Here is a 115,343-nt window from a genome sequence, read left to right as displayed (position 1 = left end):
GGCATAAACATCTAAAGAAACTATTTTCTAAAGAAATCTAATAAGGTTCAATAAATGAAAAACGCCTCCTGTTTATGGTACAGGAGGCGTTTTTCTGATATTATACCTTCTTTATAATCATGATGATAGTTGTGATCTCATTATCATCTATAATAATCTTGAAGGTTTTTTCCAAAGGTTTTAGGATTTTAACAATAGATTGATAATCCTCTTTAAATACTGAAATTATCTTACTTCTGTCATTATTATTGGCCACTGACTTGCCATCTAATAGTCTTTCTACTAGGCAAGCTAGATGCATAAATAGTCCAACTCTTTGATCTTCAGTAAATTGATAGAGCATACTGAATTCATCGATAATATTTGGTAATACAGTCTTGAGTTTAGATATAGATGTATATTTAAACTGCTCACCTAAGTATTTATATACATCGTTGTAATCTACGGAACGAGAATTCACAGGTTCAAACATCAGGATACGATCTAAATCTTCTCTAGAACTTTCAAAAACTTTTTGTATAGAAATGAAGGGAATACCAAATAGTTTCGGATCGTATGCGCCAACAAAACTATGAATGTTATAGGTTTTTTGAAGCACTAAAACTTCTTTTAAAAGCTCATTACGGGAGGATATTGCAAGTGCTATGGTTTTCATTCCTAATTTTGAATACTGATCGATGTAGAGTTTTAACTGGGCTGCACCTCCTTCTCCTGTATGACAGAGAGTGACAATAATATTGTTATGCTTTTCTACATTTTTCTTCATATTGTTAATTTCGAGATTTGCCATATGATAGACATAATCTATGTCACTTTCCATAGAACATTTTCTTGCAACGTCAATGCCAATCAAAGTTATAGGCATATTTATATATCTAATCTTCACATCTATTTCTTCTGAGATAGTTTCAAGCATTGTTTTTATGGACCCCATATCATATATGACAACAACACCTTTACCACGGTCTATTTTTTCAATAAGTGTTTTAATTTCCTCCATAGCTTGTCTTGTTCTGATATCCAGGGCTAAATCATAGCTGTATGCATTATGGCAATGAGTTAAGCTATTTGTAACATCCTTTAATGAGTAAGCGGTCTGGCTACCATGCATGATATAAAGCAATACAGGGTGATCTTCTTCGTTATTTTCATCAGATTCAATTAAAAACATTGCAATCAAAACAACCTCATGGATTGGCAGATTCAAGTCAAGCCTTTCTTTTAAGACCGTTGCAAACTGTACACTTGCAGCATATTCCTCTGGATAATCTTGAACAATCTTAACAATCTGATTATTGTCCACCCGTTGCTCAGAAATATTTAAGGTTAAGAGTGAATTGATATGTAGGCAAAGTCCGTAAAATACATTAGATTTATAATTTATTCCAAGCTCTTTTTTTCTAGCATTCAAAAAATAACTAACTATATCGATGATCCTTGGGTCTACAATTTTAGAAAGCTGATCTAAATTTTTTGAATCGCCAAAACCATTATGATAACCATACTTTTTAAATAGATTACGAATATGAGTACTCATAACGTTTTCAATGCTACTATCAGTAATTCCAAGATTAGATAACTCATCATACTGTTTTTTTATTTCAGAATACATGTCAACTGTAGAGTGAGAATTGTAATATCCTTGATCAGCAATATTTTTATCATAAATAATAGATTCTCTTTTACCTATTAGTGTATCAATTTCATTATCATAGCCCTTTAGATTTAATAGACTCTTTTTAATTTGTCCTTTAAAATCATTAACACATACACAAATAGCTTGTTCAGACTCATTTACCACTCGAACATAAGCATTTGCACAGGCTGCCTTTATATCAAGTTCTAGCCCTTTAACATTATAATTAAAATCAGATAATAATAATGCTTTTATTGATTCTGCAGTGGCTTCAATTGAACGATCTGAGTTTGAGGCTTCAACTTGAAAAAAATGATTAATAAGCTCGAACCGTTCCTCCATAGAACGATCTTTTAATTCTGGCAGCTCTATGGTAACGGGGATGATACGATTAATTTGTAAACCGCTTTGTGGAGAGCAGGCCAGTACTAGAAATAAATCATTACAATCCAAGGCTTCCGATTTATCTTCTGAATATATCTTACCTGAATCCAAGAATCTAAAGAGAGAGCTTTGCTGCTTTGCATCTAATAAATCTACATTGTCAATAAAGAGCATACCGCCTTGTGATCTTGCAAAACAACTTCTGTTTAAATTACCTTGAGTTCCAAAGAGTTCATCATTTAATACAGAAACATTTTTAGAGTAATGACGACAATCAATTTTTATATAAGGAGCAGCTTTAGATAAAATCCCCATTTCTTTAGCAAATTCGAATATTAAAGAAGCAAAATAAGTTGTTCCACATCCGGTTTTAGAAGAAAGTAAGACATTTAAGCTAGAGCGGGGATAAAGAATAGCAGCTTGTGCTAATTGAACAGCATTTCTTAAACTACCATTATATCCAATCAATTGAGTAAAGCAGGATTTTTCTGTACTAGGATGAATTTGTTCAGGAAGTTTATAATAAACAGGTCTTGTTGTTGTTTTATTTAGCCTTCCTTCTTTCACCAACTCGTTCAATAAAGCACTTACATTAGAACGATGTAATCCTAAAGCATCTGCAATTGTTTTCGTTTCTAAGCCATTTTTATTTTCATTCTTACTATAGATCTCTTGCTGTATGAATTCGTATACAGTTTCTTTTATGTTTTTCAACTTTTTATCCCCCTTACTGTCATCGTTATTGTGTTTCTGTATATTTTTATAAGTATACAGAATACAAAAAATACCATACACTAATTATAAAATTAAATTTATAAATTTACAATAACTGGTTGGTTGCAGTTGTAGTAAAAAGTAATTAAATTATGTGTTACGCATATTTATATAAAAGAGTTGGTTATTTATGTGTGGTTAAAGATTATTTATTCTAGGGGGCTATTATGAAAATAATATCATTAGTCAGTAGCTATAGAACAAATGGCAATACAAGCAGAATTGCTGAATTGATAGAAAATTATCTTTTATCAATTGCTAAAACTAAGAGGATAGATCTAGAGATTGAAAGAGTACAAATAGGTCATTGTAACATAAATACATGCCGTGGTTGCAGAGTTTGCTTTGATAAAGGAGAAGAGCTGTGTCCACTGAAGGATGACTTACTGTCAATTAGGGACAAAATACGTGAAGCAGATGGAATATTAGCAGCAAGTCCAGTGTATGTAGAAGATGTGAATGGTATAATGAAAAACTGGCTAGACCGAATGGCCTTTAATTGCCATAGACCTGCTTATGCCGGTAAGGTAGCATATATTGTGACTACTTCAGGTGCAGGTGCATCAAATCATACGATAAATACAATAAAAAATGCATTTACAACCTGGGGTATTAGTATTGCAGGACAGAAAAAATTTCGAACTGGGGGACTTATGGACTTTATCGAAATGCAAGCTAAATACGGCAGTGATTGTAAAAATATAGCAAGTACTTTGTTTGATACTATGAAAAGAAATTTGGTTATTAAGCCTTCATTATATTCACTTATTGCATTCAAAATCCAACAATTAAGCTGGCAAAAGAGTAGCAGGTCTCATGATAACATTGACTATAAATATTGGCAAAAGAACAGATGGCTGGAAAAAGACTGTAATTATTACTTGCCAAATAATACAAATGTGCTGAAAATAAAATTTGCGCGTATGATTGGAAGTATTCTTGCAATGTTTTTGATATAGGCTCTGTAAGGTTGAAAAACAGCTCGAATAATTGTTCAAGCTGTTTTTAGATTATAGTTTTATAAACCACTTCAATTCTCCGTATCTTGCTTTGCAAAATAATTGTCTTTCGCATATTTAAAAGAATTAACAAGGAATTCATGGGCTTTTTTAGTTACCTCAGCTTTAGGACATATCTGATCAAAGCCATGATAACATCCATTGAAAATTTCAAAATGAACAGGTATTCCAGCATTTTTTAAGTTTTCTACATATTGAATGGTTTCATCTCTGAAAGGTTCTAGGTTTCCCACAAAGGTTGCTGTTGGTGGAAGATTGCTATAATCTTCTGACCTTGCAGCAGCGGCATAATATGGAACATTTTCTGTACCAAAAAGACTACCTAGATATAGCTTCCAACCAAGAAAGTTAGATTTAGAGTTCCAAACTGGTGCATCATTGTCCTTTGCAGATTCACTTGTCATCTTGTCATCAATCATTGGGTACAAGGGCATTTGAAAGGCAATATTTACCTCTTTCTTATCCCTAGCATATAAAGTAAGCGCTGCAGTTAGTCCTCCTCCAGCACTGTCTCCTCCGACCATTAGCTGATCTGAACGAATACCTAGTTTTTTTGCATGGTTCTTCATCCATAAAAGTGCTTCATAACTATCCTCCAAAGCAGCGGGATAAGGAGCTTCAATAGATAGCCTGTAATCAGGAGCTATAACAATACAATCACTGACCTCTATAAACTTTTTAGCATATAACTTAGATACCTCAGGAGCTCCAAGCGCATAACCTCCTCCATGTAACCATAGAACACCAGGAACATTTTCTTTAAAAGTTAGAGGTTTAAATATGCAAATACGCAGTCTTGAGCCATCTTTTCGGACAATATATTCTTCTGAGAATTGTATAGTCTTATCTTTTACTTTCATTTTGCTTTTACGGCTCAATTTATGCATGAAGCGTAATCCTGATTCAGTATAAGTATTATTAAGAAGCTTAAACAATCTTCCAGTATTCTTCAAGTCTTTATCGATTGAACTAAATTTTACTTTCATCTTTTCGTCCTCCATAACTATAAGCATAGTAAGAAATTAGATGTAAAATTAGACAAGGTGTTGTATATTATATTAGATTACATTAGAATTTAATTCAATAACCTTTTGTAATGAATAGAAAAGCTTGAATAAAATAACTGTGAAGTAAATTGTAGATAAAACATGATATAAAAAGTTGTGTAGAAAAAAAGTAGATAATATTTCTCTGGAAATATTTAGAAAAATATATTTGAAGCATTATCATTTCAACATAAGAATAAGGAGGAATATCATATGAATATCAAAGAGGTTGCCCAAAGAACAGGAGTATCTATAGATAATCTGCGCTATTATGAGCGTATTGGATTAATACCACCTATAAAAAGGACTAAGGGTGGTATACGAGAATATGATGAAAGAGCAATTCATTGGGTGGAATTAGTTTTGAATTTTAAAAAGGCGGGAGCGTCACTTGAACTTATTAAAGAATATCTCCAGCTTGCAAATGAAGGAGAAGCAACAAAGGAAGATAGAAGAGGTATTCTTTTTGAAATAAGGGATAATATTGAGGAGCAAATGCAAGAATTAGAAAAGTGTTCGGATATAATAAAGTATAAAATTGAAAATTATGATGATTTGTGTGACCCTGTGACAACAGAAATCATAGGAGAATGGAAATCCGCAGAAAATAGACATAAATAGTATAACCAAAAGTAAATGTAAATTTCAATAAAGCCGGTAGAACAAGAAGTTACTTGTTTTACTGGCTTTAACTAATTCTATTTAAATGAAGTTTAAACATGAATTTAATCTTGCATTCACGAATTTACCTTTTCATTTTACAGACAAGGGATCAAAAAAACTTGACTTGGAGTTAACTCCAAGTGATAAACTAAGTCTCAAGAAACTAGATCAGCGTGAGGTTAATTATGATAAATATAATTTTATTTTGTGTTGCTGAAAATACAGCAAGGGTACTAGCAGAAAAAATGGAACAAGAAGCAGAAGCAAGAGGCTTAGATATATATATTAAAATATTTTTAGAGAGGCAAATAGAAAAATAAGCTGATGAAGTAGATGTAGTTTTAATTGGACCAGAGGTAGCATATATTCTCCCAAATGTTAAGGAAATATATGAACCTGAAGGAGTACCGGTAGTTGTAGTATCAGCAGTAGACTTTAGTATTGTAAATGGAGAAAAGGTTTTAAATTTTGCCTTAGATCTACTTGAGGAAAAAGAAATACATTGTTAATTAGTAGATAAAAAATGCTTTAGAGTTTAATATAATTGTCTTGGAGCTAGCTCCGAGATCTATAATTATTTAGATATTAGGAGGTACAAAAATATGACCATTGCAGAAGTAAGTGCAAAGTTTGACCTATCACAGGATACGCTCCGTTACTATGAACGTATAGGATTGATTCCTCCTGTGAATCGCAGTAAAAGTAAGAGTAGAGATTATACAGAAGAAGACTGTAGATGGGTTGAATTTATTAAATGCATGAGAAGTTCAGGGCTTCCAATAGAAGCCTTAATTGAATATGTTACCCTATTCCAAGAAGGAGACGAGACTGCTGAAGCAAGAAAAGAACTTTTAATTGAACAGCGTGACAATCTTGTATCAAAGATGGAAGAAATGAAGAGTACAGTAGAACGTTTAAATGGCAAGATTGCCAGATATGAGGAAACAATAGGAAAGAAAGAAAAAGGATTAAAAAGATCTTAAGTTTGTAGTAGCAGGGACAGCTTAAACGGCGTGTAGTGGTTTAGGCTGTCTCTTGCTTTGTTGATAATATTATTCATAAAGAAAATTGTCATTATACATGAATTTAACCTTGCACTCACGAATTTACCTTTTCATTTTACAAGAGCGGCAATAAAAAACTATTGACTTGGAGTTAGCTCCAAGGAGTAGGGTAATAATAAGAGATCAAGAAAGAGGGGACTAAAAATGAGTGGAAAATCTTTAATAGCCTATTTTACAAGAGAAGGCAATAACTATGTGAGTGGCAATATTGTAAATTTACCTATAGGCAACACAGAAGTGGCAGCGAAAATGCTTCGAAAAATAACAGAAGCGGATTTGTTTCGTATAGAAGCGGTGAATCCTTATACTGAGGATTATACAGAATGTACAGAAGTAGCTAAGAGAGAGCTACAGCAAAATGCAAGACCAGATCTAACCGGTATGGTTGATGACATGGATTCTTATGATGTAATATTCCTAGGATATCCTAACTGGTGGGGGACTTTTCCTATGCCTGTATTTACCTTTCTAGAAACCTATGATCTATCTGGAAAGAAAATCATTCCCTTCTGTACTCATGAAGGAAGTGGCATGGGACGTAGTGAAAGCGATATTAAGAAGCTTTGTCCAGGTGCCAAAGTAGAAAAAGGTCTTTCTATTAAAGGAAGTAGTGTTAAGGGAGCAGAAAAAGAAATTTCTAAATGGGCTCAAAAGTACTGAACTTCAATGCGCTTATTTAACTTTTTTAAGTAAAAAAACAAGAGAAAATGGAGTAGATGAAATGGAAGCAGCTTTAGAAAAGAAACGTTTTTTTTCAAATCATGACTTAGTTACGTTGTTTTTACCGCTAATAATAGAGCAGGGACTTGAATATACCGTTGGAATGGCAGCTTCTATGATGGTGGCACAAGTTGGAGAGTCAGCTGTATCCGGGGTGTCATTAGTAGATTTTATTATGGCGCTAATCATTAGTATATTTGCAGCATTAGCAACAGGGGGAGCAGTAATTGCGGGACAGTATCTTGGGCGCAAAGATAATGTAAAAGCAACAAAAGCAGCAAATCAACTAGTCAAATGTTCATTATTGTTATCAGTTGTAATAACTGTATTACTATATATTTTTAAACCGCTGATTCTAAATCATTTATTTGGAGCTATTACAAAAGAGGTATCAGATGCAGCAGATCATTATTTTATGATAGTAGCCATATCAGTTCCGTTTTTAGCTTTATATAATTCTGGTGCAGCGATATTCCGTACTATAGGCAATTCTAAGTTACCAATGAAAATTATGATTGTTATGAATATTATAAATGTGGCAGGAAATGCATTATTAGTGTCAGGGTTTCATATGGGTGTGACAGGTGTTGCAATTCCAACATTAGTTTCAAGGATTGGTGCAGCGGTGATTATTCTTTTTATGGCACATAAAAATGATTGCGAGCTTAGAATTTCCAAGTTTTTAGCTGAAAAATTTGATAAGGCGATGATAAAAAGAATTTTAAATATCGGAGCACCTTTCGGTTTTGAGAATGGGATGTTTTATCTCGGAAGACTGATTGTATTAAGTATTGTTTCAATGTTTGGAACAGCATCAATAGCAGCTAACTCTGTTGCAGGAACTATTGTTATGTTCGAAGTGCTGCCGGGTATGGCAATGAACTTGGGGCTTTCTGTTATTATATCAAGATGTGTGGGAGCTGGAGATTTTGAACAGGCAAAGTACTATAAGAAAAAAGTGAGAACTATCATCCATTTAGGATTTATTATTAGTTCTGTGATAGTATTACTTTTAATGCCAATGATTATGCATGTTTATAATCTTTCGGCAGATGCTACATCCATGACATGGAAGATAGTTATTGCACATGCAGTTTTGATGATTTTAATATGGCCATCTGGTTATATGCTTCCTATTGTATTCAGAGGAGCTGGGGATGCAAAATTCCCAATGGTTGTGAGCATTTTATCTATGATTTTTTGCAGAATTGCCTTGTCTTATGTATTTGCAATAGGATTTCATATGGGAATGCTAGGTACTTGGGTCGCTATGTTTGTAGATTGGATTATAAAATCAATGATTTTTGAATTTCATTATAAAAATGATAAATGGACAAAGTTTAAATCTATTTAAAGATGAACCACTTTGATCCGAAATCTATTTTTAAAACTCTCACGGGTTCTGAGAGGAGAATTTGAAAATATAAATTTAATTATGAAGTGATTCATCTATATAATATACATTTTACGAAGTTTTTCAAAAATAGTATTGACCTTAACTTGACTTAAGGGTCTATAGTCAATATGTCAGGAAACCTGATGTATAAAAAATACTGTTTGAGAAGGAGATAAATAGCTATGAAAATAACAGTAATAACAGGAAGTCCAAATAGGAAAGGTACCACTGCTTTATTGGCAGAAAAATTCATTGAAGGAGCTATAGAAGCTGGACATGATGTATATCGTTTTGATGCAGCTTTTGAGAATGTTAAACCCTGTGTCTCATGTGGATATTGTGCAACCCATGATTCTCAATGTGTTCACAAGGATTCCATGAGCAAACTTATTGATAAGTTATTTGAATCAGATGTGGTGGTATTTGTAACTCCGATCTATTATTTCACTATGTCTGCACAAATAAAAGCAGTTATAGACCGTTTCCATGCTAGCAATGACAAGCTATCAGGAAATAAAAAAGCCATGCTTTTTGCAGCTGCCTATGGGATTGATGATGGCACCATGGAAGGACTCCAAAAAACCTATGAAGCCATTTTACGTTATCTGAATTGGAAAGATGCAGGCATGTTGTTAGCAAAAGGATGTCCAGCAAGAGAAGTAATCGAAACTACAGATTATCCAAAGTTAGCATATGAGATGGGAAAATCCATAGTATAGCAAGGTAAGGAGGTACTTTTTTGACTATTATTATTTTTACTATGTGTTTATAATATTGAAAACAACAGAAAATATTATATTGAGAAAAGGAGATGAGATTATGCCAGTAATCACATTAGAAGCTGGAAAACTAAATAAAGAACAGAAAAGTCAGTTGGTTAAGGAGTTTACAAATACTGCTTCAAAAATTATGAATGTACCAGAGCAGGCATTTATCGTATTAATTAAGGAAAATGAACCGGAAAATATTGGGGTAGGTGGGCAGCTATTAGCTAAAAGAAACCACTAATTTTGTACAATTATCATGAATAGTTTTTCTAATATGCATTTAGAAGGTCAGAGATGCAAAAAAGTAGTTGAATAAGGTCGCTTCAGCTACTTTTTTATTGTCTTATATATTTAGTATAAAGATATATTTCTGTAATGAATTAAAAAAGTATACTCCTATATGCTTCACATAGTTCTCTAAAAGTAAAAAGTGCAAGCAACATTTAAGTTCTTTGTAACATTCTTGTTATTTTATATAAAAAGATAGCCATAATAGAATTAAGACAAAAATATGGATTATAATTAAATTTGATAATAAAAAATTCAAGTTGGCAGAAAAAATAAATGTATGGAGAAACAGAGATGGAGATACGAGTACTAAGATATTTTTTAACAGTTGCGAGGGAAGAAAGCATTACTAAAGCCGCAGAAATACTACATATTACTCAGCCAACCTTATCTCGTCAATTGATGCAGCTGGAAGAAGAATTAAGAGTTCAGTTATTTATAAGAGGAAAGTCTAAGATAACTCTTACGGATGAAGGAATGCTACTAAGAAGAAGAGCTGAAGAAATTGTGGATTTAGCTGATAGGACTGAAAGGGAGTTCATTGAACAGGATGATCTCATTGGCGGTGAAATATTTATAGGTGCTGGTGAAACTCATGCCATGCATGTTCTTGTAGGTATAATTAAGAAGTTTAACAAAGAGTATCCGCAAGTAAAATATAATCTATATAGTGGTAATGCAGATGATATTAAGGAAAGAATTGATAAAGGACTTATAGATATCGGTTTATTGACGGAGCCAGTTAATATTGAAAAATATGATTTTATTAGGCTTCCCAATAAGGAAACATGGGGAGTTCTCGTGCCAAAAGACAGTACTTTGGCTGAAAAGGAGTATATAAAACCGGAAGACCTTACTAATATGTCAATTATTAATACTAAGCGTTCTATAGTTCAAAATGAAATTGAAAACTGGTTTGGTGCACAATATGAAAAACTCAACATCATTGCAACTTATAACCTTATTTATAATGCTGCAATTATGGTTGAAGAAGGACTAGGATATGCCATATGTTTCGACAAATTAGTTAATATAAATGATGAAACCAATCTGTGCTTTAAACCTTTCTATCCTAAATTGGAAACAGGAACGGTTATAGTATGGAAAAAGCACCAAGTATTTTCAGCAGCAACAACAAAATTTATTGAAAAGATTGTAAATGCTTTAAAAGCATAATTGAAGATGTAAAATAGGTATTAGTCATGCCTGATTGTATAAGGTAAGATGTAGGTAACCAAAAGGGAACCTACATTTTTTTTATTTTATATGGAAATATAAAAATTTAAATATAGTTAAGTTTTGAAAGTAAAGCGAGGGGAAATACATGAATAAATTAGAAAAGAAAAATCAAGCTCATGCACCGAAAACACAAACATTTGGAGCAGAAGCATTTTCTTCGTCAGATAAAACTATTATTCGCTGGCTAGGAAATGCAGGAACATTTATTAACAGTAAAGGAACTTGTATTATGATTGATCCTCTTTTAGAAGGGTTCGATTTGCCGCTGCTTATAGACATGCCAATTTTACCTGAAAATGTGCCTCATTTAGATGGGGTATTTGTGACTCATTGCGATAATGATCATTTTAGTAGAGTTACTTGTAAGAAGCTTGCTAATGTATGTAAAGAATATCATGCTCCACATTATGTATCTGAATTAATGAAAGAAGAAGAATTGCATGGATTTGGACATGATATTGGAGAAATTTTTGAAGTAGGAACTATAAAAATTACTTTAACACCTGCGGATCATGCATGGCAAAATGAAAAAAAGAAATATACTCGAGTGTTTAAATTTGAAGACTATTGCGGCTTTTGGTTAGAAACTTCAGACGGCACTATATGGATTCCTGGTGATTCCAGACTACTACCTGAACATTTAGAAATGCCAGTTCCAGATGCTATCATCTTTGATTTTTCTGATAATTCATGGCATATTGGACTTCAAGGAGCGGTTAAACTGGCAAATGCTTATCCTAACACACCATTATTACTTTCTCATTGGGGGAGTGTAGATGCTCCAAATATGGATGCATTCAATGCTGATCCAGATGATTTATATGGACTTGTTGAAAATCCAGAACGAATTCATGTGCTTGCACCTGGTGAGGCTTTTACTCTTCGTAGATTAAATAAAATTGAAAAATCATATTGAAATAGGGCTTTATATTTTTGAATGGAGGTAGAACATTGAAGATCAAAGATGTGAGCAACAACTTTAACATTTCTGTGTCTGCATTAAGATATTATGAAAAAATAGGATTATTTGATCATGTGAAAAGAATCAATGGAGTTAGAGAATATGAGGACAAAGATATTAGGCATCTTAGCATGATTATTACCTTGAAAAATGCAGGACTTAGTAATGAATCTATATTGAAGTATATGGAATTATCAAAGCAAGGAGAAAACTCAAATGAGGAAATAATCTTTATATTGAAGCAGCAGAGGAAGAAACTATTAGATGAAATACATCATAAACATAAGAATTTAGATTCTTTGGATTATCTAATATACAAGATAAAGACTAATTAATAATGAGGTAATAAAATGGCAAAAATATTATATTTAATGAGACATTGTGAAAGCTGAGGTGTTATATGTTTTCAAATAAAGCACTTAAAAAATTAATTATTCCTCTATTTTTGGACCAAATTCTCATTATCATCGTCAGTATAATTGGGACAATGATGGTCTCTTATGCAGGCGAAGCGGCGGTTTCTGGAGTATCCTTGGTAGACATGATAAATATGCTACTCATAAATGTGCTTGCCGCACTTGCTACTGGTGGAGCCGTGATAGTTTCCCAGTATATTGGACGTAAACAAAAAGAGAAAGCTTGTCTTGCTGCAAGTCAGTTAATTACTATTACTACAGTGATTTCTACTGGAATCATGCTGATTGCCCTTCTACTCAATAAACCACTTCTATCTATTCTTTTTGGCAGAGTGGACAAGGATGTTATGACAGCTGCCATCATTTATTTTGTTATTTCAGGATTATCCTATCCTTTTTTGGCTATATATAATTCCTGTGCTGCATTATTCCGATCAATGGGTAATTCACGTATTCCTATGACTATTTCCATTGTTATGAATGTAACTAATGTAGCTTTAAATGCAATTGGTATCTTCGTATTTCATGCTGGTGTTAGGGGAATTGCCATTTCTGCGCTTATAGCAAGAGGAATTGCTGCAGTTATTATGATGTACCTATCCTTAAATAAAAACAATGAGATATTTATTCGGTTCTCTGAGATTTTTTCCTGGCAGGGAAGCATGATAAAAAGAATTCTAAATATTGCTATTCCTAATGGATTAGAAAACGGAATTGTTCAACTAGGCCGTGTTCTCCTTGTTAGCATTATTTCGCTTTTTGGTACAGCTCAAATTGCTGCAAATGGAATAACCAACAGCTTGGTTGGCATTGCAATAAGTTTTGCCACAGCAATGAATCTTGCAATAGTAACTGTAGTTGGTCAATGTGTGGGAGCAGGGGACTATGAAAAAGCTGCTTACTACAATAAGAGACTCACAAAGATTAGTTATATAGGAACCTTGAGCATTAGCTTGGCTCAAATTGTACTGCTTCCTATGATTTTAAATTTATATACTCTGTCTTCAGAAGTTCATCATCTAACTTATATTCTTGTAATAATTCATAATTGCTTTGCAATCTTTTTATGGCCAGTTGCATTTACTCTTCCAAACGGACTCCGAGCTGCAGGAGATGTACGATTTACCATGATTGTTTCTATTGGTTCTATGTTTGTTTTGCGCCTAGCCCTTGGTTATGTCCTTGGTATTGTGTTTAATATGGGGGTTATAGGCATTTGGCTTGCCATGGGCTTTGATTGGCTGCTTCGTTCTATTATATATATTGTTAGATTTAAGAGTGGCAGGTGGAAAGAGTTTAAGGTTATTTAACTTATCTAAATTGATAATTAATTGCTGTTAATAGTTATAGGAGGAGTTTTATGTATTTATTTCAAAAGATTGAAGAGATTAAAATGCAAAATAATACAACTAATAAGATTATTGGTGAATTTGTATTAAGAGAAAAAAATAAACTAAATGATTACTCAATGCAAGAAATTGCAGATTTGACATACACATCAAAAGCCACATTGGTAAGATTCGCAAAGACACTAGGTTTTTCAGGGTGGAAAGAATTTATGAAGTCCTTTATAGAAGAATCTTTTTATGAGAAAACCCATTATTCTGATATTAGTCCTAATCTTCCATTTGTTAAGACTGATTCAATGAAAGAAATAATAAGAAAATTAAGTAGTTTGCAAGTTGAAAGTATTTTAGATACTGCTGATTTAATGGATATGAAAATATTAGAACGAGCAGTGGAGATTTTATTGTCTTCAAATCGTATCGTATTATTCGGATATAGTCCTAGTATTTATATTGAAGAGTTATTTAGAAGAAAAATGATGTCTATTGGAAGATTAGTAGAGGTTGCCCCAATTGGAGAAGGTGGAATGATGTCTGCTACACTTAAAGAAAATGATTGTGCAATAATCATTTCATATTCAGGAAATAACAAAGAGCGTGAGCCAATGAGTTTTATAAAGAATTTAAAAGAAAATAAAGTTTCACTAATTGGGATTACAAGTGGTGGAGATAACTATATGAGAGAGAAAATCCACTGCATATTAACGATATCTTCTCGTGAACGTCTTTATAGCAAAATCGCTGGTTATACCACGGAAGAATCCATCATGCACATCCTAAATATTTTATATTCTTGTTATTTTGCACGAAACTATCAAGAAAATCTTAATTATAAAATACAAAATTCAAGAGAACTAGAACAGGCTAGAATTGCTTGCCTTAATAATATGAAGGAAAATACACAGGAATAACAAAGATAAGATTTATTATAAATCTAATAAATAAACAAAACACTTGTTTTACCATCAATATATTATTGAAAACATCATTAGAAGAGATACAATAAATTTTTATTTGCAATATAAATTGTTTCAGAATATTTCATGTTTTTATCACTGCATATCTTTAAAATAAAACGTTGTTGCGAGTTTTAGCATAAACGTTGAATACGTTTTTTTCTGTGATAATATAAGCTTATCAAATGAAACGGTTACATTTTTTGAGAGATAAAATTTATAATTCAACAGGCATTTATTATAGAGTTTTGAAAAATAACATTTAAGTAAAATTATTTCTAGAACTTGTAATCGTTATAAAAATAAAAGAAAAGGAGCAGTTATTGATGAGTAAAAAATATGAGAAATTAGCAAATGAAATACTAGCCTATATTGGTGGAACTGCAAATATTGATGATGTGTATCATTGCCAAACAAGATTAAGATTTAAGTTAAAGGACGAGAGTAAAGCAAATAAAGAAGCACTAGAAAAATTAGATGGTGTTGCAAAAGTTATCATTAATGGAGGAGTGTTTCAGGTAGTAATTGGGCCACATGTAAAATCTGTTTTTGAAGAAATTGAAAAAAATGTGGAACCTAAAAGTGGAAAAACAGAAAAGATAGAAGCTAAAATAAATGAAAAAAAGAGTATATTAGGAAGTGTGGTTGACTTTGTTACAGGAGCCTTCCAGCCTATTATACCAGCTTTATCTGGAGCAGGTATGATAAAAGCATTACTTGCATTGTTGGTTGTTTTTAATTTGATATCTAAGACATCACAGACTTATACTATTTTGAACTTTTTTGCAGATGGAGTTTTCTATTTCTTACCGATTCTTTTAGCTTTTACAGAAGCACAAAAGTTAAAATGCAATCCAATACTAGCAGTATCAGTGGCATGTATTATGCTTCATCCAACCTGGGGAGCACTAGTAGCTAAGAAAGAAGCAGTTAATTTCTTTGGGGTGATACCATTTACATTAACTACATACACATCCAGTGTAATACCAATTATATTGGTTGTACTAGTGCAGTCATATGTAGAAAAATGGCTTGAAAAGTATATTCCTGAAGCTGTAAAGTTGGTATTTGTGCCAATGTTAACTTTTTTAATTATGGGAACATTAGCTTTATCAATCCTTGGACCAATAGGAAGTGTTTTAGGTAATTATTTAGCAGTATTCTTTACTTTTTTAAGTACAAACGCAAGTTGGGCACCAGCAGTTATAATCGGTACTTTCTTACCTATTATGGTTATGTTCGGTATACATAATGGGGTTGCACCATTGGGAGTTATGCAGATGTCGAATTTAGGATATGATAGTATTTTTGGACCTGGAGCACTTTGTTCTAATATTGCACAAGGTACAGCTGCTTTTGTAGTAAGTTTAAGAACTAAAGATTCGAAAACAAAGGAGCTTGCAACTACAGCTGGAATTACTGGCTTAATGGGTATTACAGAGCCAGCTTTATATGGAGTAAATCTTCCTAAAAAATATCCGTTAATTGCATCAATGATAGGTGGTGGCTTTGGAGGGTTATATGCAGGATTAACTCATACACATCGCTTTGCCACTGGATCTTCTGGATTACCAGCAGTATTACTTTATATTGGTGATAACACAATGCAATTTTTATATAATATTATAATCGCATTAGTGATTTCATGTGTTGTTACAGCAGTATTAACATATATTTTAAGCCTTAAATATGAAAAAATAAATGAAACAATCGAAGAAACAGCAGAAATAAAGACTGAAGTTAAAAATTCAACTATTACTAGCCCATTAAAAGGAAAGGTTGTTCCATTAAGTGAAGTTAAAGATGAAGCTTTTGCTTCAGAAGCTATGGGCAAAGGAATTGCAATTGAACCTAGTGAGGGAAAAGTAGTTTCTCCTTTCAATGGGAAAGTTGTTTCGCTATTTCCAACAAAACATGCAATAGGGTTATTATCAGATGATGGAGTGGAGATGCTTATACATGTAGGTTTAAATACAGTTGATCTAAAAGGAAAGTATTTTGAAGCTCATGTTAAACAAGACCAAAATATTATTAAAGGACAAACTTTATTAACCTTCAATTTAGAAAAAATAAGAGAAGAAGGGTATGTAACTCAAGTTCCAATTATAATTACTAATACACATGAGTACTCTGAGGTAGTTAGTAATTGCAGTGGAGATATTGATTATAGTGATGAATTGTTAGCTTTAAAAATATAAATATTTATTTAGGAGTGGATTTTAATGACATTAAGAAATGACTTTCTCTGGGGGGGAGCAACAGCTGCAAACCAATGTGAAGGTGGATATTTAGAAGGAAATAAGGGGTTATCTACAGTTGATGTTATCCCAGCAGGAAAAGATCGTGTGGCTGTAATGAGAGGAAAGATGAAAATGCTGGAGTGTGATGAAGAGCATTATTATCCAAGTCACGAAGCAATAGATTTTTATCATCATTATAAAGAAGATATAGCGCTATTTGCAGAAATGGGATTTAAGTGTTTTAGACTGTCTATCGCATGGACACGAATCTTTCCTAATGGAGATGATATAATACCAAATGAAGAAGGATTAAAATTTTATGACGCTGTCTTTGATGAATGTTTAAAATATGGGATAGAACCTTTAGTAACTATAACTCATTTTGATGTTCCAATGAATTTAGTCAATACAATTGGTTCTTGGAGAAGCCGAAAGATGATAGATCATTACGAAAGATTGTGTGAAACACTTTTCACTCGTTATAAAGATAAAGTAAAGTATTGGCTTACATTTAATGAAATAAATATGATATTACATCTTTCATTCGGAAGCTCAGGTCTAGTATTTGAAGAAGGTGAAAATGAAGAATCTATCAAGTATCAGGCAGCACATCATCAATTAGTTGCAAGTGCAAAAGCAACTGAAATAGCACATAAAATAGATCCCAAATTTAAGATAGGGTGTATGTTAGCAGGTGCTAATACTTATCCATATACTTGTGCTCCTGAAGATGTTTGGAAGGCAATGAATAGAGATAGGGAACATTACTTTTTTATTGATGTACAGGCTCGAGGGGAATATCCTAATTATGCAAAAAAGATGTTTGAAAAAATGAATATAAATTTAAAAATAGAAGATGGTGATGAAGAACTTTTAAAAAATAATACAGTTGATTTTATCTCATTTAGCTATTATGGTTCACGTCTAACAAGTGCTGATCCAGAAGTAAATACAAAGCAGACAGCGGCCAATTTGTTTCCAACCCTACGAAATCCATATTTAAAAGTAAGTGAATGGGGATGGCAGATTGATTCTCTTGGTCTTAGAATAACATTAAATTCACTATATGACCGTTATCAAAAACCATTATTTATTGTAGAAAATGGATTGGGTGCTGTAGATATCCCTAATGAAAATGTAAATATTGAAGATGATTACAGAATTGAATATTTAAGAGAACATATAAAGGCTATGAAGGATGCAGTAACTGAAGATGGAGTAGAACTAATGGGATATACGCCTTGGGGCTGTATAGACTTAGTAAGTTCATCTACTGGAGAGATGAAAAAACGTTATGGCTTTATATATGTGGACAAGGATGATGAAGGTAGAGGTATATTAAAACGTAGCAAGAAAAAGAGTTTTTATTGGTATAAAAAAGTTATCGAAACAAATGGAGAAGATTTAGAATAGTAAAATTTACATTCAAATAACTTTATATTATTATACCAATTTCAGTAATAAGGAAGTCATAATTATACTAAAAGCACATAAACAGATAAAGCAGTCTGATTATGTGCTCTTTTGACTTAATAATAAATGACTTAAAGGCATGAATTGAAATGTAAAATAGGTATTAGATATATTTAATTGATTAAGATAAGATGTAAGTAATCTAAAGGTAAATCCTTTAATCCTATGATTATTTCTATGAATTTTCTAATATGCCGCTTCGGAAATATAGATTCTATAGTGAATTTGTGCATCCATAATAATGAAATATTTCTTATTAAAATACTTTACACCTGCAAGCCAAATAAGGGATTGCTAAAGTGGCTAAAATTTCTTGACTTCGTGTTACACGAAGGTGATAAAGTAAATTTATCACAGTTTTCAAGAAAGGATTGATGCTAGCAATGACATTATCTATAAGTTATCTCAATCTAAATGTAGGAGGGCATAAAAAATAATGAATAATAGGATAAGCAATACATGGAAAATTTACTTACTGACTTTTATAAGTTTCTTAGCTGGAACCTTACAGTTTGTCATTGGCGGAATACTAGATAAAATTGCTGTATCAGTAGGTGTACCGATATCTACAGCAGGACAACTTGGCACTGCATTTTCTTTAGCTGGTGCTATAGGCACTCCAGTTATTATGATGATTACTGCAAAGATGGATGGACGTAAGAGATTAATTATGGGGCTTACTGCCATATTACTCAGCACATTTTCTACAGTAGTCCTTCCAGGCTTTGGCTTTTTGATGGTTTCTCGTATACTGCTTGGTATTGGGATGGGAGTTTACGGAATAAGCGCATATTCAATTGTTGCAAAGCTAACTCCACCGGAACGTTTGGCAAGAGCAATGTCAAACATATCAATTGGGTCCAGTGCATCACTGGTAATAGGTGTTCCTATAGGACGTGTTGTAGCAAATGCATATGGTTGGAAGAGCATATTTTGGGCAATCGGATTTTTTATTATTTTGGCAATGGTAGCTGCAATAATGTACATTCCTTCTTCTAAAGCTGAAGAAGCAATTCCACTTAGTAATCAATTGGCCTATTTAAAGAAGCCAAGGATAGCTATGTATCTCGGTGCAACGTTTTTCATGTTTATAAGCTACTCAGTAGTTAATAGCTATATAACTCCATTTTTAATCGGCTTGATGCCATTAATTGAAGGAAAAATGAGCATAATACTTATGGGATTAGGAATAGCTAGTGTGGTGGGGGCAAAGCTTGGGGGATTTTCTGCAGATCGGCTAGGGGCTAGAAGTACTCTGGTAGGAGGTATGGCTATACAAGCTGTTGCATTAATTTTAATATCGATTGTTCCTAAAACGGTAGTATTAATATGTCCATTGCTCATAATATGGGCTATAGCTGCATGGATCTGTGGACCGACTTTCAATTTTAATCTAATATCAGTAGTTCCAGAAGCTTCTGGTATTATGCTAAGTCTTAATAGCACCTTTGTGCAGTTTGGTTTTGCAGCAGGTGCTGGAATTGGAGGAATTGCTCTTAGAGGTTTCTCCATAATTGCAATTAGCTGGGTTGGTGCTATAGCCGTTGTACTAGCGGCCTGTGTGGCGTTAGCAGCTTTTGCACATACAAACTTATCCGCCATAACAACGTTAAGTAGTGAAGAGCTTGACCTAGAGTAACTGAAAAATTAGGATTTATATAGTTTGGATAAATAGATATCACATATGATGATAATTTTAAAAGCAACTATAGATGAAATTATAAAGGATTTAGTGGTTGCACTGTCTAAAGTGGCAAAGGTTTCTTAAAAAGAAAAGTCTTAATAAATAATTTAAAAAGAGAGGAATAAGAATATGGAATACGTTAAACTTGGAAACACTGGTATGGATGTATCAAAGCTTTGTCTTGGTTGTATGAGCTTTGGGGACACAGAGAAATGGATTCATAAATGGGTACTTGATGAAGATAATAGCCGTCCTATTATTAAAAAGGCTCTTGAACTTGGGATAAACTTCTTTGATACTGCAAATGTTTACTCAATAGGAAGAAGTGAAGAGATTATTGGAAAAGCATTAAAGGATTTTGCAAAACGAGATGAAGTTGTTTTAGCTACAAAGGTACATGGAAAAATGCATGAAGGACCAAATGGCTCTGGACTTTCAAGAAAAGCAATAATGAGCGAGATTGATAATAGTCTTAGACGTCTTGGTACAGATTATGTAGATTTATATATTATCCATCGTTGGGACTACAATACTCCGATCGAAGAGACTATGGAAGCCTTGCATGATGTTGTAAAATCAGGTAAAGCAAGATATATTGGTGCATCTGCTATGTATGCATGGCAGATGCAAAAGGCTCTGCATGTAGCAGAAAAACATGGATGGACTCGTTTTGTATCAATGCAGAACCACTACAACCTTATATACCGAGAAGAGGAAAGAGAGATGATGCCTCTTTGTAGAGAAGAAAAAATAGCAGTTACTCCATACAGTCCAATGGCATCAGGAAGGCTGATACGTGATTGGGCAGAAACTACAAAGCGCTTAGAAACAGATGCGGTTGCAAGATCCAAATATGATTCAACTGCAAGTGCAGATAAATTGGTAGTAGACAGAGTTGCTGAAATTGCAGAAAAACGAGGAATTCTTCGTATACATGTAGCCCTTGCTTGGCTACTTCATAAAGTGCCAGTAACAGCTCCTATTATAGGTGCTACAAAAATATCCCAGCTTGAAGATGCTGTGGGTGCTATTTCGGTTAAGCTTAATCCTGAAGAAATTGCTTACTTGGAAGAGCCATATGTACCACATGTAATAATTGGACATAATTAATTATATCGCACTTGCCTAAAAGGCAGGTGCGATATTTTTTTACTATAGATTAAGAAGATATGTAATTCTTTATAATAAAATAGTTGAAAACTCTTTATGTATTAATTTTATACCTGCTCAAGCTCAATGCCACTTCTTTTAAATATCTCTAGGGAAAATTCATCCATACGATATGCATTTCTATAATAAATTTTTTTAATACCAGAAGCTGCTAATGCAAAGGAACAATTTAAGCATGGAAAATGTGTTACATAGGCAACACAATCTTTTAAGGCAATACCTTCCTTAGCACAATAGGTTATTGCATTTATTTCAGCATGGACAGTTGCTATGCAGTGTCCATCTCGCATGGTATGTCCGATATCGTCGCAATGTGGATGACCTGAAAGGGAGGCATTATATCCTGTGGAGCAAATACGTTTGTCCTTATTTACTATAACACATCCTACATTAGCCCTGTCGCAGGTAGAACGAGTGGCTACCTTTTCTGCTATATCCATAAAATAATCATCCCATGATTGTCTTGATTCCAAACTACTACACCTCCATGATTTTATCTAAATGTACTGTATTCTATGATAAAATTAATGATAAATTATCAATAAGTTTTGGTCAATAGCATTACTTATATAATCTATTGAAAGCCTGATTTTATGCGTAAATAGTTAAAAAGTTATATTTTTTTATTTTTAAAAAGTTTTGAATATAAAAATTTACTGTGCAATTGTGGCTTTATTGTATGCATTATTTGATAAGTTTGGAGATAATCTTTCAAAAAACAGATTTAAGGAGGTTTTTAGTATGACTGAGATTAAAAATATAATTAGTAATAATGATATGGTCATCTTATATTTTAGCAATAAGGTTTGTGGAGCTTGTGACGTTATTAGGAGTAAAGTTCAAGATATATTAGAGTTTTATTCTAAGGTAAAGCTAATTGATATTGATGGAGAAGAACATATAGAATTAGCAGCACAGCATAATGTTTTTTCCTTTCCACTACTGATACTTTATGTTGATAGCAAAGAGGTGATGAGAGTTGGAAGGAATGTTAACTTACTAGAACTAGAAGATACTATTAAGAGATATTATGATATGTTGTTTTAGAAGACTAAGGTGAAAAGTTCTTTACTTTAGATTATGTCTATAAGTTATTTTTTAGAAAACTATTAAGGTGATTAATGTTACGGAATTTTATAAATAACACATGTATAATTATAGGTGAATTTGTAGTAAAGGAAGTGCAATAATGGAACGTTATGATAAAAACAGGGAGTTTTTAAAAGCAAATTTTGAGGTTCTTGATGAAATAAAAACAGATGCACAGAAAAAATTACCTAAGGCTTCTCTTCAGAAGGAATATGATGAGAATGCTAAGCTTATAGAGCTACCTAAGCCAACTATGGATATACTTGTAAAACCTAATGTATTAGAATGCATAGAAGATAGAAGAAGTGTAAGAAAGTATTCAGAAGAGAGCATTAGTTTAGAAGAGCTATCTTTCCTATTATGGTCTACGCAAGGGGTCCAGAAGCTAATTGGAAATGATACAGCAACCTTAAGAACTGTACCATCCGGAGGAGCATCCCATACTTTTGAAACCTATCTTATTGTGAATAATGTACAGGGGCTTTCTAAAGGTATATATAGATATATTCCTATAGGCCATAAAATGCTATTTATGTATGAAATAAATGAAATGAGTAGTAAAATTGATGAAGCAACTCCGAGGCAGCCCTTTGCTCCAAACTTTGCATCAAAAAGTGCTGTGTTATTTGTGTGGAGTACAATACCTTATAGAGCTGAATGGAAGTTTGACATTACAGCCCATAAAAAGATACTTATAGATGTTGGACATGTTTGTCAAAATCTTTATATTGCTAGTGAGGCAATAAAATGCGGAACCTGTGCAATAGGAATATATGATCAAAAGTTAGTTGATAATATGCTAGGGCTAGATGGAGAAGATGAATTTGTAATATATCTAGCAGCAGTTGGAAAAGTATAGTTTTGGTAATATATTGCAGGTGATAATATTAAAGGTATCATAAATTTAGAATAGGTTATCATTGATGAGAAACTAGAGGTATAAAAACTCTTTATAAATTAAGAGCCGTGCATAATAAGGAAAATAAATATCCTTATATGCATGGCTTTTTACTTAATAGGAAATATAAAATTTTCAAGTTATCTAAACCTAGATGTTTAAATGGTTTTGCAAGCTTTTTATGGCTATATCAAACCTTGTTTTAACTTCTATAAGTTCTGAAGAATGTTCTTATTTCTTCAGCTAAAAGTTCTGGTTCTTCCATGGCAGTAAAATGTCCACCTCTTGGTAGTGTAGTCCATCTAGTGATATTAAGATTTTTCTCAGCCCATTCTCTTGGTGGAAGTAGTATATCTGCGGGTAAAAGAGCTATACCTGTTGGCACCTTTATAGGTCCAAGTGGTGGCAAGGAATGAACATTTTCATAATACATATTGGCTGAGGAGCCTATGGTATTTGTAATCCAATAGATCATTATATTAGTAAGCAGTTCATCCTTACTAAAGCTCTTGTCTAAATCACCATTGCAATCGCTCCAGCCACGAAATTTTTCAATAATCCAAGCGGCTAAACCAACTGGTGAATCAGAAAGTCCGAATGCAAGAGTTTGAGGCTTTGTGGATTGAATGGACATATATGCGCCTTCATTAGAGATCCATGAAGTGGCATTTTTCTTATATTGTAACTCCTCTTCTGAAAGCATTTCATCCTGTGAAGCCAAAAGATCCTTAATTATACCGATATCTGTTAGATGGATTCCAATTAGAAGCTCCGGATGGTTTAAGGCAAGATATCTTGTAACTCCGGAACCAATATCTCCACCTGCAGCAGCAAATTTACTATAGCCCAGTTTTTCAGTCATTAATTTTGCCCAAAGCTCAGAAACCTGAGAATTGTTCATACCACCATGCTTAGGCTGACTAGAGAAACCAAAGTTAGGCACTGAAGGTACAATAACATCAAAGGATTCATCAGGATTACCTCCATAACTGGCTGGATCAGTAAGCATAGGTATAAGCTTTTTGTAACGTAAAAAGCTATCAGGCCATCCATGAGTAAGGATGATTGGGATTGGATTAGGTCCCTTTCCACGCTCATGAATGAAGTGTATATCAATCCCATCAACATCACAGTGAAACTGAGAAAAGCGGTTTAATTCTTCTTCTTGTGCGCGCCAATCAAAATCTTCCTTCCAATAGTCAACTAAGGACTTAAGATAGTTTAGATCAGTGCCTCTTTCAAAGCCTATACCTTCAAGCTGTTCTGGAAAGCGGGCATGGTTTAGCCTGTATTTTAAATCTTCAAGTACTTCATCAGATACTTTAATATTAAAACGTTCAATAGTCACAACAAATCTCCTTTCAAATAGGTTAGGCGTTTAATAATAGTGTAACATTTAGAAATTATGATACAATGAGATAAATGAAGCTTTGAACTATACTATTTGTAATGGAGGAAAATTTATGCCTCAAATGGATCGTTACAAGGATAGACCGGTTTATATTGAATTTATTGCAAAGGAAGAATTTAATAAACTTCCTTATGAGGATCGTTTCACTATAGTTTTTATAACCAGCGGAAGCATGAACGTAAAGCTAAATGATTACCCAATAAAAATTGCTGCTCCAAGCATTCTTTGTTTACATAAGGAGGATAAAATAGAAGTTTTAGAAAATCAAAATGTAGCTTCACAGTCCTTTTGTTTCCATCCTGATTTCTTTAATACTGCATATTTTTCAGAAGATAAGGGCTATATGTCAAACTCCTTAAAGATAGAAACAGGACTTTCTCTTTTTAAGAAGGATGATATAAGTACTGGGGTATTTGGTGTAACTGAGAAGGCATATCCAAAATTATATGAATGGTTCTTTATCATGGGAACAGAAGTATATGCTCAGAGCGATCCGCTTTGGGTGTGCAGAATAAAGAAATATCTAATACAAATATTAGGTCTGCTTGAAGAGCTAAACAGCCATAGTGAGAAGTCACCGGTGGATTTAGTTTTAGAATATATACACACAAATTACAGTGATAGAATAAGTTTAGAAGACTTAATAAACTGTGCTCATCTAAATCGAGTATCATTAAATAAAATATTTAAGGATTTAACTGGCTTTACTGCAATGGGATATTTGCTTAAATACCGATTAAAAGTTGCAGAAAGTCTTTTGACTCATACAGATATGAGTTTAAATGAAATTGCACGGGCTACTGGCTTTGAATATGATACTTATTTTATTAAACAATTTACATCTAAAGAAGGTATGACTCCAACAGAGTTTAGAAATAGTTCAAGAGAGTTCGCCTTTATTCAACATTAAAGCTTAATTATGAGGTGGTTGATCCACATCTATATAATAGGAGGAAAGATCATGGAAGTATTTCAAGAATATTTAGATCGTATTAATGACACTGAGAAAAGGGCGAGAGTTGAAGAGCTTTTGACTTGGATAACTAAGAGATTTCCGAGCTTAGTACCAAGAATTGCATGGAGTCAGCCTATGTTCACAGATCACGGTACCTTTATCATAGGATTTAGTGTGGCCAAAAATCATTTAGCTTTTTCGCCAGAGAAAGCATGTCTTAATCGTTTTTTAGATGAAGTTATGCAGGCTGGCTATAGTAATACTAAAGAGCTTATACGTATACCATGGGATAGTCAAGTTGATTTTTCATTATTTGAGAAAATGATTGAATTTAATATTATGGATAAGATGGAGTGTTCGACTTTTTGGAGAAAATAGTGAAAATTGAATAAAGGTAAAAAGGGGCACTTTGTTGACAATAAATAAGGTAAATGCTAATATTTTATTCATAATATGAACCGATTTATAGATTTTTTGAACAATTCGAAATACAAGAGGATGGATACTTAAATGATAGTTTCAGATAAATGGAATAAGGTAATGGATTATTTGAGGCAGAAAAAAACTGTAACAATTCAGGAGATAATGGATAAGTTTAATATGTCTAAATCCACAGTGAGGAGAGGTCTTATTGAACTAGAAGAATTAAAACTAGTTAAAAGGACTAGAGGTGGAGTAGAGATAATAGAGAAAGAAGTTGATTTTTCCATAACTCTCAAGGAAGCCTTTGAGAAAAATAAAGAGGGAAAAATTAAAATAGCAAAATTGGCAGCATCATTAATTAAGGATAATGATTTTGTGTTTATTGATTCGGGTTCAACCTGTTACTACATGATTGATTATATTACAGCAAAGGATGTTACCATAGTAACTAATGGAATACTACATATTCAGAAGCTTTTTGAAAAAGGAATAAATACATATGTACTTGGTGGATATGCAAAGCCTTCAGATAATATTATATTAGGTGAGGATACTGAAAAGAAGATCAGCATGATGAATTTTGATACATGTTTTCTTGGCACCATAGGAATTGATGCTGAAAAAGGTTTTACTACAGTAGTATCCTTTGATGGAGAAATAAAAAAAGCAGTAATCAAGGCTTCTCATAAGTGCTATGTACTTGCAGATTCATCAAAGTTTAATCTAAGAAAATTCTATTCCTATGGGGAGCTTACAGAAGCTACGGTTATAACTGATAGAAAAGTTGATTTCGACAGTGATAAAATAAATATAATTTATGCAGAGTGATTTAAATGGCTTAGGACATCTTTATAGTTTATACAATAAAAAGTTAGAATTTATTCGCCTGACCCATTTCCATAATGTACATTAGGAAACACATATATGCAAAAAATCCGCTAAAGAAGGTAGCTTTAGCGGATTTTTTATTATCTAATTAGTTCGAAAAATGATGGGAATTACTGTAATGGTGAATTTTCTTATTTAGAAAATTCAAAATGTGAACCAAATTATTGAATAAATGAACCGAAAGTGATAATATAGAACCATATTATAAACAATAAATGATTTTATATAGAAAGAAGGAATTGAAAATGGCATTTCCAAAAGGATTTTTATGGGGTGGAGCAACTGCTGCAAATCAATGTGAAGGTGCTTATATTACAGACGGAAAGGGTTTAAACACTTCCGATGTAATGACAGCAGGTAGTGCTAATAAAGAAAGAGTTAATACAAGAGAAGTTAAAGAAGAATTATATTATCCAAGCCATCAGGCAGTAGATCACTATGGACACTTTAAAGAGGATATTGCATTATTTGCAGAAATGGGCTTTAAGGCATATCGTATGTCAATTAACTGGGCACGTATTTTCCCAAATGCTGATGATGAAACTCCAAATGAAGCTGGATTAAAGCATTACGATGAAGTATTTGATGAGTGTAAAAAATATGGTATTGAACCAGTGGTTACAATATCACATTATGAAACTCCTTTAGCTTTAACAGAAAAGCATGGTTCGTGGACAAGCAGAAAGGCTGTAGATCTATTTGTAAAGTATTGTGAAACAATTTTCAACAGATATAAAGGTAAGGTAAAATATTGGTTAACCTTTAATGAAATCAACTGCATGTCTATGAGTCCATGGATGGCAGGAGGAGTTTTACAGGATGACGAACAATCTAAAATGCAAGCAGCTTACCATCAATTTGTAGCTAGCGCAAAGGCTGTGAAGCTTGGACATGAGATTGATCCAGAATTTAAGATAGGAATGATGTACGGCGGATTGTTCTCATATCCAAATTCTTGTGATCCAGAAGATATAGAAGCTAATACAGAATTTATGAACAAAATGCTATTTTACTGTGATGTTATGTGCAGAGGATATTATCCAGCATATAAATTAAAAGAGTTTGAAAGAACTAATATTGTATTAAGCAAAGAGGCTGGAGACGAAGAAATATTAAAAGAAGGTACCGTTGATTTCATATCCTTTAGTTACTATTTCACACTAGTTGCAGGAAAAGATACAAAATTGGCTATGGAATGCGGAAGCTTAGACACTGGCTATAAAAATCCTCACCTTCAAAAGAGTGATTGGGGATGGACAATCGATCCAAAGGGCTTACGTCATGCATTAAATCTTTTATTTGATAGATACCAAAAGCCGCTTATGATAGTTGAAAATGGACTAGGTGCTGCAGATACTGTAGAAGAAGATGGAAGTATTCATGATCCATATAGAATTGATTACTTAAGAGCACATATTGAAGAAATGAAAAAAGCAGTAGAAATAGACGGAATTCCACTTTTAGGTTACACTACTTGGGGCTGTATTGATATAGTAAGTGCAGGAACAGGGGAGATGAAAAAACGTTATGGCATGATTTATATTGATGTAGATGATGAAGGCAAAGGAACTTTTGCACGTAGCCGTAAGGATTCCTTCTATTGGTATAAAAAAGTTATTGAAAGCAATGGAGAAGATTTAGCGTAGTAGAGCTTAAATCACAGAAAAGACAGTTTTGAAAAACTTTTAAGGGATGCAATTTTTGGACTGAATCTAAAAAGTTAGACAAGATTTAATTAAGCTGTTTTAGAGGGCTGAATCCTATATTTAATAGGGTTCAGTCCTTATTTACTTTTTTATGAAAATTACCAACTAAAAAATATGCTTATAACAGCAAGTTAAGGCTTTTTAGCTAAATACAAAACTATAGTGTCATTAAGCGTTATTTTATTGCCTGCATCTAAAACAGCGGTTCTTATGCCTTCAAAGAAATTTGTTCGATAAGGCTCTTTTAATGCAATATGGTCGCAATGTGTACCGGTGAAAGATACAAATTCATCTGCATTAAGCTCTCTTGTTTTATGATAATTTCGACATTCAAAATCAATGAAACCATGCTTATCAACATTGCTGTAAGCTAAGCTACAAGTATATTTACGTTCAGGGTAAAAATACTTATTATATACTTCTTGTATTTTAGCATATAAGTCTTCGTTAGGAGTTTTATAATCTGTTCGAGTCATCATCATTGCAAAGGTTCCGCCATTATTTAATAGATTATAAACTTTTGGAAAACCGATTTCTTCCGGTATCCATTGGATAGTGGCAGCAGAATATATCAAATCAAATTTCTGCTCTCCAAAGTCATAGGTTTCAAAATCTGCATTTACTATATGAAAATTGTTATATGAACTAAACTTATTTTTTGTATATTCTGCAAGATGTTCTCCAAGTTCAATGGCCAAATAGGAACAACCAGTTTTTAAAATCGGTTCAGTGGCTTGACCTGTTCCAGGACCAATTTCAAGGACTGTTTTAGCACTATCAAGTTTTGCATACTGAGTAATATCAGAAAAAACTTCCTCACAATAACGTGGTCTCCATTTGTCAAATTGTTCTGGTATACTGTCAAAAATTTTTCTAAACTCCATAATATCCCCTCCTAAACAAAATATAAAAAATCTTTCTATTGTTTTACCTCTAGTATCATGATAAATCTTCATTATTTAATATAACAATTAATTGTAGCATTATATTGGAAGTGATACAAATAATAGTAAAAAAATATTACTAAAGCTCCTAATTTAATCCCTTGTAACCAAATTAATTAAAGGTAGTAGCAATCGTGACGAATAATATATAAAGAAGATAAAATTAAAAAATCTTTGAATTTAGTGTGGAAGACCTTGTTACAGAAAATGGAGGGAAACTAAAGAATTTAGTTAATAAGGGAGAGAAAACGTTGTAATTCTAAAAAGAAATAAGGGGAAATTTGTGTTATAGTGGAAATAAGATGAAAATAATATTTCCTTGAGGATTTAACGTCTATAAGGATGGTGATAATATGAAAAAAAAGATTTTTATGCCTGTATTGACGTTAGTTTATCTGCTGTATTCATATGCCATAATTACAAATAATAATATGCTTGGAGATTTGTTATCTCCTATCCTGATGTTTATTATTACATGTGTTATTTTTTATGGTTTTGTAAAGAAACAAGAAATAACAATTTTAAAATGGCTTGGAAGTATGGTTACCTTAGCAGCCTTTTCATGGTTTTTATGTGATACTTGGTGGGGAATCCAAACCTTGGTTCTCCATACCAATCCAGAGGAAAATTTCATTACTGTTTACGGATATTCGATGTCAAATCTTTTTCTGTTTTTGGCAACGTCATTTGCAGTACATGAAGATTTGAAAAAAATGAATAAAATACAAGCCATGTTGGATGCTATAATAGTTTCCGTAAGTATAACGGTGCTTCTTTGGTTATTTGTATTTGACCAACGTAGTGATAAAGTGGTATTGCTATTGACTGATCCAATATCTATGGCATCCTTAATTATGGATGTTATCATGTATGCATGGATTAATGTGTGGGCATTTTCAGCAAGGAAGATAAAGACTCCATTGTATCATGCAATTTTGGTAACTGGTGCACTTATTTTTGTTATTGCAGATTTCGTTTATTATTATATTGATTTTTATATAGACTATAAAGCTAACACATGGATTGACGGAGCATATGTGGTTGCATTTAGCTTGATGGCAGTTTCGGCAATTTTAAAGGCTAGAGCAAAGAAGGAAAAACCAGATTTAATTCTAAGTGGGTCTAAGAAAAGAGTAGTCTGTAAGCTGGGTGTGGAAATATTTATATTATCTGCACCATTAATTGTTCTTATTTTTAAACGAGATGAAATTGAGTATTTTATCTTGCTAGTGATGGCGCTTCTTATTTACTATATACTTATTAGCTTTACTCAAAAAAGTCTTTTTCAAGAAAAATTATTACAATTAGAAAAGAAGAATGTACTTGAATTAGAGAAAAAGGTAAAGGAAAGAACAGAGGAAATCACTAAGCTGCACAATACTGATTTTGTTACAGGGTTATATAGTAGAAGATATTTCGAGGCTAGGTTGTCAAAAAGCTTAAAACATCTTGACCAGAATGAATTAATTTCAGTATTGTATATTGAACTTAATAAGTCAAAATCAATTAAATATTTATATGGTAAAGACACTGCTGAAAAACTTTTGAAAAGTGTATCTGAAGCACTTTATCAGATAGCGATTAGGAACGATGGCTTTATTGCTACCTATGGCGATGATGCATTTGCAATAATGGTAAAAGGTTATGAGGCAGAGGCCTCTTCCGAAACAATTGCAATGGAGATTATAGATAGGTGTAATGAGTTATTTTTTATAGATAATCATGGAATAAAGGCTACTTTAAATATCGGAATTTCCTGTTATCCACTGGATACTTTAGATAAAAATAATTTGATAAAAAATGCTGATATTGCAATGATGCAGGCAAGGGACAAAGGTCTCAATAGAGTTCAAAGTTATAGTGACAAGATTGGAAAAATTACTGACAATAGACATAATATTGAGGTTAAGCTTAAAAAGGTAGTATTTGATAAAGAATTTCTTTTATACTACCAACCACAGGTATATTGCAAGGATGGAACCTTATCTGGCTTTGAGACATTAATACGTTGGTATGAAGGTGGCACTAAATTTATTCCTCCTTTAGACTTTATTCCTTTAGCTGAAGAAACAGGTATAATTGTTCCCTTAGGGTACTGGATTATTGAAAATGCAGCCAAGCAGTATGCTTTATGGAAAGAAAAAACTGGTCATGCTTATAGAATTGCTGTAAATGTGTCTTCAAAACAGTTAGTGGAAGTGGATTTTGTTGAAAAACTAGAAGCTATATTGAAAAAATATGATGTTAAGCCGGAATTATTTGAAGTGGAGATAACGGAGACTCAACAGATCGAAAATAGCATTAATATACAAGAAACCTTAAATGATCTAAAAAGACTTGGTGTTTCTATCGCTATTGATGATTTTGGTACAGGCTATTCGTCTTTATACTACCTTAAAAATCTTCCAGCTGATAGAATAAAGATAGCAAAGGAACTAATCGACAATGTAGAAAGTGATTTTTATTCCAAGGCTATTATCCAGATGGTTATTTCTGTTGCAAAAATGAAAGGTAACAAGGTAATTGCTGAAGGAGTTGAAACCAAGGAACAGTGGGAGTGCTTGCAAAAATTAGACTGTGATGAAATTCAGGGATACTATTTTGCAAAACCAATGCCTGCAGGTGATATTGAGGATAAATGGCTTGATAAAGAAAAAGTAATAGAAAAGATATAAATTAAAGACCTCTAATTAACAGGGAAGTGTATGTTAATTAGAGGTCTTAATTGATTTTGGTAGACTACTTTAAGGTTACGTTTATTTTTCGGATATGTTCAAAACAGTCTTGTTTAAAACGGTCAATGGAGGTAATATGACAATATAATCCATTGACCGTTTTGGTTAATTGATATGGAGGTTTTATATGAATGAGAAGTTTTTTAAGCTGCCTCAGGAGAGGCAAAGTCAGATTATAAATAGTGCTTTGAAGGTTTTTTCTAAGGCAAGCTATTACCAGACCTCTACTCTTGAAATTGCACGGGAAGCAGGAATATCAAAGGGTCTTTTGTTCTATTATTTTAAGAACAAGAAGGAACTGTATCTTTTCCTTTATGAGTACTGCGTGAAACTGGTGATTGAAGAACTTGATGAAAACAGAAGTGTGGAGGAAAGAGACTTTTTCGAAATACTACTAAATTCACAGAGGTTAAAATGCAAATTGATGAAGAAGTATAGATATATATATGAATTTATAGTTAAAGTGTACAAAGAAAATGATGAAGAGGTCATAGAGGATATAGTTAGATTTTCAGAACCCTTGATTAATTATAATTATAAGAATTTTTTTGAAAAGATAGATAGAAAAAAATTTAGGGAAGGAGTAGACATTCCTCTACTTTTTCAATCACTGCAATGGTGCGCAGAAGGATTTATGAGAAGTGCCTTAAGCACAAATAAAAGCATTGACGAAATAGACTTAGAGTTCGAAAAAATATTAGAGTTATATAAGCAAAATTTCTATAAGGAGGAGTTTATATGTACTACAATGAATACGGAAATAGGGAAAATCACACAATAGTATTTCTGCATGGAGCAGCAGCTACAGATACTTTTTGCAATCAATATTGTTTTAAGGACAAGTACCATTTGGTTGTGCCCCATCTTTACGGCAGTGGCAAAGAAGTGGAGGAAATCTATGAACCTGAAAAGACTATCAAGGCTTTGGCTGAGCTTATAAAACAACTAGGTAAGGATAAGGTTACACTAATTGGTCATTCTCTTGGTGGTGAGCTTGCAGTGGCAATGGTATCTAGATATGAATATTTATTTGACAAGGCAGTATTTTTAAGTGCCTGGGTATGTTCAAAACAAAAGACTATAGACAAGTATGTAAAGATATCAAAGTATTCAAGTTTTATATTGAAGTTTAGCTGGCTCATAAGGCTGCAAGCAAAATACTGGCACTATACAAAGCAGCAGGAAGATTTCATGGTTGAGTATTCAAAAAAGATAACTCCAGAGAAGTATACAGCCTGGTTCAAAAATCGTATTTTACTAGATGAGAATCCTAATTATCCTATTGTAAATATACCGATGCTGGCTGTATGCGGCAAAAAGGAAATTAAGGAAATGATAAGCTCCATAGAAGAACTTGGAAAAAGAAACCCAAAATGCAAAACAATATTCCTAGACAATGCAAATCATGACTTTCCTCTAAGAAAGGCTGAGGTTATAAACCCAATAATTCTGAATTTTATTTAAAGCGAACACTAAGGATGTTCTGTGAATTTAACGCAAGGGCTTAAGTGATTACACTTTATATCATAAATAGAATGAAACAATTAACACTTGTTATTTAGTTATAACAGGTGTTTTTATAATCCTAAGAATTACAGCTACACTGTGAATATAAGTGCTGACTTTTTAATAGTCTTGAGGTTAAAACTATGGGGAATATTATTATTGACATTGGAGTATACTCCAATATTATAATGAGCTCAAAGGAGTGGATTTTATGGAGACATATTCTATAAAGCAGGTATCAGAATTAATTAAAATGCCTAAGGATACCTTAAGATACTATGATAAAATCGGTTTGGTATGTCCTAAGCGCTCGGATAATAGATATCGCTATTATACAGCCCAGGATATACGAGATTTGCAATATGCTGAGGTAATGAAATTTGGTGGCTTTACTTTGGCAGAAATAAAGCAGGTTTTTCAGTATATGAGAGTCCATGATGCAAGGAATTATTCTGAGCTTTTGAGCATATTTAATAAGAAGAAACTAGAATTAATTAGAAAGCAGAATTTGTTTGGATCAATGATTGAATTTATGACCCAAATAAAAACTTTGATGGATGAAAAAAAGGATTGCGAGGACATCATTAAAATAGATAGGTTAGTTGAAAATATATTTGAAGAATTAGAGGGAAGAGACAATGAAAAATAGGATTTATTTTTTCACTGGAACAGGAAATAGTTTAAAGGTAGCTGAAGAGATAGCTAAAACCTTAAAAGAGTGCGAACTTGTAGCAATAAATAAGGATGTAGGAATGGAAATACCAGAGGAATATGAACGAATAGGCTTTGTTTTTCCAGTATATTTCTGGGGACTTCCGAGGATGGTTGCAGAATTTATAAAAAATGCAAGCTTTCCAAAGCAAGGCTCTACCTACTATTTTGCTGTAGCAACCTTTGGGGGTATACCTGGTAATTCTATATCTATGACAAGCTCATTGCTTAAGGAAAAGAGAGTGCAGCTTAACTATAACGCTGGAATTAAAATGTATAAAAATGCCTTAACTTTTTACAGCATGAGCAAAAATGTAGACAAGATCACTAGAGAGTCAAACGAAAAGATACCACTAATAGCTAAGAATATAGAAAACAAGGTAACAAATAAGTCACGCTCTATTAATAAACTTATTAAGAGTATTTATAATAAAAGCACTAGTAGAATCCACTCTACTGACAGTAATTTTAACGTTAATGATAAATGTATTTCCTGCGGAATATGCCAGAAGGTATGCCCTGCTAAAAATATAACCATAGAGAATAAAAAACCTGTATTTCATAATCAATGTGAAAGCTGCCTTGCATGCATTCAGCATTGCCCAAAGCAAGCAATCAATTACAAAGATAAGACACAAAGCAGAGGACGTTATACTCATCCTGAAATTGGGGCTAAAAAACTTATGGAGTATTATAAATAGAAGATAGAAGTTTTTAAAGCTAAAGGTGGGTTGCAGTAGAAAATTCATCATCAAGTAGTGGATATTAGCAACCAAGATTTGATGATGAATTAACATGTTAATTTGTATTGATATTTTTCATCAAGCTTTATATAATAATTATAAAAGGAGATGATTACTATGCCAAATATCAAACCTGTTTCAGATTTGAGAAATTATACAGAGGTATTAAAAGAAGTAGCAGTTAATAATCCAGTATACCTTACTAAAAATGGTAGAGGAGAATTTGCTATAGTAAAATTAGAAGAGTATGATAAACTTCGAGCAGCTGTGAGGCTTATGTCAAAACTTGAAGAAGGTGAAAACTCTGCAAGAGATAAAGGATGGATCTCTAGCAATGAGGTAGAGTCCATACTAGGAGTGTAGTATGTATAAATTGGCATATTCACCAAAGTCATTAGAAGATTTACAAAGCGTCAAAGATATTATATCAGAACGGCATGGTCAGGATACTGCAACCTTAACTATAAAAAAGATGATTAACACAATTAGAAGATTGGAACAATTTCCATACTCAGGTCGGGAACTTTCTCGTATTAGTGAGGTTCAGACAAGTTATTTATATCTGTTCACTGAAAAGAACTATGTTTTTTACAGAATTGATGGAGATACAGTAAGAATAGTTCGTATATTGAATGAGAGACAGGATTTTATGCAGATACTTTTTGGAATTTCCACTGTATCTAATACAGATGAATATAATTCAAACTAAAATAACAAAAGCATTCAATAGGAATATTGAGTGCTTTTTCAATGAATATAAAAATGAGTAATGAAAATTGAATTATTTATACCAATTCTGGTCTCCATTTTCATTAAATATATAATTGTGATAGTGCCTTAAAGCAGCATCAACTATAGTATTCATATACACATTAACATTTGGATGAGCAGCTTTTATCTCGTTAAGCATCCTCGCAGTAGATTTTCTTATCTTATAGTTTCTTTGTAGGTCCAGTGGTTCGTCATCCACTGCTGGTGTTTTATCATTCATTATTGTCTTTAGTTTTCTGTTATCTACTATTTCAGGTGAAACTTTAATATCATCTTCCTTAATAACATTTGTGGCTGTTGTATTGGTATCATTACTAAGTAAAGCATCAGAATCTACAGTAACAAAACTAAAAGCTCTAACTACATCTCCTTCAGTTGGTTCACCATCAACAATTCCGTTTTCCTCCACGACTTCATCGAAGCACAGTTCGGTTATATCATCAGCTTTTCTCTTTTTCTTAACCATAGGTAATCTCCTTTGAAAATTAATTTTGAAAGCATCAATATGAAAAATAATTGACTAACTTAAATATATGCCTTAGAAGAACAAAATCCATTTAAATCAGCATTTTATCGGTAAATATTTAAAAATTTAAGAATTTTAATAGGTAAATATAGAACTATTTAAATAGATATATATCCTTATAGGTTAATAGTTCTATAGTTAAATATGAATCTATGAAAAAAGTTTTGCAGAGAAAAATTTAAAAAGAATTATATGGAAAAATTTAAATAGTTACTGTGTTGAGGCTGGTTAAGGGGGTCTAGTCATTTAAAGCTTAAAAAATAATGGGGAATTAAGCTTATTTGTAGAGTATTTCGTAAGTCAATTCAGAATGCTTTTTTATCATTAGATGAATATAGAACAGTGATTTTTTATACCCAAAAAAGGACATTTTTATAACTATAGTATGGTGTGTATAATTTTGGTAGAATTAAATTGTTGATTAATAATTGAAACAATTTAATGTGCGATTTTGATGATATCAGTAAAATAGATACTAAACACTAAAGGAGACTGGATTATGGAATGGATATACTGAAGTTGCCTATAAATAGAAAAAATAAAGTTTATATTAGAATTAAGAGTGAAGGTAAGTTTATACCGGATATCAGTGTTTTTCCTTTGTACTGTACATGTTGTAATGCGCCTCAAACAAAACTATACGAACATTTGGGGTCAAGATACGGACAGGTTGGTACAGGTAAATGTGAAAGGTGTGGTAAAGAGATATATGTTACAGATCATGACAATATTGTGGAGTCAATATATATAAATAATTATCCAAGTAATGAAATTTTCTTTAATGAGTTGTACCTATTAGATTGGAAGTTTGTTGATGAGTTTGATAGATTGTCAATAAAGAATGTCGTTGGAAAAGTTACAGAAGAGCTTAAACAATATGATGGGAAATTTATAACAGTTGATGTGTTTAGAGAAATAATAGAGAATATCACAAATATAAAAACAGATGGAAAAATGAGATTTATTACCGACGAAAGATTTTCAATTCTGCCAGATGATATAAATAGATGGATTGAGCTTTTATATAGGGCAAAGATAAATATTCCGGTGAAGATTTTATGATTAGTATAATATAATTATGATTTATAAAGGGATTTTTATCATTACAAGTTATGGGGGGGATAACTATGAGCTTACTTATTAGATTTAAAAAGTTTAATAAAATGCTACAAGTGAAAGACGTTGATGATTTAGGGTTAAGTAAAAATAATAACTTAAAAAGAAATAAGGAAGAGAGCTTTACAACAATAGCAGAATTAGAGCGATGGCTTGAAGATGAGTTTTATAATTTCAATCTAATTTCTATAGGAAAATATCATGCACAAGAAGGGGATGTAATAGAGGTTGATAATGACAGATATTTATATTGTTATTCTGAAAGAGGTAACAAAAGTATAATAAAATCGTTTAAGTCTGAAAAAGAACTGGTAAGTTACGCATATTTAATGTTTAAAGATAACAAATGGAGCAAATCTCATTTGCTAGCTATTTCATTTAATATAGATAAAATTAATCATATCGAACAGGAATTGAATAATCTTAAAGTAGAATATGTGAGAAATGATTCACCAAACCATAGAAATGGAAACACAGCATACAGAATTTTTGTTTTTGGCAAAGATATTAAGAAGACTGAGCATCTTAAGCTTTTTGAATATTAGCATTTTAATCAATATTATATGGAGGGTTAATAAAATAATGGACACCATTTTAGATAAACTTCAAAAGGAAGCAAGTAAACAAGGATACCAATTTAATAAAGCAGAGTTTAATGAGTTTTCCTGGATAAAAGCTGATTATTGTTTTTATTTAAGCGGATACAAACCAAGCTATGATATTAGAGATGACTTTGGTAATAAGTATACTCACGATAAATACAAAATAGTAAGTGACATATGTACTAAAGCATTAGGGAAATCCATAGAGATTCATACTCCTAATATGGATCTCACAGGAGATTCGTATTGGGGCACAAGTTATGAAAGATGGCAGGTTGGTGATATAAAAATTCTGAACTATATGTATGGACATCCGAGAAGTGGTTTCTTTAATACTTGGTTGTATATTCATAAAGGAAAATTGGATTTTAGAATTGACTAAAATGTTTTTATATAAAACATAGGGAAATACTACTACACAGAGATAAGCTGGATTTTAAACAAGTTAAGAGGCGATAAGATGTATAATGAATTAGATGAATTTTTATCAGCAGAAACAACAGTTGATTATTGGTATGACGATGGATTTTCTATTGCGCGAGATATTTTGAATGAATTTTCGAGCAATGATTGGCAGAAATTATTCAATGAAGTATTAAATAAAGATTTAGATTGGCAAAGAAAGCTAATATATTGCATTGATAATCAAGTAATTGAAGAAGAGTTAACTATAATATGTAAGTTGCTTCTTATTGATGACGAAGAATTATTTGAAATGTGTATCGATTCTTTAAGAACCTTTGATAATGAACTAGGACGATTATTAATTAAAAAGAATCCGGAAATTATAATGGAAGTGGAAAAAAGAATAAATCTTGCAGGAAATGCAACAAAAAGAGTGTTAAAAGATTTTTTGAGAAAGTTTCAATAGTATAAAATATTATATCTTAATTAGAATATATTTAACTTATTTTTGAGATGAGGTGTACAATATGGCAGAAGTTTTTATAACAGCAGACACACATTTTGGTGATGCAAATATAATAGCATATGAAAAGAGACCATTTTCAAATATTGAAGACATGGATAAGCAAATGATTGCTTCATGGAATAGCGTAGTAAAGGAAGATGATATAGTATTTCATCTTGGCGATGTGAGCTCCTATTCATTATCAAAAATGAAGGAGATTATTAATAAGCTAAACGGAAGAAAGATACTTATTATGGGCAATCACGATAATCATCTAACGATAAGGGAGTGGATGGAATGTGGTTTTGATGAAGTGTACAAATATCCAATTGTCTATAGCGAGTTTATAGTAATGCAACATCAGCCTCCACAGTATATCAATTCTGCAACTCCGTTTTTTTATCTGTATGGACATGTCCATGGAACTGAGATGTATCCAACTGTGGCTAAACAATCAGCCTGTGTTAGTGTGGAAAGATGGGATTATGCTCCAGTCAAGTTTGAGTATATAAAAAAGTGTGTGGAAGAACTAACTAAGTAGAATTAGGAAGATCTCAAAAGGCTTTTGAATGAGATTGATTTTATAAAGCAGATTTATCAGATTCAGATTTCTCTAATACTATGATATAGGTTGAGCAAAAGTGATTGCTCAGAAACTATATTTACTAATGCAAATTTAACAGATTGCAAATTAATAAAAGAATATTAATAATATGAACAGTTAAGCTTGAAAGAATAGCATCAGCTATTTATGTGTGAGTGCTAATTTTTATTCTAGAAATTTACACTATAAAATACGAAGTTGCTTTCAAAGTAAGTTTATATTTATTTATAAATATAAAAAGAAGCTATATTAGGTAATATAGCTCCTAGAAGTTTATTTGTCAGTCAATTTACTTAATAATAATGATATCACAAGAATTATTATACCTTGAATAGCTAAAGTCATTATCTGATAAGAGTTGCTCATTAAAAAGGTTGAAATAGAATCAACCTTATTTACAAAGTAACTCATAAATGCTGAACAAATTATGCTTCTATCAAATTTTAAATATTTCATGAATAATCCACTCCTCCGAAAGTAAAGTTAAAATAGCTTTTATGAACATAAAATTTAAAAAATATTTAATACCATGCACATGAGGGTGAATCTAAAACTTTATTAAAGATTGGTAAACCCATCAAAGACATGTAGCCACTAATAAGCGCTATTTTTTCTATGCAAATTTTATAATATATGCATTACTTTTAATAAATTTCAGCTAAATACTAATCTTCGGAGATCTTTTATTCTTTAAAATTCAATAGATTTAACTTCTATTACATATAATACCACAATTCTACAAAATATGAAATATAGTGATTCATATAGGATCGAAATTTTGCACACAATAAAAAAATGTGTCCTAAAGATTGTAATAGAGCCAGTGATTTTGATTTTTTTGAATTTAATCTTAGACTATGATGGAGGAAATTATGAAAATAAATAACCTATTTTTTCATATTCATTACTGTAATAGCAGGCAACCAGGTGGGGTACCGAAATACTCAAGTAGAGTCAATAGAACCCTGCAGCATCATGAACTTTTTTTAGTTACCAGGGGAAAGGGGAATATTAGCGTAGCACATAAAAATTATGAGCTTAAGGAGGGGACTTTGTTATATCTTTGCCCAAATATTCCATACTCTATAGAAATAGATTCAGTGGAGCCTATTTGCTTTTTTTCAGTACATTTCAGTTATGCAACAGTAGGATTTGATAATGATAAATGGGATATTTCAGAGGAAGTTGACACTTTACCATTTGATTTTGTGCAAAACTTAAAGGATTATTATGTGGTAAATAATGTGTTTAAAAAGTTGGTAGATAATTGGATGTCAAAACTCCCGAATTATGAGTTCATAGCGAAAACTTTATTTCAGGAATTAGTATTTGAGATTTTTCAAAATATAAAAAATAATAACAATAACTATTCAGCTTCTTTAAAAGTGGATAAAGTTATAGAGTATATGAGCCAAAACATTGATAATAAGATTACTTTGACAGAATTATCTGAACTGGTGTGCTTGTCTCCTGCGTATTTATCTAGAGTTTTTAAGGAAACTACGGGATATTCAGTGATAGAGTTTTTTAATAAGATAAAAGTTGATAAGGCAAAAGGACTAATTATTGATGGTGATAAAAAAATAAAAGAAGTAGCTAAAACTTTAGGCTTTACTGATGAATTTTACTTTAGCAGGATTTTTAAAAAGATTGAGGGCATAAGTCCTTTAGAATTTTATCATAAAAATGTCCATGGGGAATAAAATTTTGCATGGAACAAAGCCATTTTCATGATTATAATTAGCACATGATTATATATTATGGAGGGTGAAGCTACAAATGAAGATGTGGAAAAGAAATCTAATTGTATGCTGGTTTGGAATGTTTGTATCCAGCATTGGCATGAGTCAAATTGCACCGGTATTGCCTCTTTATATAAGGCATCTTGGAATTAATAATTCAGCTTTAATTGCACAGTTATCAGGACTAGCTTTTGGAATTACATATATAATTTCAGCTGTTTTCTCACCAATTTGGGGTCATGTTGCTGATAAAATTGGTAGAAAACCAATGTTACTTAGATCGAGTCTAGGTATGGCAATAGTTATAGGCTGTATGGGTTTTGCTCCCAATGCATATGTATTAGTTGGATTAAGATTATTGGAAGGGGTTATAACAGGCTTCGGTACTGCATGCACCACACTTATCGCAACTCAGACAGAAAAGGAACATGCTGGTGAGGCTTTATCCACACTTTCAACTGCAAGTATAGCTGGTTCTTTGCTTGGACCAATAATAGGCGGATATATATCAGAGTACTTTGGAATCAAAAATGTATTTTTTATAACTGGAGGATTGTTATTTGTAGCGTTTATTACTGTTTCTTTATTTGTTAAGGAAGCTTTTACTCCTTCAGATAAAAAGTCCCTTAGCATGAAGGGAGTATGGGAGTCTGTTCCTGAAAAGACTTTGACAATAACTATACTTATTACATTTTTTATATTAACAGTAGCATTGTATTCTGTTGAACCTATTATAACAGTATATATTAGTCAGTTATCAAAAAACAGTAGCCATATTGCACTTTTGGCTGGGATAGCATTTTCAGCTTCAGGCCTCGCAAATATAATTGCTGCTCCGAGACTTGGAAAATTATCAGATAGAATTGGAGTACATAAAGTTATGCTAATAGCCCTTATTGTTGCAGGAATTGATTTTATACCACAAGCTTTTGTAACAAATCCTTGGCAGTTAATGGGCCTTCGATTTATATTAGGATTAACCAGTGCTGGACTGATACCTTCTGTAAATATATTGATTAAGAAAATTACTCCAAGTGAAATTACAGGCAGGGTTTTTGGAATTAATATGTCAGCAGGCTATTTAGGTGTATTTGGAGGTGCTGTTTTAGGCGGACAAGTAGCAGCCTGGTTTGGTATCAGATACGTATTCTTTATTACAGGTGCATTACTTCTGATTAATGCCATACTAGTTTATTTTAAAGTTTATAAAAGAATGAATACTTCCATAGGTTAAAGAAATTTAGATATTTTAAGGAGGACGATTTAAATGAAGATTAAATGGTTTGGACAATCATGTTTTATGATAACTTCTGAAAATGGAACTAAGATATTAACAGATCCATTTCATAATATGCTGGGGTATAAAATGCCTGAAATTGAAGCGAATATAGTATCTACAAGTCATGATCATGGTGATCATAATAATATAGATGCAGTGAAAAGTGATTTTACACATATAAATAAAACAGGGGTCTTTTCAAAAGATGGCATTGAAATAAAGGGTGTTGAGACTTTCCATGATAAAGTTTCAGGAGCAAAGAGAGGTAAAAATAAAATCTATAACTTTAAAGTTGATGGAATAAATGTTTGCCATTGTGGTGATCTTGGACATACTTTGGACGCTGATCTTATTAAGGAAATAGGTAAAGTAGACATACTACTTCTTCCTGTTGGTGGGAGAGCTACTATAGATGCTGTTGATGCAGTTAGTGTAATGAAGCAGTTAAACCCTAAAGTGATTATACCGATGCATTACAGAACTAAAGCATTAGGGCTAGCTGGCTTTTTATTTGGAAAAGTTGACAAATTTATAGAAGCTTCAGGGCTTAAAGTAAAGGAACAAGATGTACTGGAATTAAACAAAGCTAATATCAATGATTATTCTGGGATTGCTGTGCTTAAATATAATTAAGAGTTGATAAGAATAAAATAGATTTCGGATTGAAGTGATTCATCTTTAGTTGAGCGAGGAATCCTATAAAGTGGAATGTTACAGGAGAGTATACTATGAGAAAATTTTTTATGACTACAAAAAGATTAGGTTTTTCAGTATGGAAGGAAGATGATATTTCTGATGCTTTAAACCTTTGGGGAGATCCTGAAGTAACGAAATATATTGTTGTAGATGGGATTATGTTAAAGGAACAAGTACAGGAAAGACTTAAGAAAGAAATAGAAACGTACAATAATGCTAGGGTTCAATATTGGCCAATATATCTTATAGAATCAGGTGAAAATATAGGATGTTGTGGTGTGAGACCATATGATTCTGAAAAGAATATTTATGAAATGGGGATACATTTAAAGGCTCAACATTGGGGAATAGGTTTAGCACAAGAAGCATGCTTAGCAGTTATAGAATACTCTTTTAACAACCTTAAAGCTGATGCACTTTTTGCTGGTCATAATCCTAAAAATATATCTTCTTCTAGATTACTTAAAAAACTTGGATTCACATATATCCATGATGAATTTTATCCGCCAACTGGATTGTACCATCCTTCATATTTGATGAAAAAGCAAGAATATATTACGTATATTAGGGAAAATGGCAAAGAAAAATAAAAACAGTCATTATCAATAAACTCGTACCTAATAATCTAAAAATATGCTTTTGCTTTAAATTACTTGATTGAACTAATATGTAAAATATAGTATATTATAAAAAAGCGTTCTAGGAGGTTTTTATGAAGCATAAGGTTAGATCTATTTTTGAGGGTTCCTTATTAGCTGTTATAATCGTAGCCGTAATTTGGGCTATCTTTTCTATCTCATTTATTGTACTTTCGTACTTATCTATGCGTAGTTATTATAAGACCCTTACTGCTAAGAACTTTATGAAAGAGATTAAAGCTTCAAATAGCAATATTGTAACAGCAAAAATATATTCTCAAAATGCTTCTTTTTGCTTTGATTACAACTTAAAAGCTCCACCTAAAGACGTTTCAGATCTACACTCTATTTTTGAAAAAAGCTATGATTTTTTAATGAATGATCCAAAACTTAAGGAAACAGTCTTAATACATGGAACAAGAACATCAATACAATTTAGATATAAAGATGATGTGTACAGTTATAATTCTGATGAATTCTCTGATCATACAATTGAATCTAGTCCTGATTTCTTATATATTTACCATACCTGGACGGTTGAGAAAAATGGAAAACTTATCGAAACTATCATCAAACCCTAATTTTAAAATTGGTCTATTTATAAAAACTTTATCCATCCACAAGAAAATTACAAATCTTGTATTGTTTATTTCCTGATAGAAGTGACTAAAATACTTAATAGCAAAGACTTGCAATTAGAGGTGTATTTTATGTGTAATCATTGCAGCCAAGAATAGATAACAGCTTTCTATTCTTGGCTGTTTGTTTAAGTTATTTTGACAAATTTATGAAGTGTATACTAACGTACTGCGACACCATTTTTAAACTCTCTTTTAGGGAAACTAGCACCAGCAATTTTATCTTCAGGTATAGCTTTTTCTATTCTTTCAATATCACTTGCACTTAAAATCACATTTAGAGATTTTAATGAGTCTTGAAGTGTAGTTCTTCTTGAAGCACCAACTAAGGTTATAATATCATCACCTTTGGATAAATGCCAAGCAAGAGCAAGTTGTGGTATAGTGATATGTTTCTCATCAGCTATTTTACGTAAATCTTCTACAAGCTGAAGATTTTTGTCTATGTTTTCTTTAAAGAATAAAGGAATAAATGAATTATATGCATGTGCTTTATCCTTTGTCCATGTGCCACTAAGTAATCCATGTGCAAGGGCACCAAATGCAACTACACCTGTGCCAAGCTCTCTTGCAGTTGGTATAATATCTCTTTCGATACTTCTATTAAATAAGGAATATTCACTTTCTATAAAGCTTATTGGATGTACAGAATTAGCTTTTCTTAAGGTATCAGCATCAACTTGAGTAAGTCCAATATGTCTAACATAGCCAGCCTTAACTAAATCAGAAATAGCTCCAATTGTTTCTTCAACTGGGATGCCTAAGTCAATTCTTGCTGGTTGGTAAAGGTCGATATAATCTAAATTTAACCTTTTAAGAGTATAAGTAAGATAATTTTTTATTGACTCGGGTCTTACATCCAACCCATACATAGCGCCATTAGGTGCAACTTGCATACCGAACTTTACTGATATATAAGCTTTATACCTCTTTTGACCTTTAAGAGCTTCACCAATCACCATTTCGCTCTCTCCAGAGCCGTAAAAATCTGCTGTATTGAAATGATTTACTCCAAAATCTAAGGCTTCATGAATTGTTGCTATATTTTCAGCTTTATTAGCATCACCTCTCATCCCTCCACAGCCTAATCCAAGTTTATTAAGTTCTAAGTCATTATTTCTATATTTCATTTTAATTCCTCCAGTTTAAACCTATGTAATCTTCATTATTCTCTAAATCTTTGGGTGCTATCATATATCTTTTTTAAAGAGTCCATAGTAATAAGCATTTCTTCCTCAGATAACTCTTCTGATGCTAAATTAACCAAAGCTTGAATTGCTTCATGGATCTTTGGCATAATCTCTTTAGCTTTTTCTGTTAAATATAACTTATAAGCTCTACTATTTTTTTCATGCTGCTCTTTATATACATAGCCTTGCTCTATTAGTTTTGTAATAGTCCTTGCTGACATTGCCTTATCATTGCCTATTTCTTCACTCAGTTTATTTTGGCCTATACCCTCATTTTTTTCTAAGACAAATAGATATGAACAAGCGCCACTACTTAGTCCATATTCTTTTAAAACCTTATCTAAATATATTTGTGTGTTTCTAAAAATCTTACTAATGTACATTATGAAATGCATGCTTTCTTTTTCCATGATTATAACCACCTTAATTTTTGTTGACTAGTCAACACTTATTGTATTAGATTGATGTTGACTAGTCAACAACTTTTCGAAAAACAAATCTAGTGAATTCTTTACGCAATAGAAAATAAATAGAGATTTACAGTAAGATAATTGTATTAATAAGGAGATAACGTTTATTGCTTTTAAACTTTCATATATATTGATTTATAAATGTTCTTTCTTAAGGGAGGAGTTTTATATGGAGAATAAAGAGAAGAGTTTATATGATATTTATTTGAATTATTCATATCTTTTAAATGTATTTGCTGGTTAACAAAAAGTTTTTAATTTGTAAATATATTGTTATAATTATACAATAGAGTATTGATATGTAAACAGTAAAAAAGAGGTGATTATTTTGGAGTTTTTTGAGCCAAGTGAAAAAATAAGATTAATGAGAAAAAAACTTGGGGTAAGGCAATCTGACCTAGTGACGGATAATATGACTATGGCTTTTATCAGTATGATGGAGAATGGTAGAAGAAGCGTAAGTAAGAGGAGTTCAGAAAGGTTAGTATTAAAATTTAAGGAAATTGCAACGAATAAATCTTTAACATTAGATATAGATAATGAATATTTCTCAAGATCGGCAAAGGAAGATGCAAGGCTTCATATTGAAAAGGAACTTATAAAGAATAATGACCATACGGAACTTGATAAGCTCACAAATATAGCCGTAAATTTTGAGATATATGATCTCTTAGCAAAAATATATGAAATGAATGGAGAAAAGTTTTTAGCAGAGAAGGATTTCGTTAATGCTTTTATTAATTACAATTCAGCTTTAGGAAAATTGCAAGAAATAAGGCAAAATAGTGGGCAAGCTTTCTTACATAAACAACTTGGAGTGTGTAAGGAAAGACAAGGTGAATATATAGAGGCTATATACTATTTTAAACAATCTATAGAATATTCTTTAAAAGAAAGTAATATGTTAGTTTATTTTAAATCAAGTCTTAATCTCGCCATTGTATATGCAAAATCTGCACAATATAGTAGATGTATACAAACTGTTGATGAAAAGATATTAAACGCAAAATTTAAGCCCAGTAAACAAGTGTTAATTAATGCCAGAATGACTAAAGCAAATGCTTTAATGGAGTTAAAGGATGATAGTGCATTAAAAGAGTATTTTTCTTTAGTGGATGAAGTTGGGGATACCAATGACTTAGTCATGTCATTTTTATATCATAATATATCAGAATTTTACTACAAAAAAGATGCTTATAAAAAAAGCTTAGAATATGCAAATAAAGCTCATGCTTTAAAGAATAAGGTGAATAGAGTTGCGCTACCAAATACTTTAAATATAAAAGGTAAAGTATTTCTTAAGCTAGGATTAGTACAGGAAGGCACTATGATGTTTGATTTAGGTGCTAGTATTGCTGCAGAAAATAAAACCTTTGATATGCTACTTGAAAATTATAAAGCTTTAACAGAAGTATATGATTCCAAAGAAGATTTAAAAGAAGTGGTAAAGAAATTTGAAAAAGTTATTGGTACTTATAAATAAGGAACTTTATATAAAATGTTATAGTTAATTTTAAAATTTAGAATAAGGTAAATAAATAGTTCCTATGTTTAAGCTTAATTTATACATGGCCCAAAATACAGACTTCTAGAGCTTTTAACTCATGTATAAATTAATAGTTGAGCTAGGAACTCTAAACTAGTTAATGTAGTTAAAGTGAATTGGATAAGTACAAAAATTAAGTACATCAACGAGAAAATAAAATGAATATATTTTTGACTTAAAGTTATTTAGATTATAAAAAGTTGTCTTCTTGAAGGCAGCTTTTTTGTTGTCTCTTCTAGCCTTATAACTAGAAGAATAATATGACGTAAACTTTTAAAATATCTATAAAAATATTGTGATTTAAAGAAAGCCTAATAATAGGGATAATAGAAATACTTTATATTATTAAGTCGAGTACGAAAAATATAGATTGAATATGATACTGTAGGATGCATTTGTTGTAACATAAATGTTAGTGTATGAATATTTACACATATAAATATGTAAAAAAAGAAATTTATAATTAACATTATCCAATAAAATGTATAATTATAGAATAAATTAACTAAAAACTCTTTTATCGTATACAAAAAGTAGTATAATTATATGTAATTGTATTGAAATGTAAACTGTAAGTGAAAGAGGTGGTTGCTTTGGAGTTTTATAGTCCAAGTGAAAAGATAAAACTAATGCGTAAAAAATTTAGGGTAAACCAAGCTGATTTAGAATCAGTAAATATGACTAGAGCATTTATTAGCATGATGGAGAGCGGGAGAAGAAATGTCAGTAAGGCAAGTTCGCAAAAGTTGGTATCAAAGTTTAAAGAACTTGCAATGAAAATTTCTGTAACGCTTGATATAGATGATGAGTATTTTTCAAGACAGCCAAAAGAAGATGCACGGTATTATATTGAAGAAAACATGAAAATAAACAATAGTGATAAGGAACTTGAAGAGCTTATTACTATAGCTACAGATTTTAATATAGATGATTTACTAGCTAAAATATACGAATCGTATGGGGAAAAGCTTTTAGCAGAAAAAGATTATCTTAATGCATTTATGAAATTTAGACTAGCTTTAGGAAAATATCAAGAGATAGGAGATTTTAATAAACAAGCTTTACTATATAAAAAACTAGGATTTTGTCAGGAAAGACGAAGTGACTATGAAGAGGCAGAATACTATTTTAAACAAGCAATAGCTCATTCTTTGGAAGAAAATAATTTTGAGATTTATTTTAAATCAAACCTAAATATTGCTATTGTATATGCAAAATCAAAACAATATATTAAGTGTATACAAGTACTTGATGAAACAATATTAAAATCTGAGGCTAAAGTAGATAAAATAGTATTTATAAATGCAAAGATGACTAGAGCAAATGCTCTAATGGAATTGGTTGATTCAAGGGCACTGAAAGAATATCTTGACTTAGTGGATGAAATTGGTGATACAAATGATCTAATACTATCAGCTCTATATAATAATATAGCAGAGTTTTATTATAAGACAGGTGATTTTAACAATAGTCTGAAATATATAAATAAAGCTCAAGCACTAAAGATAAAAGTGAATAAAATAGCTTTACCTAATACCTTAAATACAAAAGCAAAGGTGTTGTTTAAACTAGGTTTCTTCGAAGAAAGCACAATGCTTTTTAACTTAGCAATAGATATTGCTGAAGAATATAAAACATTTGATATGCTTTTCGACAGCTACAAAGACTTAGCTAAAGCATATGAGTCAAGAAAAGAGTTTGAAAAAGTCTCTGATACTTTAAATAGATATATAGAAACAATTGATTATTATAATGTTGAATATGGTAAAGGATATGCACTTTGTAAACTAGCTCAAGTATCTGTAATGGAAGAAAAAAGTGAAGTTTGTATTGATATGTTAAGCAAATTAGAAGCATATGTGTTATAAAGTATCTGCAATTGTATTCATAATTAATAAAAAATTGTATAATATATAATATAATTACAATGCATGATGTAATATATTATTTTAAGAGGTGAAGTTCTATGAAAAAAAATACTAAAGTTCTTTTTTTATGTGTAGTTATGGTTGCAACACTTATTATTCCAGTTCTAAGTGGTGGACATGCTAATTCTGGTTTTGGCGTAGTTCAGACTATGGGGACTGACTATCCATCAGCAGATTAGAAAGTATGAATAAGCTAGACTGATTTAAATTAATCAGCTAGCTTATTTTTATTTTTGCGTAGATTTAAGGATATGACGTTCTTAAATAAATAGTAGAGAGTATAAGAAAACAATATTTTGGCTGCTAAGGACATAGATGCTTGAACTATGCGGTTTTTAGCTAGATTTCATAGGTAAGTTTTCTTTCATTTGTGGTGTTATATAAACTATAGAGTCATGGGGTCTTTATAAAAGAAAGCATTAATGATCACTGGTGTTTAATCAACGGTGATTATTTTTTTTGTATAAAGTTACGCTGTTTTACTAACAAAAAATATTGCATTGCGACAAATGCCGACAAATAAAATAGTGCTCTTGTGATAAGATTTTATATTGAAGAACAAAAGCAAAAGGTGGGAGTCTAATGGATATAAAAATTTTACAAGTTGATGATATAGTATCTATCAATAATTTAGATGTTTGCGATTATGTAGTAATTAAAGAATTAGGAAATAAGAAGTACAAGATACTAAATAATATTAAAGAAATGGATAAGTTTAAAGAGGAGTATTACGTTTATGGTAAGAATGAGAATATATATTTAAACAAAGCCAAGTTTAAAAAAGATGCTTTAGATGGTGCTATAGTTAATTTTGAGTTTATTGAAGAAAATGCTAAGAATTCTGATTTGCTAGATAAAGCTCGTCTTACTACAAATGAAGACGAATATATTGAATTCAGCAGCAAATTTGAAAGCTTTATCAATATGGTTTTTATAGATAAGTTTGAATTTAATTACGATAGGATTTTTAAGAAATATTATAGTGACTATGATAATTATCATGATATTAATATTGAAAATTGCTACTTTAAAGAGGCAAATATTATAAGTGGTGTGGATATTAGTAATTCTATATTTATAGAAGGTTTGCTTGTAAAAGATTCTGTAAGACTTAGTATAGATAATACTACAGTAAATGGGGAGCTTAAGATCAATAATTTTAAAAGTGATGATATGCATTTTAGAGATGTAGAGGTGACTGATTTAACAATAGAAGATACTAAATTTAATGCAGCATTAAATTTTAATAATTTAACAGTAAACAATAATTTTCAAATAAATAATTGTGAATTTAACTATTCTATTGAAGGTAAATTTGATTTTCTCAAAAACGGGAAAAATTTTTTAGCTAAAGAATGTAGCTTCAAAAGCATTAATGTAAAAAATGAAACAATAAATTGTAAATGGGAGATAGATGAATGTAAGTTTGAAGAGAAAGCAAAATTTAGTGATATGAATATTACAAAGGATGGCGCTGTATACTTTAAAAATACTGAATTTTATGCCTCTGTAGTTATAGATTTCAAAGAGATAAAAGGAAAGTTTTATTTGTATAAAACTAGCTTCGGGCATAGATGCCTATTAGACTATGAAAAATTACAAGCAGAAAAGTACAGACCTTTTGAGGGAGAAGAGAAATATAGTAAGTGGACATTTTTTAATGCAAGTGAGATATATAAGCAGAATGGAAAGATTGAACAATATCTAGATACATACTATATGTATAAGAAGCATGAAAGTAAAGGAAAACAAGGAATAAAACTTTTAGACGGCTTTGTTGATTTAACTACAAAATATTTTACAAGTTGGAAAAGGACAGTGTACTCTATGATATTTGTCATTATCGTTTACTTTTTAATATATATGATATGTTCTGGAGTATTTAAATATGGTACTAATTATACAAATAGATCCTGGTATAGTGTTGTTGGAAATAGTATGTATCTATCATTAATTACTTTTACAACAGTAGGGTATGGTGATATAGTTCCGCATGATATTATAAAATTATTTGCTGCAAGTGAAGGGATACTAGGTGTTTATCTAACGTCAAGTTTTCTAGTAACTTTAACAAGGAAATATACTTAGAAACTACAATAAATACTTATTGGAAGAAAAAGGAGTATTTATGCGTAAAGAAAGTGTTTATGAATAGCTAATAAGTGAAAAGCTTGGGGATGACTGGGGGAGACAAACATGGTTGAAAAAATATGTGAAATTATTGATGATGAATATTGCTGCGATATTGATATAACAGTAGAGGAATGGAAAGAGCTTCTAGTTAATCCTAAGGTATTTGATGATAAAAGCAAAGAATCTTTAAGAAAATGGTATATAGAGCCTGGATGCTCAGCTACCTGTAGTGCCATTGGGAGAAAATATAATGAGCATAGTATGAGCGCTAATGGGGTAATTAACGGCTTAGCTGGAAGAGTGCAAAAAGAACTTGGAAGATTTGTTGTAAAAGGGGTAGGTGGAATAGCTAAAGGTACAAGATTTATTGTTGTGATGAAAAGCAAACTTATTGATACAAAACCAAAAGCTTGGGAATGGACGATTAGAGATGAACTTGTGCAAGCTATAGAAGAACTAGATATATTTTCTGATAATAGTTATTCAGATGATGATCTTGTTTTAGATATTGCAAATAGTGATGTTTCTGAGGGTACTCCGTATTTTGAGTACAGTGGTAAAACTAAACCTAAGAAACAGCCTATGTACATAAAAAATAAATATTCATATCCTCGAAGTCGTATGGTTGCACTAAATGCTTTACGACATGCAAATTATAAGTGTGAATTTGATAATAATCATTTAACCTTTACAAGGAGAAATTCGGACTTACAATATACTGAGCCTCATCATTTAGTACCGATCAATTATCATGAAAATTTTGATGTATCACTAGATGTTGAAGAAAATATTGTTTCTCTCTGTTGTAATTGTCATAAACAAATACATTTAGGACAAGGGTTTGAAGTTATGCTTGAGAAATTTTATAATGAGCGAAAAGATCTATTAAAGAAAATTGGTATTGAGATTACATTGGAAGAGTTAATTAAGTTATATAAGAATGATAAAGCTCAAGAATAAGTAATATAATTTAAGCTTCAGTATGGTGATTGAATAAGAAAGAACATTATATGTGGAAGTTTTTAGAAGTGAAAGGATAATGTAGATATGATTGATTTAATATTTAAACTATGGTATTTGTGGGTTCTGATGATTTTAGCGGGGCTATTAAGCTTATTTGGACCTAAAATTAAAGGCTTTTTTGGTGAAAAATCTGTAGCATTTCTCTTATCAAGCTTAGATGAGAATAAATATAAAGTTATTAATAATATAATGCTGAAGGTGGGAAATAAAACAACTCAAATAGATCATCTTATAATATCAAATTACGGTATTTTCGTTATAGAAACAAAGAACTATAAGGGATGGATTACTGGAAATGAGTTTGATGATAAATGGAGACAAACAATATATAAACGAAGAGAATTCTTACATAATCCAATAAAGCAGAATTATGGGCATGTGCAAGCTTTGAAGGAGACACTGGCTGAATTCAAGGAAATTAATTATATTCCAATAGTAACCTTTACTACAAAAGCAGATTTAAAAGTAAAAACAAAAACACCAGTTGTGTATACTATTAACTTACCTAAAACCATAAAAGCGTATAAAGATGAAACTATAACAAATACGATGAAAGAGCAAATATACAATAAACTGATTGGCTTAAATGTGGACAGTAAAGATAATAGAAAAGCACATGTACAAGCTATCCGTAAAAATGTATCTGAAAATAATAACAAAGTCAGCAAAGATATCTGTCCAAAATGTGGCGCGCAGTTAGTAGTTAGAAATGGAAAATATGGCAAGTTTAAAGGCTGTAGTGCTTATCCAAAGTGCAGATTTACTTCAGAGGTATAGTTAAAGTAAAAGTACATAATAATTAACTTAAAAACAAAATTTTTATCATCAGTTGGGTAACTATATTTTAAGAAATCTGAATTTAGGGTATAATTAATGTAAATAAGATATTTTTAGCATATAAAAATAGGAGAACCTTGGAAAGGAGGAGAATTTTATGATTAATATCGATGCAAAACTAGACGATTTAAAAGATTACTTTAAAAATAACGATAATATTCTAGCAGCATGGTTTATAGGATCTTATGGAACAGAAAAACAAACAGAAGACAGTGATATTGATATAGCATTGTTATTTGATAAGCAAATTGGGATCATGGATGAGATGGACATATCCTGTAGAATTAGTGAAATCGTGGAGTTTGATAATATTGATACAATTAACCTACTTTCTGCGCCTATAACATTACAATTTAAAGTTATAGATGAAGGAAAAAGCCTTTACGAGAAAGATTATTATAAAGTCTGTGATTTTATGGAGGAGATTTTTAATAGATATAGAGATGAGAAATACTATTTAGATAGATTTATGCAAGATTTTTATGAAAGTTATGGGGTTAGGAGTAAAGAGATTAATGGAATTTGATAAAAATAAGATAGATCAAAAATTAGTATTTATGAATACATGCTTAAATAAGTTAAGAAAATTGCAATCAATTAATAAAGATGAATTCATAGATGATTTCACAAAAGTAGATAGTGCTAAATATCTATTACAAGTGAGTATAGAAGCAATGCTAGATATTTCTAGTCATTTAATTGCAAGAAATAGATGGGGAAAGCCAAAGGATAATAAAGACCATTTTCAAATATTAGCTGATAATGGAGTCATAGATATTAAAGATGTAGCAGTGTATTTTAATATGGCGAAATTTAGAAATAGAATAGTTCATATGTATTTTAATATAAGTGACGAAATGATATATGATATTGTTCAGAATAATATTGTTGATTTTGAAAGATTTATAGGATGTATAGCAAATACTTTGGGAAATAGCACGGCTGATTTATAAAAAAGTTATCAAACTCAATCTTAAAATAGAATGTTCAATCACTGGTAAATAAAAGCCAGTGATTTTTTTATACACAAAAACTTACACTTCTATAACTATGGTATATTATGTCTAATTTTGCTAAAATTGAATTAGCAATAAATACCCAAGCTCTATCTAATAAAACTTATATAGTAAAATTGCTAACTATTATCGGTAATTTAATTATAAATTCAGATTTTATTAAAAAGTAATACAGTTATATATAGATGAGGAGGTGTCTCCATGATAAAAGAAGGACTTTATGAAGAATTAATAAGCGAAAAGCTAGAAGGTGATTTAGATGCCTTAGAAGATGGTAAGTATGATATCTCTAAGGAAAAAATAGATGTGGAAGAGGCAAGAAAACGTCTTTCTAGTTATATATCAGCGGTAACTAGAAAGGCTTTGAGATATATAAGAGATGATTTCAGTGCAAATGAAAGCAAGGAAGCATTACTTAAACAGATTAAAACCTGCAATGAGATAATTGAGATCTTAGCTCAGAACCTAGAGGATGATGAGTTTGAAAAGTTAAAGCTTTCAGAAGAAGGAGAAGTTTTAACTTCAGTTTATTCTAAGCTTAATAGTGTTAGAGCTCTTAGAAAAGTGGAGGATGTAAGACCAGCAACGCCTTTGTCTGAAAGTTCGCTATTTACAGGCTCTCATTATGAACCTAACATGATGTCTGAGCTACAAAAGGAGATTTTAAGTTCAGATAGTATTGATATGTTAGTTTCCTTTATAAAATGGAGTGGACTTAGATGCATTATTGAGCAGCTAAAGGAATTTACTAATAGAGAAGGTACAAGGCTAAGAGTAATAACTACCTCTTATATGGAAGCTACAGACTTTAAGGCTATTATGGAGCTTAGCAAACTTCAAAACACTGAGATAAAAGTTAGTTATGATGTAGAAAGAACAAGACTTCATGCAAAGGCCTATCTTTTCAAAAGGGAAACTGGCTTTTCAACAGCTTATATAGGTTCTTCCAATATATCAAATCCAGCCTTAACCTCTGGACTTGAGTGGAATCTAAAGGTCACAGAAAAGGATTCCTTCGATATCATAAAGAAGTTTGAAGCAACCTTTGAAAGTTATTGGAACGACAAGGAGTTTGTAAGCTTTAATGGGGAAGATGAGCAGGAGGCAGTAAGATTACATAAGGCCCTTAGTAGTAAAAAAGATATTGCCCAGAACGATATAAATTTTAACTTGGATATAACTCCATACTTTTATCAAAAGGAAATCCTTGAAAAGCTTCAGGTGGAAAGAGAAATCTTTTATAGGAATAAAAATCTTCTAGTAGCTGCTACAGGAGTTGGAAAGACCATAATTTCAGCTTTTGATTACAAAAGATTTTTGAGAAATAATAAAGGCAGCGGAAGATTACTTTTCGTTGCTCATAGAGAAGAAATACTAGAGCAAAGCTTAACAACTTTTAGAGCTGTTTTAAAGGATTTTAACTTTGGAGAATTATTAGTTGCTGGAAGCAGAGCAGAAAGCTTAGATCATTTATTTATAAGTATTCAAAGCTTTAATTCTAAGAAATTATATGAAAATACTTCAAGTGATTTTTATGATTTTATAATAGTGGATGAATTTCACCATGCAGCTGCACCTTCTTATGTAACTTTATTAGATTACTATAATCCTAAGATACTTTTAGGCTTAACAGCTACTCCAGAGAGAATGGATGGTAAAAATGTTCTAGAGCATTTTGATGATAGAATTGCAGCAGAGATGAGACTTACAGAAGCTATAGACAGAAAGCTTTTAAGTCCTTTTCAATATTTTTGTGTTACAGATAACGTAGATCTTTCAAAGCTTAAATGGAGCAGGAAGGGCTATGATATAAAAGAGCTTGAAGGAGTTTATACTTCAAACTATATAAGAACCAATCAGATCTTAAAAAGCCTAAAGGATTATGTAACCTCAATTGAAGAGGTAAAAGGACTTGGTTTCTGTGTTTCAATAGAACATGCTAAGTACATGGCTGAGGCTTTTAATAAAGCAAATATTCCTTCTATAGCATTATACGCAGGGGTAAGTGATGAGGAAAGAGAAACAGCAAAGCATAGACTTGTAAATGGAGAAATAAACTTTATCTTTGTTGTGGATCTTTATAATGAAGGGGTAGATATACCAGAAATAAATACAGTTCTATTTTTAAGACCTACTGAAAGTTTAACAGTATTCTTGCAGCAACTAGGAAGAGGCTTAAGACTAAGTGAAGGCAAAGAATGTCTAACTGTTTTAGACTTTGTAGGTCAGGCACATGCAAATTATAACTTTGAAGAAAAGTTCAGAGCCTTGATAGGAAAGACAAAGCACTCCATAGCTCATTATGTGGAAAATGGCTTTCTAAATGTTCCTAAGGGATGCTTTATAGCTCTAGAAAAACAAGCCAAAGACTATATTTTGAGGAATATAAAAACCTCTACTAACAGTAAAAGAAATCTCATAGAAAAGATGAAATATTTCAGTGAGGATACTGGATTTGAGCTAAATCTACCAAACTTCTTAAAGCACTATAATTTATCACTATATGATTTCTACGGAAAAAGTGGTGATAGAAGCTTCATGAGAATGGCTGTAGAAGCAGGAGTAGCTGAAGCTTTTGCTTTGGAAAATGAAGCTAAGCTAGTAAAAAGACTACCAAATTTATTTCATATAGATTCCTTAAAGTTTATAGGCTTTATAATTAAATATCTAAAAGATGAGCTCGAAGAAGTGCTAAATAATGAAGAAAAGCTAATGCTCTCAATGCTTTACTATACCTTTTATAGTAGTGAGCCAAAGAAAGAAGGCTTTGATAACTTTAATGCTGGGCTAAGTAATATAAAAAACTGCGAAAGCTTTAAAAAGGAAATTATAGATATCTTAACATACAAACTTTCTAAGGTGGATATGATGAACCTAGAAAATGACTTTAGTTTTCCATGTCCATTAGATGTTCACTGCAGCTATACCACTAATCAAATACTAGCATCATTAGGTTACTTTAATGAAGAAAGATGTCCATCCTTTAGAGAAGGAGTTAAGTATTTTGAAGATAATAAACTAGATGTATTCTTCATAACCTTAAATAAATCAGATAAGGACTTTTCACCATCCACCTTATATGAGGATTATGCCATAAACGAAAAACTCTTTCACTGGCAGTCTCAAAGCAAAACCGTAGAGAAAAGTGTCACAGGACAAAGATATATAAATCATAGAAGAACAGGAAACTCAATTGCACTATTTGCAAGAGAATACAAAACTTCAAATGGCTATACTTCACCATTTATATTCCTTGGAACCTGTGAGTATGTAAGTCATAGTGGTGAAAAGCCAATGAGTATTGTGTGGAGATTGAATGAGGAGATGCCTCCTAGGTTTGTGGTGGGGGCTAATAAGAGTATATTGTGATGATTATTTATTAAGTTTGTGTAAAGAATTAATGTTTAAAGTTACTTTTATGTTCTTATGGGTTAAGTATTAAAAGTAAGTGATACGAATGGCTTTATCTAAGTATTATCAATAAAATAGTATGAATTGAAAATACTTAAAGTTAATATTGAGATGTCTCTAAATAAAAAATATTAATTAATTTATAAGGGCAGTGTGAATTTTTAATAGGAGAGAGTATGAATAAGTATGAATCATATCTAAATGAATTATTTAATACAGAAAAGAATTACCTTCTGGGTGGGGAAGTTAAGGACAAGCTAATAGAAAAGTTTAACTGTAAAGATAGTTATGCTAGAAAACTTATTGAATTAGCAGTCAAATCATCTATTATACAAACCAATAAAGAAATTACATTCGGTAAAGGACAATATTTATATTGGGGAAAGAACTATGAGATAAGCGAAAATATAATTAGAGATAAATTTAGAGATACTAGACCTAATATATATAGGGTTTTAAATAGGTTTGAAGATAATAAAGGAATAATTTCGTACTTTGAGATATATAAAATAGCTGCGTGCACAACTGAGAAAACCAATTCAAAAATAACTCAGTTTGGAGATATATTAGAAATACTAAATAAGCTTAAGAATGTACAGACAATCGATGACCAGGGAGTTAAATATATTGCGGAAGTAAATTCCGAAGGTAGAAATATAAATTACATGAAAAACTATTATTCAAGTATGAAAATAGAGTGTACATTCCTTCCAATGGTTTTGGTGTGGTTACAAAAAAATAATATTATAGACAGCGAAGATGTTTTATATAGAAATAAAAACACACCATGTAATGGTATTGTGAGTAGTAAATTAGTATGGGATGCATGCGCATTTACTGGAACTGTTGGATTTAATGATAATATTGTTAATAAAGAAAAAGATAGCAAATCATTTGTTTTTATAGATATATGTATTACTAGGGATTATACTATTGATGATTTAAAAGGATTCTATGAAAGGCTTCAAATTTTCAGGAACAGTGTTAAAAATAATAAGAGAAGAATAATACCTATAATTTTTTCATCAAATATATCTAAAGAAATAAAAAAAGAGATTAAGAAATTAAACATATTATGTTTTGATATAAAGGTTATCTTTGGAGATAAGATAGTACATATTTTAGATGACTTAAAAATAATATCATTTTCAGATATATATGGAGAAAAGTTTAAAGACTATAATGATGTAACTGATATAATAGCGAACTCATTAGAAACATTGGCAATCACAGGTCAGGAAGAAAATTTGCAAAATTTGAAAGGCGTTTTCTTTGAGGCATTGATGTACAAGGTTTTTGCTAAGATATTTAAAGGCAGTATTATAAGACAAAATTACGTATTAAATTATACTGAGAATGGAGAAAGGTATACATTTGAATACGATTATATAATAGAAACAGATGATGAAAAGATTATATGTGAGTTAAAGGGGCGAAAGAAAGATAATATAATAAAGCTTGGAAAATTCGTAGAAGATAAGAAAAGACCGGAAAAGTATACTATAAAGTGGTTTTTCTCACACACTTTAAATAAAGCTTTAGAAAAGTTACATGATTCTGATAGAAAAATCAGGGCTTGCTATATAACTACAGGCAAAATAGAAAATGCAGCTATAGAAAAAATGAATATGATGAACAAATTTAAATCGAGTAAATTAGATGTTTATTATGATAGGGAAAAATTAATTAAGCTATTAATTGAGAATAATTGCGATAATGAAGTTAGTTTAATAAAGAGATATTATAAGTAAGAAGTATGAACTTATTTTGATAGTGATGTATAACAAACTTGATATATAAATTACTTATATAATCTATAACAGGCGGTGAAATATATGGATAATAATATTGTTAACAAAAGAAAGAAAAGGCCAGATTCATGGGTTGATATGAATAGTGATGATAAAAGCTTTCTAGGAAGAAAAAGAGTTGACTATAGTACTTTTGATAAAGGAACTACAATACCAGAAAGGTATCATAAAGTTTTTCTAGATAATCTATCTGAGGAAGTTACCAAAGGTAAGCAAGTAAAAATTAAATTGTTTTTTAAAGACAAAGAATATAATGCTGTTATTAGATGGCCTAACTCAAAAGATAGAAAAGGAGTTACGATACAGTTACTATACAGTAATAAGGCTTTAAAGGAATTGCTGCAAAATAAGTTATCGGTAAGCTATGATTACATAATGAATTATTTAAAAGACACTGGCAAGAAGCCGGTCAATATACCAGACGAGTATTCTGAATATATAGATTTCTTTAAAGGAGATAAGCCTAATAATTTTATCATAAATCTTATTAATAAGGATAATATCACTATAGAAGATGAAGAGCCTGAAGATGATCTATATGAAGACTTAGAATCAGAAGATGAGTTTGCAGCTATAACTAATATCAATTCAGAGATTGATTTTATTCATAATTACATTTCAAGCAAGGGCTTCTATTATTCAAAAGACTTAATTACAAATTTATATCTTAGCCTAAAAACTAAGCCATTTGCAATTCTTTCAGGTATATCAGGTACTGGTAAAAGTAAAGTAATAGAACTTTTTTCAGAAGCAGTTGGTGCAAATAGGGGCAATGGAAGATTTAGATTAATATCTGTTAGGCCAGATTGGTCGGATGCGACAGATTTATTAGGTTATAGAAATATCGAAAACAAATTTGTACCAGGAATTATTATTGATATTGCCAATGAAGCAATGAAAAAACCAGACAAACCTTATTTCTTATGCCTAGATGAAATGAATCTAGCAAGGGTAGAGTATTACTTTAGTGACATCTTATCAGTTATGGAGACAAGGAAAATAAGTGATGAGGGGATTATTACACAGAAACTTATAAACAGGGCTCAGTTTGGAAGAGATGAAGCTGCTTATGGTTGGTATGGAGATGTGTATATTCCACAAAATCTATATATTGTTGGTACTGTAAATATGGATGAGACTACATTTCCTTTTAGTAAAAAGGTCTTGGATAGAGCTAACACTATAGAATTTAATAAGGTTAATTTAACATATAATTTTGAAGAAACAGAAGTACAGGAGCTTTCAACTAAAAAATTTCACAATGACTTTTTAAAGTCTGAGTATTTAAACTTATCACAATGTAAACATGAAAAAAATATAGCCTTAAAGGTTATAGACAAATTGATTGAGATAAATAATATACTTGAAAAGTACCAACAGCATTTTGCATATAGAGTAAGAGATGAGATTGTGTTTTATGTAATCTATGCAGTAAGAGATGATTTATTTTCCTTTGAAAAAGCAATGGACTTTTCAATTGTTCAAAAGATACTACCTAAGATAGGGGGTAGTGGAGGAGAAGTATTGGATATACTCATTAAGTTATTTAATAATCTAAATGACTCTGATTATGAAAGTGAAGGGTATTTAGATGATATACAGATAAAAGCTATGGAGAAACAGTGTGAGAACAGTAAATATAAATTAAGTAGTGAAAAAATTATATTTATGATCAGGAGGTTCCAGAGAGATGGATTCACAACCTTCTGGCAATAGTTTGGAGCTTTTATTTATAGAAACTGATGAGTTCTATTTCTCTATTAAGGGAAATGATGATAGTGTGAAATATGGAGATTTAAAGTCACTTACTGTTTTGGTAGAGGGTAAGGTATATGAAGTGGATAGTAATAAATATCTTTGTTTTAAAGAATATACCAACTATGAGATAGTAATTGAAAGAAAAGGTAAAGCTGCTATAGAGTTTTATCATGAAAATCCAAACATAAGAAATAAAGTGACTCCAACTGGAAGAGGCGGAAATATCTTAAGTGGCATAATTAATTTTAAGGGCGATATAGGATATTCAGATCTTTATATAAAGATAAACGGAAAGATCCACATGAAGGTAACTATTGAGGTGCTTCCGAGTAAAATTGATTATAAGGAAGATTATAAAGCAATTCTACAAGATGTTAATGAAGAAATATATAATTTAGCTTATGGATTTTTAAGTAGAACCTACTTGGGTGCAGAAATAAATAATAAGATAGGTAATAGCTATACTGAGTTTTACAGTATATTAAATTATGTATATGAAAGGCTGATGAAAGCTATTGATATAGTTATATATAATCCTCATCATGAGCTTACAAAGGATGCAAGAGTCTATAAATATCAGAGCTTGAAAAATATCAGTATGGATACAATTAAATGGATAGAGAAAAGACCACATTTATTAGAAAATATTAATGGAAAGTATATACCAACTGAGGCTTTACAGGTTACAAAGCAGGTTACTTTAGATACAAAGGAAAATAAGTATTTAAAGTTCATGCTTATAAAGATTATCGAAAAGATAGATATGTTTATTAAGACTTATTCATCTTCGTACTGGAATAAAGATAGTGATATTATTGATAAACTAACAATTATGAAGAGGGGAATAAATAAGAGACTTAAAACATCCTTTTTAAATAATGTAAATAGTGATTATAGAAATACATCAATATCAATGGTTTTTAGTATGGCAAATGGATATAAGGATATTTATAAGTACTATTTAATGCTCCAGAAAGGATTAAGCATTAATAGCAATATTTTTTCTTTATCAATGAAAGAGTTAAGCTTGCTTTATGAGTACTGGTGTTTTATTAAGATAAACTCTTTGCTCAGAAAGAAATACAAACTAATAAGCTCAGATTTTATTACAGTTAATAGAGAAGGAATATTTGTTTCACTTAAAAAGGGGACCACATCTACATTAAAATATGAAAATCCTAAAACTAAAGAAACCTTTAAGGTGTGCTATAATTCTATTAAATCAACAAGAGCAATTAAAAGTGGTTCTGATAATGAAGGTAGTAGGACAGTAACTCAAAAGCCTGATAATATATTGGTCTTAGATAAACAGGGCAGTGAGAACGCTTATGAATTTATATTTGATGCTAAGTATAAGATTGATACATCGAAAGAATATCAAAAAAAATATGGTGGAATAGGACCAAAGGAAGAAGACATAAATACAATGCATAGATACAGAGATGCTATAGTATATAGAAATAAAAAAACAGAAACTCTTAATAACAGTGTCTTTGGAGCTTTTGTACTTTTTCCTTATAAAGATGAGCAGGAATATAGAAATCATGATTTTTATAAGAGTATTGAAGAAGTAAATATTGGAGGTATACCATTTCTTCCTTCAACTACATCATTGATGGAAGAGTTTTTAGACAATCTAATAAATGAATCAGGCTACTCAAATTTTGAGAGGTCTCTAGATTCAACAGGAAGAGAAGAGTATATCAAAGAGGAATACTTTAAAGATAGAAATGTTCTTGTAGGAGCATTAAGAAATAAAGAGCAACTGAAGGTAAACTTAGAAAGTAAATTTTATCACACTAGCTGTAGTAATGTAAACTTAGCTGAGCACAACGTTAAGTTTATTGCTTTGGCTCAATCCAAGAGACAATTTGGTGACGAAGCAGGTATAATTTACTATGGTAAGGTTTCAGAGATAAAGATAATGCAAAGAAATGCTATAAAGGAATTACCAAGTGAATCGGAGGATGACTATTACGTTTTTCAAATTGAGGAATGGAAAAAGCTTGATAAAAAAATTGAAGTAAAGGGATATCAAGTGCTAAAGGTTCTTTATACAACAGAATTCTTACTTAACAATGCTTCAGTTGTAACTGATCTTTGTATAAGATCCAAAGAAGAATATAGGTTATGGCAAGAACTTAAAAGAGTGAATTTTTTAACCGAAACGCAAATAGGCGAAAAGTTAAGTAACGATAGCAGCATTAAAGGGTTTAAAAGTGATGAAATTAAGATTGAGATAGATAATAGCAATATAAGGGTAGAGGTTAATAATAATGTTAAAGAGTTTACAAGGGAAGAATTTAATAGGAAACCTAGAGAGGTAATGAGAAGAATAATGAAGATGAACTGCTAATGGGGATGATATTAGCAGTTTTTATTTTTGCAAAAAACATAGATGCTACTAGTGATTACTTTGCGAATGTTATTATATAGGTAGAAAAGTTTTGAGGATTAAATATGCAGATACATAAACAAAAATCTGATGTAGGTAATTGCTTTTTATTACCATATGTATATTGACTAAGACAATAATTGACGTTATAATATTAATATATTTGCTAAGACAATATTTTGCTGGAGGTGACCACTTGATTGGATTAGAATATATACTTGGTTTATATAATATGCAACATATAGAGTTGGCTGATAAGCTAGGAATAAAAAAGCAAAATATTAATCTCTGGATTAAAGGTAAGCAAAACATTTCTAAAAAGTATCTTCCGATATTAGAAGATTTATTTGGAATAGATCAACAATATTTTACTAAAGAATTAAGTGAAATTGAAAAATTAGAAATACAGAAAGAGAAGCTTAAAAAGGATCTAAATCCTGTTATCAGAGAGCATGAAAAAAAGTATCAATTAGGTGAAATAAATGATTTTGAAAAGGTTCCAGTTTACGATAAAGAAGAAATAAATACTATGGAGAGAACAATTGAAAAAGCGAAACTAATCTCTAGATTTAAAAATGCTATGGATATTGTCGATGATAATCCTTATATAGAAACCTATAAATTAATAGTTGAACTCATGGAAAAGGCTCAACATGAGGTTATTGTCCAAAAAACTATTGAGGCTTTGGCTCATTATCTAGAGTTATTACCAGATAGAGTATCCACTGGATCAGAACAGGATGAGTTTGAAAATGAAATTTTTGAAGTCTTTGACGATAATAATTTTTAAAGTGTTAAATAGAGGATGAGAATTGTGAAATATTTCTATGAAGATAAACTATTATGTTTTAAAATAAACGGAAAATTGCATGAAAAAATAGTTCTACATAACAATAATTACATTAATCACATTAAAAAGAGACATTCAGATATAAATCTTAAGAAAATTGAGGAAATATTATATGCACCTGATTATGTATACAAGAGATCAAACAAAAGTAAGGATTATTACTATGAAAAGAATTTTAATGGAGACATATATAGAGTTGTTATAGATGATTATAAAAAACACGTTAAAAAAGTTGTGACAGCGTATAAGATTGATCACAAAGATGAATTTACTACGAAACACATATATTGCATCTATGATAAAGAAACCTTTGTAGAATATGCAGAAATTAACAAAGATTTAGAAGATGATTTTGAGTATTTTTATGATTTATTTAATATAGCTGAATAAAAAACATTTAGGAGGAGTTACTTATGTCAACAGCAAATATCGGATTTGAGGAAACGTTATGGAAAGCAGCAGACAAACTAAGAGGGAGTATGGACTCAGCAGAATATAAGTACGTGGTATTAGGGCTTATATTTGTAAAATATATATCGGATAGATTTGAAACTAAATACAATGAACTTGTTGAAGAAGGGGACGGATTTGAAGAAGATAGAGATGAATATGAATCAGAAAATATCTTCTGGGTTCCAAAGGAAGCAAGATGGGATTTCATAAAAGATAATGCGAAGGATCCAAAGATTGGTCAATTCATAGATGATGCAATGATATTAATAGAAAAGGAAAATCCAACTTTAAAAGGTGTTTTGGATAAAAGATATGCAAGACCAGAGCTTGATAAAAGAAGACTTGGAGAACTGATAGATCTTATTTCAACAGTAAAGCTTCATAAAAATGGAGAAAAAGATTTGTTAGGTAGAGTATATGAATACTTCTTAGGACAGTTTGCTAGTTCAGAAGGAAAAGGCGGTGGAGAATTCTATACACCAACTTCAGTAGTTAAAACTTTAGTAGAAATGATAGAACCTTATGAGGGGAGAATTTATGACCCTGCTTGCGGATCAGGTGGTATGTTTATACAAAGTGAAAAGTTCGTAGAAGAGCATCAAGGAAAGATAGAGAACTTATCTATTTACGGCCAGGAGTTAAATTCAACAACTTGGAAACTTTGTAGGATGAACCTTGCAATTAGAGGACTAGATGGTAATATAGGACCACATCATGCAGATACTTTCCATGAGGATCTTCATAAAACTTTAAAGGCAGATTACATCTTAGCAAATCCTCCGTTTAATATTAGTGACTGGGGTGGAAATAAATTAACTGAAGATGTTAGATGGAAATACGGTACTCCACCAGAAGGAAATGCTAACTATGCATGGCTAGAGCATATGGTATATCACCTTGCACCAAATGGCTGCGCTGGAATAGTACTAGCAAATGGTGCCTTAAGTTCAAATACTTCCAATGAAGGAGTAATAAGAAAGAACTTAATAGAAGCGAAGTTAGTGGATGCAATAGTAGCATTACCAGATAAGCTATTCTATTCAACTGGTATTCCGGTATCCTTATGGATATTAAATAGAAATAAAAAGGATAATCCTAAGTTTAGAAGCAGAGAAGATGAAATATTATTCATAGATGCTAGAAATCTAGGAGCAATGATTGATAGAAGACATAGGGAATTGGACACTGAAGATGTTAAGAAAATAGCTGAAACTTATCATAATTATAGAAATACAGAAGGAAAATATGAAGATATACAAGGATTCTGTAAAGCAGCTAAGTTAGAAGAAGTAAGAGAACATGAATATGTATTAACACCAGGTAGATATGTAGGTATAGAGGAAGTAGAAGATGACGGAGTTCCATTTGAAGAAAAGATGGAAGCTCTAACAAGTGAGCTTGGCGAATTATTTGCAAAATCAAGAAGATTAGAGGATGAGATAAGAAAGAATCTTGGAGGCATTGGATATGAGTTCTAAGCAAGACAAGATTTCAACTAATGTACTTTATGAAAATATAAAAAGCACATTAGAAGAAGCACGTTCTAAGGCTTATTCTGCCGTAAATTTTTATATGGTAAAAGCCTATTGGGAAATAGGTAGAATAATTTATGAAGAACTAGAGGGTAGTGAAAGAGCAGAGTATGGCAAAGAATTGATGAATGAATTATCTAAAAATCTCACAAAGGATTTTGGTAGTGGATTTGATAAAAGCAATTTATCAAGAATGAGAAAATTTTATATGATGTTTGACAATGTTGGCGCACTGCGTCAAGAATTAAGTTGGACTCATTACAGACTGTTGATTAAAGTTAAAGACAAAAAGAAAAGAGATTTTTATATAGATGAATGTATAAAAAGCAATTGGAGTACAAGGCAGTTAGAAAGACAAATCAATTCATTCTATTATGAAAGACTGTTATCTACTCAAGAAAACAGTAAAAATGAAGTTAGAAATGAAATAAAAGGATTAGAACCTTCTAAAAGTATAAATGATATGGTAAAGGATCCTTATATATTGGAATTCTTAAATCTGAAAGAGAATAAGAAGTTCTTAGAAAGAGATCTTGAGCAGGGCTTAATAGATAGCCTGCAAGATTTTCTATTGGAACTTGGAAAAGGATTCTCCTTTATAGGAAGACAGAGAAGAATAACAGCAGATGGAGAACACTTCTATGTTGATTTAGTTTTTTATAATTATTTGCTTAAATGCTTTGTTCTCATAGATCTAAAGCTAGGAAAACTAACTCACCAAGATATAGGACAGATGGATTTTTACGTGAGATATTACGAGAAAGAAATAAAAGGAGAAGATGATAATCCAACCATAGGGATTATATTATGCTCCGAAAAGAATGAAACTATAGTAAAATACTCAATCTTAGAAGAAAGCAAGCAAATATTTGCTTCAAAGTATATACTCTATATGCCTACGGAAGAGGAATTGAAGAGGGAGATAAATAGGGATAGAGAGATGCTGGAGATTGATAGTTAATAAAATTAAGTTAGGATTGGAGTGATTAGGCATGGGGATTAGAGAAACAGAGTTAGGAATATTCCCTGATGAATGGACCATAGATACTATGGAAAATTCATTGTGTTCTATAATAGATTATAGGGGAAAAACTCCTGGAAAATCTGATAAAGGAATAAAAACTCTTAGCGCAAAAAGTGTTAAAGATGGATATATAGACTATGATCTAGCTTATCATATATCAGAAGAAACATATACAAACTTTATGGTAAGAGGAATCCCTAAAAGAGGTGATATACTTATGACTACAGAAGCTCCTCTAGGGTTAGTTGCAAGATTGGATAAAGATGGTATTGCCATCGCACAGAGATTGCTTACATTAAGAGGAAAGTCCAATTATCTAGAAAATGACTATTTAATGTATTACTTGAAGTCGCCAATAGGCCAACATCAGTTAAATATAAGAGCATCAGGAACAACTGTATCAGGAATAAAACAATCTGAGTTTAGAAAGGTTTTAATAACAATACCTCCTATAAAAGAGCAAAAAGCTATATCGAGTATTCTTGTAACTATAGATGAAAAAATAGATACAAACAACAAAATCAATAAAAAGCTAGAAAAAATGGCTCAAGCTATTTTTAAACAATGGTTTGTTGATTTTGAGTTTCCTAATGAAGATGGGGAGCCTTATAAATCTAGTGGTGGAGAAATGATTGAGAGTGAGTTGGGGATGATTCCAAAGGGATGGGAAGTAAGTAAATTGGAAGAGATTATTTACTTCAATCCAAAGGAAGTTTTAAAAAAAGATAATGAATATAAATTCGTTGAAATGGCTGCTATAGATAACAATACATCTAATATCAAGTATTGGGAGTTAAGAAAATTAAACAGTGGAAGCAAATTCAGAAATGGTGATACACTACTTGCAAGGATTACACCTTGTTTAGAAAATGGAAAAACTGCTTATATTAGCATCCTTGAAGAAAAAGAAGTTGCTGTTGGTTCAACAGAGTTTATTGTGATGAGAGGAAAGGAAAAAAATAAAAAAGTATATATATATTGTCTAGCCAGAGAAGAAAACTTTAGAGCACATGCTATAAAAAGTATGAGTGGTAGTTCGGGAAGGCAAAGGGTTCAATTGGATTTATTAAAAGGCTATAAAATAGTGCAAGCGCCAAATGCAATTTACGATAAATTTGATCGAATAGGAGAAAGCCTTTTCGAAGAAATATCAAGTCTTAATAAAGAGATCACAAGACTAGCAAAATTAAGAGATTTATTACTACCAAAACTTATGTCAGGCGAAATAAGAGTGCCAGTGGAAGTTAGTGAAAGTTAATAACTCGTATTAAAGGGGGATGCATTTTGAGTTTACTTGAGAATTTTACAGAGGATTTATTAGAAGAAGCAGCTATTGAGATACTTCAAGAAATGGGATATAACTATGCTTTTGGTCCAGATATTAGCTATGGTGGAGAATATCCAGAGAGAAAAAACTATAGGGATTGTATCTTAGAGCAAAGAGTTAAAGATGCTTTGTTTACTATAAATAGAGATTTACCACAGGATGCATTAGATGAGGCTTATAGAAAAATAATTACCTTTAACAGTCCGATATTAGAAGAAAACAATAAGGAATTTCATAAGCTTTTAATTGAAGGTATAGATGTATCTTTTAGAAAAGATGGGCAGCCTAAAACAGAAAAGGCATATATAATTGACTTTAAAAATCCTAAAAACAATGATTTTTTAGTAGTTAATCAATTTACTATAATTGAAAATGAAGAGAGAAGACCTGATTTAATTATATTTGTTAATGGTATTCCGTTAGTAGTAATTGAGCTAAAATCAGCTACTGATGAAAATGTAGGGATTGAAAATGCTTATTATCAAATACAGACCTATAAGCAAGATATTACAAGTCTTTTCAATTACAATGCTTTCTGCATTCTATCAGATGGAATAAACGCCAAGGCTGGAACTATTACTTCAAATCAAGAGCGATTTATGAATTGGAGAAGTATTGATGGAATTAATGTTACTTCATTAGATCTACCTCAATATGAAGTAATGCTTAGAGGAATGCTTCAAAAGGACAGATTTTTGGATATTGTGGAGAACTTTTTGTTATTTCATAAATCGAAAAAGGATGATTATGATTCAGAAGGAAATAAAATTGGTGATCATGAGATTCTAATAAAAATACTAGCTGGATACCATCAGTACTTTGCAGTAAAGAAAGCAGTTGAAAAGACTAGGCTTGCAAGCAGTGAAGATGGAGATAGGAAGGCAGGGGTAATTTGGCATACTCAAGGTTCAGGAAAGAGTTTTTCAATGCTTTTTTATGCTGGACAAATCGTAAAAAATCTTAATAACCCAACTTTAGTAATATTAACAGATAGAAATGATCTAGATGACCAGTTGTTTGGAACCTTTGCTAATTCTATAGGCATTTTAAGAGAAACTCCCAAACAAGCAAATGTAAGAAAACTAACAGATGAGCAGAAAAAAACTAATATTAAAGCTAAAGATAATTCAAAAGAAATAAACGGATTGTTTGACTTATTGAATGAAAGACAATCTGGAGGAATTATTTTTACAACTATACAAAAATTTAAGCCTGAAAATGGTGAAATGCCAGTTTTAACCGACAGAAGAAATGTAATTATAATTGCTGACGAAGCACATAGAAGTCAGTATGGATTAGAAGCAAAAACTGATGTTAAAACTGGAGAAGTTAAATATGGTTACGCAAAATACCTAAGGGATGCACTGCCTAATGCTTCTTTCATAGGTTTTACAGGAACGCCAATAGAATCAGAAGACAAGTCTACTCCTGCAGTTTTTGGACAATATATAGATATTTATGATATGACTAGAGCAGTTGAGGATGAAGCTACTGTAAAAATATATTATGAAAATAGAATTATAAAGTTAGAGACAGATGAAGAAGAACTTAAAAATATAGATGAAGAGTTTGATGAAATAACAGAAGGTCAAGAAATCTTTGATAAAGAAAAATATAAGTCAAAATGGTCAAGACTAGAAGCGGTAATAGGTTCACCTAATAGATTGAAAAAGTTGGCACAGGATGTAGTTACTCACTATGAAGAAAAAGCAAAGACTATTGATGGTAAAGCTATGATTGTATGCATGAGTAGAAGAATAGCAGCTGATTTATATGATGAAATAGTTAAGCTTAGACCAGATTGGCATAGTGATGATGTAGAAAAAGGGAAGATAAAGGTAGTAATCACAGGTTCTGCTGGTGAAAAAAATGAGAAATTACAAAAACATATAGGCGGCAAACAAAGAAGAGATACTCTAGCAAAAAGGATGAAAGATAATAAAGATGATTTAAAGATAGTAATAGTTAGAGATATGTGGCTCACAGGTTTTGATGTTCCTTCTATGCATACTATGTATATAGACAAGCCGATGCAAGGACATAACCTAATGCAGGCTATTGCAAGAGTTAATAGAGTCTTCAAAGATAAATCTGGAGGAGTAGTAGTTGACTATCTAGGAATTCTTGAAAGCTTGAAAAAAGCTCTAAACGAGTATACCGATAGCGATAAGCAGAATACTGGTATAGATACATCTGCAGCAATAGCTGTTATGCTTGAAAAACTTGAAATACTTCAAGATATGGTTCACGGGCTAGATTACTCAGCTTATATGGGAATATCACAAGCGGCTAGAATAAGAGCAATTACCAGTGGAATGAACTTTATACTAGGTATGGAAGAAAAAGAACAGAAAGACTTTAAACTATTTGCAACAGAACTTGCTAAAGCCCACTCCTTATGTGCAGCTACTGATGAGGGGAAAGATGCAGCTTTAGAGGTCAGCTATTTTAAAGCAGTGAAAGCAAGTCTTACAAAATTAGATACAAAAGGTGTAGCTAAAAAGACTAAAAAAGAAATTGAAGCAAGAGTTAATCAAATGCTTGAAAGATCAATTATATCAGAGGATGTTATAGATGTATTTGATGTAATGGGAATAAGCAAGCCTGAGATATCAATACTTTCAGAAGAATTCTTAGAAGAAGTAAGAACCATGAAACACAAGAATTTAGCTGTTGAAATGTTAAAGAAGCTACTTGAAGGTAATCTAAAGGCAATGGAAAAGAAAAACCTTGTAAAGTCAGAAAAGTTCTCAGAAAAACTAAAGAAAGCCTTAAATAAATATAGAAATCAAGCAATAACTAATGCAGAAGTTATAGAAGAACTAATGAGAATGGCTCAAGAAATAAAAAACATGAAAGACAAAGAAAAAGATTTAGGTCTTAATGAAGACGAAATTGCCTTCTATGATGCATTAACAGAAGATAACATAATTAAAGAATTTATGGATGATGATACACTAAAGAAAATTGCTCATGAGCTAACACTATCTATAAGAAATAATATAACTATAGATTGGAGTGTAAGAAAGAGTGCTCAGGCTGGTATGAGAAAAATAATCAAGCGGTTATTAAAAAAATACAACTATCCACCAGAACATGCAAAACATGCATTAGAAACAGTAATGAGACAAGCAGAGCTTATGTGTGGAAATGTTGACTTAGATGAAATAACAGCTGACAGGGTTGCTGAAAAGGGAAAAGAATACAACATATAAAAATTTATGCAAAAATTAGTAGTATTTACAGATAGACTACATTGAAACATCTAAATAAGCTAATGCTTTAAAGCTGTTGATAAAATATAACCAGCTTTAAAGCAAAACTATTTAGAAATTAAAATAGCATAAATTAGAGAATCAGTTTTTACTTGAAAGTAATAGTCTATATAAGTATATGTAAACTGCGGTAGAAGGAGATGAAGTGATGAGCTTCGAAAAAGCATTTTGTGAAAACTTGGGTAGAGCAGTTACACCGTATGAAGTTCGAGAAATATACTTTGATGAAGATAGCGAACGCTACATGAAGAAAGATTTATCTTTTAAATGCGTAGATAAAGATTGTAGAGCAGAGTTGGTACCAGTAGGAGTATACATACAAAGAAGATCAAAGAGAGCTATTCATTTTAGAGCAAAGTCTGTTAAAGATCACACATGCTTAACCTATAAAGGAGAAGAAGCAGGGAAAAGTGGTACAAAAACTGGTGAAGATGACCCTTTTAAGATGACAAGATATCCTTCAGAACTTATATTAGTTGATAATAAAGGTAAGTCTAAAAATAAAATTACTACACCGTGGACTGATGAAGAAATAGATGAAGAAATAAAAAATCCTTCGACACATGGAGATGGAAGTACAAGTGAATGGACTAAATTTGGAACTAAGTCTTTTGAACATATAGTTGATTGTTATGAAAATGGAAACAAAGAAATATTAGAGAATATGGATTTTACACTGGGTGATAAAACTAAAAAGTTTTATAAAATGTTTAAGAATATAAAATACTTCTATGATGAAAAAGGACTTGTATACTATGGGCAAGTAGGCTTGGTAAAAAAATATGGAGATAACTATAAAATCTTTTTCAAAGATAAAGTTTGGGTTGAAAAATATATGCCAGTTTCGATATATATAAGCAGCGAGCTTATTGATAGATATGGGAAAAGAAAAATATTCAGAGAAGATATGGAATACATAATAAATAATAAGGATAAGAAAGTATTTTGCTATTTCGTAGGAGTTTACCCTGAACCAAGTACATACGAGCATAATGGTAAAAAGGTGGAATCATTACAAGTGAATATTGCGAATCTAAAACATTTGGCATTAAGGTTTGAGTAGAAATATATTATTCGTTGAAAAGGAAGTAATCTATTAGATAATTAACTCTATTTTAATATTATGTGTATGGTAAAAGAAAGGGGAGTCAGAATGAGTGAGAGTTTAACTAAAGAAATGGTGCTTGAAAAACTATTTAATTCATATAATTATGGTAATTTAGGAATGTTTGTTGGAGCTGGTTTTTCTAAGGCTGCTATAGGTGATGTAATTCAACCAGCATTGAATTGGTTTGAATTAATTAAGGAGACTAGTGAAAAATTAAGTCTTGAGTTCCCTGAGGGTGAAAAATTAATAGGAATTTCATTACCTGAATTGTCAACAGTATTATGTAAGCAATTATCCAAAGTAGAAAAAATTAGCTATGAAGAAGCTAAAAGTAAATTTAAGAGTACTATTTGTGACTTGAGTAGCTGGCTGCCTGATGAAGATAACATAAAATTTTTTAGAAATATATTTGATAATATCAAGCCAGATTGGATTGTCACTACAAACTATGATTTAGTTTTGGAATCAATTCTTACTGGAATAAGCAAGAGCTTAGGTCCATCTAATTATTTATCAGCTCCAAGAAATGTAATACCTATCTATCATATTCATGGTACGAGATTAGACTGTGATTCTATAATAATTACTCAAGATGATTATATACCACTTTTTAGACCTAATGAATACAGACAATCAAAGCTGGCGATGACTATTAGAGAATCTACAACTTTAGTTCTTGGTTATAGTTTAGGAGATATGAATGTTCTTTCTGCATTAGATTGGTCAAAAAATATTTATACAATAGAAAATGAGTATCCATATGAGATTATACAAGCTGTTTGGACCTCTAATCCTAAAGATGATCCATACATAGATGAGAATGGAAACATAATAATTGAAATTAGCGATTTAAAAAAATTTCTGGAGGAATTAAATACAAATTTATTAGAAAGGAAAAAAGAATATGATATTAAGGTAAAGGATTTAAATGAACTTATTGGAAAATTAGAAATCGATGATCCAGAATTAGTAGATAGGTTTATGAATGAACAAAAATTCAGAATAGATTTACTTAAGCAAGCATCAGACTTTGAGTATCACATGATTTATTCATATATTGAATTTCTTACAAGATGTATAAATAAAGTTAGACAGACGACTACATATATTAATTTTGATAAATGCCATGATTGCTTAACAATTCTACTGGACGTTGTTATCAATTATGAATATAAAAAAATGTCTCCGATATTATTTAGAATGATTGCAGAAGTATTAAATGAAGTTCTGTATCACGTGAGTAAAAAAAACAATCTACTATATCTCGGATATAGCTGGAAAGCGACTAATACTTGGCATAATAGAAAAGTAGAAATACCTCAAGAGACAATCAATCAGCTTTATAATTATTCTGATCAAAATTCACTATGGGTTTTAAATAACTTTATGAAATCTATTTTGGAATAAATCTATATTGCTTATTAAATTAATTATGGAAAGATATAAAGCTTGATCAATTATAAATAGAGTGCAAGTAAAAGTGTAAACATGGTATATAGGAGGAAATATGTTTAAAATAGAGACTTATGATTATTCTGATAAAAACATCGATGATTTAGGTATTTCATATGAGTATCACTGTGTCTACATATTAGAAAATGGAAAGGATGCATATATTGGTGAAACCAACAATCCAATCAGAAGAGTAAAGGAACATAACAGTGATTCAAAAGATAACAAAAATAAGAAATATAATTTTAATAAGGTTCATATAATTACTGGGCTGTTAGCAGAAGAGACACCAGCAAAACATTATGAAAATTTATTAATAAAACTGATGAAAGTAGATCAGAGGTTTAATATTGTAAATAGAAATGATGGCGAAAAACCACATTATTACAGAAAAAATGAATTTGAATTGGAGTTTGATAAGTTATGGGGCAAATTAGTGGAAAATGGACTAGCAAAGACTAAAGAATTTGAGCTTATCATTAACTCAAGTACTTATAAATACTCTCCGTATACTGTCTTAACAGAAGCGCAACAAAAAACATTAACAAGTATTGTAAATACTATAGATTCAGGTGAGACATTACCTCATATGGAGAACTATAAAACAAGACCAATATTAATAAAAGGTGATGCGGGTACTGGAAAAACAGTCGTGGCGACTTCATTGTTTTATTATTTAAAGAGTAATCAACGATATAGAGATAAAAAAATAGGGTTAGTATACGCAAATTCTTCTACTCGTAGCGAAATGCAAGAAGTTTTCAAGAATACCAAAGGACTTAGTAAAAAAGATATTATTAGTCCAATTGCAGTCACTAAACAACATTATGACATTATTATCTGTGATGAAGCGCAGAGACTAAGGCGTGGAAAAAATCTAGGGAAATACTATGTAAACTTTAAAATAGGTAATGAAAGATTAGAACTTGATAATAATCATGATGAATTAGATTGGATCTTGAATAATTCAGACTGCCAAATCTTATTCTTTGATGAGAAACAAAGTACATGCCCTTCTGATATAACATGCGAACTTTTTATAGAAAGATTGAAGAATAATAAAAGGGGGATTCGTCCCATAAAACTTGATGAACAAATGAGAATTGGAGCTGGAAGTAGTTTTGTGCCTTATATTTATAACCTATTATATCAAAGAGCAAATGAAGTAAAGTCCTTTAATGACTACGAGTTTAAACTCTTTACATCATTTTCTGATATGGTTAAGCTTCTTGAAGAAAAGGAAAATGATGTTGGACTATGTAGGCTTTGTACAGGATATGCTTGGGAGTGGAAAGGAAGAGAAGATAATACATCTACGGATATAAGCATTGAAGGTATTAATATTAAATGGAATAGTCAGACGAGCGGTTGGTTAAGTAATCAAGATGCTAAAAGAGAGATGGGGAGTATTTATACATTACCAGGACTTGATCTAAATTATACAGGAGTTGTGATCGGCCCAGACCTGTTTTTTGATAAGACTAATAATACAATAAGTGTAGATAGAGGTAATTTTTTTGATAGTAAAGTAAAAAATGGTGCAACAGATGAAGAGTTAAGGAAGTACATACTTAATACATATGCAGTGCTCCTCACTCGTGGTATAAAAGGGACATATGTATATGTCTGTGATGATAATTTAAGAGAGTATTTTGCAAAGTATATCAACATACATATATGTTAAAGATGGAATGGCATATTTTAGTGAAATAAAGTTTAATATGTAGCATTGTTTCTAATAGCTGTTATACACATGGACCTCAAAAGATATTTTAGATTAAGAGTAGAAAAAATACGTTAAAGACAAAATGAATTTGATCTTGAGAAATCTGAAGTTTTTAGAAGTGAATTTGAAGGAATTGTAGCGTATTGTTCTGTTGAAATTGGAGAACAAAAAGGTTATTGAGGTGAAGATTATTAGAAACCTCAATAAGAAGTTTATTAATTATGATAAGGATGCTATGGCTTTTTATCATAGAATGGCATGTTTAACAGATAAATATAAAAATCAATTAATGTGAGAGCATTATGTAAGTAGTCCTACAGTTTTTTGCACAGATACTATGAATATGAAATAGAAAATGTAATCCAAGTGTAATATAAGGGAAAAAATAAAACAAGAAAATCGGGAGTTGCTCATAAAAATAGCAAAAGAACAAAAAATAAAGTTAGAAAACATGAATATGATTAGGGTAAATACGAATTTAGAATCTTGAGAAATCAAGGTTCTTTTTTATAATAGATATTATAAAATAAATACACAATCTGTAAAATTATATATAAATATGTTATAATTTAATAAAATTTCTAAATTTGGAGGGCATAATGGGGATTCTTGATTCACTTAAAAAGGGGTTATTTGGTGAAACATCCGAAGATAAGCTTATGAAAAGCATAAATACGCCAATATTTCTTAAGGATTTTGATATAGAAAGAAATGAAATTAAAGAGCTTAAGAGGCTTTCAGATAATATAAGCAACGAAAATACTAGAAAGAAACTTGAAAATGAGCTTAATCTTCAAAAGTATGTTCAAGATGGCTTAAGCAAGGTTTATTATGAACTTAAGAATTCATCAGTGCCTTTTTATGGATTGTATGACTTGAAGCTTAAGGTGCAGGAGCAAGGAACTAATATAGATTTTTTATGTTTAACAAATAGATTTTTATGTGTAGTTAAAGTTAAGAGCATGCAAGGTAATATTGAGATAGATAAACAAGGAAGCTTTTCTAGATGGATGAAAAAAGGGGACAAGTGGCATAAGGAAGGTATTTATAGTCCTTTGGAGCAAAATAGAAAATCTGAGACATTTATAAAAAGTGTTCTGAAAGATGAGTTTAACATAGTTAATATGCCTATATACTCAATGGTTGTATTTACTAATCCTAAGGCTACATTGAATTTTAAAGAGTGTAGTGAGGACATATTAGATAAGGTATTTAAGTTTGATTTAATAAATACAAAGCTTAAGGAAATTATTGAAAAGACAACTTATCAGGGAATAGATGAAAAGTTAACTTTAGTTATAGCTGAAAGATTTAAGCAGCTTCATAATCCCCAAGAAACTGATTATGCTTTAAAGTTCAATATAACTGAAGTAGAAAAAATAGAAGAAGCTAAAAGTGAAGCAGCAGCAAGTTTAAGAACAGTGCCAGTTAAAGAGACTTCAAATAAGATTGATATAGAGTATATCTCAAATGCATTAAAGACTTATAGAACTGCAATTGCTACTAGCAGTAAGATTCCTCCATATTATGTGTTTAATAATGAGGAATTAGATAGAATACTAAAGGCAATGCCTAGAACTAAGGAAGAGCTTTTAAAGGTTAAGGGCTTTGGTCCAGTGAAGGTGGACAAGTACGGAGAAGATATATTAAAGATAATTAATGATTAGTGAGGAGTATTAATTATGCAGCTTAATGTTGAACAAAAGAAGCTTGTGCAAAGTAAGCCAGCAGGACATTCCTTGATAAGAGGTGTAGCTGGTTCTGGAAAGACTACAGTGGCAGTTAATCGAATACCTTTTTTGATGGAGCATTATTGTATAGATGATAGTGATAAGGTTCTTATGGTTACTTACAATAAGAGTCTTATAAGCTATATAAAATATGTATATGAAAAGGTTCAAAAGGATAGGGAAGAAGAGCAGATGTCTCTTTTTCAATCGGATAATAAAAAGGTTGATATAAAGAATATTGACTCTTTGATGTATGTTTATTTTAAGGAGTTCTGTAAGGCAAATAAGTTAAACTTAGAAGTTGAAGGCAAGAGAAATAACCTAGTTAATCATATTATAAAAGCTATGGCAGAAGTGAAAAAAGAGGCTGTGGAGGTTAAGTTTTTAGAGCTTAATTATCTTCCTTTTATAATGGAGGAGATTGGTTGGATTAAGGCTTGCAAGTATTTACATATTGAAGAATATCAAGAAGCAGATAGACTGGGAAGAATGTCTGCTCAAAAGGCAGATGGTCCTCAGAAGCTTCAGAAGAATTCTAAATCAAGAGCTGCTATCTTTAAGGTTATGGAAGCATACAACAAATCTTTAAGAGCAGAAAATAAAGTTGATTTTCATGACATGTCTCTTTTTGCTTTGGAGCAATCTAAGAAATCCTTTTATAAAAAGTATGCCCATATAATCGTAGATGAAAGTCAGGATCTTACTAGAGTTCAGTTAGAATTTTTGAACAATATAATAAGCAACAAGGAATATTCCTCAATAACCTTTGTGGCAGATACAGCACAGAGTATATATCCTCAATCCTGGCTAGTAAAGGGAAGAAGCTTTGCATCCGTTGGCTTTGATGTTAAAGGAAGAAGTAATTCGCTATCAAAGAACTATAGAACCACAACACAGATAGCTGAAGCAGCTTATTCACTACTGGAAAAGGATACTCAGATAATTGAAGATGAGAACTTTGTTAAACCTTCACTGCTTGATAAACAGGGGCATTACCCTGTGTTTAGAGTTTTTGAAGATAAGAAACAGGAAGAAAACTATGTAGTAAAGCTCCTAACAGAGCTTAAGGATAAATATAATTATGGTGATATTGCCGTAGTTGCAAGGACTAATGAGCAGATAAGTGAATTTAAGAATTTTTTAGAAGATAATAAAATCCCTAATAAACTTATGTCAAAATCCGATGGTTATGAATTTGGAGATGACAAAGTAAAGCTATTAACCATGCATTCTATTAAGGGGTTAGAGTTTAAGGTTGTTATTATAATCGGACTTAATTCAAAGTATATGCCACTAAAAAGTGTAACAATAGATGACGAAGATCTTCTTGAATCCAGAGAAAGAAAGCTTATGTACGTTGGTATGACCAGAGCCACAGAAAGACTATACCTAACCTGTGATGGCACACCTTCAAAGTTCATATTAGATATAGACCCAAGATTTTTAAAGTATTCAGATAACACCTTAATGAGAAGTTTTTATCATATAAGACAGGAAAACTACAATTTTAAGGAAAAGATTAAAGATGTATATTCCTATGAAGAAAAGATAAGACAATGGGTTATAAATGAGCTAAAGGAAAGCTATAAATATCCTCTAAACTTAATAAATATAGAGCAGCAGGTGAACTTATTTTCCAAGGTAGGTTTTGTTGATGTAGCTGTGAACATATATAAAAACAATGTTAAGACTCCATACATATTTGTTGAAGTAAAAAGAAAAGGTTTTGGACTAGTAAACTGCCTAGAGCAGCTTAAAAGTTACATAAGTGCATCATCAACTTGTCAGTATGGTATAGCAACCGATGGAGTTGATTTAATTATCATCAATAGAAATCTTGAGATAGTAGATGACATAGAAGTTTTCCAAACCTCAATGCTTCCATCATCCCTAGAGGAATACACTTATGTTGATCTAAAGACTAGTCAGGTTTCAAAGTTTACAAGAGACTGTAACAGTATCAAAGAAATCATAATAGATAACTCCTATGTATTCCCTGAAAATGAGATAAAAAGAATGAATGTTTTCAGCTCCATAGCAGCAGGAGATCCAATACTTATTAATTCCTCTGTAGAAGAAGAATTCTACCTTCCACAAAAGTGGGTCGGAAGTTCTAACAATACCTATATGGTCAAGGTAAAGGGTGACAGCATGATAAATGCTAATATATGCAATGGAGATATAGTAGTTATAAGGCAGCAAAATACTGCTAATAATTATGAAATCGCTGCAGTGGATTTAGATGGAAATACCACTTTGAAAAGATTCGTAAAGATGGGAGATACCATACTTCTAATGCCAGAAAATCCTAGTTATGAGCCTATACAGGTTAGTGAGGGGCAGATGAGTATATTGGGAGTGGCTGTGGGAGTGTTAAAAAGATCTTAAGATCAGAATATCTAAGAAATCTAAGTATTTATAAATTGTACTTTTATAAATATACAGTAACTGTAAAAGATTTTGGAAACATAAAAATTAAAAATAGGAAATGAATTTAATCCCAGTAAAGCTTAAATTATCAACTAAAAAGGGATTAGTTTATATTCTTAAAAATTTGGAATTATGTAGTGAAGCAGTAAAATACAAATTTTTTGATAGAGGTCAAATAGTAGAGGTTGGCAAGAATCTAGATATTCAAGCTGCTCATGTGCTTAAGAAGATTTATGAAATAAAAAAAGGTACTTCAAGAGAAATGATTTCTAGAGAATTTCTAGAATATTATTGTAGGATTAAAGACGTAGATATTGATAGCATACTTATACTAAATGGTGCATTACAAAGAATTAAGAGGGAAACTGATATGTCAAAGAAAAAATAAAGTAATAAGATATGCAAAAGCTCCAGGTGGAATGTATGCTGACTTGAAACATCCTAAGAATGAAATAAATATGCATCTAGATATAGCATTAAAAGAAATACCTTTGATATCAGAACAGTGGCTCGCTTTTATGGAAGAACTAACTTCTTTGGAAATAGCCTGTTGGAAACATAAATATTACGATAACGATATATGTGACGGAACTCAGTGGGAGCTTGTGATAAGATTTCCTCATCGTAATAAAATCAGCAAGTGTGGCAGTAATGAATATCCACCATACTGGAATAAATTTATTAAGATTCTGAAGAAATAAATTGATGAGCCAATAAATTAAACTATGGATAGGAAGGGTGATTATTATGTATACACATCAAGAAGAACGTTCAGTTGAATCAGTATGTTATGAAAAAGTGCATGTAGATAAGGTTCTTAAGGTAATAAATAACAAGTTTACTTCATATTTTAAGGACTTTATTGAGCTTGAAGCAGGATATGCAGTTTCAGAAGAAACCATACAGAAAGTGGCGAGAAATCTTGGGGTTGATGGTTCAAAGCAAAAAAAGAATATAGATTTAACCCGTAAATACAAGACTATTGCAATAGAATCAGTAATTGAGTTTGAAAAAGATAAGACAAAGTATGAGACAATTTTTGATGAAGAATCACTTGATGAGTACGAAGATAATCCTCCATATTTTAAATCTACTGTTTTGAGAAATGAGTGCCCTATTATTCATGCTACATTACATAATAAAAGGGCAAAGGAATTAGATAAATATCGATATGAGTTTAATATTTCGGATGCAGGAGATTTATTAACTGTGGTAAGGAATCTGTTTGACTTTGCAACAGAATATGAGGAAAAATTCTACGATGAGGAAATATATGATGAAATAAATGATTATGAAGATTTACAGTTAAGTGATTTAGATACCGATGATTACACAGTTTATGGAGTAATAGGTGGTGGTATAAAAAGTCATATGATGTATAAGGCTTATCCATCATTATTTCCTAATCGTAGTAGAGATGCAATATGGGCATTATGGTACCTTACAGATAAGAAAGTATTTAATTGCATACAAGACTCAGAATTTTTAATGATTGATATAGAGAAGTCAATAACACAACAAAATTATTTTTATCCATATGAGTTGTTTACTTTCTATGCACATCAAATATTTCAAATATTAAATAAAAAAGCTAAGGAATTAGATGTATATCTCGACCCTAGTTATCGCTATGTATACGTTAATTCATTTTTAAGTTTCATAGCTGAACAACATGAAGAAGAGATAAATTTTTTGAAACAACAAATTAGAGATGGAGGATTTGGATATGCTTAATATTGATTCAAAGTTTACCCAGTATTTTCCAAGCTTATCAAATCAATTTAGTATAAAAGATTTTCAGAGTAGAGTAATATCTAATGTTATGTCCAATGGAAATACTTTATGTATTATGCCTACAGGGGGAGGAAAGTCTTTAATATACTGGATGTCAGGGTTGATTCTTGAAGGAATAACTATAGTAATTTCACCTTTAATTGCTCTTATAGACGAACAATCTGAAAAGTTAAGAGAACAAGGCCTTGAAGTTTTAACAATTCATGGTGGTATGGATTCTAAAAAACAAGCTAAAGTATTAATGGATTTTGCAAATAGAAAATTTAACCCTAAATTCATTTTTGTAAGCCCTGAAAAAATAGCTACAGATGGACTGTTTGAATACTGTATTACTCAAAGAAAAGAAGATATTTCTTTATTTACTATTGATGAGGTACATTGTGTTAGTCAGTGGGGAGCTAGTTTTAGACCTTTTTATAAAAGAATTCCTAATTTTATTCAAAAGGTGTATACAGAAGATGAGCAACCTAAGGTGTTAGCTTTAACTGCAACATTAAATCCTAAAGAAGTACTTGATATTTGCGATGAATTTTCAATTTTGAAATCCAATATCATCAAAGACAATCTTCTTATGAGAAATGAAATAGCTCTTAAAGTTTTGAAGTTTAGTAAGGAAGATGAAAAAGAAGAGAAACTATGGGACTTATTAAAAATTCATAGAAATAGCAAAACTCTTGTGTATGTTTATAGAATAGATAGTGAACGTGGAGTAGAGAAACTTTCTGAAAAGGCTATAGAGAGAGGATACAAATCTATTTGTTTTCATGGCGAAATGTCAGCAACTGAAAGAAAAGATATAATCAATAAATTTAAAAACAATGAAATTAATGTTATTTTTGCAACCAATGCATTTGGGATGGGGATTGATATACCTGATATTAGAACCGTAATTCATTTTATGATACCAGAGTCAGTTGAACAATATTATCAAGAAGTAGGAAGAGCCGCAAGAGATGGTAATGCAGCTAATGCATATTTACTATACACGAACAAAAATATAGATGTAAAGCGAAGATATTTTATAGATGCGTCATTTCCTAAAGAAGAAAAACTTATTGAAGCATACCACAAAATTACAGGTAATAAAATTGGATTAAAGACGTTAGCTTACTTTGAAGATGAAGATGTTCAACTATGCTTTCCATATTTTCTTGATGTGGGTATAATTCAAGTTAAATGCAAGGGATTTTCTGACTTTAAAGGTATAGCTGCAACTACAAATAATGAATTACAAGATATTATTAATTGTACTAAAACTAAAAACTTGATTTCAACAGTAAAAAAATCGGCTAAAAAGGTTGAGTCCATTGTAACTATGACTTATGAAAGTGTTGTAAATGAAGAAGTAGTATTATCAAAACAACTAGACAGAAGACTGGTTATTGATGTTTTAGAGGCGGAAATTACTACTGAAAATATGGAGAAAATTCAAAAATCTATTGAAGAAAAAAGGGTATATAAACATGAACTTTTGGATTATTTAGTTTATCTAATTGATGACAATATCTATTCAAATGAACTACATCAAGAAATAGGAAGATATCTTGGAGTAGATAAACATCAGCTCGGTAGAATTTATTCTACAACAAAAGGAGATTTAGTGCGTAGTAAATCAGAAGTTATTATATCAAACTTACTTCAACAAGCAGGAATTGATTATGAGTATGAAATTAAGCTGGAGTACAAAAATGGTAAATGGATTGAGCCTGATTTTACAGTTACTCTTCCAAGTGGAAATGTAATCTATTGGGAACATCTTGGTATGCTAGGCTTAACGGATTATGATAACAGATGGATAGAAAAACAGAAAGTATATGATGATTATTTTCCAGAGCAGCTAGTTGTAACCTATGAAGGTGCAACCATTTCTGATAGTGCAACTAATATTATTAATAATATTTTGCAGGGTAAATATTAAATATTGACAAACATAATATGTGATGATATTATATGTCTATAAGTTAATAATGGATTTAACTAGGATTGTTACTGATAAGCAGGCAAGACCTTATTGTTATGTAGACATTTTATTTGTTTGCATGATCAATGGTCTTTTTTTTTTTGCCTAAAAATATGAATGTTATATTTTATAAGGAGTTTTAAATGAAAATTACGCGAATCATCAATAATAATGTAATTTGCGCAGTGAATGCCAGAAGACAGGAACTGATGCTTTTAGGAAGTGGCATTGGTTTTCAGAAACAAAAAGGTGACGAAGTAGATGAAAGTAAAATCGAAAAGGAATTCTTTTTGAAATCTAAAAATGTGACAGGAAAATTATACGCACTGCTTGCTCAAATACCCATGGAATATGTGAGAGTGTCTGACAACATTATTCAATACGCAAAAGCTACTCTAGGAAAAGAGTTAAATGAGAATATATACTTGACTTTGACTGACCATATTAATTTTGCTGTAGCCAGATATAGTCAGGGGTTAAGTTTTAGCAATGCTTTGCTGTGGGAAATCAAGAAATTTTATCTAGCTGAGTTTAGAATTGCTCTAAAAGCATTAGAAATAATAAATGAACAATTTAACATAGAATTACCAGAGGATGAAGCCGCATCTATTGCATTACATATTGTCAATGCAGAATTAGGTTCTGAAATGGAAGATACTATGAAAATCACACAGTTGATTCAGAAGGTATTAAATTTAGTAAGGTATCAATATAAGATTAATTTTGATGAGGAGTCTCTTCATTATACTAGGCTTGTGACTCATTTGAAGTTCTTCGCTTATCGTTTATTTAGTAATAGTATAATTGAAAGCAATGATGTTGATTTTCAAGATATTATTAAAGCAAAATATAAAGAAGAATATCAATGTAGTTTGAAAATTGCTGAGTTAATTAGATTGGAATATCAAAAAGAACTAACAGAAGAAGAATTGGTTTATTTGACTGTTCATATTAAAAGAGTTACAGCAGAGGATAAATCAAGAGATAATTGAAGAATGATTATCACTAGGATTGTTACTGGTTAAGCAGGCAAGACCTAGAGTTCCATAGTGTATAGAAGTGCACCTATACATTTATGGGGCTCTAGGTCTTTTTTATAAAAAAAAATAGCTTTTTTAAGGAGGATATATAACATGGATTATAAAAATATGGCCACTGATATTTTAAGACTTGTTGGTGGAGAAAAGAATGTTGAAAGTGTTACACATTGCGCAACAAGATTAAGATTTAATTTAAAAGATGAAAAGAAAGCAGATACAGAAGCTATAAAAAAAGTTAAGGGCGTTATGGGGGTAACAAATAGTGGTGGACAATATCAAGTTATTATTGGAAATAGCGTAAATAATGTTCACAAGGAACTTTTGGAATTAGGTAATTTTAGTACTAGTAGCTCAGCTTCAGGAGTTCAAAAAGGCAAAATAGCTACGGTACTAGATACTCTTTCAGGAATTTTTACACCTATCCTGCCAGCAATGATAGGTTGCGCAATGATAAAGGCTGTACTTATCATTTTAAAATCAGCTAATATAATGCAAGGTGATGTTCAATTTAATACAATAATGACCTTCATAGGTGATTCGGCATATTATTTTTTACCTATGCTACTCGCATGGAGTGCAGCAAACAAGTTTAAAACTAATGTTGGTATGGCATTAGCTCTTGCAGGTGTATTATTACATCCTAACTTTTCAACTTTGATGGCTGCTGGAAAACCTGTAGCATTTTTGGGTCTGCCAATTATAAAGGCTACTTATTCATCTTCTGTAATTCCAATTATTTTAGCTGTATGGGTAATGTCATATGTTGAGAAATTTGCAGAGAAATATTCACCAAATGTTGTAAAGTCTATTTTAAAACCATTAATCATTGTAATTGTGATGGCTCCTCTAACATTAATTGTACTTGGACCATTAGGAGCTATTGCTGGTAATTACCTTGCTGGTGGAGTAACATATGTTAATAACCATATGAGTTGGTTAGTATCAGGAATTATCGGAGGTACATTCCCATTCCTTATTATGACAGGAATGCATTATAGTTTAGGACCAGTAGTTCTTACAGCTTATACAGCTACTAAAGTTGACGGTATTGTAGGACCTGGTATGCTTATTCATAATATTGCTCAGGGTGGAGCTGCATTAGCAGTTGCATTAAAAACAAAAAATAAAAGTTTTAGACAAGTTGCAAGTTCTTCTGCTGTAACAGCACTTCTTGGTGTTACAGAGCCAGCGTTATTTGGTGTTAACCTAAGAGCTAAAAAGCCATTAATTGCAGTTGTTATTGGTGGTGCATTAGGTGGTATCTATGTTGGAACTTTTGGTGTTGTAAGATCTGCCTTAGGTATTGCCGGTTTAGCAACCTTACCAGCATTTATTGCTGAAAACCCTTATAACTTAATACACGCTATAATAGGCTGTCTAATTGGTTTTGTAGTTGCATTTGTTTTGACTTGGATTTTAGGATTTGAGGATATAGTAGAAGATGTAACAACTAATCAAGAAAAAATAACTGGAGCTACCTTGCATGATAGCATGATTAAATCCCCATTAAATGGAGAAGTTGTTCAGTTAGCAACAATTAAGGACGAAACTTTTGCAACTGGTCTTATGGGAAAAGGGGTTGCAATTAAGCCTTCGCAAGGAAAGCTAGTGGCACCTATAAAAGGTGAGATTACTGCGATATTTCCAACATTACATGCTATAGGTATTGCTTCAGAGGATGGTGTTGAAATGCTAATTCATATTGGTATGGATACTGTCAAATTAGAAGGAAAGCATTTTAAAGCTCATGTTAAAAATGGTGATAAAGTAAATATTGGTGATTTACTGATTGAATTCGATATTGAAGCGATTTCATCAGAAGGATTTGATTTAACTACTCCAATTATTATTACTAACTCTAATAAATTTACAGATGTATTGGCCACTGAAAAACAAACTATTAATATAGGTGAAAGTCTGATGACTATAATTTAAGGAGAATAGTAAATGATTAAAAAAAATGTGTTACCAAAGACTTTTCTATGGGGAGGAGCAACTGCTGCTAACCAGTATGAAGGTGCATGGAATTTAGATGGGAAAAAGGCAAGTACAGCTGATATGATGACAGGTGGGACTCATATAATTCCAAGACGTATCACGAAAAAACTTGAACAAGGCACCTATTATCCTTCACATGAAGCTGTAGACTTTTACCATCATTATGAAGAAGACATAAGACTTTTTGCAGAGATGGGGTTTAAATGTTTTAGAATGTCTATTGCTTGGTCAAGAATATTTCCAAATGCGGATGATAAAACCCCAAATGAAGAAGGACTCAAGTTCTATGATAAAGTATTTGCTGAGCTAAAAAAATATAATATAGAACCAATTGTTACAATTTCACATTATGAAGCTCCATTTGCCTTAACTGAGAAGTATAATGGATGGGCATCTAGGGAGGCAATTGATTTTTATGTTAATTATTGTGAAGCTATTTTCACACGTTATAGGAATTTAGTAAAGTACTGGATAACTTTTAATGAAATCAATAGCTTACTTGTTCCAGCTGGTGCATATTTAGAAGGAGCTTTGCTGGTAGATGATAGCGGACTATTTAATAATACAAATGTTGATAGTACACAGATAAGGCTGCAAGCATTGCACCACCAATTTGTAGCTAGTGCAAAGGCAGTTCAATTAGGACATGAAATAAATCCTGATTTCAAGATTGGTTGCATGATTAATTATAGTTGTGGCTATGCAAGTACTTGTAAGCCAGAAGATATGGTGATTGCTTTAAGACAAGATCAGATAAACAACATGTTATGTGGTGATGTTCAGGTACTAGGAGAATATCCAGCATTTGCAAAAAGACAATTTGAAGAAAAGAATATAAAGATTAATATGGCTGAAGGGGACGAAGAGATTCTGAAAAAAGGTTGTGTAGATTTTTATACCTTTAGTTATTATAAATCTCATGTAGTTGGAACTCGACCTGAAGGAGACGAAACTCAAGGAAATGTTTTTGGTGGATTTAAAAATCCATATTTAAAAGCAAATGATTGGGGATGGCAGATTGATCCTGTTGGATTACGTTACGTATTGAATCATGTTTATGATAGATACAGAATTCCTATTATGATTGTTGAGAATGGGTTAGGTGCCGTTGATGTAGTTGAAACAGATGGTACCATAAATGATGACTATAGAATCAATTTCATTAAAGACCATATTGAGCAAATGAAAGAAGCCGTCTACGATGGTGTAGATTTAATTGGGTATACTGCATGGGGCTGTATAGATTTAGTTAGTGCTTCTACTGGTGAAATGAAAAAGAGATATGGATTTATATATGTAGACAAAGATAATGATGGAAAAGGAACTTTGAAGAGAAGTAAGAAGAAGAGCTTCTATTGGTACAAGAAAGTCATTGAATCCAATGGTGAAGAGCTGAGTTAATGGAAAAAGTAATTTCTATACTGTGTTAATAAATAAGCAAACTATCCACAAGCCTATATCTAATTGGAATGTGGGTAGTTTTTCATTGATGCCTATTAGAGTTAACATCTGAATCCAATAAATAATAATTCATTGGGTCATTACCACAATTTTTAATTATTGAGCTAAACGAAGTTTCAAGCTTAGATAATTTTTGATTTAATCTAGTTTTTACTTCATTTTTTTGTTTTTGTGTTCCATTATTTGCAATTAAATTAAGTAATTCAGAATAATCATCAATCCTATCTTAGAAAGTTAATTAGTTTTAAATAATCCAAAATAGATCAAACCCGCATGTTTCCTATATATTTATATGATTTTTTGATTTTATAATTATATGATTAAATGTTTTTATGATTATATGAATTTTTAATTTTATAATTTTATTAAAACCAAAAGCATACATAGAGGTGCGTAAATCAAATCTATGTATGCTCACTTTAAGTTATATAGCACATTCCTAATGATACTTACGATTAAGAATTTTTAAAATTTGATTTTAGTTTGGTTCTAGCTGCTTCAATGAAAGCTATTCTATTAGTAGTGAGATTTGTTGAAAAAAGTAATCTTCTTTTGTATTGATTGCTTTAGGGAGGTACCAAAGCTGAACTCTAAAGAAAGTGGGGCGTCATCAATGAAAACTGCATACTTAACAATATCGTTTGTTTTTGCATAGAGTACTTCTTTAATGGTAAATGGTTCGTAACGTCTTATAGTATTACCTAGAATTTATGAATTCATCATCTACACCCTTTCTATAGTTATAATAGTAACAAGCATAATAGAAATCCTCCAATAACTGAGGCATCACCTGCAGCTAGTAATTCTATTTCTGGACCATCCGTCTCAGCAATTTCTGATAAAATGACCCAAGCGGCTTGTTCTGATATCTTTACTAAAGCTTAGTTTTTATTGGTATCTTGTTTAGCAGATGAATAACCACGAATACAACTATCATAATATGAAAAAGCACAGCTTCCCAGGTAATTGAGTGTAAATCCTTTGTTATTTCAAATTTAACTAGCATCTCAACTAAAAAGATTACTACTCCTATGATAAGGGTTATAAGGGAAGAACTCCCTACTACGTCTATAGTTCTTTCATCACTACCATTTGCATAATTCTTTAACTTCTTTTTAAAATTCATAATAACCTCCTAATTATCTGGATTATCATTCCATTTGTTGTATTTTTTAATTTTTCTCTCTTTCAATAAAGTATCTAAAATAAAGAAAGGAATAAAGTATAGTATAATTTTAAAAAATTGACTTACAAAGAATTCTAGGTTAAAGATTATATCTTGTTTTTTTGTTAGGTAATCCATTACTACAGAAAACGCTGTAAAGCTAATAGAATATACAAAAGAGTCTTTTGCATAGATCAACAGCCTTTTGTGCTTTGCTTGTTTTGTATTTTCGGCACTCAGCAGTTCACCATTATTTTTTCTTGGTAGTGTTGGTGAATAGCTTCTGTGAAATCTTTGCACTATAAGAAAAGTGAAGATGACAGAAAGGAAAATTATAAACTCGCCTAGTATACTTGAGATATCTTTGGTTACCATAAGCTTTATTATCATCTCCAAGGTGCATATCACATAAAAAAGTCCTAATACCCCTGTCGCTGTTTCTTCTAATTTTCTTTTACTTCTTTCATCAATATTTAGCATCGTCATTCCTCCCAAAAAAGATCATTTAAGGTCTTGCCAAGAGCTTTGCATATTGCTACAGCAAGCTTTAGTGTAGGGTTATAGTTGCCAGATTCAATCATACTAATGGTCTGTCTAGTAGCACCTACAGCTTTAGCTAATTCATCCTGAGACATATCACTTTCAACTCTAGCCATTTTTAATTTTATATTTTTCATGTAAACTACAACCTTTCGTTCCATATTATGTATATATAGTATAATATGTTTTGCAATATGTCAAATATATTTTACATAATGCAAAATAAATGGGACAAGAAGTTTAATGTAGGGTCAATTGAATCGTGAGATGCTATTTTATAAATTGAAAAGCAATCTTTGAAAGTTACAATTGAATATTTGTAAACGAAATGCCATTTTTGTATTTGAAATGCAGGTTTTGCATACGAAACGCGGTTTGGCGCTTTTTATCTAAGCTAAAGATGTTCTCATTAGTATGGAAAAGCATTAGTAAAAGATATTATACAGTACACTTAGTTAAATGGTATAATTTTCATGTATGAAATAATCAGTGTATTTTATAATCAAGTATAAGGTGGATTGAGGATATAGATGAATATTGAGAACATTAATAAATTGAAGGAAAGCTTTAAACTTAGAAATATAGAGGTTCAGTATTTTGAAACCTTAGAGAATGTTAAGGCATATATATTAAATACTGTACCTATTGAATGTACTGTTGGAATAGGGCATTCAGCTACCCTTGGGAAGATGGATATTACAGATGCTTTATTAAAAAGGGGTAATATTGTATACGATAAAGAGCTTGGTAAGGATAAAGAACAGTGTAAGTCCTTAAAGAAGAAGGCGCTGCGTTCTGATTGGTATATCACTGGTTCCAATGCGGTGTCTCTTGATGGAAGAATCGTTAATGTAGACCATAGTGGCAATAGAGTAGCTGCAATTAACTATGGACCAGACAAAGTAATAATTGTTGTTGGAAGAAATAAAGTTGTAGATACCTTAGAGGAAGCAATAAAAAGAGTAAAAAATATAGCTTGCCCACAAAATGCCAAAAGAGCAGGGTTCAACCCTCCCTGTGTAACCTTAAATAGGTGTGTTGATTGCCTGTCAAAGGAAAGAGTGTGTAATAGCCTATCAATAATAGAAGGTCAATCTGATAAAAATAGAATGAAATTATATATAGTTAATGAAGAATGTGGTTTTTAAGGAGTTCTTGTTTAGAAACTTAATTTATACATGTTGGAAACCAATTACTATGAATTTAGTATGTATAAATTAGTAGCTCAGCTAGGAACTCTATAACATATTTGAAAATAATAAATTAAGATGATAAAAAATGGACAAAGTATATATTATAAAAAGATAAAGTGAGGATTATACATGGATAAAATACTAATTACTGGAGCAGAGGGCTTTTTTGCGTCTAGATTTATTCGATATTATAAAGACAAATATAACATAATTGCTCTAAACCATAAGGATTTAGATATCTGTGACCAAGAAAAAACTATAGAAAAAATTATTAATGTTAAGCCAAAATATCTTATTCATTCCGCAGCAATATCTGATACAGGTAAATGTGAAAGCAATCCTGAATTATCTTACGATGTAAATGTTACTGGTACAATTAATATCGCTAAAGGCTGTGCTGCTACAGGGACAAAGTTAATATATTTAAGTTCAGATCAGATATACAATGGCAATGCTGAAGCCGGCCCATATAAGGAAGAATGTGTAGCAGTGCCCAATACGGTTTATGGTAGACACAAGCTTGAAGCTGAAAATGCTATATGTGGCATTGTGGAGGACCCAGTTATATTAAGACTTACCTGGTTATTTAGTTTACCAGAAAGAAAGGTTAAGATAAATTCTAATATAATTTGGAATCTAGTAAAAGCTGCACTGAAGAGCGAACAAATAACTCTTCCTGCAAATGAGTATAGAGGAATAACTTATGTTTATGATCTAATATGTAATTTTCATAAGCTTCTAAATCTGCCAAAGGGGATATACAATACTGGAAGCGAAAATAACCTAAGTACATATGAAGTTGGAAAAGTGATTTTAGAAAATATAGGTCTAGGTCATAGGATAGAGGAGCTTTTGATAAAAGATACAGAAAGGTATAAGGAAAACAGTAGAGATCTGAGGATATGTAATAATAAGCTTAGAGAGAAAGGTATATGCTTCACAAATACTGAAGAAGCAGTTAGTAGATGCCTTAGTGATTTTTTACTTAATATAAAAGGATAATATGGTGAATAAAGATAAAGTTATGTTCAAGAAGCTAAACTCATTAGTTGAAGAATTTATAAGACAAAGGGCAGAGGGAAGTAAATTTGGAAAAATAGAAAACAGAGCTTTCAATTGGAACTAAGAGTGCATTATTTACTAATTTATACATAGGTGGAGCGTTTTTAAAAAATATGTTACAATATGTATATTATAGTCTAAAGTGGTGATTTTGATAGAAATTATAGTTTAGACGAAAAATTAGTTAGAAATAATGGGAATATATTAGGGAATTGGAAGGGGAAGATTTTATGCCTGCAATAGGAATTGACTTGGGTACAACAAATAGTCTTGTAGCTTATTGGACTGAGGATGGGCCTAGAATAATACCAAATATACATGGGTCAAACCTTACACCATCTGTGGTTGGGGTTGATGATAATAATGAAATAGTTATAGGGGCAGTTGCGAAGGAGAGACTCATAACTCATCCGCATATGACTTCATCTGTATTTAAACGCTATATGGGAACAAATAAAGAGTACAAGCTTGGTAAATACTCATTTACACCAGTGGAATTATCTTCATTTATATTAAGAGCTTTAAAAGAGGATGCAGAAGCTTTTTTAGGAGAAGAAGTGAAGGAAGCAGTTATAAGTATACCTGCTTATTTTAATGATACCCAAAGAAAGGCAACAAAACAGGCAGCAGAGCTTGCGGGCCTTAAGGTAGAAAGGCTTATTAGTGAACCTACTGCAGCAGCTATAGCCTATGGGCTTCATCAAGAAGAAGAGGAAACTCAATTTATAGTTTTTGACTTAGGTGGAGGAACCTTTGATGTATCTATATTAGAATTATTTGAAGGGGTAATGGAAGTTAGATCTATATCAGGGGATAACTTTTTAGGGGGAGAGGACTTCACAAATCTATTAGTGTCTTATTTCGTAGATAGTGAAAAGCTTGAAGTGGAAGCCTTAAGTTCGATGGAAAAATCTGCACTTTATAAACAGGCGGAGATTTGCAAGAGAGCAATTGGTGAAAGCAATTCTGGAACTATGACTTTTACTTTGGGGGATAAAACCTATGAAAGAGTTATAAATAAAGATGAATTTGATAAATTAGCAACTCAGCTATTATTTAGATTTAGAAACCCTATTGAACGTGCTTTAAGGGATGCTGAACTTAGTCCTAGCGAAATGGATGCGGTAATTCTTATAGGTGGAGCAACTAGAATGCCTATAATAAAATCAGTGGTTAGTAAGATGTTTGGAAAGCTTCCATATACAAATATAAATCCTGATGAAGCGGTTGCTTTGGGTGCTGCAATTCAGGTTGCCTTAATGGAGAGAAATGAAGCTTTAAAAGAAATGGTATTAACTGATGTTTGTCCATACACTCTTGGAGTAGAAACTAGTGCTAGACATAGTGATGGAACTATAGAATCAGGATATTTTCTCCCAATCATAGAGAGGAACACAACTATCCCTGTTAGCCGAGTAAAATCTCTTGTTACCATAGCGGATAATCAATCCATAATGAGGATATCTGTTTATCAAGGTGAAGGCCGTAAGACTAACGAAAATCTATGGCTTGGAGAATTTGAGATAAATCTTCCCAAAGGTCCAGCAGGAAAAGAAGAGGTTGATTTAAGATATACCTATGATATCAATGGTCTTCTAGAAGTAGAAGCAAAGGTATTGTCCAGTGGTGAAGTTAGAAGTGTAGTTATTGAGAAAAATAAAGGAAGCATGACAAAGAAAGAAATTGAAGAGAGATTAAAAACCTTGAAGGATATAAAAATCCACCCTAGAGATAAAATGGAGAATAAACTGCTACTTGCAAAAGGGGAGAGGTTATATCAAGAATCTTTAGGAGATAAACGTCAATATATAGCAAACTTGCTTAAAGATTTTGATGGAATTTTAGCAAGTCAGGATGATAAAGCTATAAAAAAAGCAGCAAAGGAATTAGAAGAAAAATTAAACCAACTGGAAGGGTGGTTTGATTATTAATGAGCATGTGGCAGGTGCTTGAAATCGAACCTACTGGGGAAGTCAAGGAAATAAAGAGAGCTTATGCAAGGAAATTAAAAAGAACTAATCCAGAAGATGATCCAGAAGGATTTCAAGTTCTTAAAGAAGCATATGATAGTTGCTTAAGATATGCTAAAAGTTATAAGAAGAATATAGAATATAATGATTTATCCTTAAATGATAAAGCTTTAGATCTTGTTCATTCTGAAGAAGAATTCAATGAAAATGACAATGGTGATATTTATAAAGAAAGCAATAATCAAAGATTAATTGATTTAAAAATTGCAAATAATGAGGATAACTTAGACGATTATAACTATAAGACACCTCCTCGCATCAATATAAAAGATGAGGAAGTTAAGCTTGAAGTTAATTTTAGTGTGCAAATTGATGCGTTCTTTGAAAAGGTACAAGCTTTATATGACGATTTCTTTAAGCGTATTGATTTAAAGTATTGGAAAGAACTTTTAAGTGATGAAGTAATGTGGAAATTCGAACTTAGGAACCAAATTTGTACGAGAATGGCAGACTTTTTAATAGAGAATTACTGCCTGCCAAGAGATATATTTAAGTTACTTAGTCAGAGCTTTCAAATCAATGAAGAAAAATGGCATACTCATTATGATTATCCAATTGAGATAGTAAACTACATATTTTTACAGTTAAGTAATGAGGATAGAATTACGAGATATAACTTTTTGGATGAGAATGCAGATGTTGATTATGGTAAATACGTAAAATATAGAGAAGATGCTTTTATTGCATTAATGAACAATGAATTAGGCAATGCAAGGAAGTTCATTGTGCTTGCAGAAGAGATATATGATAAAGACCCATATTTAAAATCCATGAATAGTGAATATTATATTAGAATTAATGATGATAGCACCGCTCGTGATAACTTTAATGTAGCGATAGGATTATCAAAAAATGACATGGCAATATACTTATATCAAGCAAAGACCTATACTTATGCTAATAAAATCGATAAAGCTATAGAAGTTTATAAATTCTTAGTGAGTCGCAATCCAAAGGATTTAGGAGTAAAGGAACTGTTAGGGAAAAGGTATATTGAGAATTCAGATTTTGTTAATGCAAGTAAAGTCTTTAGAGAGATTTTAAAAGTAAAACCAGAAGATGGAGTTGCTAGAGATTATCTAACTAGAATATTTTATTATGCAAAAAATCAAGAAAATTCTAAAAATCTAAGCCGTGATTTAAAGGAAGAATGCAAAAACATAAAGAAAGCTTTAAGGACAAGAAAAATACAGAGTGATTTAAAGGTCAGAAAAATAGAGAAAGATTTAAAGACAATAGAGGTAGAGAAAGATTTAAAGATAAAAAACGTTAATGTTAAATCAGAAAAAGAATCTACAAATGGACGATTTTCATATCGCCTATTTGGATATTTTGCTTTAATAGTTGCAATTGGAAAGGCTCTATCAGTTATTGGAAAAAATGCATCATCTTCTACTACCGTAGATATAATATTATTACTAATGTTAGCAGGTATTATGCATAGTTGCTTTAAGTATTTCAAAAAGGCAAGATCAAGAAATGTACAAGGCATAAAAAGATTCTTTTATATATTTTTAAATATAGTTGTAGTAATAGTAGCATTAATGGATTTGTTGCTTATAATAATGGATGTGCTTGATTTAATGGGCTTACTTTAAATATATAATACTTCAAGCCTTTGAAAGCAAATGATTAAAAAGCCAATCTGGTGATTTTTTACTGTAATGAAAAGAGGGAAAAATTTAAGCTATAAAAAGTATATATAAATTAGAAAATAGTTTTATATAGATATGCGAACTTTTGTTCGTATATTTTTCTTTCTACTGGGAATAATATCATATATAAAGCAGTGGAAAGGAAGGCACAGTATGGATTATAATAAAATTGAAGATGCAGTCTTCAAAAAGGCTATGGAATTCTTTAAAGATAATGCAGTGGAATTCTTTGGCATTGATACAAAAATAGCTGCTCCTGCAGAAACAGAGATAAAAACGTAGATATTAAAACTAATTACACAGACTATCTATTTTACACGGAAGATGATAATTATCTTCATTTTGAATTTCAAACTACAGACAAAAAGGAAGATATAAAGCGGTTTTTGTATTACGATGCTTCATTATTTTATAAGGATAGGCGCAAAATAAGAACAGTGGTTATATATTCAGCAGATATTGAAGATGCTGAAATACATATTGATGCAGGAAGTATTAACTATAACATTGAAGCTTTTTATATGAAAAATTTAAATGGTGATGAAAAGCTTGAAATGCTAAAAAATAAAATTAGAAATAATGAAAAGTTAACAAGTGACGATATATTAACACTGAGTTTTATTCCGCTAATGAGTAGTAAGATTAGTAAAAGTGAAAGAACTCTAGAAGGAATAGAACTAGCAAACTCAATTGAAGATAGTGAAGTTAAACTAAAATGCTTAACTTTGTTGTATGCTTTGTTCGATAAATTTGGAGATCAAATATCTAAAAAGAGATTTAAGGAGGTATTTAGCGTGACAGAAATAGGAAAAATGATAAGAGATGATGGAAAAAGTGAAGGAAAAACTGAAATTCTCATAAAACAATTAAACAAGAGGTTTAATAAACTTCCTCAAGAATATGAGGAAAAGATAAAGAATCTACCTTCAGAAAAAATAGAGCTAATAGCTACTGATATATTTGATTTGGAAAAAGTAGAGGATTTAGAAAAGTATTTTTAAAAAGGTAAGTGCTATTTTTATAAGAGTCTATAATATAGGGTCTTATTTTTACCATTTAGGAATATCCAAGGAATGTAAAGGTTTTGTTAATGATAATGAAAGTAAGCTTGTTTTTTCGTGAAAAATAAAGATCATTAGTGGGAAGATCACTGAGGTAATACTAGGTAGGAATAGAAACAATGTTAATTTGATATGTGGTGACTTGTACCATATAATAAGAATAACGAAAATTAAAGATGCTTAAGAATTAAAAGGTTCCATTACGAAAATTAAAGTTATGTATGTAGAAAATTATGCACCTATGAATTTTAGACATGCATAACTTAGTAGTTGAAGTTGGAAGCCTATAAAGGAGAAAATATATGATAGAAACTAAAAGAGAATGGAAGACCTTTGAATCCATAGAGGAAGAAATTGAGAAACTGAAAGAATGGCATTTAATATCTCCAAAAGCTACAGAAGTAAAGGCCTTTTATTATAAAGGGGCTTATACAGACAAGCATATAGAATGCAAGGTTGCTGGATATGTAGATGATAATGAACTAGTGCTTTATGTAGATGGAAAGCTTCATAGTATTCATCCAGATTATTTTTTGGACATGCAGAAAAAAGACTTTTCATTATATGGTTCAATTGAAGGACAAGAGTTAGATGAAAATAAACAACATAAAAAAGCAGATGAGAGTATGTTGAGTAATAAAAAAGTAGATAAAAAAACATATGAAAATAAGAGTGATAATAAAAAAGCGGAGAAAAAAGAGCGATTTATAATAGTTGATATAGAAACCCCTCATAGCTTTTCTCCAAAAGACGGAATAAGGGAAGTAGCAGCTACAGTTGTTGAGGATTATGAAATTATAGATAAGCTACATTTAGCTATTATTACTGATGAAGAAGAATATAAAAAAGGTTATGGCGCAGGCCTTGAGAATATTGAGAAAAACGAAGCTTTAAGAGAAGAATTCAAAAACTTCCTTCTTAAATATAAGTATCCGCTAGTAGCTCATAATGCTAGTTTTGATAAAAGCTTTCTTGATTTCTGGAACTGGATAGATAAAGAGCAAGTATTTTATTGTAGTATGAATACAATAAAAAAGATGGAAAAGTTAGAGAGTTATAAGTTAAAGGATTTATTAGAATATTATGGCATAAAAGATGATCAAGAACATACTGCAATGCAAGATGTACTAGATTTATTAGAATTACTTAAAAAGTTAAAGCCTAAGAAGTGGAGCAAGTTAGGTGGAAACACTAGTGTTAGTGAAACAAAACCTAAAAGAAGTTACATGTTTGATAAGGAAGAAAGAGAAGAGAATAAAGCAAGGTTAGAACGAGCTAAGGAAAACATCGTAGAAGATATATTACATAGCAAAAACATAGTATTTACGGGTGAGACCGTGAAAGATAGGGTAGAGCTTTCAGAACTCGCTATTATGTATGGAGGAAATGTCAAAAGCGGTGTAAGCAAAAAGACCAACCTTGTAGTTGTAGGTGAGAATCCAGGAAGTAAACTCAGTAAAGCACAGGAGCTTGGAATTGAAGTGCTATCTGAGGAGGAGTTTTTAGAATTGTTAGAAAAGAGAACTGTTATATAACTGAAATGCTTAACTTTGTTGTATGCATTGTTTGATAAATTGGGAAATTAAATAAATAGCTACTAATATATTTGATTTGGGAAAAGTAAAGTATTAAAAAATATATATATTTGATTTTTATAAGAGTATAAGATTGAGTAATTTTTAAATCTTATACTCTTATTATTTTTAACCGCGTAGCAATATAAAGAAGATAGCATAGGATAATACTCTCTAAAAAGGTCTCTATCTAGCATTATGAATTTCAGTAGACATTTTAACTACATTATCTTGTGAATTCTAGAAACAGTATATATAACCGAAGTTACACTGAAGTGTTGGTGCAATTGTTAGATCAAGAGTTTCATTATTAAATCGGCTTATTATGTGTGCAAACCTTATATTTGTGACTTTTTGCGGAGGTAATGCTGCAAAAAATAACTAAAAAGTATGATGTTAGTACAGATATTTATAAAAAATAAGATAAAATAACAAAGTGAAGCATTTACAGTTAAAGGGAAAAGTGATAATATTTTATATAATTACTAGAAAAATATGTATTATTTTAATCGAATTTCCATATAAAGCATAAGGTGTAGTGCTAATAAGTATTTTGACTGGATAGAATAAAGAATAGATTATTTAGCAATAATACCAGTAATATCAATAGGAACAGCTGATAATGCTTTAGTTGGACAAAGTGTGGGGGAAGAAAATTTTCATAGAATAGAGGAATGGATAATTATGAGTAGGATTTCAGAATCTTTATGTATAAACATTGCTGGCTTGGTTTGCGATATATATAAAGGAATTAATAACTTGATTGACTATGACAACTATGCCATATTTGGTCACAGTATGAAAACCCCAAAAGAAGTATTTGAGAATAAGGATTTATTCAAGTTCTTTTTACCAATTTTGAGAGCGGACTTTCAAGTAGTGGACGCTTATAAATATCTAGGACTTAATAGTAAGCTAGATGTAGATGTTTCAATAATAAATGGAAATATACTATAAAGTATAAATGAATGATGGAATAAAGTGTGTTATGGGAAATAATAATTTGGATAAAAATAAATTAATTGAGCTAATCACTTTAGCACAGGAATCTAATTTAAAGGAATTTTATTACGAAAATAAAAGTTTAAAGCTGAATTTTAAATTTGAAGCTGAAATAATATACAAAAGTATAAGTGATACAAAAATATTAAAAAATGAAAAAATAGTTAATGAAGTATTTGAAAAAATTATTATAAAATCTGAGTATGTTGCTAGAATAAAATTAGTAGATTCTAACAATCACTTCTTTGTTAAGGTTGGAGATTATGTAAAGAAAGATGCTAAAATTGCAGAATATGAATACCTAAATGTAATTATAGATTTGAAGGCCCCTTGTGATGGGATCATTAAAGAGCTATTAGTAGAACATAATCATATGATTGATTTTAATAAAAACCTAATTGTGATGGATAGGTTATAATACAATCACATTATGGATCAACTACTTCATAGTTAATAATAGATAAAATAGGGAAGAAGGACAAATTTATGTTCAATATAGAAGCTATAGCAGAATATTTGCTGCCACTTGCTTTAAAGCTTGAGGAACTGTTTAGGTGGGATACTCCAAAGGATAAGGATATTGTTTTATTAAAAGAAAAGGGTATAATAAGTTCCGAACAATGCCAGAAGTTACAGCAGATAGAAAGTAGTTATGAGAAAAATGTTGCAGTAAAATTAATGCTATCTTCTGCTTTAAATAAGCTTGCTTTAATTGAAGATAGAAAGCTAGTCTACAAATGGATAGTATCTAACTGGGGTGGGATAAACTCAATTAATGTTGAGAAGCTAAACTCTTCAGTAGAGGAATTTCTAAAGCAAAAAGCAGAAGGTAGTAAATATGGAAAAATAGAAAGTAGAGCAAGTGTAACAAAGGTTTTAAGCTTTATTGATCCTGAAAAATACATTATTTATGATACAAGAGTAGCCTATTCTATTAACTGGATACTTCTAAAAACTAATGCTTCTGAGATGTTCTTTCCTATGTCAGAGGGTAGAAACTCAAAGCTTAAAGGAGTAAATATTGAAACTCTAATAAGACTGTCTAGAGCTAGCGAGTATTTAGATAATTTAAATGATAAAAAGGTAATGAGTAAAGTAGATAAGAAAGTATTTATAGATGATACCTTAGCCTATCCCATGCTTTGTGATCTGATAGCTGATATTAATGATAAACTTTGGAGTGATGAAAGAAGGAAGTATCCTTTCTATACAGAAATGTTGTTGTTTGCGATAGCGGATAATATTATTTTTGAGGATATTTTGGAAACTTGCTGTATAAAATTTTAGAGGAGCTGAAGGAGTGCCTTCAGCTCCAATTTATATTCTATAAAACCTCATCCATAGATCTTAAATAGTGACATATAGTTAGGGTTTTCCATCTAGGTGCATAATTGATTTTCACTTTTCCACTTAACATTCTATCAATTAAGATGCAGCCATAACAGGAGTTCTTATGTTTTTTAGGAATGCTTGACCAATAAGATGAAAAAGTGAATTTAGGTAATACCATGGTTTCAAAGGATCTAACTTTTCTGTATAGTCCCTTAAATCCAATGTAATTGTTTGATAATGCAGAGTAGTGGATATATGCTGGGCTTGATACAGGAATGTTTTCTAAATTTGAAACCTTTATACCTGCATAGTCACCAAAAGCATCAAATTTATATTTTGGACTGCGATATGAAGTTATAAGATCAGTACTAGCGTCCTGTATAATCTGATTATCTATCAGTTTAGTGTTTGTTAATTTATCTGGAAGTGCTGAGTGTAGTATTACAGTGGTACAACCGATGTTGTTTTTTAACGTATTTATTTCAGAATATAAAGGGAGTAGCGATGGACTATTATGCTTTTGCTGAAAAATATCAAGTAAAATAATATCTTGAGGCTTCAATACTGTTTTTAATTCATCAATTATTGACCTGTTATAAGGAGCAAAAATTCTAAATGCAAGTTTCTTATACGTAGGTCTTAATAATTTCACTTGATCTAAAATAAGTTTTTTAATATAAGTAGTATTAGGATTATAGGATATTACAGGTACTAATCTTCCAGGACAAATATTTGATAACAAATTTAAATAAGCACATCTCGTAATCTGATTTTGATAAATTGGATCAAGAAATTCATTAACGGATAGTTTTGTTCTCTTAGATAATTTAATATACATAGGAATGTCAACAAAAAAAGGATTGTTCATATTATTAAATAACTGCTTACTAAAGGTTTTAAAATCTAATTTTGAATTCTCTCGAGGTTTATCTGATACTAACTCTATTAGTGGCATTATTTTAGCTGATGTTTTTTGATATTTCAGCGCATCTCTCTCTGCTGTTAAATTTCTTAGAATAGGTACATATTTGAAAGTCATAGCATTTCCTTACATAATTATTTCCTTAATGTAATATGCAACTTAAATCATAAATATGCTAATTTCCATATCTTTTTAATTTCATCATTGCTTTCTATTCATAAAATGACAATTTTGTTAATCAATTAGAGAAACTATAAAATATGGTCTAAAAGGAATTGCTGCTTACGCTCATCAAGCAAGATTTGTAAAATACAATAATGATGAAGTGGATAATTTTTATTTTAAAGCTTTAGCTGCTTTAACTGATGACGCTTTAACATTAGATGACTTAATTAAAGTATTAGTTGAAACTGGAGAAAACAGTGTTAAAATAATGGAACTTTTAGATTCTGCTAACAATAGTCTTTATAGTGCTCCAACCCCTACAAAAGTAAATGTGATAATATTCCTGGTTGTATTTTAATGACAACTAACTGTTTAATGAAACCAAGAGATTCCTATAAAGATAGAATTTTCTCAACAAGTGTTGTTGGATGGGATGGAATTAAACATATTGGTAAAGATGAAAACGGAAATAAGGATTTTACTGAAATAATAAATAAAGCTTTAGAATTAGGTGGCTTCAAAGAAGATGAAGAAGTAAAAGAAATTTTAGTTGGATTTGGACATAAAGCAACTTTAAGTCATGCCGATACAATAATAAATGCAGTTAAAGATGGTAAAGTTAAGCACTTTTTCTTAATCGGAGGTTGTGATGGAGCTAAACCTGGAGGAAACTACTATACAGAATTTGCTGAAAAAGTAGAGGATTTAGAAAAATATTTTTAATATAACTGCTTGTTGATGAAAATGCAGGAAGCAAATTGAGAAAACTAAGGAGCAATGTAAAATTAAAGACTAAAAGAGGTTAAAATATGGAAAATACGAAAGGTAGTTATATAGGCGATGTAAGAAATTCTATAGCTGCTGGTCATCGTCATACTGTTGGTATTAAATCAGATGGAACGGTTACGGCTGTTGGTGATAATAAATGTGGTCAATGTGATGTGAGCGGCTGGAGTGATATTGTGGCAGTAGCAGCTGGTAATGTTCACATGGCGACGAATACAGGTAATTCTCATACAGTGGGTCTTAAGTCTGACGGTACTGTGGTAGCTGTAGGGTGGAATAATAATAACCAATGCAATGTAAATGATTGGAGAGATATAGTTTCTGTTGCAGCGGGGTGGCGTCGTACCATTGGTCTTAAATCAAATGGCACGGTGGTTGCTGTTGGTCGAAATAATGAAGGACAATGCGATGTAAGTGATTGGCGTGATATTGCGACACTTGCAGCAGGTGACTGGCATACTGTGGGTCTTAAAGCAGACGGCACAGTTATGGCTGTAGGTAATAATAGATATGCCCAAGGCAGTGTAAGTGACTGGAGTGACATAGTAGCAGTAGCTGCAGGTTATCTTCATACAGTTGGTCTTAGATCGGATGGTACTGTGGTTGCTACTGGTAAAAATAATGAAGGCCAATGTGATGTTAGTGATTGGTACGGTATTCGAGCTATAGCTGTAGGCAGTAGTCATACCATCGGCCTTAAAGCTGACGGAACTGTTGTGGCTACAGGATGGAATGATTATAACCAGTGCAATGTTAGCGACTGGCGAGATATAGTGGCAGTTGCTGCTGGGTGTACTCATACAGTTGGTCTTAAAGCAGATGGCACTTTTGTTGCTGTGGGGGATAATGAATATGGTCAATGTGAAGTAAGTCACTGGCGCTAAAGGGTTAGAGTAATCTAACCTTTTTTCTATATTCTTAAATCTTTGGTTATGTTATTAAAAGTTGTAGATTATAAACGAAAAATATTAGGAAACCTCTATGCCTGACTAATTTACTATAATTCATAATATTCTTGAATTACGACGTAAAAACACTGCAAAACTCAATTATGAATAATGCAGTGCTTTAATTAATTATTCGTTTTTATTTATGTGACGTTAAATAAGAATGTTGCAATTGCAATTAATAATTTTACACCATTTATTTATAGGTATGTTCTGCAAAACAAGCAATCTCAATGAAACCATTTCTTTCATATAACTTTTTCGCATCAATATTTGATTTTGCAACTCGAAGCCTTATTCTGTTAATAGATTTATATACATTCATATTTCTAATGCAATGTGCTAATATATAACTTCCGTAGCCTTTATTTTGGTATATTGGTTTTACAACAATATCAGTAATGTAATTCTGTTGAAAAATGTATGCACCTATTAATTCATCACTTATCCAAAATGAACAGACTTGATTAAGTTTATTCAAAGTATTTAGTTCTTGATGAAATTGTTCTTCATTTACAGTATAACTTTTTGTTTTCCAACCGTTATCTATATTAAACTTATAATATGCACTATCAAATAAATCAACCATTTCCTTTAACATACTGTTCTCAAAGCCCTTATAGGTTAAATCACAATTCTTTAATTGTGGCAATTCTTTACCCCTATATTCAAGGTGGTATCCCTCAATATCTAATTTAAAACCTAATTCTCTCACTAAATTAATTATTTCAGAATTATTCCCATATACATTAAAACACAACTCTTTTGAATTCATTTTTGGAATATATTCATTGGTTTTATACTTAATTAATTCTAAAACATCTTCTATGTTATCTTCATTAAGAAAAGAAGCGTAAAAAATACAACAATCTTCATTTTCGACTTTTATGAATACACCTTTATTATGAAATGTGAATATGGAGTATAATATCTCAACATTTTTAAAGGAATTATATACATAATCCTTTGCATGAGGGGATATATTTTCTATCAACTTTAATATTTCTTCTTGTGACATTATATCAATCCTTCCACTCTGATTATACTATTTACAGGCATCTTTGACTTAATTCACCATGCTGTTTTAATTATCATTAATTATACCATATGATACCAATTGGCTCTAAGAAAACTGTAGCTCTAAGAGTGTTTTAAAATAATTTCTTCACTGCATTATTCAAATTTCAAAGAACATTGTTCGCACTCTAAATTTCAAAATTTACATCGCATTTTTTTCAACTTATCTTGATTCTTGAAATGCGTCACATTGTATGTCTTAACATATCTTACAATCACCTTTTTTAATAACTACTCCCATAACACTCTCAAGTCCCAGTTTTGCAAGAAATTTATCAAATTCATTTTGTGCCAATAGTTTGTACTTTTCAATGATTTCATTCATTTCTTCTTCTACCTTTTTAGCCTTTTTCTTAGGGACATCATCACTAACGAAAGCGATTCCTAATTCATTAAAATCCATTATTCCATTTGCCATAAAATTACCTCCATTGTAATTCGTAATATTTTCACAATAATTATCTTTTCTTTATACTCCTAATAAACTCACCCCTACACTTAGAACAATAGTGATTTTCTATTAATAAATTTGTTGAAGGAATATGTTTTCCATCTTGGTCAGATGTAAAATATATGGCGTTACATTTAATACAGCTTGTATATCCCATTCTTAGTATCTCCCTTCATTTAGTAGCAAATATTTTCAGAACACCACGACCACACTTGGGAATGGTGCAGCATTAACTGCATCTCCAAATTTTAATCTACCTTTTACAAATCTTATTTCTCTTACTTTATGGTAGATATAATCATGGAAATACTTTGTATCTGTTCTTGCTGGTATCAACATAACTACCTTTGTATTATCCTTTTTAGATTCCTTATAAGCCTTTTCTACCCACTTACCAACTTCTCTTCCATATGGAGGATTACAAAACACCGTATGCCCCCCCAATCTTGTTTTAATCCATCTTCAACTATTGTAAAATGCTTCTCACATTTAGCATTTTCATGTGTACTACATGGATCTAAATCAAAATTGAATTCATCGTTTAACTTGTCAAAGAAATCCTGTGGGGTTGCCCATAAATCAGTTTCACTACTAAACATTACTTGAGTATTCATCTAACCCCTCCAAACGTCGCATTATTTTCACATTCTAACTTAACTGTTCGTAATTATATAAATAACTATATACAACTTTAGGTAAAGCTAGGTGCCAAGATATAGTTGTATTATTTTAATCCTTAAATTCAATATACTCCAATTAGTGTAAGTGAAATAAACCTAATTACTCAAATGTTGATATTTTATAGCTTGTCCTTTTATGTAGTAGTAACAACATTTATTTAATACATAATATAAGTCTTTTTTATAGTAATATCTAGTGCACACCTTAAGCTGTATTTTCTGCAAACTTCGAAGTAGATTTCGGATCAAAGTGGTACATCTTTAAGTCAAGTAAAATACAATTTAGTGGTAAAAATGTTTTCTAACACATTTTACAGTCATGGATCTGGAATATCTATATAAAAATCAATATATCTATAAATATAATTAATATTGAAATTAAAATAATTAATATAAAAATAAAAATATATAAAATAAATTAATAAATATATTGAAATTATAAATATTGGTAGTATAATGAAACTATGGAGAGTGATTTAGATGGCTTATAAAGTATTAACTCGATGTCCTGTATGTAGTTCAAAGCTTACAGTCACAAAATTACAATGCAAAAAATGTAATACTGTTATTGAAAATGATTTTGAACTTTCGAAGTTTTCTTACCTAACTACGGAACAGTTAACCTTTGCAGAAGTTTTCATTAAATGTAGAGGTAATATAAAAGATGTTGAAAAGGAACTTGGAATATCTTATCCAACAGTTCGAAGTAAAATTGAAGATCTAATTGTTTCACTAGGTTATGCACCTATTAAAGAAAAAGAAGATAACAGTTCTGAAGTGATTGATAAGCTTGAAAAAGGTGAAATTACAGCAGAACAAGCGATAAATTTATTAAAGAAATAATTTGAAAAGGGGATTGTATAAAATGAATGATGAGATTATGAAAGTTTTAAAGATGCTTGAAGAAGGTAAAATTGATGCACAGAAAGCAGGAGAGTTAATAGACGTTTTATATGCTTCTAAAAGTGATGTTCCTGCAATAATTAACGCTGATAAAATCCTAAAGATTAGAGTTAATTCACAAAATGGTGACAATGTAAATATAAATGTGCCTGTTAAGTTCATAAGAACCATAGGTGGCGCTATTAAGAGAATACCTAAGATAGATGGGATAGAAGGTATGGAGGATATAGACATTCAGGCCATTCTTCAGGCTGTAAGTGATGGACTGGACGGCAAAATTGTAGATGTAACTAGTGAAAATGGGGACAGCGTTGAGATTAGTGTTGAATAGTAGAATTAGAAGCACAGGCATTAATAATTCTTCTGTGCAGAAAAATGAATGCAGAAGGGGATATATGCAATGAGAATTTATATAAGGGAAAAGCAAGGTAGGAGATTTTTTATTCCAATACCTTTAAGTATTGCAAGTTTTGGATGTAAGATAGCGTCTTATGCTATAGAAAAGTCTGGAAAGCATATTAATCAACAGCAAAGAGACATAATTGATTGCATAGATTTTGATGAACTTGCAAAGAGCATAAAATATCTAAGAGGCTACAGAGGTTTAAAATTGGTGGAAGTTACATCAGCAGATGGAGATGAAGTAACCATAATTCTGTAAACACAATTATGACGTTTATGGAGGAATGGATATATAATAAATATACGAACTAGTGTTCGTATATTTTTCTTTCTACTGGAAATAATATCATATATAAAGCAGTGGAAAGGAAGGCATAGTATGGATTATAATAAAATTGAAGATGCAGTTTTTAAAAAAAGCTATGGAGTTTTTTAAGGATAATGCAGTGAAATTCTTTGGCATAGACACAAGAATAATTGCTCCTGCAGAGACAGAGATAAAAAATGTTGATATTAGAACTAATTATACTGATTATTTGTTTTACACAGAGGATGGTAATTATCTTCATTTTGAGTTTCAAACTACAGACAAGAAGGAAGACATAAAGAGATTTTTATATTATGATGCATCTTTATTTTATAAAGATAGGCGTAAAATAAGAACAATGGTCATATACTCAGCGGATATTGATGATGCTGAAATACATATTGATGCAGGAAGTATTAATTATAAAATTGAAGCCTTTTATATGAAAAATTTAAATGGTGACGAAAAGTTTGAGATTTTAAAAAATAAAATTAAAAACAACAAAAAACTAACAAGTTACGATATATTAACATTGAGTTTTCTTCCATTAATGAGTAGTAAAGTTAGTAAAAGTGAAAGAACCCTAGAAGGAATAGAACTAGCAAATTCAATTGAAGATAGCGAAATTAAATTGAAATGCCTGACTTTATTGTATGCATTGTTTGATAAATTTGGAGATCAAATATCTAAAATGAGATTTAAGGAGGTCTTTAGTATGACAGATATAGGCAAAATGATTAGGGATGAAGGATTGAAAGAAGGAAGAGAAGAAGGAAGAGGAGAAGGAAAAGTTGAATTACTAATCAGGCAATTAACTAAGAAGTTTAAGAAGATCCCTTCTGAATATGAGGAGAAAATCAAAAAACTACCTATAACAACCATTGATGTTATAGCTACTGATATATTTGAATTAGAGTCTGTGGAAGACTTAGAAAAGTATTTTTAAAATAATATGTTTGTTTTTTAAGTTATTACTTCTACCTCTATAGTGAAAAATAGAGGGATTGGATTTATACTCAATATATATTAGCATAAATCCAATCCCATAAATAAAGGTCACTATTAAACATTACTAATACGACATAAATCTAACCCATTCATTACATATGTACGAGCAATATCTAAAAGTAAATCTGGTCTATCATTTTCACCTTCCTTAAGCCAAGTGTAAGCAGCACTGTAGATAGCTGAGCATGTCATGGCTGAAATAATTTTTATATTTAGGTTATCTTGCGTAGAGAAGGTAGCATCTTTTGAGAATATGTTTTCTATCATCTGTTGTAGCATTTTTCTAATCTTTTCATCAACAATCGTAGCAATAGATTTTGAATCTAATCTGCAGGTCTTATAAAAGGATACAATATAATCGTAGGTCATTAAGATTAACTGACTGCATGTTTCATAATTAAACTCCTCAGCTTGTAGTACTTGTTCGGGAATCATATTATTAAAGGCCACTTCTGTGATATCTTCAAGTAAGGCATATTTGTCTTCATAATGGGCATAAAATGTAGCTCTATTAATAGAAGCCTTTTCTGCGATATCTTTTATGGTAATTGAATCAAAGCCTTTCTTTTGTAATAAAGTGCTAAACGCTTCCTTTATTAATTGGCGTGTACGCAAAACTCTTGGATCTTCTTGATTTACCATATATATAATCCTTTCTAAAACATCAAATATCCAATTATGTTGCCTAAGCAACTTTTCGCTGGATTTGATTATTGTACTTATATGAACGACGTACTATTATACTATCATACAGATGTTGCTTAAACAACACATAACTGTATAGGTGACTCGCTTCGATCTGAAAACTCTCACTTATTCTGATGAGAAAGTTTAAAAGTATAAATCACGGAGTGATTCATCCACAATTTTCTGAAGGGATGGATAGTAATGAGTATAAAACAAAAAAGAATTTTGATATTTGGAGCTGGTGTAGTTGGCAGTATATATGCACTTAGGTTTGCACAGTATGGATTAGATGTGACATTGCTTGCTAGAGGAAAGAGACTGGAAACACTTAAGAAGGACGGATTATTATATAACGATAACGGTACCATAAAAAACATAGCTATTAACACTATAGGAAAACTAGAAGATGACGATATCTATGATTTTATATTTGTTCCAGTGCGATATGATCAGTCAGAAGCAGCATTGTCTACAATTAAGAATAACAAGAGCAAAAACATTATTACCTTGACTAACACCTTGGGGTATGACCGTTGGCTTGATATAGTAGGAGAGAGGTTGCTTCCTGGCTTTCCTGGTGCTGGTGGAGACCTTAAGGACGGTATCCTATATGCTCAGTTTGGTACAGCAAAGCATCAAGGTACCATCTTTGGTGAAATAAATGGACAGACTACTGAAAGAGTAAAAGAGCTTGCAAAGATATTTGAAGTAGCCAATCTACATTATGAAATACAAGATAATATTAAGGCCTTCCATATCTCACATACTGCCACAGCCATAGTTATCAAACATTTTTACACCAAAGATGGCATGATGAATATAGAAACAGCGAAGAGTGAAAGCACTCTATTTAAAATTGCTACAGAGCTAAAAGAAAACTTACAAAAGGTAGAGCAAGCAGGGATTCCGGTAATTCCCAAAGAAATTAAGTCGATGGGAGAGGTGCCTGAGAAGGAAATTATTGATATGTATCTCAATATGCTGAGCAATGATTTTACTATTGATGTATTACTTGGAAACCATGCTATAAGTGCAAAAAGAGAAATAATGATGTTGGATGAGATGTTTCGTAAACAGATACTTTAATGAAATAAGGTTAATCTTTATTTGGAGTGATTAGATCTGTAATTAAATAAACATACTAATGCCACTAAGTCGCTTAAGCGGTGAGTTGTCCACAAAAATAGTACATTTGATCTTGAGAAAATCACTCCATATAAGATACTATCTAAAAATATACCAAATAAATCACAAAAAACTACTTTGCGAGGCCCTTGCGAAAAATGCATTAAAGTAAAGGCAGTAGAAGCAGCTTAGATAAAAAAAGCAGGATATGTTAAGTTATAGTGGAATAGGATATTGTAAAACTAAGCTGATTTGTTAAAATAAAACTATAATTCAAATAAATAATGGATTATATGATAAGTCAGCATAAGAACAATTGGCTAAATTAGGAGAAATATATGATAAAGGTGAATATTGGAGGGTGCAACAATCATCATCCTCAGAATTTCGTGGTAAGACATGTTGAAGGTAGTAAGGATTATTTATTATTAATCACAAAGTCAGAGACCTCTTTTTCAATTGATGGAAACGAATATGAGACACCTCCTGGGACTATGGTTTTATTTGATAAGAATGTACCTTCAAATTATAGAAATAAAAGTGGTGAATATATAAATGATTGGCTTCACTTTGATTTTGAGGGAGAAGAGCCTCCTTTTGAAGAACTGAAAATTGTCTTAAATAAACCAGTTATCTTAAATGATATTACAGCCCTATCTTTAATCCTAAATTTAATCATTAATGAAATGCATTCTAAAAGTCACTACAAGGATGATATTTTAGACAATTATATGAAGATACTACTATATCGCCTTTCTGAGCAGCTGTACAATAAAAACGATTTCATTAAATCACAGCCTTTGTATCAAAAATTATTAGAATTAAGAGCAAGAATTTATAATAATCCTCAGGAAAAATGGACTATTACTAGGATGTGTAGAGAGCTAAATGTTAGTCCATCTTATATGCAGCACATTTATAAACATACCTTTCAGACAAGCTGTATGAATGATGTAATCAATGCAAGAATAGAGCAGGCTAAGTTCTACCTTTTGCAGTCCGTGCTTAGTATAAGAACCATTGCTGAGAATTGTGGTTATGAAAGCGATATTCATTTTTCAAGACAGTTTAAGAGGTTTACTAGTATGTCTCCAAGGGATTATCGGGACAATATGATATCAAGATAATATAGAATAAGATGACAGATAAAGTATTATAAGCATGCAAAATTTATTATATAAAAAATTTTAGCTATGCTTAATTTAAATACAGTGCTTTAGTAGCACCAGAATTTTAAACCTTTAAAAAGCTATGGGAGGAAAAGGGTAAATGAATGAATTACAGTGGGTAGAGGATATTTTTGAGAAAATCATTAAGAAATCTGAGATTGTTGCAAGTCGTAATAGGGAGAACATACCTTATACAACAGTTGAGGGTAGATTTGACGACATGGGTAAAAGTAATTTCTGTTGGTGGACCAATGGCTTTTGGGGAGGCATGATGTGGCAGTTATATCATGCTACAAACAATGATTTGTACCGAGAGATTGCAGAGAATAATGAGAAATTATTAGATAAAAATCTTATGGAGGCACAGGGCTTAGATCATGATAATGGTTTTAAGTGGCTTCCTACATCTATTGCAAATTACAGATTAACAGGAAATCTGTCTTCTAAAAACAGAGGAATATTAGCGGCAAATAATATGGCTGGAAGATTTAATCCTGCTGGTTCATTTATAAGAGCGTGGAATGATTGGGGTGAAAGCAAGAATACAGGCTTGGCAATTATTGATTGTATGATGAACCTTCCACTTCTTTATTGGGCATCAAAGGAAACAAGTGATCCTCGCTTCAAACAAATTGCAGTCCTTCATGCAGATACAGCAGAAAAATATTTTATAAGACCAGATGGTTCTGTAAATCATATTGTTGAGTTTAATCCAGAAACCGGTGAATATGTTAAGTCCTATGGCGGCCAAGGATATGCAGAGGGCTCTTCTTGGACTAGGGGACAGGCTTGGGCTTTATATGGATTTGTTTTGAGTTATATTCACACCCAAAAGGAAGAATATTTGAATGCAGCTCTAAGAGTAGCAAATTATTTTATTACCAATATACCAGATGATGGGCTCATACCTGTTGATTTCAGACAGCCAAAGGATTGTACTTATGAAGATTCAACTGCTGCTGCTATTGCTGCCTGTGGATTACTAGAAATCTCAAAGCAGGTAAAAGAAGCAGATCATGAAATATATGAGAAGGCAGCTATTAAATTAATAAAAGCTTTGGATGAAAAAAGCTGTAACTGGGATGAGAAGGTTGATAATATTTTGGAAAAATGTACAGCTGCTTTTCATGATAAAAACCATGAATTTTCAATTATATATGGGGATTACTTTTTTATTGAAGCCATCTGGAAACTAACAAGTAAAGAATTGTTTATATGGTAATAAAGGAGGATAAAGATGATATTTCAGCCAAAAACCTTGGATTTTATAATTAGTCCTTACACAGGTTTAACTAGGGAAAGCTGGATTGAAGCAGGGGAGTATTTATTAAATGGAGTTTTTCAAAATATTAAAGCTTTTCAAGATCCGGTTGTTATGCCTAGAAAGGAAAGTAAGATAACTTATCCTCATAAAGCTTCACCTTCATATATTTATGAATTAGAGAAGAGGGCCGAGCTTTTTGAAGGCTTAGCAAGATCCTTCTTTATTGCAGCACCGCTTATTCATGATAATCCAGAACTTATGATCTGTAACTACAATTTAAGAGATTATTACAAAGAACAAATTTTAAGAGCTTGCACAAAAGAAGATGCAAATTATGTAGGTGACTATTTTGAGTTAATGAATATTGTTCATAGTGAAGATCCCTTTAGGGTATTTCAGCAAACCGTTGAGACTTGTGCTTTAGTAGTGTGTCTTTGGACCTGTAAAAGTGAGATATGGGATACTTATACTAAGGAAGAAAAAGATAAAATCGCTGATTTTATCAGTAGTTATGCCCATGCAAATACAGTTCCACAAAATTGGCGCCTGTTTAATATGCTTGATTTGGCTTTTCTACATAAAGAAGGATATGAAATTGATGAAGAGATTATGTTAGATCACGCTCAAGCTATTTTGAATTATTATGCAGGTGATGGTTGGTATCGGGATGGACACTGTTTTGATTATTACTCCTGCTGGGCCTTTAATGTGTATGGACCTATATGGAATCAGTGGTACGGCTATGAAAAGGAGCCTTATATAGCAAAGCAGATAGAGGAAAACTCTAATAAACTAATGGAAACTTACAGTGATATGTTTGATAGAGATGGTTTTACTAATATGTGGGGACGAAGTAATATCTATAGAAATGCAGCCACCAGTGCTTTTGACGCCAATTTTCTTTTAAGAAATCCAAAGGCAGATCCAGGACTTGCAAGACGTATTTCTTCAGGTTCTCTTCTACAGTTTTTAACCAGAGAGGATTTTATGCACGAGGGAGTGCCAACCCTAGGATTTTATGGACAGTTTTCTCCTTTGGTGCAGGGATATTCCTGTGCTGAATCCCCTTTATGGCTGGGAAAGGCCTTTTTATGTCTTCATTTTCCAGAGAATCATCCTTTTTGGACAGCCAAAGAAAACAATGGAACCTGGGACACACTGTCAGATCATGAGGTTAAAGAAACTGTTTTAAATGGGCCTGCATTGTGTTTTACAAATCATGGAGCAAATGGAGAGACGATTTTACGTACTGGTAAGGTTGTTAAAAATATAAATGATGAGCATGGTATGTGGAATTATTCTAAATTATGTTTTAACACCAAATATCCTTGGGAAGCTGCTTCAGCAAAACAAGTTGAGGCTCAGCAGTATGTTCTACAGGATAT

The 115,343-nt window shown here is 31.3% G+C and carries 108 protein-coding genes and 2 pseudogenes (2 of these 110 running past the window's edge); 93 read left to right on the top strand and 17 right to left on the bottom strand.

Annotated features, from left to right (window positions below):
* Positions 1-41, top strand: partial view of a DUF3284 domain-containing protein gene (locus tag J3477_RS03455; protein ID WP_206868171.1) — the final stretch only. The gene continues 457 nt to the left of window position 1, outside the view; only the last 41 of its 498 coding nucleotides appear in the window; its start codon lies off the left edge, out of view; its stop codon occupies positions 39-41.
* 59 nt (positions 42-100) lie between these two features.
* Here J3477_RS03455 and J3477_RS03450 read toward each other — a convergent pair whose 3' ends face one another.
* Positions 101-2,734: a PRD domain-containing protein gene (locus tag J3477_RS03450; protein WP_206868170.1), complete on the bottom strand. Its 2,634-nt coding sequence runs from the start codon at positions 2,732-2,734 to the stop codon at positions 101-103.
* 227 nt (positions 2,735-2,961) lie between these two features.
* Between J3477_RS03450 and J3477_RS03445 the strand changes: the two genes are divergently transcribed.
* Positions 2,962-3,753, top strand: a complete 792-nt coding sequence (locus J3477_RS03445; protein ID WP_206868169.1) for a flavodoxin family protein — start codon at positions 2,962-2,964, stop codon at positions 3,751-3,753.
* A 71-nt stretch (positions 3,754-3,824) separates the two neighbouring features.
* On the opposite strand, the gene J3477_RS03440 is transcribed toward J3477_RS03445, so the two are convergent.
* Positions 3,825-4,799 (bottom strand): alpha/beta hydrolase, encoded by a 975-nt coding sequence (locus J3477_RS03440; RefSeq protein WP_206868168.1) that lies wholly within the window; start codon positions 4,797-4,799, stop codon positions 3,825-3,827.
* Between the two features lie 273 nt (positions 4,800-5,072).
* On the opposite strand from J3477_RS03440, the gene J3477_RS03435 reads away from it, so the two are divergent.
* From J3477_RS03435 to J3477_RS03365, 16 genes are all read left to right on the top strand, one after another.
* Positions 5,073-5,480, top strand: coding sequence for a MerR family transcriptional regulator (locus tag J3477_RS03435; RefSeq protein ID WP_206868167.1), 408 nt, complete (start codon positions 5,073-5,075; stop codon positions 5,478-5,480).
* A gap of 227 nt (positions 5,481-5,707) precedes the next feature.
* Positions 5,708-5,842, top strand: a complete 135-nt coding sequence (locus J3477_RS26225; protein ID WP_284691972.1) for a hypothetical protein — start codon at positions 5,708-5,710, stop codon at positions 5,840-5,842.
* Between the two features lie 282 nt (positions 5,843-6,124).
* The gene (locus tag J3477_RS03430; RefSeq protein ID WP_206868166.1) at positions 6,125-6,505 is read left to right on the top strand and encodes a MerR family transcriptional regulator; all 381 of its coding nucleotides are present in this window, start codon (positions 6,125-6,127) and stop codon (positions 6,503-6,505) included.
* Positions 6,506-6,730: 225 nt separating this feature from the next.
* On the top strand, positions 6,731-7,246 hold the full coding sequence (locus J3477_RS03425) for a flavodoxin (protein WP_206868165.1): 516 nt from the start codon (positions 6,731-6,733) through the stop codon (positions 7,244-7,246).
* Positions 7,247-7,307: 61 nt separating this feature from the next.
* Complete coding sequence (locus tag J3477_RS03420) at positions 7,308-8,660, top strand: MATE family efflux transporter (RefSeq protein ID WP_206868164.1); 1,353 nt, start codon at positions 7,308-7,310, stop codon at positions 8,658-8,660.
* 224 nt (positions 8,661-8,884) lie between these two features.
* A complete protein-coding gene (locus J3477_RS03415; RefSeq protein WP_206868163.1) occupies positions 8,885-9,421 on the top strand; it encodes a flavodoxin family protein in 537 nt (178 codons plus the stop codon).
* Positions 9,422-9,521: 100 nt separating this feature from the next.
* Positions 9,522-9,710, top strand: coding sequence for a 4-oxalocrotonate tautomerase DmpI (gene dmpI / locus J3477_RS03410; RefSeq protein ID WP_206868162.1), 189 nt, complete (start codon positions 9,522-9,524; stop codon positions 9,708-9,710).
* 341 nt (positions 9,711-10,051) lie between these two features.
* The gene (locus J3477_RS03405) at positions 10,052-10,933 is read left to right on the top strand and encodes a LysR family transcriptional regulator (protein ID WP_206868161.1); all 882 of its coding nucleotides are present in this window, start codon (positions 10,052-10,054) and stop codon (positions 10,931-10,933) included.
* Positions 10,934-11,081: 148 nt separating this feature from the next.
* Positions 11,082-11,912 carry an MBL fold metallo-hydrolase gene (locus tag J3477_RS03400; protein ID WP_206868160.1) on the top strand — a complete coding sequence of 277 codons (831 nt, stop codon included), beginning with the start codon at positions 11,082-11,084 and terminating at the stop codon, positions 11,910-11,912.
* Positions 11,913-11,947: 35 nt separating this feature from the next.
* Positions 11,948-12,292, top strand: a complete 345-nt coding sequence (locus J3477_RS03395) for a MerR family transcriptional regulator (RefSeq protein WP_206868159.1) — start codon at positions 11,948-11,950, stop codon at positions 12,290-12,292.
* A 65-nt stretch (positions 12,293-12,357) separates the two neighbouring features.
* Positions 12,358-13,683 carry an MATE family efflux transporter gene (locus tag J3477_RS03390; RefSeq protein WP_206868158.1) on the top strand — a complete coding sequence of 442 codons (1,326 nt, stop codon included), beginning with the start codon at positions 12,358-12,360 and terminating at the stop codon, positions 13,681-13,683.
* Positions 13,684-13,733: 50 nt separating this feature from the next.
* Positions 13,734-14,630 carry a MurR/RpiR family transcriptional regulator gene (locus J3477_RS03385; RefSeq protein ID WP_206868157.1) on the top strand — a complete coding sequence of 299 codons (897 nt, stop codon included), beginning with the start codon at positions 13,734-13,736 and terminating at the stop codon, positions 14,628-14,630.
* Between the two features lie 371 nt (positions 14,631-15,001).
* Complete coding sequence (locus J3477_RS03380; protein WP_206868156.1) at positions 15,002-16,873, top strand: beta-glucoside-specific PTS transporter subunit IIABC; 1,872 nt, start codon at positions 15,002-15,004, stop codon at positions 16,871-16,873.
* A 24-nt stretch (positions 16,874-16,897) separates the two neighbouring features.
* The gene (locus tag J3477_RS03375; RefSeq protein WP_206868155.1) at positions 16,898-18,328 is read left to right on the top strand and encodes a 6-phospho-beta-glucosidase; all 1,431 of its coding nucleotides are present in this window, start codon (positions 16,898-16,900) and stop codon (positions 18,326-18,328) included.
* Between the two features lie 496 nt (positions 18,329-18,824).
* On the top strand, positions 18,825-20,027 hold the full coding sequence (locus tag J3477_RS03370) for an MFS transporter (RefSeq protein ID WP_206868154.1): 1,203 nt from the start codon (positions 18,825-18,827) through the stop codon (positions 20,025-20,027).
* Positions 20,028-20,201: 174 nt separating this feature from the next.
* Positions 20,202-21,182 carry an aldo/keto reductase gene (locus J3477_RS03365; RefSeq protein WP_206868153.1) on the top strand — a complete coding sequence of 327 codons (981 nt, stop codon included), beginning with the start codon at positions 20,202-20,204 and terminating at the stop codon, positions 21,180-21,182.
* 107 nt (positions 21,183-21,289) lie between these two features.
* Here J3477_RS03365 and J3477_RS03360 read toward each other — a convergent pair whose 3' ends face one another.
* Positions 21,290-21,715 (bottom strand): deoxycytidylate deaminase, encoded by a 426-nt coding sequence (locus J3477_RS03360; protein ID WP_228731196.1) that lies wholly within the window; start codon positions 21,713-21,715, stop codon positions 21,290-21,292.
* A 268-nt stretch (positions 21,716-21,983) separates the two neighbouring features.
* Between J3477_RS03360 and J3477_RS03355 the strand changes: the two genes are divergently transcribed.
* Positions 21,984-22,289 carry a thioredoxin family protein gene (locus J3477_RS03355; protein WP_206869640.1) on the top strand — a complete coding sequence of 102 codons (306 nt, stop codon included), beginning with the start codon at positions 21,984-21,986 and terminating at the stop codon, positions 22,287-22,289.
* Positions 22,290-22,431: 142 nt separating this feature from the next.
* Entirely contained in the window at positions 22,432-23,190 is a 759-nt protein-coding gene (locus J3477_RS03350) for a SagB/ThcOx family dehydrogenase (protein ID WP_206868152.1), read from the top strand.
* 241 nt (positions 23,191-23,431) lie between these two features.
* Here the strand turns inward: J3477_RS03350 and J3477_RS03345 are convergent, their stop codons facing one another.
* A complete protein-coding gene (locus J3477_RS03345) occupies positions 23,432-24,577 on the bottom strand; it encodes an epoxide hydrolase family protein (protein WP_206868151.1) in 1,146 nt (381 codons plus the stop codon).
* Between the two features lie 115 nt (positions 24,578-24,692).
* Between J3477_RS03345 and J3477_RS03340 the strand changes: the two genes are divergently transcribed.
* From J3477_RS03340 to J3477_RS03325, 4 genes are all read left to right on the top strand, one after another.
* Positions 24,693-25,550 carry a helix-turn-helix domain-containing protein gene (locus J3477_RS03340; protein ID WP_206868150.1) on the top strand — a complete coding sequence of 286 codons (858 nt, stop codon included), beginning with the start codon at positions 24,693-24,695 and terminating at the stop codon, positions 25,548-25,550.
* Between the two features lie 51 nt (positions 25,551-25,601).
* Positions 25,602-25,973, top strand: a complete 372-nt coding sequence (locus J3477_RS03335) for an iron chaperone (protein WP_206868149.1) — start codon at positions 25,602-25,604, stop codon at positions 25,971-25,973.
* 132 nt (positions 25,974-26,105) lie between these two features.
* Positions 26,106-26,846, top strand: coding sequence for a DeoR/GlpR family DNA-binding transcription regulator (locus J3477_RS03330; protein WP_206868148.1), 741 nt, complete (start codon positions 26,106-26,108; stop codon positions 26,844-26,846).
* Between the two features lie 305 nt (positions 26,847-27,151).
* The gene (locus J3477_RS03325; protein WP_206868147.1) at positions 27,152-28,552 is read left to right on the top strand and encodes a glycoside hydrolase family 1 protein; all 1,401 of its coding nucleotides are present in this window, start codon (positions 27,152-27,154) and stop codon (positions 28,550-28,552) included.
* Positions 28,553-28,743: 191 nt separating this feature from the next.
* Here J3477_RS03325 and J3477_RS03320 read toward each other — a convergent pair whose 3' ends face one another.
* Positions 28,744-29,496 carry an rRNA adenine N-6-methyltransferase family protein gene (locus J3477_RS03320; RefSeq protein ID WP_206868146.1) on the bottom strand — a complete coding sequence of 251 codons (753 nt, stop codon included), beginning with the start codon at positions 29,494-29,496 and terminating at the stop codon, positions 28,744-28,746.
* 413 nt (positions 29,497-29,909) lie between these two features.
* Between J3477_RS03320 and J3477_RS03315 the strand changes: the two genes are divergently transcribed.
* The 7 genes from J3477_RS03315 (at position 29,910) to J3477_RS03285 (ending at position 35,960) form a co-directional block, all read left to right on the top strand.
* The gene (locus J3477_RS03315) at positions 29,910-32,231 is read left to right on the top strand and encodes a putative bifunctional diguanylate cyclase/phosphodiesterase (RefSeq protein ID WP_206868145.1); all 2,322 of its coding nucleotides are present in this window, start codon (positions 29,910-29,912) and stop codon (positions 32,229-32,231) included.
* Between the two features lie 187 nt (positions 32,232-32,418).
* Entirely contained in the window at positions 32,419-33,072 is a 654-nt protein-coding gene (locus J3477_RS03310) for a TetR/AcrR family transcriptional regulator (RefSeq protein ID WP_206868144.1), read from the top strand.
* Positions 33,030-33,755: an alpha/beta fold hydrolase gene (locus J3477_RS03305; RefSeq protein WP_206868143.1), complete on the top strand. Its 726-nt coding sequence runs from the start codon at positions 33,030-33,032 to the stop codon at positions 33,753-33,755. The genes J3477_RS03310 and J3477_RS03305 overlap by 43 nt, the downstream gene beginning before the upstream one ends.
* Before the next feature lie 253 nt (positions 33,756-34,008).
* Entirely contained in the window at positions 34,009-34,446 is a 438-nt protein-coding gene (locus J3477_RS03300) for a MerR family transcriptional regulator (RefSeq protein WP_206868142.1), read from the top strand.
* A complete protein-coding gene (locus tag J3477_RS03295) occupies positions 34,436-35,209 on the top strand; it encodes an EFR1 family ferrodoxin (RefSeq protein ID WP_206868141.1) in 774 nt (257 codons plus the stop codon). Before J3477_RS03300 ends, J3477_RS03295 begins: the two co-directional genes overlap by 11 nt.
* 159 nt (positions 35,210-35,368) lie before the next feature.
* Positions 35,369-35,614 (top strand): type II toxin-antitoxin system prevent-host-death family antitoxin, encoded by a 246-nt coding sequence (locus J3477_RS03290; RefSeq protein ID WP_206868140.1) that lies wholly within the window; start codon positions 35,369-35,371, stop codon positions 35,612-35,614.
* Position 35,615: 1 nt separating this feature from the next.
* Positions 35,616-35,960 carry a type II toxin-antitoxin system RelE/ParE family toxin gene (locus J3477_RS03285; RefSeq protein WP_206868139.1) on the top strand — a complete coding sequence of 115 codons (345 nt, stop codon included), beginning with the start codon at positions 35,616-35,618 and terminating at the stop codon, positions 35,958-35,960.
* 72 nt (positions 35,961-36,032) lie between these two features.
* Here J3477_RS03285 and J3477_RS03280 read toward each other — a convergent pair whose 3' ends face one another.
* Positions 36,033-36,488 (bottom strand): hypothetical protein, encoded by a 456-nt coding sequence (locus J3477_RS03280; protein ID WP_206868138.1) that lies wholly within the window; start codon positions 36,486-36,488, stop codon positions 36,033-36,035.
* A 564-nt stretch (positions 36,489-37,052) separates the two neighbouring features.
* On the opposite strand from J3477_RS03280, the gene J3477_RS03275 reads away from it, so the two are divergent.
* The 6 genes from J3477_RS03275 to J3477_RS26360 all read left to right on the top strand — a co-directional run bounded on the left by J3477_RS03275 (position 37,053) and on the right by J3477_RS26360 (position 39,885).
* Positions 37,053-37,610 (top strand): hypothetical protein, encoded by a 558-nt coding sequence (locus J3477_RS03275; protein WP_206868137.1) that lies wholly within the window; start codon positions 37,053-37,055, stop codon positions 37,608-37,610.
* 65 nt (positions 37,611-37,675) lie between these two features.
* Entirely contained in the window at positions 37,676-38,209 is a 534-nt protein-coding gene (locus J3477_RS03270) for a hypothetical protein (protein ID WP_206868136.1), read from the top strand.
* 37 nt (positions 38,210-38,246) lie between these two features.
* Positions 38,247-38,648, top strand: coding sequence for a hypothetical protein (locus J3477_RS03265; protein ID WP_206868135.1), 402 nt, complete (start codon positions 38,247-38,249; stop codon positions 38,646-38,648).
* Positions 38,649-38,726: 78 nt separating this feature from the next.
* The gene (locus tag J3477_RS03260) at positions 38,727-39,137 is read left to right on the top strand and encodes a hypothetical protein (RefSeq protein ID WP_206868134.1); all 411 of its coding nucleotides are present in this window, start codon (positions 38,727-38,729) and stop codon (positions 39,135-39,137) included.
* Between the two features lie 61 nt (positions 39,138-39,198).
* Complete coding sequence (locus tag J3477_RS03255; protein WP_206868133.1) at positions 39,199-39,717, top strand: metallophosphoesterase; 519 nt, start codon at positions 39,199-39,201, stop codon at positions 39,715-39,717.
* A 90-nt stretch (positions 39,718-39,807) separates the two neighbouring features.
* Positions 39,808-39,885 carry a hypothetical protein gene (locus J3477_RS26360; RefSeq protein ID WP_228731244.1) on the top strand — a complete coding sequence of 26 codons (78 nt, stop codon included), beginning with the start codon at positions 39,808-39,810 and terminating at the stop codon, positions 39,883-39,885.
* A 168-nt stretch (positions 39,886-40,053) separates the two neighbouring features.
* Here the strand turns inward: J3477_RS26360 and J3477_RS03245 are convergent, their stop codons facing one another.
* Positions 40,054-40,236, bottom strand: coding sequence for a hypothetical protein (locus tag J3477_RS03245; protein WP_206868132.1), 183 nt, complete (start codon positions 40,234-40,236; stop codon positions 40,054-40,056).
* Between the two features lie 416 nt (positions 40,237-40,652).
* Here J3477_RS03245 and J3477_RS03240 point away from each other — a divergent pair, with 416 nt between their 5' ends.
* The 5 genes from J3477_RS03240 (at position 40,653) to J3477_RS03220 (ending at position 44,716) form a co-directional block, all read left to right on the top strand.
* Positions 40,653-41,483 (top strand): AraC family transcriptional regulator, encoded by an 831-nt coding sequence (locus J3477_RS03240; RefSeq protein ID WP_206868131.1) that lies wholly within the window; start codon positions 40,653-40,655, stop codon positions 41,481-41,483.
* Between the two features lie 76 nt (positions 41,484-41,559).
* Complete coding sequence (locus tag J3477_RS03235) at positions 41,560-42,756, top strand: multidrug efflux MFS transporter (RefSeq protein WP_206868130.1); 1,197 nt, start codon at positions 41,560-41,562, stop codon at positions 42,754-42,756.
* Positions 42,757-42,789: 33 nt separating this feature from the next.
* Positions 42,790-43,434 (top strand): MBL fold metallo-hydrolase, encoded by a 645-nt coding sequence (locus J3477_RS03230; protein ID WP_206868129.1) that lies wholly within the window; start codon positions 42,790-42,792, stop codon positions 43,432-43,434.
* Positions 43,435-43,529: 95 nt separating this feature from the next.
* A complete protein-coding gene (locus tag J3477_RS03225; RefSeq protein WP_206868128.1) occupies positions 43,530-44,087 on the top strand; it encodes a GNAT family N-acetyltransferase in 558 nt (185 codons plus the stop codon).
* Positions 44,088-44,209: 122 nt separating this feature from the next.
* Complete coding sequence (locus J3477_RS03220; protein WP_206868127.1) at positions 44,210-44,716, top strand: hypothetical protein; 507 nt, start codon at positions 44,210-44,212, stop codon at positions 44,714-44,716.
* Between the two features lie 218 nt (positions 44,717-44,934).
* Here the strand turns inward: J3477_RS03220 and J3477_RS03215 are convergent, their stop codons facing one another.
* Both J3477_RS03215 and J3477_RS03210 read right to left on the bottom strand, forming a co-directional pair.
* Positions 44,935-45,903, bottom strand: a complete 969-nt coding sequence (locus J3477_RS03215; protein WP_206868126.1) for an aldo/keto reductase — start codon at positions 45,901-45,903, stop codon at positions 44,935-44,937.
* Positions 45,904-45,938: 35 nt separating this feature from the next.
* The gene (locus tag J3477_RS03210; RefSeq protein ID WP_206868125.1) at positions 45,939-46,373 is read right to left on the bottom strand and encodes a MarR family winged helix-turn-helix transcriptional regulator; all 435 of its coding nucleotides are present in this window, start codon (positions 46,371-46,373) and stop codon (positions 45,939-45,941) included.
* A gap of 388 nt (positions 46,374-46,761) precedes the next feature.
* Here J3477_RS03210 and J3477_RS03205 point away from each other — a divergent pair, with 388 nt between their 5' ends.
* The 30 genes from J3477_RS03205 (at position 46,762) to J3477_RS03060 (ending at position 89,391) form a co-directional block, all read left to right on the top strand.
* The gene (locus tag J3477_RS03205; protein ID WP_206868124.1) at positions 46,762-47,916 is read left to right on the top strand and encodes a hypothetical protein; all 1,155 of its coding nucleotides are present in this window, start codon (positions 46,762-46,764) and stop codon (positions 47,914-47,916) included.
* A gap of 656 nt (positions 47,917-48,572) precedes the next feature.
* Positions 48,573-49,847, top strand: coding sequence for a helix-turn-helix transcriptional regulator (locus J3477_RS03200; protein WP_206868123.1), 1,275 nt, complete (start codon positions 48,573-48,575; stop codon positions 49,845-49,847).
* A gap of 98 nt (positions 49,848-49,945) precedes the next feature.
* Entirely contained in the window at positions 49,946-50,086 is a 141-nt protein-coding gene (locus J3477_RS03195) for a hypothetical protein (protein ID WP_206868122.1), read from the top strand.
* 403 nt (positions 50,087-50,489) lie between these two features.
* Complete coding sequence (locus J3477_RS03190; RefSeq protein WP_206868121.1) at positions 50,490-51,995, top strand: potassium channel family protein; 1,506 nt, start codon at positions 50,490-50,492, stop codon at positions 51,993-51,995.
* Between the two features lie 108 nt (positions 51,996-52,103).
* Positions 52,104-53,000 carry an HNH endonuclease gene (locus J3477_RS03185; RefSeq protein WP_206868120.1) on the top strand — a complete coding sequence of 299 codons (897 nt, stop codon included), beginning with the start codon at positions 52,104-52,106 and terminating at the stop codon, positions 52,998-53,000.
* A gap of 87 nt (positions 53,001-53,087) precedes the next feature.
* The gene (locus J3477_RS03180; protein ID WP_206868119.1) at positions 53,088-53,840 is read left to right on the top strand and encodes an NERD domain-containing protein; all 753 of its coding nucleotides are present in this window, start codon (positions 53,088-53,090) and stop codon (positions 53,838-53,840) included.
* A gap of 157 nt (positions 53,841-53,997) precedes the next feature.
* Positions 53,998-54,426, top strand: coding sequence for a type VII toxin-antitoxin system MntA family adenylyltransferase antitoxin (mntA, locus tag J3477_RS03175; RefSeq protein WP_206868118.1), 429 nt, complete (start codon positions 53,998-54,000; stop codon positions 54,424-54,426).
* On the top strand, positions 54,416-54,853 hold the full coding sequence (hepT, locus tag J3477_RS03170; protein WP_206868117.1) for a type VII toxin-antitoxin system HepT family RNase toxin: 438 nt from the start codon (positions 54,416-54,418) through the stop codon (positions 54,851-54,853). Before mntA ends, hepT begins: the two co-directional genes overlap by 11 nt.
* A 264-nt stretch (positions 54,854-55,117) precedes the next feature.
* Positions 55,118-58,285: a DEAD/DEAH box helicase gene (locus tag J3477_RS03165; RefSeq protein ID WP_206868116.1), complete on the top strand. Its 3,168-nt coding sequence runs from the start codon at positions 55,118-55,120 to the stop codon at positions 58,283-58,285.
* A gap of 218 nt (positions 58,286-58,503) precedes the next feature.
* Positions 58,504-60,078, top strand: coding sequence for a hypothetical protein (locus tag J3477_RS03160; protein ID WP_206868115.1), 1,575 nt, complete (start codon positions 58,504-58,506; stop codon positions 60,076-60,078).
* Between the two features lie 84 nt (positions 60,079-60,162).
* A complete protein-coding gene (locus J3477_RS03155) occupies positions 60,163-61,854 on the top strand; it encodes an McrB family protein (protein WP_206868114.1) in 1,692 nt (563 codons plus the stop codon).
* Entirely contained in the window at positions 61,829-64,252 is a 2,424-nt protein-coding gene (locus tag J3477_RS03150; RefSeq protein ID WP_206868113.1) for a restriction endonuclease-like protein, read from the top strand. The genes J3477_RS03155 and J3477_RS03150 overlap by 26 nt, the downstream gene beginning before the upstream one ends.
* A 235-nt stretch (positions 64,253-64,487) precedes the next feature.
* The gene (locus J3477_RS03145; RefSeq protein WP_206868112.1) at positions 64,488-65,081 is read left to right on the top strand and encodes a helix-turn-helix domain-containing protein; all 594 of its coding nucleotides are present in this window, start codon (positions 64,488-64,490) and stop codon (positions 65,079-65,081) included.
* Between the two features lie 24 nt (positions 65,082-65,105).
* Positions 65,106-65,531, top strand: coding sequence for a PBECR3 domain-containing polyvalent protein (locus J3477_RS03140; protein ID WP_206868111.1), 426 nt, complete (start codon positions 65,106-65,108; stop codon positions 65,529-65,531).
* A 23-nt stretch (positions 65,532-65,554) separates the two neighbouring features.
* Positions 65,555-67,072 carry a class I SAM-dependent DNA methyltransferase gene (locus J3477_RS03135; protein WP_206868110.1) on the top strand — a complete coding sequence of 506 codons (1,518 nt, stop codon included), beginning with the start codon at positions 65,555-65,557 and terminating at the stop codon, positions 67,070-67,072.
* On the top strand, positions 67,062-68,087 hold the full coding sequence (locus J3477_RS03130) for a PDDEXK nuclease domain-containing protein (protein WP_206868109.1): 1,026 nt from the start codon (positions 67,062-67,064) through the stop codon (positions 68,085-68,087). The genes J3477_RS03135 and J3477_RS03130 overlap by 11 nt, the downstream gene beginning before the upstream one ends.
* A gap of 31 nt (positions 68,088-68,118) precedes the next feature.
* The gene (locus J3477_RS03125) at positions 68,119-69,408 is read left to right on the top strand and encodes a restriction endonuclease subunit S (RefSeq protein ID WP_206868108.1); all 1,290 of its coding nucleotides are present in this window, start codon (positions 68,119-68,121) and stop codon (positions 69,406-69,408) included.
* 26 nt (positions 69,409-69,434) lie between these two features.
* Complete coding sequence (locus J3477_RS03120; protein WP_206868107.1) at positions 69,435-72,692, top strand: type I restriction endonuclease subunit R; 3,258 nt, start codon at positions 69,435-69,437, stop codon at positions 72,690-72,692.
* A gap of 208 nt (positions 72,693-72,900) precedes the next feature.
* Positions 72,901-73,815 (top strand): hypothetical protein, encoded by a 915-nt coding sequence (locus J3477_RS03115; RefSeq protein WP_206868106.1) that lies wholly within the window; start codon positions 72,901-72,903, stop codon positions 73,813-73,815.
* 90 nt (positions 73,816-73,905) lie between these two features.
* On the top strand, positions 73,906-75,267 hold the full coding sequence (locus tag J3477_RS03110; protein ID WP_206868105.1) for an SIR2 family NAD-dependent protein deacylase: 1,362 nt from the start codon (positions 73,906-73,908) through the stop codon (positions 75,265-75,267).
* A gap of 100 nt (positions 75,268-75,367) precedes the next feature.
* Positions 75,368-76,996: a DNA/RNA helicase domain-containing protein gene (locus tag J3477_RS03105; RefSeq protein ID WP_206868104.1), complete on the top strand. Its 1,629-nt coding sequence runs from the start codon at positions 75,368-75,370 to the stop codon at positions 76,994-76,996.
* 641 nt (positions 76,997-77,637) lie between these two features.
* Entirely contained in the window at positions 77,638-78,705 is a 1,068-nt protein-coding gene (locus J3477_RS03100; protein WP_206868103.1) for an HRDC domain-containing protein, read from the top strand.
* A 15-nt stretch (positions 78,706-78,720) separates the two neighbouring features.
* Entirely contained in the window at positions 78,721-81,156 is a 2,436-nt protein-coding gene (gene lexA / locus J3477_RS03095) for a transcriptional repressor LexA (protein ID WP_206868102.1), read from the top strand.
* Positions 81,157-81,256: 100 nt separating this feature from the next.
* Positions 81,257-81,586 (top strand): hypothetical protein, encoded by a 330-nt coding sequence (locus J3477_RS26050; RefSeq protein ID WP_228731195.1) that lies wholly within the window; start codon positions 81,257-81,259, stop codon positions 81,584-81,586.
* A gap of 31 nt (positions 81,587-81,617) precedes the next feature.
* Positions 81,618-81,899, top strand: a complete 282-nt coding sequence (locus J3477_RS03085; protein WP_228731194.1) for a hypothetical protein — start codon at positions 81,618-81,620, stop codon at positions 81,897-81,899.
* A gap of 46 nt (positions 81,900-81,945) precedes the next feature.
* Positions 81,946-82,932 (top strand): hypothetical protein, encoded by a 987-nt coding sequence (locus J3477_RS03080; protein WP_206868101.1) that lies wholly within the window; start codon positions 81,946-81,948, stop codon positions 82,930-82,932.
* Positions 82,925-84,910, top strand: a complete 1,986-nt coding sequence (locus J3477_RS03075) for a RecQ family ATP-dependent DNA helicase (RefSeq protein ID WP_228731193.1) — start codon at positions 82,925-82,927, stop codon at positions 84,908-84,910. The genes J3477_RS03080 and J3477_RS03075 overlap by 8 nt, the downstream gene beginning before the upstream one ends.
* A gap of 185 nt (positions 84,911-85,095) precedes the next feature.
* Positions 85,096-85,944 (top strand): BglG family transcription antiterminator LicT, encoded by an 849-nt coding sequence (licT, locus tag J3477_RS03070; RefSeq protein WP_206868099.1) that lies wholly within the window; start codon positions 85,096-85,098, stop codon positions 85,942-85,944.
* Positions 85,945-86,085: 141 nt separating this feature from the next.
* The gene (locus J3477_RS03065; protein ID WP_206868098.1) at positions 86,086-87,927 is read left to right on the top strand and encodes a beta-glucoside-specific PTS transporter subunit IIABC; all 1,842 of its coding nucleotides are present in this window, start codon (positions 86,086-86,088) and stop codon (positions 87,925-87,927) included.
* Positions 87,928-87,939: 12 nt separating this feature from the next.
* Positions 87,940-89,391, top strand: coding sequence for a glycoside hydrolase family 1 protein (locus tag J3477_RS03060; RefSeq protein WP_206868097.1), 1,452 nt, complete (start codon positions 87,940-87,942; stop codon positions 89,389-89,391).
* Positions 89,392-90,325: 934 nt separating this feature from the next.
* Here the strand turns inward: J3477_RS03060 and J3477_RS03055 are convergent.
* Genes J3477_RS03055 through J3477_RS03045 form a run of 3 tightly spaced genes read right to left on the bottom strand, consistent with a single transcriptional unit; the run spans position 90,326 to position 91,293 of the window.
* A complete protein-coding gene (locus J3477_RS03055; protein WP_206868096.1) occupies positions 90,326-90,577 on the bottom strand; it encodes a hypothetical protein in 252 nt (83 codons plus the stop codon).
* Between the two features lie 9 nt (positions 90,578-90,586).
* Positions 90,587-91,096, bottom strand: coding sequence for a DUF6773 family protein (locus J3477_RS03050; protein ID WP_206868095.1), 510 nt, complete (start codon positions 91,094-91,096; stop codon positions 90,587-90,589).
* Between the two features lie 2 nt (positions 91,097-91,098).
* A complete protein-coding gene (locus J3477_RS03045) occupies positions 91,099-91,293 on the bottom strand; it encodes a helix-turn-helix transcriptional regulator (RefSeq protein ID WP_206868094.1) in 195 nt (64 codons plus the stop codon).
* Between the two features lie 393 nt (positions 91,294-91,686).
* On the opposite strand from J3477_RS03045, the gene J3477_RS03040 reads away from it, so the two are divergent.
* From J3477_RS03040 to J3477_RS03000, 11 genes are all read left to right on the top strand, one after another.
* Positions 91,687-92,304, top strand: a complete 618-nt coding sequence (locus tag J3477_RS03040; protein ID WP_206868093.1) for a lactate utilization protein — start codon at positions 91,687-91,689, stop codon at positions 92,302-92,304.
* Between the two features lie 174 nt (positions 92,305-92,478).
* Positions 92,479-93,351, top strand: coding sequence for an SDR family oxidoreductase (locus J3477_RS03035; protein WP_206868092.1), 873 nt, complete (start codon positions 92,479-92,481; stop codon positions 93,349-93,351).
* Between the two features lies 1 nt (position 93,352).
* Positions 93,353-93,475 carry a hypothetical protein gene (locus tag J3477_RS26220; RefSeq protein WP_284691971.1) on the top strand — a complete coding sequence of 41 codons (123 nt, stop codon included), beginning with the start codon at positions 93,353-93,355 and terminating at the stop codon, positions 93,473-93,475.
* A gap of 166 nt (positions 93,476-93,641) precedes the next feature.
* Positions 93,642-95,342: a molecular chaperone HscC gene (locus tag J3477_RS03030; protein ID WP_206868091.1), complete on the top strand. Its 1,701-nt coding sequence runs from the start codon at positions 93,642-93,644 to the stop codon at positions 95,340-95,342.
* Entirely contained in the window at positions 95,342-97,039 is a 1,698-nt protein-coding gene (locus tag J3477_RS03025; RefSeq protein WP_206868090.1) for a tetratricopeptide repeat protein, read from the top strand. The genes J3477_RS03030 and J3477_RS03025 overlap by 1 nt, the downstream gene beginning before the upstream one ends.
* Before the next feature lie 210 nt (positions 97,040-97,249).
* A complete protein-coding gene (locus tag J3477_RS26215) occupies positions 97,250-97,378 on the top strand; it encodes a hypothetical protein (protein WP_284691970.1) in 129 nt (42 codons plus the stop codon).
* Positions 97,379-97,482: 104 nt separating this feature from the next.
* Positions 97,483-98,097: a DUF4351 domain-containing protein gene (locus J3477_RS03020; RefSeq protein WP_228731192.1), complete on the top strand. Its 615-nt coding sequence runs from the start codon at positions 97,483-97,485 to the stop codon at positions 98,095-98,097.
* A 362-nt stretch (positions 98,098-98,459) separates the two neighbouring features.
* Entirely contained in the window at positions 98,460-99,692 is a 1,233-nt protein-coding gene (locus J3477_RS26045; protein WP_228731191.1) for a 3'-5' exonuclease, read from the top strand.
* Between the two features lie 723 nt (positions 99,693-100,415).
* Positions 100,416-100,688, top strand: a complete 273-nt coding sequence (locus J3477_RS03010) for a hypothetical protein (RefSeq protein WP_206868089.1) — start codon at positions 100,416-100,418, stop codon at positions 100,686-100,688.
* Between the two features lie 31 nt (positions 100,689-100,719).
* Entirely contained in the window at positions 100,720-101,151 is a 432-nt protein-coding gene (locus tag J3477_RS03005; protein ID WP_206868088.1) for a biotin/lipoyl-containing protein, read from the top strand.
* Between the two features lie 68 nt (positions 101,152-101,219).
* Complete coding sequence (locus J3477_RS03000; protein ID WP_206868087.1) at positions 101,220-102,020, top strand: hypothetical protein; 801 nt, start codon at positions 101,220-101,222, stop codon at positions 102,018-102,020.
* 37 nt (positions 102,021-102,057) lie between these two features.
* On the opposite strand, the gene J3477_RS02995 is transcribed toward J3477_RS03000, so the two are convergent.
* Entirely contained in the window at positions 102,058-103,104 is a 1,047-nt protein-coding gene (locus tag J3477_RS02995; protein WP_206868086.1) for a beta family protein, read from the bottom strand.
* A gap of 121 nt (positions 103,105-103,225) precedes the next feature.
* Between J3477_RS02995 and J3477_RS02990 the strand changes: the two are divergent.
* A pseudogene (locus J3477_RS02990) lies at positions 103,226-103,851 on the top strand (anaerobic carbon-monoxide dehydrogenase catalytic subunit); the annotation flags it as partial.
* 110 nt (positions 103,852-103,961) lie between these two features.
* Entirely contained in the window at positions 103,962-104,822 is an 861-nt protein-coding gene (locus tag J3477_RS02985) for an RCC1 domain-containing protein (protein WP_206868085.1), read from the top strand.
* 259 nt (positions 104,823-105,081) lie between these two features.
* On the opposite strand, the gene J3477_RS02980 is transcribed toward J3477_RS02985, so the two are convergent.
* The 3 genes and pseudogenes from J3477_RS02980 to J3477_RS02970 all read right to left on the bottom strand — a co-directional run bounded on the left by J3477_RS02980 (position 105,082) and on the right by J3477_RS02970 (position 107,012).
* Positions 105,082-105,903 carry a GNAT family N-acetyltransferase gene (locus tag J3477_RS02980; RefSeq protein ID WP_206868084.1) on the bottom strand — a complete coding sequence of 274 codons (822 nt, stop codon included), beginning with the start codon at positions 105,901-105,903 and terminating at the stop codon, positions 105,082-105,084.
* A 258-nt stretch (positions 105,904-106,161) separates the two neighbouring features.
* The gene (locus J3477_RS02975) at positions 106,162-106,380 is read right to left on the bottom strand and encodes a hypothetical protein (RefSeq protein ID WP_206868083.1); all 219 of its coding nucleotides are present in this window, start codon (positions 106,378-106,380) and stop codon (positions 106,162-106,164) included.
* A gap of 225 nt (positions 106,381-106,605) precedes the next feature.
* A pseudogene (locus J3477_RS02970) lies at positions 106,606-107,012 on the bottom strand (DNA N-6-adenine-methyltransferase).
* 561 nt (positions 107,013-107,573) lie between these two features.
* Here J3477_RS02970 and J3477_RS02965 point away from each other — a divergent pair.
* The 4 genes from J3477_RS02965 (at position 107,574) to J3477_RS02950 (ending at position 109,651) form a co-directional block, all read left to right on the top strand.
* Positions 107,574-107,936 (top strand): DUF2089 domain-containing protein, encoded by a 363-nt coding sequence (locus tag J3477_RS02965; protein WP_206868082.1) that lies wholly within the window; start codon positions 107,574-107,576, stop codon positions 107,934-107,936.
* Positions 107,937-107,958: 22 nt separating this feature from the next.
* Positions 107,959-108,327: an SHOCT-like domain-containing protein gene (locus tag J3477_RS02960; protein ID WP_206868081.1), complete on the top strand. Its 369-nt coding sequence runs from the start codon at positions 107,959-107,961 to the stop codon at positions 108,325-108,327.
* A gap of 69 nt (positions 108,328-108,396) precedes the next feature.
* Complete coding sequence (locus J3477_RS02955) at positions 108,397-108,657, top strand: hypothetical protein (protein ID WP_206868080.1); 261 nt, start codon at positions 108,397-108,399, stop codon at positions 108,655-108,657.
* 142 nt (positions 108,658-108,799) lie between these two features.
* Positions 108,800-109,651, top strand: coding sequence for a DUF4351 domain-containing protein (locus J3477_RS02950; protein ID WP_228731243.1), 852 nt, complete (start codon positions 108,800-108,802; stop codon positions 109,649-109,651).
* 116 nt (positions 109,652-109,767) lie between these two features.
* On the opposite strand, the gene J3477_RS02945 is transcribed toward J3477_RS02950, so the two are convergent.
* Positions 109,768-110,355, bottom strand: a complete 588-nt coding sequence (locus J3477_RS02945; protein ID WP_206868079.1) for a TetR/AcrR family transcriptional regulator — start codon at positions 110,353-110,355, stop codon at positions 109,768-109,770.
* Between the two features lie 246 nt (positions 110,356-110,601).
* Here J3477_RS02945 and J3477_RS02940 point away from each other — a divergent pair, with 246 nt between their 5' ends.
* From J3477_RS02940 to J3477_RS02925, 4 genes are all read left to right on the top strand, one after another.
* On the top strand, positions 110,602-111,486 hold the full coding sequence (locus J3477_RS02940) for a ketopantoate reductase family protein (protein WP_206868078.1): 885 nt from the start codon (positions 110,602-110,604) through the stop codon (positions 111,484-111,486).
* A 377-nt stretch (positions 111,487-111,863) separates the two neighbouring features.
* The gene (locus tag J3477_RS02935) at positions 111,864-112,652 is read left to right on the top strand and encodes an AraC family transcriptional regulator (protein WP_206868077.1); all 789 of its coding nucleotides are present in this window, start codon (positions 111,864-111,866) and stop codon (positions 112,650-112,652) included.
* A gap of 142 nt (positions 112,653-112,794) precedes the next feature.
* Positions 112,795-113,916, top strand: coding sequence for a glycoside hydrolase family 88 protein (locus J3477_RS02930; protein WP_206868076.1), 1,122 nt, complete (start codon positions 112,795-112,797; stop codon positions 113,914-113,916).
* 15 nt (positions 113,917-113,931) lie between these two features.
* Positions 113,932-115,343, top strand: partial view of a DUF2264 domain-containing protein gene (locus J3477_RS02925; RefSeq protein WP_206868075.1) — the 5' portion only. The gene runs 643 nt beyond the window's last position; only the first 1,412 of its 2,055 coding nucleotides appear in the window; its start codon is at positions 113,932-113,934; its stop codon lies beyond the right edge, outside the window.

It is taken from the genome of Clostridium zeae (genome assembly GCF_017312485.1).
GTDB lineage: Bacteria > Bacillota > Clostridia > Clostridiales > Clostridiaceae > Clostridium_AR > Clostridium_AR zeae.
Note: the sequence above shows the minus strand (reverse complement) of the source record. Positions and strands in the feature narration are given on the sequence as shown.

Coding starts and splice junctions, on each gene's coding strand:
- J3477_RS03315 (WP_206868145.1), top strand. CDS start 29,910: ATGAAAAAAAAGATTTTTATGCCTGTATTGACGTTAGTTTATCTGCTG.
- J3477_RS03375 (WP_206868155.1), top strand. CDS start 16,898: ATGACATTAAGAAATGACTTTCTCTGGGGGGGAGCAACAGCTGCAAAC.
- J3477_RS03390 (WP_206868158.1), top strand. CDS start 12,358: ATGTTTTCAAATAAAGCACTTAAAAAATTAATTATTCCTCTATTTTTG.
- J3477_RS03370 (WP_206868154.1), top strand. CDS start 18,825: ATGAATAATAGGATAAGCAATACATGGAAAATTTACTTACTGACTTTT.
- J3477_RS03365 (WP_206868153.1), top strand. CDS start 20,202: ATGGAATACGTTAAACTTGGAAACACTGGTATGGATGTATCAAAGCTT.
- J3477_RS03155 (WP_206868114.1), top strand. CDS start 60,163: ATGGATAATAATATTGTTAACAAAAGAAAGAAAAGGCCAGATTCATGG.
- J3477_RS02930 (WP_206868076.1), top strand. CDS start 112,795: ATGAATGAATTACAGTGGGTAGAGGATATTTTTGAGAAAATCATTAAG.
- J3477_RS03065 (WP_206868098.1), top strand. CDS start 86,086: ATGGATTATAAAAATATGGCCACTGATATTTTAAGACTTGTTGGTGGA.
- J3477_RS03055 (WP_206868096.1), bottom strand. CDS start 90,577: ATGAATTTTAAAAAGAAGTTAAAGAATTATGCAAATGGTAGTGATGAA.
- J3477_RS03190 (WP_206868121.1), top strand. CDS start 50,490: ATGGATATAAAAATTTTACAAGTTGATGATATAGTATCTATCAATAAT.
- J3477_RS03100 (WP_206868103.1), top strand. CDS start 77,638: ATGGGGATTCTTGATTCACTTAAAAAGGGGTTATTTGGTGAAACATCC.
- mntA (WP_206868118.1), top strand. CDS start 53,998: ATGATTAATATCGATGCAAAACTAGACGATTTAAAAGATTACTTTAAA.
- J3477_RS03130 (WP_206868109.1), top strand. CDS start 67,062: ATGAGTTCTAAGCAAGACAAGATTTCAACTAATGTACTTTATGAAAAT.
- J3477_RS03220 (WP_206868127.1), top strand. CDS start 44,210: ATGAAGCATAAGGTTAGATCTATTTTTGAGGGTTCCTTATTAGCTGTT.
- J3477_RS03435 (WP_206868167.1), top strand. CDS start 5,073: ATGAATATCAAAGAGGTTGCCCAAAGAACAGGAGTATCTATAGATAAT.
- J3477_RS03010 (WP_206868089.1), top strand. CDS start 100,416: ATGAGTAGGATTTCAGAATCTTTATGTATAAACATTGCTGGCTTGGTT.
- J3477_RS03355 (WP_206869640.1), top strand. CDS start 21,984: ATGACTGAGATTAAAAATATAATTAGTAATAATGATATGGTCATCTTA.
- J3477_RS03085 (WP_228731194.1), top strand. CDS start 81,618: ATGTATGCTGACTTGAAACATCCTAAGAATGAAATAAATATGCATCTA.
- J3477_RS02995 (WP_206868086.1), bottom strand. CDS start 103,104: ATGACTTTCAAATATGTACCTATTCTAAGAAATTTAACAGCAGAGAGA.
- J3477_RS03040 (WP_206868093.1), top strand. CDS start 91,687: ATGAATATTGAGAACATTAATAAATTGAAGGAAAGCTTTAAACTTAGA.
- lexA (WP_206868102.1), top strand. CDS start 78,721: ATGCAGCTTAATGTTGAACAAAAGAAGCTTGTGCAAAGTAAGCCAGCA.
- J3477_RS03025 (WP_206868090.1), top strand. CDS start 95,342: ATGAGCATGTGGCAGGTGCTTGAAATCGAACCTACTGGGGAAGTCAAG.
- J3477_RS03000 (WP_206868087.1), top strand. CDS start 101,220: ATGTTCAATATAGAAGCTATAGCAGAATATTTGCTGCCACTTGCTTTA.
- J3477_RS03060 (WP_206868097.1), top strand. CDS start 87,940: ATGATTAAAAAAAATGTGTTACCAAAGACTTTTCTATGGGGAGGAGCA.
- J3477_RS03400 (WP_206868160.1), top strand. CDS start 11,082: ATGAATAAATTAGAAAAGAAAAATCAAGCTCATGCACCGAAAACACAA.
- J3477_RS03115 (WP_206868106.1), top strand. CDS start 72,901: ATGAGCTTCGAAAAAGCATTTTGTGAAAACTTGGGTAGAGCAGTTACA.
- J3477_RS02945 (WP_206868079.1), bottom strand. CDS start 110,355: ATGGTAAATCAAGAAGATCCAAGAGTTTTGCGTACACGCCAATTAATA.
- J3477_RS03240 (WP_206868131.1), top strand. CDS start 40,653: ATGAAAATAAATAACCTATTTTTTCATATTCATTACTGTAATAGCAGG.
- J3477_RS02980 (WP_206868084.1), bottom strand. CDS start 105,903: ATGTCACAAGAAGAAATATTAAAGTTGATAGAAAATATATCCCCTCAT.
- J3477_RS03425 (WP_206868165.1), top strand. CDS start 6,731: ATGAGTGGAAAATCTTTAATAGCCTATTTTACAAGAGAAGGCAATAAC.
- J3477_RS03305 (WP_206868143.1), top strand. CDS start 33,030: ATGTACTACAATGAATACGGAAATAGGGAAAATCACACAATAGTATTT.
- J3477_RS03415 (WP_206868163.1), top strand. CDS start 8,885: ATGAAAATAACAGTAATAACAGGAAGTCCAAATAGGAAAGGTACCACT.
- J3477_RS03245 (WP_206868132.1), bottom strand. CDS start 40,236: ATGAAATATTTAAAATTTGATAGAAGCATAATTTGTTCAGCATTTATG.
- J3477_RS03235 (WP_206868130.1), top strand. CDS start 41,560: ATGAAGATGTGGAAAAGAAATCTAATTGTATGCTGGTTTGGAATGTTT.
- J3477_RS03440 (WP_206868168.1), bottom strand. CDS start 4,799: ATGAAAGTAAAATTTAGTTCAATCGATAAAGACTTGAAGAATACTGGA.
- J3477_RS03210 (WP_206868125.1), bottom strand. CDS start 46,373: ATGGAAAAAGAAAGCATGCATTTCATAATGTACATTAGTAAGATTTTT.
- J3477_RS03325 (WP_206868147.1), top strand. CDS start 27,152: ATGGCATTTCCAAAAGGATTTTTATGGGGTGGAGCAACTGCTGCAAAT.
- hepT (WP_206868117.1), top strand. CDS start 54,416: ATGGAATTTGATAAAAATAAGATAGATCAAAAATTAGTATTTATGAAT.
- J3477_RS26045 (WP_228731191.1), top strand. CDS start 98,460: ATGATAGAAACTAAAAGAGAATGGAAGACCTTTGAATCCATAGAGGAA.
- J3477_RS02960 (WP_206868081.1), top strand. CDS start 107,959: ATGAATGATGAGATTATGAAAGTTTTAAAGATGCTTGAAGAAGGTAAA.
- J3477_RS03045 (WP_206868094.1), bottom strand. CDS start 91,293: ATGAAAAATATAAAATTAAAAATGGCTAGAGTTGAAAGTGATATGTCT.
- J3477_RS03255 (WP_206868133.1), top strand. CDS start 39,199: ATGGCAGAAGTTTTTATAACAGCAGACACACATTTTGGTGATGCAAAT.
- J3477_RS03260 (WP_206868134.1), top strand. CDS start 38,727: ATGTATAATGAATTAGATGAATTTTTATCAGCAGAAACAACAGTTGAT.
- J3477_RS03280 (WP_206868138.1), bottom strand. CDS start 36,488: ATGGTTAAGAAAAAGAGAAAAGCTGATGATATAACCGAACTGTGCTTC.
- J3477_RS02935 (WP_206868077.1), top strand. CDS start 111,864: ATGATAAAGGTGAATATTGGAGGGTGCAACAATCATCATCCTCAGAAT.
- J3477_RS03185 (WP_206868120.1), top strand. CDS start 52,104: ATGGTTGAAAAAATATGTGAAATTATTGATGATGAATATTGCTGCGAT.
- J3477_RS03385 (WP_206868157.1), top strand. CDS start 13,734: ATGTATTTATTTCAAAAGATTGAAGAGATTAAAATGCAAAATAATACA.
- J3477_RS03295 (WP_206868141.1), top strand. CDS start 34,436: ATGAAAAATAGGATTTATTTTTTCACTGGAACAGGAAATAGTTTAAAG.
- J3477_RS03265 (WP_206868135.1), top strand. CDS start 38,247: ATGGACACCATTTTAGATAAACTTCAAAAGGAAGCAAGTAAACAAGGA.
- J3477_RS03080 (WP_206868101.1), top strand. CDS start 81,946: ATGTATACACATCAAGAAGAACGTTCAGTTGAATCAGTATGTTATGAA.
- J3477_RS03125 (WP_206868108.1), top strand. CDS start 68,119: ATGGGGATTAGAGAAACAGAGTTAGGAATATTCCCTGATGAATGGACC.
- J3477_RS03135 (WP_206868110.1), top strand. CDS start 65,555: ATGTCAACAGCAAATATCGGATTTGAGGAAACGTTATGGAAAGCAGCA.
- dmpI (WP_206868162.1), top strand. CDS start 9,522: ATGCCAGTAATCACATTAGAAGCTGGAAAACTAAATAAAGAACAGAAA.
- J3477_RS03270 (WP_206868136.1), top strand. CDS start 37,676: ATGAGCTTACTTATTAGATTTAAAAAGTTTAATAAAATGCTACAAGTG.
- J3477_RS03430 (WP_206868166.1), top strand. CDS start 6,125: ATGACCATTGCAGAAGTAAGTGCAAAGTTTGACCTATCACAGGATACG.
- J3477_RS03285 (WP_206868139.1), top strand. CDS start 35,616: ATGTATAAATTGGCATATTCACCAAAGTCATTAGAAGATTTACAAAGC.
- J3477_RS03030 (WP_206868091.1), top strand. CDS start 93,642: ATGCCTGCAATAGGAATTGACTTGGGTACAACAAATAGTCTTGTAGCT.
- J3477_RS03050 (WP_206868095.1), bottom strand. CDS start 91,096: ATGCTAAATATTGATGAAAGAAGTAAAAGAAAATTAGAAGAAACAGCG.
- J3477_RS26220 (WP_284691971.1), top strand. CDS start 93,353: ATGGTGAATAAAGATAAAGTTATGTTCAAGAAGCTAAACTCATTAGTT.
- J3477_RS03275 (WP_206868137.1), top strand. CDS start 37,053: ATGGATATACTGAAGTTGCCTATAAATAGAAAAAATAAAGTTTATATT.
- J3477_RS03310 (WP_206868144.1), top strand. CDS start 32,419: ATGAATGAGAAGTTTTTTAAGCTGCCTCAGGAGAGGCAAAGTCAGATT.
- J3477_RS03300 (WP_206868142.1), top strand. CDS start 34,009: ATGGAGACATATTCTATAAAGCAGGTATCAGAATTAATTAAAATGCCT.
- J3477_RS03335 (WP_206868149.1), top strand. CDS start 25,602: ATGGAAGTATTTCAAGAATATTTAGATCGTATTAATGACACTGAGAAA.
- J3477_RS03340 (WP_206868150.1), top strand. CDS start 24,693: ATGCCTCAAATGGATCGTTACAAGGATAGACCGGTTTATATTGAATTT.
- J3477_RS26215 (WP_284691970.1), top strand. CDS start 97,250: ATGGATTATAATAAAATTGAAGATGCAGTCTTCAAAAAGGCTATGGAA.
- J3477_RS03380 (WP_206868156.1), top strand. CDS start 15,002: ATGAGTAAAAAATATGAGAAATTAGCAAATGAAATACTAGCCTATATT.
- J3477_RS03225 (WP_206868128.1), top strand. CDS start 43,530: ATGAGAAAATTTTTTATGACTACAAAAAGATTAGGTTTTTCAGTATGG.
- J3477_RS03420 (WP_206868164.1), top strand. CDS start 7,308: ATGGAAGCAGCTTTAGAAAAGAAACGTTTTTTTTCAAATCATGACTTA.
- J3477_RS03105 (WP_206868104.1), top strand. CDS start 75,368: ATGTTTAAAATAGAGACTTATGATTATTCTGATAAAAACATCGATGAT.
- J3477_RS03445 (WP_206868169.1), top strand. CDS start 2,962: ATGAAAATAATATCATTAGTCAGTAGCTATAGAACAAATGGCAATACA.
- J3477_RS03165 (WP_206868116.1), top strand. CDS start 55,118: ATGATAAAAGAAGGACTTTATGAAGAATTAATAAGCGAAAAGCTAGAA.
- J3477_RS03330 (WP_206868148.1), top strand. CDS start 26,106: ATGATAGTTTCAGATAAATGGAATAAGGTAATGGATTATTTGAGGCAG.
- licT (WP_206868099.1), top strand. CDS start 85,096: ATGAAAATTACGCGAATCATCAATAATAATGTAATTTGCGCAGTGAAT.
- J3477_RS26050 (WP_228731195.1), top strand. CDS start 81,257: ATGAATTTAATCCCAGTAAAGCTTAAATTATCAACTAAAAAGGGATTA.
- J3477_RS03195 (WP_206868122.1), top strand. CDS start 49,946: ATGAAAAAAAATACTAAAGTTCTTTTTTTATGTGTAGTTATGGTTGCA.
- J3477_RS03180 (WP_206868119.1), top strand. CDS start 53,088: ATGATTGATTTAATATTTAAACTATGGTATTTGTGGGTTCTGATGATT.
- J3477_RS03215 (WP_206868126.1), bottom strand. CDS start 45,903: ATGAAATATAGAAATAATGACTTAGAACTTAATAAACTTGGATTAGGC.
- J3477_RS02950 (WP_228731243.1), top strand. CDS start 108,800: ATGCAGTTTTTAAAAAAAGCTATGGAGTTTTTTAAGGATAATGCAGTG.
- J3477_RS03320 (WP_206868146.1), bottom strand. CDS start 29,496: ATGGAGTTTAGAAAAATTTTTGACAGTATACCAGAACAATTTGACAAA.
- J3477_RS03075 (WP_228731193.1), top strand. CDS start 82,925: ATGCTTAATATTGATTCAAAGTTTACCCAGTATTTTCCAAGCTTATCA.
- J3477_RS03230 (WP_206868129.1), top strand. CDS start 42,790: ATGAAGATTAAATGGTTTGGACAATCATGTTTTATGATAACTTCTGAA.
- J3477_RS03005 (WP_206868088.1), top strand. CDS start 100,720: ATGGGAAATAATAATTTGGATAAAAATAAATTAATTGAGCTAATCACT.
- J3477_RS03290 (WP_206868140.1), top strand. CDS start 35,369: ATGCCAAATATCAAACCTGTTTCAGATTTGAGAAATTATACAGAGGTA.
- J3477_RS02955 (WP_206868080.1), top strand. CDS start 108,397: ATGAGAATTTATATAAGGGAAAAGCAAGGTAGGAGATTTTTTATTCCA.
- J3477_RS03035 (WP_206868092.1), top strand. CDS start 92,479: ATGGATAAAATACTAATTACTGGAGCAGAGGGCTTTTTTGCGTCTAGA.
- J3477_RS03405 (WP_206868161.1), top strand. CDS start 10,052: ATGGAGATACGAGTACTAAGATATTTTTTAACAGTTGCGAGGGAAGAA.
- J3477_RS02975 (WP_206868083.1), bottom strand. CDS start 106,380: ATGGCAAATGGAATAATGGATTTTAATGAATTAGGAATCGCTTTCGTT.
- J3477_RS02985 (WP_206868085.1), top strand. CDS start 103,962: ATGGAAAATACGAAAGGTAGTTATATAGGCGATGTAAGAAATTCTATA.
- J3477_RS03150 (WP_206868113.1), top strand. CDS start 61,829: ATGGATTCACAACCTTCTGGCAATAGTTTGGAGCTTTTATTTATAGAA.
- J3477_RS02965 (WP_206868082.1), top strand. CDS start 107,574: ATGGCTTATAAAGTATTAACTCGATGTCCTGTATGTAGTTCAAAGCTT.
- J3477_RS03110 (WP_206868105.1), top strand. CDS start 73,906: ATGAGTGAGAGTTTAACTAAAGAAATGGTGCTTGAAAAACTATTTAAT.
- J3477_RS03350 (WP_206868152.1), top strand. CDS start 22,432: ATGGAACGTTATGATAAAAACAGGGAGTTTTTAAAAGCAAATTTTGAG.
- J3477_RS03160 (WP_206868115.1), top strand. CDS start 58,504: ATGAATAAGTATGAATCATATCTAAATGAATTATTTAATACAGAAAAG.
- J3477_RS02940 (WP_206868078.1), top strand. CDS start 110,602: ATGAGTATAAAACAAAAAAGAATTTTGATATTTGGAGCTGGTGTAGTT.
- J3477_RS26225 (WP_284691972.1), top strand. CDS start 5,708: ATGATAAATATAATTTTATTTTGTGTTGCTGAAAATACAGCAAGGGTA.